Genomic DNA, 113840 nt, shown 5'->3' on the forward strand with positions numbered 1-113840 from the left:
ACCCGAGCCGTCCCGGCCAACAACCCGTCGGCCTTCAACCCCGCAACGAACGTACGGGCCGCCCGCATCGGCCCCACGGTGTGGGAACTGGACGGCCCGATACCGACACTGAAGAGATCGAACACGCTGATCATGGCTGCACTTCCTCGCCGTCGTACCTCGTGGGTCTCCGGCACGGTCGTGGCCGGCCCGGTCGGGGCGGCCGTCCGGCACCCGGGGTGGGGGTGCCCGACCGGCGAGCCTACCCGCCCAGGTCAGCGCCCGCCCGTCGTTCGCGAGCGGCCGTCGGGAGCCGGCGGGACCGGGGGCGTCGCGGGGCCGGTTCCCGGGTAACCACCTACGGGTACGGGCGCCGCCGCTCCTCCTCGCGACCGAGGGCACGGTGGCCACCCCTTCCTACCGTTGAGGGCAGAGGCGGCGAACGCCGCAGAGTGGGAGTACGACGATGAGTCGCAAACTGGTCCGCCCCCGTCAGGGGCGCATGCTCGCCGGCGTCTGCGCCGGCCTGGCCCAGCGTTTCGGCAGGTCGGCCGGCTTCATCCGGCTGCTGTTCCTGCTGTCCCTGCTGCTGCCCGGCACCCAGGTGGTCGTCTACCTGGTGCTCTGGGTCCTGATGCCGAACGAGGATCGCCACGCCGCCACCCGCTACTGAGCCCACCCGCCCCGCCCGACCCGCAGGCAGGCACGAGGCGCCCGTCCCGACAACCGGGGCGGGCGCCGTCGCGTCCGTGGCGGCCCGCCGTCACGGGGCGGTGTAGGTGACCGTCACCTTCTCGTAGCCGAGGGAACGCAGCAGCCCCTCCAGCATCTTGCGGGTGTTCTCCTCGGCCCGCTGGGTCAGGCCGCTGTCGCGGGCGGCGGTGGTGATCCGCTCCTCGGCGAGCTGGTATACCTGCTGCTGGCGGTTGGGGTCGCCCTTGACCAGCTCGCCGACCCGGTTGAGCAGCCCGCGCTCCTCGGCGAAGACGTAGCTCTTCTCCAGGTCGAGGTTGGTCTTGGCGAGCTGCGGCGCCGGCAGCCTGATCTCCACCGACTTGCCGTCGGCCGACTGGACCACCGCACCCTCGGAGATCTTGGCGAAGTCCACGTACGCCTCGACGCTGCCCGCGCCGACGAAGAGGGTGCGCTGGCTGAGCAGCCAGTCGGGCACGTTGCGCCGGTCGTTCTGGAGGTCGACGACCACCTGGAAGTTGCCCTCGGCCGCGACGTAGCGGCTGAGATCCTGGATCGACTTGAGCAGCGGCGGCTGGCTGCGGTCGGTCTGCTCCTTGGCGAAGGGGTTGCGGAAGTCCGGCAGCAGGCCGGTGGCCTGCACACCGAGCAGCACCACCACCGCCAGCGCCGCCGCGCCGAGCACCCAGAGCAGGCCCCGGGCGGGCCCGCCCCCGGGCGGTGGCGCACCCGGCTCCGGCTCGGTCGTGACAGCCGAGCGCTCCTTGAGCGCCTCGCCGGTCGGATAACCGGGGAACTCCCTCGTGGGCTCGTTGATGTCACCGTCGCGGGCCATGGCCCTCACCGTCCTCGTCAGACACGTCGTCTGAGGATGACGGTACGGCTCCTGTGCGACACCCGCTCGGCGAAGGACGCACCGCCGCGCCGATCCGACAGAACCGCAGGTCAGGACGGGTCGGACAGCCGGCGTACCGCGCTCACTCGATCGGCCCGGAGAGGACGAGCACCCGGGCGTGGATCTGGTTGCGCTGCTGGAGCGCCGCGCGCAGGGCGCGGTGCAGCCCGTCCTCCAGGTAGAGCCCGCCGTTCCACTGCACCACGTGCGGGAAGAGGTCGCCATAGAAGGTGGAGTCCTCGGCGAGGAGCTTGTCCAGCGCCAACTCGCGCTTGGTGGTGATCAACTGATCCAGGCGCAGCGGCCTCGGCGGGATCTCCGCCCACTGCTTGAGCGTCAGGTTGTGCTCCGGATAGGGACGCCCGTCCCGGACCGCTCTGAAGATCACGACGGCACGCTCCCCTCCCCCTGGCCGGGCCGACCCACGACACCGGGTCGGGTCGCGGCGCGGCGCCACGACCCGCGGCACCGATGACCGTGCCAGCGTAGCCGCCTGCACCACGCCGCGTTCTGCTCCCTGATGTCAGTTTCACTACCCGCCGTCCGGTTCGCCAGCGGACGGCACATCCGACGCCGGTCAGCTCCACCGTCCCCGCCGGACGACCTCGTCCACCGGTCGTCGCCCCCGGCGCAGCGACGGTGACCGGTGGTCGGGCGCACGGTAACCCACCGTGACGGCACCGACGGGCTCGTACTCCGCCGGCACCCCGAACGCCTCCCGGTACGCGTCGAGGCGCTGGGCGGGGATGCCGAAGAAGCACGCCCCCAGCCCCTCGTCCACGGCGGTCAGCAGCATCAGCAGGGCGGCGAAGCCGGTGTCCACGTACCAGTAGGGCACCGGCCAGCGCTCCGTCGAGCGGTCCGCCCAGCCCTTGTCGGGTTCCGCGTACCGCTCCAGGTAGGCCGACCGGTTCGCGTGCGGGACGACGATCAGCGGCGCCCGCCGCATCCCCGCCAGCCACCGCTCCCGGCCGCCGCCGCCCGGGGTGGTCGCCGTCCAGAACCGCTCCCGGTCCTCCGGCTCCTCCAGCACCAGGAAACCCCAGCCCTGGGCGAAGCCGGCCGACGGGGCGCGGACCGCGTGGTCGAGCAGCCGCTCCACCACGTCGGGCGGGACGGGACGCTCCGCGTCGTAGTTGCGCACCATCCGGCGCCGCCGGACCACCTCGCTGAACTCCATGCGCTCCCCCGCTCAGACCCCGGGCCGTACGCCCCAGACACCCCGCCAGGTCGCGCCCGGCTTCAGGGTGATCACGTCCCGGCCGGAACGGAACGCGTCCGGCGGGCAGGTCATCGGCTCCACCGCCACCGAGCGGCGCCGCCGCTCGCCGGGCAGGGCGTCGCCGGTGAACACCTGCCACCAGCCGAACTCGCGGTCCGCCCAGATCCGTACGCCCGCCGCGCCGTCCGGGGCGGCCAGGCTGACCACCGAACCGCCGTCCTCGTCGCGGACCACGTCGCCGAAGCAGAGATCGAGCTGGGCGCCGCCGATGCGGCGGGGGCTGGTCCAGTCGTACTCGGTGCCCTCGACCGGGGTGACGCCGATCGGCAGGAGCCTGCCGTCCACGTGCAGCCGCTTCCGGGCGGGCAGCCGCATCGACAGGTCGTCCACCGCCACCCCGGGCACCCGCAGGTACGGGTGCACCGCGAAGCCGAACGGCGCCGGCTCGTCGCCGAGGTTCGTCGCCTCGTGCTCCGCGCGCAGACCGTCCGGCCCGACGCTCCACCGGGTACGCAGCCGCAGCGGCCACGGGTAGCCCGGCTGCGGCGGCAGGTCGTAGCCGACGGTCACCGCGTCGGACGACTGCTCCACCAGCCGCCACGGCACCCAGTTGACCAGCCCGTGGATGGCCACGCCCCGGTCCGGCTCGCTGAGCGTGAGCTGCAACGACCGATCCCCGAAGGTGTAGCGCCCGTCGCGGATCCGGTTCGGCCAGGGGGCCAGCACCTGCCCGGCGCAGCCGGGGCAGAGCTCGTCGGCGTCGTACCCGTCGAGGTGGTCGGTGCCGTCGTGCCGGTATGTCCGGACCCCGCCGCCCACCTCAACGATGACGGCCTCGTGGCCGGCGGCCGAAATGCTCCACTGCGCGCCCGAGGGCGGACGCTGGTCGGGGGTGTCCATGCGGGGGACCCTAACGGTTCCCGCCCCGCCGTCGCTCGCCCCGACCGGGCCCGTCACCCCCGGTCGTCGCCGGAGCGGGCCGCCGCCCGGTAGCGCAGCAGCACCGGGAACGCCACCGCGAGCAGCACCGCGAGCGCCGCCGAGATCAGCCCGCCGCTGACCCAGGCCACGCCGCCGCCGAAGCCCGCCGCCACCGCACCGGCCCGCAGGTCACCCAGGCGCGGACCGCCCGCGATGACCACCGTGTTGACGCCCATGAGCCGCCCGCGCATCCGGTCCGGCGCGTAGACCAGCAGCAGCGACTGCCGCAGCACCGCGCTGACCAGGTCGGCCGCCCCGGCCACCGCGAGCAGCAGCACCATCAGCCAGAGCTGGCCGGCCAGCCCGGCCGCCGCCACGGCCAGCCCCCAGCCGACCACCGCCACCACCAGCACCAGCCCCTGCCGACGCAACCGACCGATCCAGCCGGAGGTCAGCCCGCCGAGCATCGCGCCCGCCGCGATCGCGCTGTAGAGCCAGCCGACCGCCGCGCCGCCACCGAACCGGGACTCGGCGATCTCGGGGAAGAGCGCCCGGGGCATCGCCAGCACCATGGCGATCAGGTCGATCACGAAGGAGAGCAGCAGCACCGGCGTGGTCGCCAGGTAGCGCAGCCCGTCGACGATGCTGGCCAGCCCGGCCCGGCGTGGGGAGCCCGGGGCGGCGGCCGGGCCCGCGTCCGGGTCCGGCTCCGGCGGCATGGCCGGCAGCCTCACGGTCGCCCAGACGGCCACGGTGTAGAGCGCCGCGTCGGCCGCGTACGCGATGGGCAGGCCCAGGTCCGTGCCCCACCAGGCGAAGATCAGGCCGGCGACCAGCGGGCCGAACACCGAGGCGGCCGTGTGGGTGGTGAAGTTCAGCGTGCTCGCCGCCGGCACCAGTTCCGCCGGCACCAGCCGGGGCAGGATCGCGTTGCGGGTGGGCGAGCTGACCGCGAAGGCGACCGACTGCACCGCCACCAGGGCGAGCAGCAGCAGCGGGCTGCCGAGGCCGAGCACCGCCTGCACCACCAGGCCGAACGTGGCGACCCAGAGCACCGCCGCGGTCGCCAGCAGCACCTTGCGCCGGTCGTGCGCGTCGGCCAGCGCGCCGCCCCAGAGCCCGAAGACCAGCAGCGGCAGGAACGCCGCGATCCCGATCAGGCCGACCCAGAGCGAGCTGCCGGTCAGCGCGTACATCTCCACCGGCACGGCCACCGCGGTGAGCTGGATGCCGAACATCGCGATGCCGTTGCCCAGCCACATCCGCCGGTAGGCCGGCACGGCCAGCGGGCTCAGGTCGATCGCGAAGCGGCGCAGCCCGCCCGGCCGGGGGTCCTTGAGCTGGGTCACGGGGCCAGCCGTTCCACGACCCACTCCCCGGCTCCGGTACGCCGGAACCGCAGCCGGTCGTGCAGCCGGCTGACCCGGCCCTGCCAGAACTCCACCGCGTCCGGCCGCACCCGCAGCCCGCCCCAGTACGGCGGGGCGGGGATCGGCTCGACCTCGGCGAAGCGCTCGGCCGCCGCCCGGTACGCCTCGTCCAGCACGGCCCGCCCGGGGATCACCCGGGACTGGGTGCTGGCCCAGGCACCGAGCTGGGAGCCGCGCGGCCGGCTGGCGAAGTACGCCTCCGTCTCCGCCCGGTCGATTCGCTCGACCCGGCCGGTGACCGTCACCTGCCGGTGCATCGGGAACCAGGGGAAGACCAGGCTGACGTACGGGTTGGCGGCCGCCTCGGCGCCCTTGCGGGATTCGTGGTTGGTGTAGAAGACGAAGCCCTCCGGGTCGTACCCCTTCAACAGCACGGTCCGGGCGCTCGGGCGGCCCGCGACGTCGGCGGTGCCGACCACCATCGCGTTCGGTTCGGGCAGCCCGGCGGCGACCGCGTCGGCGAACCAGCGGGTGAACTGGCCGTGCCAGTCGGCGGCCAGATCCGCCTCGGAAAGGCCCAGCTCCGCGGCGTACTCGTTACGCATGCCCGCCGGCCGGGCTGTGTCCCCCGTCACGTTCCCCCTCCTCCTCGTCGACCCGGCCCACCCTCTGCGGCGCAGGCCAGCCCGCACCGCACAGTGTCACCGACGCGCTCCGGGCCACCCGGACCGGGGATGTCGTGTGCGGCACAGTCGCCGTGGGTCGCGAATCCGGTTACCCAGCAGGCAAGATGTCACGAACACATCCCTGAGGGTCGCCTAAGGTGCTCGACCGGCTGGGCCGGGACCGGAGCCCCGGGCGGGCGCGCCGAGCAGATCCAGGAGAGCGACATGGCCGATTTCAAACCCGGACTGGAGGGCGTCGTAGCCTTCGAGACCGAGATCGCCGAACCCGACCGCGAGGGCGGCGCGCTGCGCTATCGCGGGGTCGACATCGAGGATCTGATCGGCCAGGTCTCCTTCGGCAACGTGTGGGCGCTGCTGGTCGACGGGCGCTTCGGCCCGGGCCTGCCGCCGGCGGAGCCGTTCCCGGTGCCGGTGCACTCCGGCGACATCCGGGTGGACGTGCAGTCCGCCGTCGCGATGCTGGCCCCGTACTGGGGTCTCAACCAGCTGCTCGACATCTCCGACGAGCAGGCCCGCGAGGACCTCGCCCGGGTGTCGGTCACGGCGCTCTCCTTCGTCGCCCAGTCGGCGCGCGGCCTGGGCCTGCCGGCCGTGCCGCAGAAGGAGATCGACAAGGCGTCCACCATCGTCGAGCGCTTCATGAAGCGCTGGCGCGGCGAGCCCGACCCCCGGCACGTCAAGGCCGTCGACGCCTACTTCATCTCGGCCGCCGAGCACGGCCTGAACGCCTCCACCTTCACCGCCCGGATCGTCGCCTCCACCGGCGCCGACGCCGCGGCCTGCATCTCCTCCGGCATCGGCGCCCTCTCCGGCCCGCTGCACGGCGGCGCCCCGTCGCGGGTGCTCAGCATGCTGGAGGCGGTCGAGCGCAGCGGCGACGCCGAGGGCTACGTCAAGGGCGTCCTCGACCGGGGCGAGCGGCTGATGGGCTTCGGCCACCGCGTCTACCGGGCCGAGGACCCGCGGGCCCGGGTGCTGCGCCGCACCGCCAAGGAGCTGGGCGCGCCGCGCTTCGAGATCGCCGAGGCGCTGGAGAAGGCCGCCCTGGCCGAGCTCCAGGCCCGTCGCCCGGACCGGGTGCTCGCCACCAACGTCGAGTTCTGGTCCGCCGTGGTGCTGGACTTCGCCGAAGTGCCGGCGCACATGTTCACCTCCATGTTCACCTGCGCCCGGATGGGCGGCTGGAGCGCGCACATCCTGGAGCAGAAGAAGCTCCAGCGGCTGGTCCGCCCGTCGGCCCGCTACGTCGGCCCGGGCACCCGCAAGCCCAGCGAGGTCGAGGGCTGGGACGCCATCCCGCACGGCGTCTGAGCGTCGCGCCGAGGGTCCCTTCCCGTCGCCCGTCGACGGGAAGGGGCCCTCAGTCGTACGCGGGCCGGGCCGGTGCGCAGGCTGTGGTGCACGCCTCAACGCCGCTGGTGGGACCAGGGGTCGGTGCGGCCCGCGCGGGTGGGAGGATGAAGGCCGGCAGTGTCGCCGGACCGGGCCCGGGTCCCGGCCACGTCGTGCGCCTGAGCGCGCGTCCGCCGTTCGATCCGCGCCCGCCTGAACACCGGGCCCGCCCTCGCCCCTGCGGAAGGATCTCGACAACCGTGGCTGACGCACCGACCATCCGGATTCCCGACGACCTCAAGCCCGCCGACGGGAGGTTCGGCTGCGGGCCCTCCAAGGTCCGTCCGGCGGCGGTCTCCGCCCTCGCCGACGTGGCGACCAGCTACCTGGGCACCTCGCACCGGCAGAAGACCGTGCGTGACGAGGTGGCCCGGCTGCGCCGTGGCATCGCCGACTTCTTCTCCCTCCCCGAGGGCTACGAGGTGGTGCTGGGCAACGGCGGCACCACGGCGTTCTGGGAGGTCGCGACGTTCGGCCTGGTCCGCGACCGGGCCCAGTTCGCCAGCTTCGGCGAGTTCGGCGCGAAGTTCGCCAAGTCCGTCAAGGACGCCCCGTTCCTCGGCGAGCCCACCATCCGCAAGTCGGAGGCCGGCAGCGCGCCGGCCCTGACCGCCGAGGCCGGGGTGGACGTCTACGCCACCCCGCACAACGAGACCTCGACGGGTGTGGCCGTGCCGATCAGCCGGGTAGCCGGCGCCGACCCCGGCTCGCTGCTGCTGGTCGACGCCACCTCGGGTGCCGGCGGGCTCGACGTCAACGTCGGCGAGACCGACGTCTACTACTTCGCCCCGCAGAAGTGCTTCGGCTCCGACGGCGGCCTGTGGCTGGCCCTGATGTCCCCGGCCGCACTCGAGCGGGCCGGCGAGATCAAGGCGTCCGGCCGCTACATCCCGGCCTTCCTCGACCTGGTCACCGCGATCGACAACTCGCGGCTGGAGCAGACCTACAACACCCCGGCGCTGGCCACCATCTTCCTGGCCGCCGAGCAGACCGACTGGATGAACTCCCAGGGCGGGCTGGCCTGGGCTGCCAAGCGCACGGCCGAGAGCGCCGCGATCGTGTACGGCTGGGCGGAGCGCTCCGAGGTGGCGACGCCGTTCGTCACCGACCCGGCGCTGCGCTCTAACGTGGTCGCCACCATCGACTTCGCCGACTCCGTCGACGCGACCGCGATCGCGAAGGCGCTGCGCGCCAACGGCATCGTGGACACCGAGCCGTACCGGAAGCTGGGCCGCAACCAGCTCCGCGTCGCGCTCTTCCCGGCCGTCGAGCCGGCCGACGTCGAGGCCCTGACCGCGTCGATCGACTACGTGGTCGAGCGGCTCTGAATCGTCGTCACGGTCGGTGGCCGCCGGGCGCGTCGGCGGCCACCGACCGTGATCATCGTCGCAGCTCAGTCGCGACATGCGGGTGTCGCATCCCCCACCTGTGTGCAGATGCGCGTACGGTGGTGCGAGGACGCCCGGGTGGCCGGCTCGTGGCGTGACGGCCAGCGAAGCGGGACGGAGGCAACGCCATGCGCCCAGTACGCTTCGTCGCCCTCTCCGAGGACGGCCAGGCCCTGGTGCTCGCCGACGAGGTCGGGCGACTGCTCGCCCTGCCCATCGACGAGCGGATCGCCGGCGCGTTGCACGCCGAGCCCGGCGCCCCGCCGCTCGCGGTGGCCCCGGCGGCGACCGCCGATCCGGTGCCCTCACTCTCCCCTCGGGACATCCAGGCCAAGATCCGATCCGGCGAGTCCGCCGAGGACGTGGCCCGCATCGCCGGCGTGCCCGTCGACCGGGTGCTGCGCTACGCCGGCCCGGTGCTCCAGGAGCGGGCCATGCTCGCCCAGCACGCCCGCCGCACCCGGCTCAAGGGCGCGGAGAAGCCAACCCCGCTCGCCGAGGTGGTCAACGGCCGGCTGGCCCAGCACGGGATCGACACCGAGAAGATCTCCTGGGACGCGTGGCGCCGCGACGACGGCACCTGGCGGATCGTGGCGACCTGGCCCTCGGGCAAGGCGACCGCGCAGGCGATCTGGGATCTCGACAAGACCCGGCAGGCGGTCACCCCGCACGACGACATGGCGCAATACCTGTGCGCCGAGCGGCCCACGCCGATCCTCGGCCAGGAGCCGGCGCCGGAGCGGGGCGGCCACGCGCTGCCCGGCCCGTCGCGTGGCGAGCCGACCCGGGGTGGGCACGGCCTGCCGGCGGCGGCCGAGCACAGCCGTCCCGGCCGCGACCCGATCCGGGCCGGGCGGGACGCCCTGCTCGCCTCGCTCGACCGTCCGCTCGGCTCGACCTCGGGCCGCGGGCTCGAACCCCGCAGCCCGGCCGCCCTGGCGGGGCAGGACGCGCCGCGCCAGCGGCCGGTCGGCGGCGGGGCGGCGGCGCTGCTCGGCGGCGGCCAGGGTTCCGCGTTCGACGACGACTCCGACGCGCCCAAGGAGGTGCCGGCCGTGCCATCGCTGGCGGTGCTCCGGCCCCGGCGCACGGGCGCGCCCTCGGCAGCGGCGGCGGGCGAGTCGACCGACGCCGGCGGCAAGCCGCGCAAGCGCCTGCCGAGCTGGGACGACGTGCTCTTCGGCAGCGGCCCGGCGGCCCGCGAGTCCTCGTGACCGCCTGACTCCGGCGACGGATCCCCGTCGCCGGAGTCGACGCGAGGCACTCGAAGTGCCGCCGTGGCAGGGTGGCTTCATGGAGTACACGAACCTTGGCCGTACGGGCCTGTCCGTCAGCCGCCTCTGCCTCGGCACGATGAACTTCGGGCCGCAGACCACCGAGCCGGACAGCTTCGCGATCATGGACCGGGCCCTCGAACACGGGATCAACTTCTTCGACACCGCCAACGTCTACGGCTGGCAGACCGGCGAGGGGATCACCGAGCAGATCATCGGGCGCTGGTTCGCCCAGGGCGGCGGCCGGCGGGAGAAGGTCGTGCTGGCCACCAAGGTCTACGGAAAGATGGGCGAGTGGCCCAACGAGCAGGGCCTCTCCGCGCGGCACATCGTCCGGGCCTGCGAGGACTCGCTGCGCCGCCTCCGGACCGACACCATCGACCTCTACCAGATGCACCACGTCTCCCGCAGCACCCCGTGGGAGGAGATCTGGCAGGCCATGGAGACCCTGGTCGCCCAGGGCAAGGTGCTCTACGTCGGATCGTCCAACTTCGCCGGCTGGCACATCTCCGTGGCGCAGGAGGCGGCGGCGAAGCGCCACTTCCTCGGCCTCGTCTCCGAGCAGTGCATCTACAACCTGATGACCCGGCACGTCGAGCTGGAGGTGGTGCCCGCCGCGCAGCACCACGGGCTGGGCGTCATCCCGTGGTCACCGCTGCACGGCGGGCTGCTCGCCGGGGTGCTGCGCAAGATGGCCGAGGGCGGGGCCGCACGCGGCGCCAGCGGCCGCTCCGCCGACGCGCTCGCCGAGCACCGGCCCACCATCGAGGCGTACGAGAAACTCTGCGGCGACCTCGGTCACGACCCGGCGGACGTGGCCCTCGGCTGGCTGCTGTCGCGGCCCGGGGTGACCGCTCCGATCATCGGGCCGCGCACCACCGGGCAGCTCGACCGTTCTCTGGGCGCCCTGACCGTCGACCTCGACGAGGACACCCTCACCCGCCTGGACCAGCTCTTCCCGCCCGTCGGCAACGGCGGTCCCGGCCCGGAGGCCTGGGCCTGGTGACCCGCGAGCGTCAGAGGGGCCAGGCGGCCAGCCGGTCGTAGGTCGGGCGGGGGCCGGGGTGGCTGCGAACGAGCACCATCTCGCCGGCCGGCCACTCCGGGCCCTCGTAGTCGTCGAGCGTGGCCACGTCGGCGGCCACGTCGGCCGGGGGCACCCGGTCGCCGGGGCGGGCGATCGTCAGGTGCGGGCGGAAGGGCTTCTCGTCGTACGGCAGGCGGCCGTGCCGCAGCCGGGAGCGGATCAGCCGGGCCAGCACCTGCACCGGCTCCACCTCGCCCCGGAGGTCGACCCAGAGGACGGTGAACCGGCCCCGCCCGAACCGCCCGCCGCCGGCCAGCCGGAGCCGGGGCGGGGCCTGGCGGCCGTCGCGGGACCACTCGGCGGCCAGCCCGAGCGCACTCTCCACGGCGACCAGCCGGTCCGCCTCGACGTCGCCGAGGAAGGCGAGGGTGACGTGTGCGTTGCCGGGGTCGGCGAGCCGGACGTTGGTCCCGGCGACGGCCGCCGCGCCGACGCGCAGCCGGGCGACCTGTGCGCCGAGGTGCGTGACCGCCTCGGGTGGCGGGTAGAGCGCGACGAAGAGCCTCACGCGCCGCCCTCAGCGGTGCCGCTGCCGGTGGCCGGCCCGGGCGGCGGGCAGGGTCAGCCCGGCGGCGTGCAGCAGGCCCTCCACCCGGACCCGTTCCAGCTCCAGGTCGACGCCCTCCAGCTCGGTCAGGTGCTCGCTGAGCCCGAGGGCCCGGCAGGCCAGCCGGAGGCGGTCGTCGTACGCCCGCAGGATCGTGCCGTGCCAGACGGGCTGGCGGCCGTCGGAGGCGACCCCCTGCCCGCGCAGGCGGCGCAGGTCGGCGGCGAGTTCCTCCAGCGGGCGGCGGTCGGGCCGGTCGAAGTCGGTGAGATCGATGTCGCGGGTCAGCGCGTCGGCCTCGACGGCCCGGTCCAGCCGGGCGATGGTGCGCCGTTCCCGCCGGCGCTCCCGCCACTCCGCGTACGCGCAGGCGACCCGGTCGATGATCTCGTCCGCGCAGAAGGCCAGGGCGATCAGCACCGGCAGGCTGGCCGCGGCGACGAAGATCAGGATCAGCAGCAGCGCGCGCCCGGGCTCCACGTATCGACGCTAAGCCTCTTTCCTCCTTACCGCCACCGCTTTCGTGCCATCCACGCCATCCGCAGGATGGGACGGATCGTCCCACTCCGGGGCGGGGACGCTCAGCAGTCGGCGGAGGTGACGTAGAAGCGCGGCATCGGCAGGACCCGGAAGCGCAGCCGGGCGCCGGAGCGGCGCAGCTGCCAGGTGAGCGCGATCAGGATGGTGGCCAGCGAGATGAGCCCACCGATCCAGATGCTGGCGCCGGCGCCGTAGGTCTCGGCGACCCAGCCGATGAGCGGCGCCCCGACCGGGTTGGTGCCGAGGAAGACCAGCACCCAGAGGGCCATCACCCGGCCGCGGAAGGCCGCGTCCGTGCCGAGCTGCACCCGCTGGTTGGCCGCCTGGGCGAAGAACACCATGAAGAAACCGGTCGGCAGCAGGAGGGTGACCACCATCCAGTACGCCGGGGCCAGCCCCACCAGCGTGCCGAAGATGGCGCAGCCGACCCCCGCGCCGAGCACCAGCCAGACCGACGGGCGGCTGCGCCGCCCGGTGCCGGCGAGCGCGCCGACCAGCGCGCCGACCGCCAGGGCGGTGCTGAACAGCCCGAACGAGGCGGCACCGGTCTGGAACACGGTCTTGGCCAGCGCGGCGAGGGTGAGCTGGAAGTTGAACAGCGACATGCCGATCACCGACATCACCGCCATGGGCAGCAGCAGGTCGGGCCGGCGCCAGACGTAGCGCAGGCCGTCGACCACCTTGGCCGACGCCCGCTCGTCGCGCGGCGGCAGCGCCTCCCGGTACAGCTCGGAGGGGCGCATCCGGATCACGGTGACCAGGGGGGCGATCGAGCTGAGCGCGGTGAACATGAAGACCGGTCCGACGTCGAAGGCGGCGATGGCCAGGCCGGCGACGGCCGGCCCGACGATCCGGGCCGAGTTGAACACCGCCGCGTTCAACGAGAGCGCGTTCGGCAGCAGCGACGTGCCCACCAGTTCGGAGACGAACGCCTGCCGGACCGGGGTCTCCACGGCGTTGGCGACGCCGAGCAGGGCCGCGAACGCGAAGACGTGCCAGAGCTGCACCAGGCCGGTGATCACCAGCAGGCTCATGGCGAGCGCCAGCACGGTCCAGAACGCGTTCGCGACGAAGAGCAGCATCCGCTTGTCGTAGCGGTCGGCCAGCCGTCCGGAGAGCAGGGTGAGCAGCAGCACCGGGGTGAACTGGAGCGCGGTGACCACGCCGAGGGCGGTGGCGGAGTTGTCGGAGAGCTCGAGGACCAGCCAGTCCTGGGCGATGAACATCATCCAGACGCCGATCAGCTTGATCAGCTGCCCGGATGCGAAGAGCCGGTAGTTGCGGACCTGTAGGGACTGGAACATCGTGCTCAGCTTCGCCTGCACTCTTGGTGCGCCTCCTCGCGGTCGTACGCGTCATCGACGTCGGACGGCGCGGTGGCACGAGGCGCGGGTCAGGCGCGGGCGACCTGCTGAAGGATCTCGGCGGCCTGCCGCAGGGTGTCCCGTTCGGCTTCGGTCAGCTCGGCCAGCCGGCGGGCCAGCCACTCGTCACGGACCCGCTCGAACTGGTCGAGCACGGCCCGTCCCCCCTCGGTCGCCGCCAGGATGACCTGTCGGCCGTCGGTCGGGTGGGGGGTGCGCTGCACGAGGCCGCGCTCCTCCAACTTCGCGACGATCTTGGTCATCGTGGGCGGCTGCACCCGTTCCACGTCGGCCAGTTCCCGAGGCGTCAGCGCACCCGCCAGCCGGAGGCTGGTGAGCGCGGAGAGCTGGGTGACCGTGAGGTCGCCGACCGGCCGGGCCTGGCGGACCCGTCGGTTGAGCCGGGTGATCGCGTCACGCAGCTGGGGTGCCAGCTGCGCCGGTGGCACGCGTTTCGCCGTCACCGTCCGCTCCGTCACGATAGTTAGCCTAACTAATTAGCCAGGCGAATGAGATGCGATATGACCATGCTCACGAGAAGTTCGCCCTGCTCCGGGCCGGGTATCCGAATCGGCCGACCGGCCCGGAGCTGTGGCGTGTCGAGGATCAGAGCACCAGGGACTCGATCGGCCCGCGCAGGAAGTAGAGCACGAAGAGGGCGGCCACCCCGTACAGCAGCGGGTGGATCTCCCGCGCCTTGCCCCGGGCGAGCTTCACCACCACGTACGAGATCAGGCCGGCCCCGATGCCGTTCGAGATCGAGTACGTGAAGGGCATCAGCACGATCGTCAGGAACGCCGGGATCGCGATCTCGTAGTCCGACCAGTCGATCGTCCGGACCGCGGTCATCATCAGGAAGCCGACCACCACCAGCGCCGTGGACGCCGCCTCGAACGGCACCACCACGACCAGCGGCGCCAGGAACATCGCCAGCAGGAACAACCCGCCGGTGACCAGGTTGGCGACGCCCGTACGGGCGCCCTCCGCCACACCGGCCGCGCTCTCGATGTACGACGTGTTGCTGGACGTGCTCGCCGCACCGCCGGCCGCCGCCGCGATCGAGTCGACCAGCAGGATCTCCTTCGCCCGCGGCGGGGTGCCCCGCTCGTCGAGCATGTTCCCCTCCTGGCCGACCGCGACCATCGTGCCCATCGTGTCGAAGAAGTCCGTGATCAGCAGGGTGAACACGAACATCAGCACGACGACCCAGCCGGCGCGGCCCCACGAGTCGAACACGTTGAAGTTGCCGAGCAGCGACAGGTCCGGCACGTCAATCCAGGTCTTCGGCAGCTCCGGGACGTTCAGCGCCCAGCCCTTCGGGTTGGGCTTGCCGTCGACGAAGGACGGCCCGATGTTCGCCACCGCCTCGACGATGATCGCCAGCACGGTGGAGCCGAGGATGCCGATCAGGATCGCGCCCCTGACGCGGCGCACCAGCAGCACGATGGTCAGCAGCAGACCCACCACGAAGACCAGCAGCGGCCAGCTGGCGAGCTTGCCGCCGATGCCCAGGCTCACCGGGACGGTGCTGTTCTGCACGTCCGGCACCCGGCGCACGAAACCGGCGTCGACCAGGCCGATGATGGTCAGGAAGAGGCCGATGCCGACGCCGATCGCCGTCTTCATCTGCGTCGGCACCGAGCGGAACACCGCCGTACGCAGGCCGGTCAGCACCAGCACCGCGATGATCACACCCTCGATCACCACGAGGCCCATCGCGTCCGCCCAGGTCATCTCCGGGGCGATCTCGTACGCGACCAGCGCGTTGACGCCGAGACCCGCGGCGAGCGCCAGCGGGAACCGGCCGACCACGCCCATCAGGATGGTCATCAGGCCGGCGACCAGGGCGGTTGCCGCGGCGAGGGCGGCGATGGAGAGCTTCTTGCCGTCGCCGTCGACGGCACCACCGATGATGAGCGGGTTGAGCACCACGATGTACGCCATCGTGAAGAAGGTCGCCAGGCCACCGCGTACCTCGCGGCTCATCGTCGAGCCACGGGCGGAGATCTCGAAGTACCGGTCGAAACCGTTACGCGGGTGCGCTGGATCGGGTGGTGTGCCGTTCTCGGGCGGCGCTACTGACATCAGGTCCTCGCAGGTGATCTTCCGTTGTCGCGCGCATCGTCGCAGATCACCGGCCAGCAGGAAAAGTTGATCGCGTACGCTTGCCGCGTGCCGAAGGAGCAGCCACCGCGGCCCGAGCCGCTCGACCCGCCGATGGTGCCGTTCGCCCTCGCGGGGATGGCCGCCTGGGCGCTCGCCGGGCTGGTGCTGCTGGTCTTCTTCCGCGACTGGCTGACCGCGCACGATCACCAGGACTGGCTGTGGACCTGCCTGGCCGGTTTTCTGTGGGGCTTCCCCGGTCTCGCCGTGATGATGCGGCACGACGCCAACCGGCGCCGCCGGCGCGCAGGGCGCTGACCTGCGACGACACCGATCCGCCGGGCCGGCCCGCGGCCGGTCGCGTCAGGGGTGCCCGTACGGCTCCGCCGGCTCGGCCGCCTCGACGGAGCCCGGTGCCCGGCTGACCGCCACGGGCTCGACCGCGCTGTCGTCGTAGACCGTCGGCATCTCCTCGACCGGGGTCTCGGCGGCCTCGATCAGGGTCTCCGAGTGCGCCCCGCAGCCGTGGTCGGCGCTGACCACCCGACCGTCGTCGGGGGCGTAGAAGTTGCCGCAGGCCCCGAATGCCTGCCGCAGGGCGCCGGCGAGCGGCAGGTAGAAGCCGCAGGTGCCGCAGCGGGCGGCGGCGGGGGCGGCGGCCGAGATCGCGGCGGACGGACCGTGGTCGCCGTCGTACCAGCGCTGGGCGGCCTCGCTGCGCCCCTCGCGGGAGAGCACCCGGGCCCGGCCGAGGCCGAGCTCCCATGCGGTCTCCTCGACCGCCGGGTCGTCGGAGAGCAGGTAGCCGGGCTGGAGCCGGTCGTCGTCGGCCGGGGTGGGCAGCAGGTCGCCGGGGCCGAGGTCGCCCGGCTTGAGCCGCTCCTGCCACGGCAGCCAGCCGGGGGCGAGCATCGCGTCCGTGCCGGGCAGCAGCACGGTCTCGCAGACCGTGACGTTGCGGCTGCGCGGCACCCGGGTGACGGTGACCGCCCAGCGCCAGCCCCGGTAGCCGGCGAGCCGGCACTCGAAGTAGTGCGTGACGAGCCGGTCACCCTCCGCGACAGCCTGCAGGTGGTCGCCGACGTCCGAGGCGTCGACCTCGGTGATGGCGTCACGCGCCACCTCGACGGCGGCGGCACAGACCTGGTCGAGACGAGCGGCACGGGCGGAGGCGGGCCTGGTCACCAGACCATTGTTCCCCATGCGTACGGCAGACCGACAGGCACCCGCCGATGACGTTCTGGGACAGTGGTGCGGCACGGACGGACCGGATGGGTGAGGATGGTGGGCATGCCGCTGTTCTCCCGCTCCGGGCGGTCCGTACTCGGGCGGACCGTCGGCACCGGCATCAAGGCCGTCCGCCTGCTGTTCCGGGGCTCGGTCAGCGGTGGGCGCTGGATGACCCGCCGGGCGGGCCGGGCGCGCGCCCGGGGCGCCGGGGGCGAGGTCGGCATGGTCCGCCTCTTCGACCTGCACGCGCTCTCCTGCGCCGGCGACACGCTGATCGCCATCGGCCTCGCCGGGACGATCTTCTTCAACGTCCCGCTCGGCGAGGCACGCAGCAAGGTCGCGCTCTACCTGCTGGTGACCATGGTGCCGTTCGCCATGCTCGCCCCGGTGGTCGGCCCGCTGCTCGACCACTTCCGCCACGGCCGCCGGTACGCGCTGGCCGCCACCATGCTCGGCCGGGCCTTCCTGGCCTGGCTGATCTCCGACTACATCCACGGCTTCGGCCTCTATCCGGCGGCCTTCGGCGTGCTGGCGCTCTCCCGGGCGTACGGGGTGGCCCGCTCGGCGGCGGTCCCGCGCCTGCTGCCCGAAGGGCTGGGCCTGTCCCAGGTGGGCGCCCGGGCCAGCGTCTACGGCACGGTGGCCGGCGCCCTGGTCGCCCCGATCGGGCTGGCCGCCTTCTGGTTCGGGCCGCAGTGGCCGCTCCGGGTCGCCTCGATCATCTTCCTGGTCGGCATGGTGATCTCCCTGCGGCTGCCGCCGAGGGCCGACTCCGAGCCGCCGGAGCGGGTGCCCCGACCGCTGCGGGCGCTCGGCCGACGCAGCGGCGACCGCCCGCTGGGCCGGGGGCGGCCGGCCGGCCGGCTCGTGATCGCCACCCTGATCGGCGCCGCGACGCTGCGCGGCCTGTACGGCTTCCTGCTGCTCTTCCTCGCCTTCGCGATCAAGGCCGGTGACCTGACCACCGTCGTCTTCGGGCGCGACCTGGGCGACGAGGGGGCGCTGGGCCTCGTCGGTGCGGCGCTGGCCGTGGGCACCTTCCTCGCCACCGCGATCGGCACCCGGCTGCGCATCCACCGGCCCGTCGCGATCCAGTCCAGCGGCATGATCATCGTGGGCGGGGTGGCGGTCCTCGCGGCGCTGATGTTCTCGCTGCCGATGGTCGCCCTGCTCTGCCTGGTGGCCGCGCTGGTCAGCGGCATCGCCAAGCTCGCCGTGGACGCCTCGATCCAGGAGCGCATCCCGGAACGGCTGCGGGCCAGCTCGTTCGCCCACTCCGAGACCGTGCTGATGCTCGCGTTCGTCGCCGGGGGCGGGCTGGGGCTCGTACCCTTCGACGGCCGGATCGGCATCGCCGTCGCCGCCGGGGTCGGCACGCTGGCCGCCGTGCGCGGCGTGGTGGTGGCGGGCCGCCTGCGTGCCGAGCGGCTGGCCGGCCGCCCGCTCGCCGACGACGAACTAACCGACGACGCGGGCGGGGACGACGGCAGCGGCGGGAACGGCGCGCGCGACACGGCCGGCGCGCACACCGGCACGGCAGACGCGACCGGCACGGGCAGCGGCGCCGGCGCGCGCCCCGAGGCGGAGGCCGGTCCCGAGACCGGGGTCGCGCCCGTCTCGCCCGCCCCGGCGCAGGGCGGCCGGCCGCTGGACGACCCGTCCCTGGCCCCGCCCGGATACCACATCTACCGGCCGTCCTCCGCCGTCGCCGGGACGGGCGGGACGGACGACGAGACCCGCCGGGAGCCGCAGGGGCCACTGCCGTGACGGGCCTGCTGATCGTCACGGCGGTGCCCACCGAGGCCGAGGCGGTCCGCGCGGGCCTTCCGGACCCGTCGACGGCGGTACTGCCGGTGGGGGTCGGGCCCGCCGTCGCCGCCGCCACCACCGCCCGGCTGCTGGCGCTCGCCGAGGCGGCCGGGCGCCCGTACCGCGGTGTGGTGAGCGCGGGCGTGGCGGGCGGCTTCGCCGGCCGGGCGGACGTCGGCGCGACGGTGCTGGGCTCGGTGTCCGTCGCCGCCGACCTGGGCGCCGAGTCGCCGGCGGGCTTCCTCCCGGTGGACGAGCTGGGCATGCCGCCGGAGTGGCTCGGTGGCGGCCTCGCGCTCGCCGCCGACCCGGGGCTGCTGGCCGCCCTGCGGGCCGGGCTGCCGACGGCGACGGTGGGCGCGGTGCTCACCGTCAGCACGGTGACCGGCACCGCCGCCAGCACGGACGCCCTGCGCCGGCGTCACCCCGACGCCGTCGCCGAGGCCATGGAGGGGTACGGCGTGGCCGTCGCCGCCGCGCAGGCCGGCGTCCCGTTCGCCGAGCTGCGCACCGTCTCCAACCCCGTCGGTCCCCGCGACCGCGACGCCTGGCGCATGCGCGAGGCGCTCGCCGCCCTCACCACCGCCGCCGCGGCCCTGACCTGAACCCGCCTACGCCGAGGGCCGGTTCGCAGCCGCGGGCCGACGGTCGAGGCGCAGGGCCCACGGCCGGCTCGTCTTGAACTGGTATCCGCAGGCGAGCAGCAGATCGACGCCGGCGTCCTCGGCGATCGCGTGGGCGGTGCGGATGCCGGAGCGATCCATCTCGTCGGCCAGCAACCCGACCAACCGGCGCCCGATGCCGAGCCGTCGACAGCCCTCGGCGACGAGAACGCCGTCGAGCACGACCTCCCGCTCCTCGCCCGGATCGTCGCCGTCGATCAGGTGCGGGCTGCGCTCGTGGGCCCGCAGCTCACCCACCAGCTCCCCGCCCGGCAGTTCCGCCACGAACCGCCACGACGTCGCCGGTAGGCCGCCGCCGGTCACACGTCGCAGCCGTACCGTCCGCTGGATCCCCTCGGCACGTCGGCGTCGGTCCCGGTGGCGACGATTCCGCTCGTACGTGGCCGGTGGCAGCGGTAGCGGCCAGCGCGCCGGGGGCAGGTTGTACCAGTTCGCCCACCAGGCACCCGGCCAGTCCTTCGGCTCCTTGACCTCCCAGACGTCGAGGTGAGCCGGATACCGACGCCCTGCTCCGTCTCGCAGCGCCTCGTGCGGGACTGGCGGCAGCGCCCGGTCGCCGGTCGCGGCGGTGTCGCGTACGCCGACTGCCACCTCCCCGCCGGCGGCTCGGAGGAGCCGTTCCACCGTGCGGAACCGTGGGTCGGCAGCCCGGCCCGATTCGATCCGGGCCAGGGTCGCCTGGGGCACCCCCGACCGTTCGGCCAGTTCCCGCTGGCTCAGGTCCGCTCGGCGTCGTAGCGCCCGCAGGGCCGCACCAAGGTCGACGGCATCTGTCAGCTCTGCCCCGACAACATGCTCCCGGCGCGACGCGGCGTCCTCAACAACCGTCCGCAGCCTGTGGATAAGCCTGTGGACAACGTTGGCGCCAAGGGGTCGACACACGGCACCGGACCGTCCACCCATCGGAACAGCCGCTCAAGGACGAGGACAGGACTCCTTCGCGACGCTGTCGAGCTGAATCGTTTACGACATCAGGCACCGCTGCGCGCGCGGCGCGTCCCAGGTGCCCAGCCCTGGCAGGGAGGAGAGCCGTGACCGCAGCGGCGATGAGGAAGCGGGCCGGGAGGGGCGGCGGCGGACGCGAGCAAAGCTGAATCGTCTACGACATCAGCTCGAAAGGACGCGTCAGGCAGGGTCCGGCCGGCAGCGCGGAAGACGCCAGGTGGGCGCGGCGAAGCGGATCCGGGTCACACCGGCGCTGGCGCGGTCGGGCGCTCGCACAGGGCGGGGATACGGTGAGGGCGTGGCGCTCTCGCTGGCTGTCTCCCCCTGCCCCAACGACACGTTCGTCTTCCACGCCCTGGTGCACGGCCTCGTGCCCGGCGCCCCGCCGGTCGACGTCACGTACGCCGACGTGGACGTGACCAACACGGCTGCCGAGCGGGGGGCGTTCGACCTGGTCAAGGTGAGCTACGCGGCGCTGCCGTGGCTGCTGGACGACTACCACCTGCTGCCCTGCGGGGGTGCGCTCGGCCGTGGCTGCGGTCCGCTGGTGCTGACCCGCGGCGACCGCGACCCCGGCCAGCCCGACGGCTCCGACCGCGCCGACCTGAGTGGTGCCACGGTGGCGGTGCCGGGCGACCGGACCACGGCGTACCTGCTCTTCCGGCTCTGGGCTGCCGAGCGGCCCCCCGCGCGGATCGAGGTCGTGCCGTTCCACGAGATCATGCCGGGTGTCGCGGCCGGCCGGTACGACGCCGGGCTGGTCATCCACGAGGCCCGGTTCACCTACCCGCGGCACGGCCTGACCGCCCTGGTCGACCTCGGCGAGTGGTGGGAGGCCGACACCGGCCTGCCCATCCCCCTCGGGGCCATCCTGGCCCGGCGCGGCGCGGTCGACCCGGAGGCCGCAGCCGGGTGGATCCGCGAGTCGGTGCGCCGGGCCTGGGCCGATCCCGCCGCCAGCCGGGAGTACGTGCTGGCGCACGCCCAGGAGATGGAGCCCGACGTGGTGGACCGGCACATCGGGCTCTACGTGAACGAGTTCACCGCCGACCTGGGGGACGCGGGGTTCGCCGCCGTCCGGGCGTTGCTCGGCCGGGCCGCCGACGCCGGGCTGGTGCCTCAGACCTCCAGCTCGTTGGCGACCGCGTGGACCAGCTGAGCGATCTTCTGCGCCGTCTTGCGGTCGGGGAAGCGACCCCGGCGCAGGTCCGGCTGGACCTTCGCCTCCAGCACCTTGATCATGTCCTCGACGAGGCCGTGCAGCTCCTCGGCCGGCCGGCGACGCAGCTCCGCCATCGACGGCGGGGCGTCGAGCAGCTTGACCCCCATCGCCTGCGCGCCCCGGCGGCTGTCCACCACGCTGAAGTCGACCCGCTGACCGCCCTTGAGGTCGGTGACACCCGTCGGTAGCGCGCCCTTGGGCAGGAACACGTCGCCACCTTCGTCGCTGGTGACGAACCCGTATCCCTTGGCCGCGTCAAACCACTTCACTCGACCCGTCGGCACCTGAGAACCCCTGCTTCGCTTGAGCTTGAGACGTCTACCGCTCCAAGGCTAGCCGGATCATCCCGTCGAGCGCCGCCGGGAATCCGGTGAGATCATCCAGCACCACCGCCGCCCCGGCCGCGCGCAGCTCGTCGGGGGTGCACGGACCGGTGGCGACCGCGATCCCGGGTACGCCCGCCGCCAACGCGGCCACCATGTCGGCCACGTGGTCGCCGACGTAGTGGGTCGCGCCGTGCTGCCGCAGCGCGGTCGCCTTCCCCTCCGCGAACAGGTCGCCGGCCACCTCGTCGACCACCAGCCCGAGGTGGTCGAGGTGCAGCCGGGCCAGGCGGCCGTGCTTGGCGGTCACCACCAGCGCGCGACCTCCGCTGTCGCGTACGGCGTCGAGCGCGGCGACGGCGCCGGGGAGCGGGACGGTGGGCGTGATGGCGTACGCCGGGTAGAGCTCGCGGTACGTCCGGACGGCCTCGTCGACCTGCTCCGGCGGGAACCAGCGGGCGATCTCGGTACGCAGCGGCGGGCCGAGCCGCGACACGACGGCCTCGACGTCCACGTGCACCCCCGTGCGGGCGGTCAGCGCCCGGAAGGTGTCGGCGATGCCGGGACGCGAGTCGACGAGGGTCATGTCGAGGTCGAAGCCGACCGTGAGCGCTGCCATGCGGGAGAACGTACCCGCCCGTCCCCGGGTCAGCCGGACGTCCGAGGGGCGCGAGGACCACCTGCCGGGCTAGCGTGGAACGACGATGACCACCTCACTCGCCGATCACCTGCGGTCGCTGCCCGACGAGTCGCTCGCCGCCCTCCTCCAGCTGCGGCCGGACCTCGTCGTACCCGTGCCGGCCGACGTCTCCGCGCTCGCCACCCGGGCCCAGTCCCGGGTCTCGGTGGCCCGCGCCCTCGACGCGCTGGACCAGTTCACCCTGCTGATGCTGGACGCCGCCCGGCTGACCCGGGACGCGGCCGAGCAGACCACCTCCACCGACGCGATCCTCGCCATGGCGACCGCCGGGCCGCAGCCGCCCGCCCCCACCACCGTCCGCGCCGCCGTGAACCGGCTGCGCGCGCTCTTTGTGCTGTACGGCCCCGAGAACGCCCTGCGCGTGGTGGCGAGCGTCGACGAGGTCTCCCCGTACCCGGCGGGGCTGGGGCGACCGGCGACGGAGCTGGACGCGCGGGCGGCGGCGCTCTGCGCGGACCCGGCGAAGCTGCGGCGGACGCTGCTGGCCGCGCCGCCCTCGGCCCGGGCGATCCTGGACCGGCTGGCCGCCGGACCGCCGGTCGGCACCGTGCCGGCGGGCGCGTTGCAGGCGCCCGCGCTCGGCGCGGAGGACGACCTGCCGCCGGACCCGACCAACGGCGGCGCGCCCACCGGCTCGCCGGTGCGCTGGCTCGTCGACCACCACCTGCTGGTGCCGGTCTCCGGCGGCCGGGCAGGCGTCACGGGCACCGTCGAGCTGCCCCGCGAGGTGGGCCTGCTGCTGCGCCGCGACAGCGGCCCGCTCGGCCCGCTGCGCAGCAGCCCACCGCCGGTGGCCACGGCGCCGCGCGAGCCGAAGGCCGCCGACTCCGCCGGGGCCGGGCAGACCATGGAGGTGGTACGCCACACCGAGGCGCTGCTGGAGCAGCTCGCCGCCGAACCGGCTCCGGTGCTGCGCTCGGGCGGCCTGGGCGTCCGTGACCTGCGCCGACTCGCCAAGGCCGTCGGGTTGGACGAGCCGGCGGCGGCCCTGCTGCTGGAGACGGCGTACGCGGGCGGGCTCGTCGGCGAGGTCGACCTGCCCGGGGCCACCACCACCCGGCACGGCGCCGACCAGCAGGTCCTGCCCACCGCCGGGTACGAGGTGTGGCGGGCCGGGACGCTCGCGCAGCGCTGGGAGCAGCTCGCCCGGGCCTGGCTGACCATGACCCGGCAGGCCGGGCTGGTGGGGCAACGCGACGACCGGGACCGCCCGATCACGGTGCTCTCCGCCGAGGCGGAACGGGCCGGCGCGCCGGCCGCCCGACGGGCCGTGCTGGAGGTCCTCGCCGACCTGGAACCGGCCACCGGGCCCACCTCCGAGGAGGTGCTGGCCCTGCTCGACTGGCGGGCGCCACGGCGCAGCCGGGGGCGCGAGGCCGCGCACCGGGAGGTGCTGGCCGAGGCGGCCACGCTGGGCGTGACGGGGCTGGGGGCGCTCACCTCGTACGGGCGGCTGCTGCTCGCCGACGTGACGGCGGCCGACGAGCGGGGCGGCGACGACCCACTCGGGCTGCGCTCGGACGCCGAGAGCGGCGACGCGTCCAACGCCGTACGCGCGCTGGACGCGCTGCTGCCCGCCCCGGTCGACCACTTCCTCGTGCAGGCTGACCTGACGGTCGTGGTGCCCGGCCCGCCCGATCCGGCGCTCGCCGCCGAACTGGAGGTGGTGGCGGAGCACGAGTCGGCCGGTGGCGCGAGCGTGCACCGGGTCACCCCGGCGAGCGTGCGCCGGGCCCTGGACGCCGGCTACTCGGCCGACGACCTGCACGCCCTGTTCCGGCGGCGGTCCCGCACCCCCGTCCCGCAGGGGCTGACGTACCTGGTGGACGACGTGGCCCGCAAGCACGGCGGGCTGCGGGTCGGCTCCGCCGGGGGGTACGTGCGCAGCGACGACGAGGCGCTGCTGACGGAGGTGCTCGCCGACCGGCGGTTGGAGCCGCTGGCGCTGCGCCGGCTGGCGCCGACGGTGCTGTCGACGCCGTACCAGGTGGGCCGGATGCTGATGGCGCTGCGCGACGCCGGGTACGCCCCGGTGCCGGAGGACGCGAGCGGGGCCGCGGTGCTGGCCCGACCGAAGACCCGGCGGGCCCCGGCCCGGGTGCCGGTGACGACCAGGACGCTCGACCCGCTGACCGCACCGAAGCTGGCGATGCCCCGCCTGCTGGGCGTGGTGGAGCAGATCCGGCGCGGCGACGCGGCGGCGCGGGCCGCGCGGCGGGCGCCGGCCGTGGTCCGGGGCGGGGTGGGGCGCACCGGTCCGGCGCCGGTACCCTCCCACAGCGACGCGATCGCCGTGCTCCAGCAGGCGGTCCGGGACCGGGCGCTGGTCTGGGTGGGGTACGTCGACGCGCACGGGGCGACCGCGTCCCGGCTCGTCCGGCCGGTCTCCATGGGCGCGGGCTACCTGCGCGCCGAGGACGACCGTACGGAGATGCTGCACACCTTCGCCCTGCACCGGATCACGGCGGCGGTGCTGGAGGACTGAGCGGGTCGGGTCAGCGGCGGCTGCGACGTACCGTGCCGACGACGGAGACGATCAGCAGCAACGTGAACCCGGCGCCGGCCGACTCGCCGACCGAGTCGATGAAGCCCTGTTCGAGGACCAGCCAGCCGAAGAGGAACCAGCCGACGAGCACCACCGCCGCCACCGCGTACGCGACCACGGTGGCGGTGGAGACCTCCTCGACGGGCGACCGGTCGTGCGCGGGACTGTGCTCCGTGATCACTTCTCGGTCGACCGTCATCTCCAGCCTCCCCGTCCGGTTCGACGCCTGACGTCCAGCGTGACACCGCCGTGTCGCGAGTGACAGGGGATAAAACCCGGATCGGACGAGTTGTGCGATGCCTCGGAGGGGCGCGGGTGGCTGGGCGGCTCAGGTGCCGGGGCGCCGCCCGACCAGCACGACCTTGCTGCCCACCTTGCCCAACTCCCAGAAGCGGACGGCGTCGCCGGGGAGCAGGTTGACGCAGCCGTGCGAGCCGATCGACTTCTCGTGCAGGTAGGTGGTGGTCTGGTGGAAGCCCATGCCCCGGGTGAAGTGCTGCCAGTACGGCAGCCACACCTCGTACGGGTCGGACCACTCCTTGACGTTGCGGTAGTTGATCGTGAACGTGCCGGCCGGGGTGCGGTAGCCGGGCATGCCGGTGCGGGTGACGGTCGGCTTGACGAGCACCTTGCCGTTGCGCATGACCCAGGTGGTCTGCCTGGTCAGGTCGATGCAGAAGGTGGTGCCCGAGCCGGCCCGGCAGCGCGCCGTGTCGGTGGTGGCGAGCCGCTTCGCCACGTCGTGGGTCGTGGGCCCGGCGCGGCCGTGGGCGGGGCGGATGTCGTACCGCTTCTGGAACTTCTTGATGGCCGCGCAGTCGGCGGCGGACTGGCGGCCGTCGACGGTCACCCGCCCGAACCCGCCCAGCCGGGCGAGGTACGCCTCCACCGCGCGCTGGTGCTCGCCCTGCGGGCAGCCGGCGACGGACGGTGCCCCGGTGGGCTTCGTCGCGGGGCGCGTCGGCTTCACCGTGGGGCGCGTCGGTGCCGGCGTGCCCCGCGTCGGCTTGACCTTGGGCTTCGGCGGCGCCTTGCTGGGTTGCGCCCGCTGGTCCGGCCCGGGCGCACCGCTCGCCCCCGTTACCCGCTCCGCAGCCCCGGCCGCGACGGGTCCCCCGCCCCCGCCGCCGTCGGCCTGCGGATCGAACGTGCACGCACCGGCACCGACCAGCGTGACCACTGCCAGGGCGACGAGCCGGCTGCTGATCCGGACGTGTTTCATGCTGCCTCCCTGACAGGTGTCCCCTTTGCTAGACGTTGCGAATGCCGCTCCGGTTGCTCCAGGTGAGCAGATTTTTCTGCCGTCACCCGGGTGCGTGCAACACTGGTGGGTCGGCCTGGGCGGGTCAGTCGCCTCCCGGACAGCCGGCGACCCGAGGCGGAGGAGAGGCACTGGCGTGAGCGGTGGACCCCTGATCGTGCAGTCGGACAAGACCCTGCTGCTGGAGATCGACCACCCCGACGCGCAGGCGTGCCGGATGGCCATCGCGCCCTTCGCCGAGCTGGAGCGCTCCCCCGAGCACGTGCACACCTACCGGCTGACCCCGCTCGGGCTGTGGAACGCGCGCGCCGCCGGCCACGACGCCGAGGGCGTGGTCGACTCCCTGATCAAGTACTCGCGCTACCCGGTGCCGCACGCGCTGCTGGTCGACGTGGCGGAGACGATGGACCGGTACGGCCGCCTCCAACTCGCCAACGACCCGGCGCACGGTCTCGTGCTGCGGGCGCTGGACCGGCTGGTGCTGATCGAGGTCGCGAAGAGCAAGAAGCTCGCCGGGATGCTCGGCGCGAAGCTCGACGACGACACGATCGCCGTGCACCCGTCGGAGCGCGGCCGGCTCAAGCAGGCACTGCTCAAGCTGGGCTGGCCGGCGGAGGACCTGGCCGGCTACGTCGACGGCGAGGCGCACCCCATCGAGCTGGCCGAGGCCGGCAAGGACGGCGGCAAGCCGTGGACGCTGCGGTCGTACCAGCGGGAGGCCGTGGAGGCGTTCTGGGCCGGCGGGTCGGGCGTCGTGGTGCTGCCGTGCGGCGCCGGCAAGACGCTGGTCGGGGCGGCGGCGATGGCCGAGGCGAAGGCGACCACGCTGATCCTCGTCACGAACACGGTCGCCGGCCGGCAGTGGAAGCGCGAGCTGATCGCGCGCACGTCGCTGACCGAGGAGGAGATCGGCGAGTACTCGGGCGAGCGCAAGGAGATCCGCCCGGTCACCATCGCCACGTACCAGGTGCTCACCTCGCGCAAGAAGGGCGCGTTCACCCACCTGGACCTGTTCGGGGCCCGCGACTGGGGCCTGGTCGTCTACGACGAGGTGCACCTGCTGCCCGCGCCGATCTTCCGCTTCACCGCGGACCTCCAGGCCCGCCGCCGGCTGGGCCTCACGGCGACTCTGGTACGCGAGGACGGCCGCGAGGGCGACGTGTTCAGCCTGATCGGCCCGAAGCGGTACGACGCGCCCTGGAAGGACATCGAGCAGCAGGGCTGGATCGCCCCGGCCCAGTGCACCGAGGTACGCGTGACCCTCACCGACGCGGAGCGCATGTCGTACGCGACGGCGGAGGCCGAGGAGCGCTACCGGATGGCGGCGACCGCCCGCACGAAGCTGCCCGTGGTGAAGGCGCTGGTGGACCGGCACCCGGACGAGCAGGTGCTGGTGATCGGCGGCTACATCGACCAGTTGCACCAGCTCGGCGAGTACCTGGACGCGCCGATCGTGCAGGGCTCGACCACCAACAAGGAGCGGGAGCGGCTCTTCGACGCGTTCCGCTCCGGCGAGGTGCGGACGCTGGTCATCTCGAAGGTCGGCAACTTCTCCATCGACCTGCCCGAGGCGGCCGTGGCGATCCAGGTGTCGGGCACCTTCGGGTCACGGCAGGAGGAGGCGCAGCGGCTGGGCCGGGTGCTGCGGCCCAAGGCCGACGGCCGCCAGGCGCACTTCTACACCGTCGTCTCCCGGGACACCATCGACACCGAGTACGCGGCCCACCGGCAGCGCTTCCTCGCCGAGCAGGGGTACGCGTACACGATCGTGGACGCGGACGACGTGCTCGGCCCGAGGCTCCCCACGGTCGACTGAGCTCGGGCGTTCCCGATGTCCCTCACGCTCGCTGTAGACCTGATGTCGTAGACGACTCAGCCGTGGGTGCCTCCAGCCGGACCCGGTCGTCGCGCGCTGGCCGGAGGTGCTCCGACTGCGGGTCGTAGCAGACAAGTCCGTGCTCGGCGGCCCGCCCGGCGGGAACGGGACCTCAGGGGCCGAGCGGCGGCTCCGGCCCGCGAGCGGCTCATCCCGGCGGGGTCGGCATCTCCTCGGGTCCTTTCGCCGCCCGACGTGCGTCGGCGATCGCGATGCCCAGCAGGACGAGGGAGGCGGTGGCCGCGGCGGCCAGCGGTGTGGTGAACACCAGTGGCAGCGAGAGCGCCAGCAGCAATACGATGCCGACGATCCTGCGGGTGGAGACGCGATCGAACACGATACGTTCCAGTCGGATCCGCCCGAGGAGGAAGAGCGCCGGGCCACCGAGGATCGTCATCAGCCAGACAGGGAGCTGCCTGGCGTCGGGCCGTTCCTGCACGACCTCGTGGCCGATGGCGACCGTGAGGATCCCGATGACCATGACCATGTGGGCGGCACCGGTCCGTCGGCCGAGGCCCTCCCGGTTCCTCGCCATGGTGACCGCCTCGGCGAGGACCTGCCCGGAGCGGTAGAAGTAGATCCGCCAGAGCAGGATCGTGGTGATGAAGGCCACCACGAGCCCCAACGTGTTGGCGACGCCGGCGGGCCGAACCGTGTAGGTGCTCCCCACCGACAGCACGCTCTCCCCCAGCGCGATCAACAGGAGCTGCTGGTAACGCTCGGCCAGGTGGTGGCCGCCGTGCATGGCCCAGGCACTGATCGACCGGTGCCTGATGCGGGGAACGAGCCATCCGACCCGGGCGCCGAGGAAGTCGAGGGTGATGGCCAACGACCACAGCAGGACCCGGCCCTCGTCCTGCGCGATCCCCCCGACCACCCACAGCACGCCCGAGACGCAGGACCACGCCGCCATCCGAAGGTAGAGAACCTGGAGTGGGACGCGTCCGCGCACCAGCGCCGCCAGGATCAGCGGTCGACCGATCTGGAGCAGGACGTAGGGCAGGGCGAAGACCAGACCACGACCGATGAACGCATCCTGTAGCGACGTCGTCATGAGCAGCAGACCGAAGGCGCTGACCAGCACCATCACCTGGATCCCCTGGTGGCGCGGATTGAAGCGGCTGGTGATGTGCGCGGTCGTGGTCCACAGCCACAGCAGTGGCAACGCCAGCACGAGGGCGTAGAGCAGCGACGCCCAGCGGATCACGAGGGCATCGCTGAGCAGGTCCGGTGTCACCCGGTCGACGACACCTTTCAGGGCGAAGACCAGCACCAGATCGAAGAACAACTCCAGGAAGTTGGCCTGCCGGGACTGCCCCGGCCCCCGCAGCAGGTTTCCGGTCTCCGGGCCGCCGTTCCCGCGTTCCGCGCTCGTCATCGTGCGCGGCGATCTGCCCGCGGCCGTGCCGTCGTCCGCCACGCCGCACCGATCACGGACAGCGCTGGCGACCCGGACGGGTGACCCGGCGGGCTCAGGGCCGGGCCGGCGTCTCCGTGCGGGGCGGCAGGCAGCCGCTGGCCCACGACGTCTCCCTCAGGTCGACCTCGACAACGACGAGCCGCCCCCGGGGCACTCGCCCGTCGTGACGTACGGGGCATTCCGAAGGCTCCGGCGGGCACGCTTTCCCCTGCCGGCCGGCCCGGCGACATACCCGCCGAGCTTTCGCATACACCTGCCGCACCGGGTCGCCCCGGGGGCACGGCGACGACTCCCGCCTGTCCGCCCGGTGCCGTCAGTCGAGCGTGAGCCGCAGGTCGGCCTCGTCCCAGCCGTCCGACGCGCACCAGCCCTGCAACCGGCAGCGGTGCGTCCGGCACCCCTCGACCGCCTGCGCGTACGCCTGCTCCTCGGTGACCGGGATGTCGGCCCGGGTCAGGTCCTTCAGCCCCGGCGCCACCACCGGATCGTCGGCGGCGACGATGAAGGGGCCGTCGAGCGTGCGTACGAGTTGGTGCAGTGCCCGGTTCAACGGCTCCACCGCGCCGGCGTCCGGCCGGTGGCGGGGATCGACACCGCCGCGCAACAGCAGCAGCGCCCCGTCGAGCACGGTCACCGCCGCCGAAGCGGACTTCCCGCAGCTGTCGGCATGGAAGAAGTGCAGCACGGGAAACGCCAGATGCCGTTCACCCAGCCGGACGAGTTCCGGGGTCAGGCTGGTGAGGTGCTGGGTGAACATGGGGGAGAACTCCCCGTCGGCCCAGCCACGACGGACGATGTCGACCGGGTCGGCGCCCAGGGCGGCGATGTGACCGGCGATCGTGCGCTTGTCGACCACGGCGGACACCACCTGCATGAGGTATGTGATGCCCAGGGTGATCAGGAACAGACCGGTCAGCACGGCGCCGGTCGTTGCGAGCTGGGAACCTGTGGTTCCCGGGGTGTAGTCGCCGACGCCGAGCGTGAAGATCGAGAACCCGGTGAAGTAGAACCTGGACCAGCCGTCGGCGGGGCGGCCGAACTGGTCGAGCACCGCGTCCGGGACGGCGCTGAAGACCAGGAACCAGCCGAGCCAGAGCCCGGCGACCCAGGCCCCGAAGGTACCCATCAGCACGCTGGTGCCGGCCCAGCGCAGCAGTCGGTGCCGTCGAAGGCCACGACCGGCAAGCCGGCGGGTCAGCCACCACATCCCCTGCGACACGCGCCGGGTGACCGGCCCCGCCCCGCCCGCCAGCGACAGGGTCGTCAGCGCCACGTCCACGAGGACGATTCCCACCACCAGGACGCCGACCAGTACCGACAACACACTCACCGCTCCGCCCCCCACCACAACTAGCGCCCGCCCGACCCCAGGTCGCCGCATTCGCTCAGGCCAACCGCTCCAACCTCAGGCCTTCCACGTGCCTGCGCAACTCGGACCGGGGCCGTGGCCAGGCCGGCAGGCCGTGGAGTCGCCGCGTGCGGCTGGACCGCACAACAGCAACCACGTTGCTGCGATCACCGTCAGAACCAGAGCGAGACCGGCGACGACCTCCGTCACGACAGCCCAGGCCGGAAACGGGCCACCGTCGTTCGGGACGCTCACGAGAAAGCCGCCATATGCCGACCGGACGAGGATCGGACCGGTCCACAGATGAAGCAGGGCGCGGCCGGGCCTGACCCGATGACGAACCAGCAGCCCACCGGCGGCGAACAGAACGGCCGCGCCTGTCATCGAGGTGACCACCAGCATCAGCAGCAGGACGACATCCATTCCGCCGCCGTACATCGCCTCCGCGTCAAGCGCGTCACGAAGGACGATGCGGGCTCCGCTTGCTGATTGCGCAAGACCCAACGCGCCACCGGCGAACAGCCAGAGGGAAGGACGCACGGGGCACGATAACAAGCTGGACCGGGGGCGAATCGCGTCCATGACTGCACGAACGGGAGCTTCTCCGGCCGACCATCACGCCCCGGCCTGCGCGGCGTCCGCCGTGACCCCCGTGGCGCTGACGATCCCCGACCGCGACCGGTGGCCCGAGCGGCGTAGCGACGTCACCCGCCCCTGCCGGTACCGACTCACCGGCTCAGGACGATCTCCCTCTCCATATGGGACAGCTTCTCGGGATTGCGTACGGCGTAGATCCCGGTGATGAGGCCGCCGTCGATGCGCACGGCCAGGACCGTGTCCATCTCGCCCCCGAGTTGGACGATCAGCGCCGGGTGGCCGTTGACCTGTGCCGGCCGCCACGACGTGCTGCCCGCGACCCTGCCCCACCCGCCGGCCAGCAGGCGGGCCACCTTGTCGGCTCCGAGGATGGGCCGCGGGACTGCCTGCTTGACGCCGCCACCGTCACCGAGCAGGACCACGTCCGGCGCGAGGATGTCGAGCAGGCCCTGCAGGTCGCCGGTCTCGACCGCCCGCTGGAACGCGTCGAGCGCGTACCGGGTCTCGGCGGCGGAAACGACCCGGCGGGGCCGGCGCGCCGCGACGTGTGCCCGTGCCCGGTGGGCGATCTGACGGACAGCGGCGGGATTCTTGTCGACGGCTTCGGCGATCTCGTCGTACCCGAGGTCGAACACCTCGCGCAGCACGAACACCGCCCGTTCGGTCGGTGCCAGCGTCTCCAGCACCAGCAGCATCGCCATCGAGACGCTGTCGGCCAGCGCGACGTCCTCGGCGACGTCCGGAGCGGTGAGCAGCGGCTCGGGCAGCCAGGGGCCAACGTAGGACTCCCTGCGGCGGCTGAGCGTACGCAGTCGGACGAGTGCCTGGCGGGTGGTGATCCGGACCAGGTACGCGCGCCGGTCCCGGACCGTGCCCAGGTCGACGCCCGCCCACCGCAGCCAGGTCTCCTGCAGGACGTCCTCCGCGTCGGCGGCCGAGCCGAGCATCTCGTACGCGACGGTGAACAGCAGGTTGCGGTGGGCGAGGAACGCCTCGGTGGCCGGGTCCGGGCGATCGTCGGCGGCGGTCTGCGGCGTACCCACCATGGGTGGCTCCTGTTCCCTCGCGACTGCGTCACCCATCAGATGCCGGACCCGGCCGTGCTGTGACACCTCCGGCTGTGGCAGTCGTCACCCCGGCCGCGCCGTCACACGGCGCTGCACGCCGGCATCTCGTGTTCGTCCAACCGAACCCCAGGAGTGAAGGACGGAAGCATGGACGCCCGATTCAACTTGTTCGACAACGAGGTCGCCGGGAAGTTCGCCAAGCGGTTCGCGAACGCCGGCCTGGTGATCCAGCAGTCGCCGCTGCCCAAGGCCACGCAGGAGCTGGTGTCGCTGCGGGCCAGCCAGATCAACGGCTGCGGCTGGTGCATCGACATGCACACCAAGGAGGCCGCAGCGGCCGGCGAGAGCGCGGTCCGGCTCAACCTGGTCGCCGCCTGGCGCGAGTCGACCGTCTTCACCGAGGCCGAGCAGGCCGCGCTGGCGCTCGCCGAGGAGGGCACCCGGCTCGCCGACGCCTACCAGGGCGTGTCCGACGAGACCTGGGCCGAGGTGCGCAAGCACTACGACGACGACCAGGTCGCCGCGCTGGTCGCGCTGGTCGCCCTGATCAACGCGGCAAATCGCCTCGCCGTGATCGTGCATCAGCGGGGCGGTTCCTACCAGCCGGGCATGTTCGCCGCCGCGTTCGACTGAATCGAGAGCCGGCCCGGCCCGGGGTCAGCCGGTCCGGGCCGACGGTGGCGGCCGGTCGACGACCGGCCGCCACCCGCGCACCGCGTCAGCCGGCGCCGCCGGCCCGGAACGCGACCCAGGCGTCGCTCATCCGGTCCGCCTGGCCCGGCGTGAACATGTTCATGCAGGAGTCCTGCGTGTAGTCCATGAAGTTGTGGATCGGGTCCAGCCCGGGTGCGGTGCAGGTGTCCGCGCCCACCGGGCAGTTGAACTGCGGTGCCGCCTCGCGCGGGGTGTCCGCGACGAAGTCGCCAGCGGCGGAGCAGCCGTGCGCGAAGGTGTGCTCCAGCATCAGCCAGTGCCCGACCTCGTGCGTCAGCGTGTCGCCGAGGGCGTACTTGCCGGCCGTGCCGCCCGGCATCGACTCGTCGAGCAAGACCACGCCGTCGATGTAGTCGCGGCCGTTGTTGTAGCCCTTCGGGAAGTACGCCCAGCCGAGCAGGCCGCCGCCGATGTTGGCCGCGTACACGTTGAGGGTCTCGGAGTCGCCGGTGTGCAGCGCCTTCTTCATGTCGCGCTCGTTCTTGCCCGGCACGACGGTGTACCAGGCGCTGTTCACCGTCCACGTCGTGTCGACGAGGTCGAACCGGAACGGCGTGTCGGAGGCGTTGGCGGCGGTGCGGCCCGCGAACGAGTCGTTGAGCACCTTCATCTGCGCCGCGATCAGGGTGTTCCACCTGGTCGTCTCGGCAGCGGTGAGCGGGTGGTCGGAGATCATGTGGAAGACCGTCGGCACGGTGACGCTGCCGTTGGCCAGGCGCGGGGCGTCCTTGATGACGCCGTAGGCGTTCGCCTCGTTCTTGGAGTACAGCTCCGGCTCCTGGGCGGTGGCGCCCTCGGCGAGCCGGGCCGCGCCGTGCCCGTGGGCGTCCGGCTCGCACTCGGCGGCACCCGGGGAGACGGGCACGGGCGCCGCCGATACCGCGCCGTAGGCGCCACCGGACGCCAGGAGCGTCGCGGCGGTGGCGGTGAGGACCGCAAGTCGGAAGATCGGTCTCCTGTGCATCGGTGCACCTTTCAGGAGGATGGGGGCGGTGCGGAGTCGACGCGGGGTTGCCACGACCAGGTCGATGACGTCGTCTTCCCGGTATGAGACCACGTCGATCGCGCATGCAACAGACCTGCGGAAAGGGCCTGCCTTCCCTGTAACGCCAGGGGGCCGGGGAGCGCTGATCGAAGGCGCGCGGGCCGTTCCGCGGGCCGCGCCGCGCCTCCTCGGGGCGTACCGGCGAGGCTCGTTTCGTCCTTTCGGACGGCTACGGTCGGCGGACCCGGTAGTAGAGGTGGGTGACCCGGTCGCCCTCGACGACCGTCGGGTCGGACAGCTCGACGGGGGCGTCGCGGACGTGGTCGAAGAACGGCACGCCGTCGCCGAGCAGCACCGGCACCAGGTTGACCCGGATCTCGTCGAGCAGCCCGGCCGCCAGGCACTGGCGGGCGATGCTGCCTCCGTTGACTCCCACCCAGCGGTCACCGGCCAGCTCGCGGGCCCGCGCGACGGCGGCCTCGATGCCCTCGGTGACGAAGGTGAAGGGCGCGCCCGGCCGGGGCCAGCCGTCCGGCACGTGGTGGGTGACGACCACGACCGGCTTGTCCATGGGGTGCCGGCCGTCCCAGCCGCCGACGAGGTCGAACAGCCGCCGGCCGACGACCAGGGCGCCGGTGTCGTCCAGGGTGTGCCGCAGGTGCCCGGCGCTCGCCTGCGAGGTGCGGAACGTCATCTCCGGCTTGGCGGTTCCGATGGCGACGTCGCCGTTGCCGTACCACTGGAAGAGCCGGTCGAAGCCGGTCTCGCCCGGGCCGGCGATGTAGCCGTCCAGCGACATGCTCGCCTCGGTGTAGACCCCGGCCACCTACAGCACCCGGGTGATCTGCTCGGCGGCGATCCGGGCGTCGAGCCGGGCCGGGTCGAGGTTGGCGCAGAGCACCACCGACGCGCCGACGGCCAGCGGCGCCAGCAGCCAGTACACGGGCTGCTCGTGCTCGGCGACGTCGACCAGCAGCCGATCGCCGGCCCGTAGGTCGAGCCGCTCGGCGACGGCCAGCGCGACGCTGCCCCACTGGCGGTAGCTCGTACCGTCGGGGCTGGCCGCGTGGGCGCTGGTCAGCGGGGCGGACGCGGGCAGCGCGTCGGTGTGCCGGCCCACCTCGGCGAGCCAGTCCCGGTATTCCTCCGGGGCGGGGGCGCGCGGGGTGACGCCGAGGCCGAGGACGAAGCGGTGCCGCGCCTCGGGCACGTCCTCCAGCCAGTCGTCGAGCCGCTCGGCGCTGACGAAGACGGCGTCGTACGGTTCGTCGGCGCCCGGCTCGACCGGCGGCAGGCCGGCGGTAGCCCGGGGCCGGAAGGACACCGCCACCCCGGCCGACCAGGCGCCCAGCAGCACGGCGGCGCTCTGCCAGTGCGCCGGGAGCAGTACGGCCGCCCGGTCGCCGACGCCCAGCCCGCAGCCCTCGCGCAGCAGCCCGGCGGCCCGCGCCGCCCAGCCGCCCAGTTCCGTGGCGGTCAGGTCGACCCGCTCACCGGTCGCGTCGTCGAGGTAGGTGAGCAGCGGCCGGTCCACCTCCGCCGCCCGCCCCCCGGCCAGCGGTTCCCGGACGAGGGCATCGGTCATGTTCATGTCGCACTCCTCGGCAGGCTGCGGCCAGCCTACTCAACCGTCGACGGGCCGGAACGGCATCGCCGCGCCGGCCCCGGGCATTGACCGGCGTTGCCACACTCGTGGCGCGGACGGTCCGCCGAGGCCCAGGGAGGCTGCGCATGCAGACGGACGAACGAGTGCCCCGGGCCCGTCGAGGCAGGACGCTGCGGGGCGCCGTGGCGCTGACCGTGCTGCTCGCCGGGGCGGCCCTGGCCCGGCCGGCGCCCGCCGCGGCGGACCCGCTGCCGGACCCCAACCCCACGGTGACCGCCACGATCTGGGCGCACTCCCCGACCACGACCGAGTACCGCATCACCGGCGGCTACAGCGCCCACTCCGGCGACGGCGACGTCGTGGTGCGGCGCACCGGCACCGGGGCGTACACGGTGGTGCTGGAGGGGGCGGCGACCAGCGGCGGGGTGGCGCACGCGGTGGCGTACGGCGGCGGGCCGGTCTTCTGCACGGTGGCGAGCTGGTACCGCAGCCCGATCGGCGCCCCCGACCTGCTGATCCAGGTGCGCTGCTTCGCCGCGACCGGCAGCCCCGTGGACAGTCGCTTCGTGGCCACCTTCACCAACGTCCGGCAGGTCGGCCAGGGCCGGCTGGCGTGGTTCGTCACCGACCAGGCGCAGCCGACCGGCGTACGCACCCTGCCCGCCGCGTACCGCTACGACTCGACCGGCGGGACGATCTCCTACGAGCGCCTCGACAAGGGCCGGTACCGGTTCCTGATGAACCCGAACCCGCCCAGCGAGGGCGGGGCGACCTTCCCGATGGCGCACGTGACCGCGCTGGGCGGCACCGCCGTGCACTGCCAGCTCGATCCGCCGGACGTGTGGGTGGTGCACTGCGCGAACGCCGCCGGCAACCCCGTGGACGCCCGCTTCGTGGTCACCTACGGCTCCCGGGTGGACCTGCTGGGCCGGGCGTTCGGGCCGCGCTTCGCCAGCGGCGTGTTCTACGGCGAGGACGTCCGCGACACCTGGATCGGCGGGGAGAGCTACAACTCGACGATCCCGGGCTTCGGCGGCGCGGCGGGCACGGTGCTCGGCACCGGCCGCTACCAGGTGCGTTTCGCCGGCACCGGGACCGGCTACGGCACCGCCTTCGTGAACTCCTTCGTGACCGGTCTCGGTCGTCCGCCGCGCGGCTACTGCGTACTGGCCGGCTGGGCTCCGTCCGGGGCCGACACCCTGGTCTCGGTCAACTGCTACGCCTGGCTGGGCGTGCCGGCCAACCTGAACGCGCGGATCTCGTACACCACCTGGCCGGCCGCCTGACGCCGCTGCCCGGCCGGCCCGCTCCCGCCGGCCTGGTGCTGTCAGGGGGCGGGCAGTTCGGGGCCGCCGTCGAGCAGCGGGGCCAGCAGGTCGCCCTGCTTCTCCACCCGCCTGAGCACCTCCCCCGCCGTGTACGGCTTCGTCGCCGGCCGCTTCCCCGCCGCGCCCGCCTCGACCTCGTCCCAGGTCAGCGGGGTGGAGACGGACGGCACGGACTGCGCCCGCAGCGAGTACGGCGACACGGTCGTCTTGGCCGCGTTGTTCTGGCTCCAGTCGATGAAGACCTTGCCCGGCCGTAGGTTCTTCGCCATCTTCGACACGATGAGCTTCGGGTGCGCCCGCTCCAGCTCCTGCGCGATCCGCTTGGCGTAGGCCGAGACGTCCTCGGCGTCCTGGGTGCCGGCGATCGGGCAGCACAGCTGCATGCCCTTCTTCCCGGACGTCTTCGGGTACGCGGAGATGCCGTCGTCGGCGAGCCGGTCGCGCATCAGCAGCGCCACCTGGCAGCACTGGCGCAGCGCCGCCGGCGGCCCGGGATCGAGGTCGACGACCATCATGTCGGGGTGCTCGCCGATCTTCCACTGGGGTGTGTGCAGTTCCAGCGCGGCCAGGTTCGCCAGCCAGACCAGGGTGGGCAGGTCGTCGGCGACCACGTAGTCGATGGTCTCGCGACCCTTGCTGGACCCGGGCGCGGGCAGCGTCTCGGTGCGTACCCAGCCGGGGGTGGCTGCCGGGGCGTTCTTCTCGAAGAACGAGCCGCCCGTGACCCCGTTGGGGAAGCGGATGCGGGTGAGCGCCCGGTCGGCGAGGTGCGGCAGGAGCACCGGGGCGATACGGGTGTAGTAGTCGATCACCTCGCCCTTGGTGAACCCGGCGTCGGGATAGAGCACCTTGTCCAGGTTGGACAGCTCCAGCGCGCGTCCCTCCACGTCCACCCGGAACCGCTCAGCCGGCATCGTCGACCTCCTCGGCGGGTTTGTCCGGCCGCAGCCGGAGCACCCGGGGGAACCGCAGTCGCCCGTCCGGGGTGCGCTGGCCGTACTTCACCTCCACCACGACCCGTGGTGTTACCCAGATCGCGCCCCGCGCATCCTCACGCGGCACGTCCCCGGCGAACGGCGACGCGCCGCTGCGCAGCGGCTCCAGCTCGCGCAGCAACTCCCGCTCGATGGCCGCGCCGATGCCGCCACCCACGCGCCCCCGGTAGGTGAGCCGGCCGTCCGGGCCCGGCACCCCGACCAGCAGGCCGCCGATCCGGCGCGCACCGGGCCGCCAGCCGCCGACCACGAAGTCGCCGGTGACCTCCAGCTTGACCTTCATCCAGTCCGGGGAGCGCGCGCCCGGCCGGTAGACCGACTCGACCCGCTTGGCCATCACCCCCTCCAGACCGTGCTCGCCGGCCGCCTCGTAGGTGGCCGGGCCGTCGCCGAAGACCGGCGACACCGCCCACCGGGCGCCGCCGAGCGCCAGGCCGTCCAGGGCCTCCCGCCGGCGGGCGTACGACCGGCCGGTCAGGTCCTCACCGTCGAGCCGGAGCAGGTCGAAGATCATGTACGTCACCGGGGCGACCGCCGCCAGCCGGGCGGCCTTGTTGCGGTCGCGCACGTGCATCCGCTCCGCCAGGGCCGTGAACGAGGGCTGGCCGGTCTCGCCGAGCAGCACCACCTCGCCGTCGAGCAGCGCGTCGCCCACCTGCTCGTGCAGGGCGGCCAGCTCGGGGTACGCGACGGTGATCTCCACGCCACTGCGGGCGTACAGGTGCTGCCGGCCACCGGAGATGTCCGCCAGCGCGCGGACCCCGTCCCACTTGAACTCGTACGCCCAGCCGGCACCCGCCGGGAGCTGCCCGGTCATCGCGAGCATCGGCTTGAGCGGCGCGCCGGGCACGTCCCGACTGTACTTGCGCACCGAAGCGCTCGCGTGGCCTTCGATCATTTGCGATCCTGGGCTGTACCGGCGAGAGGAGCACGGGGATGCGGGCCATCTGGAAGGGAGCCGTCTCGTTCGGCCTCGTCTCGATCGGGGTCAAGCTCTACTCGGCCACCGAGGAGAAGGACATCCGCTTCCACCAGGTGCACCGGGAGGACGGCGGGCGCATCCGCTACAAGCGCACCTGCCAGGTCTGCGGCGAGGAGGTCACCTACGACGACATCGCCAAGGGCTACGACATCGGCGGCGGCGAGATGGTGATCCTCACCGACGAGGACTTCGCCGAGCTGCCGCTGTCCAGCTCGCGCGCGATCGACGTGCTGGAGTTCGTCCCCGCCGAGCAGGTCGACCCGATCCTCTACAACAAGGCGTACTTCCTGGAGCCGGAGGGCACCGCCACCAAGCCGTACGTGCTGCTGCGCGACGCGCTCGCCGACTCGGAGCGGGTGGCGATCGTCAAGGTGGCGCTGCGCCAGCGGGAGCAGCTCGCCACGCTGCGGGTCCGCGAGGGCGTGCTGCTGCTCAACACCATGCTCTGGCCGGACGAGATCCGCAAACCCGACTTCGGCTTCCTCGACGAGGACCTGAAGGTCCGCCCGCCGGAGCTGGCGATGGCCAGCTCGCTGATCGACTCGATGGCCGGCGAGTTCGAGCCGGACGCCTTCACCGACGACTACCGGGCGGCATTGCAGGAGGTCATCGACGCCAAGGTGGAGGGCCGCGAGGTCGTCCAGCCGGAGGAGGTCGAGGAGGCTCCGGCCGCCGCGGTGGACCTGATGGCGGCGCTGAAGGCGTCCGTGGAGCGCGCCCGCTCCGCCCGGGGCGAGGCGCCGGCCGGCGGCGGGGAGCCGACCCCGATCTCGGCCGCCCGCTCGGCGCAGAAGAAGGCCGCCGAGAAGAAGGCGGCGAAGGCCCCGGCCAGGAAGACCGCCGAGAAGAAGGCCGCGCCGAAGAAGACCGCCGCCAAGAAGGCCGCCCCGAAGAAGGCCGCCGAGGGCGAGAAGAAGCCTGCGGCGAAGAAGGCCGCGCCGAAGAAGGCCGCCCGCAAGACCGCCTGACCCCGCCCGACCGCGTCTCCTGTCGGCCGGTGCGCGTCCGGCCGGCGCACGGCGTGCCGTCGCGGCGTCCGCACCGCCCTCCCGCGCGCCGATGTTGCCTTGACGCCGGTGGCAAGGTCTAGCGTCGGTCGGGTCGGACGAGGGAGGTCGGATGCTGATCGGTGAGCTGGCGGAACGCGCCGGCACGAGCACCCGGGCCCTGCGCTACTACGAGACACACGGCCTGGTCCGGGCGGCCCGCTCGGCCAACGGATACCGGGTCTACGACGAGGCGGAGCTGCACGTCGTACGCGAGATCCGGGCGCTGCTCGCGGTGGGCTTCGGCCTGGACGACATCCGCCCGTTCGTCGCCTGCCTGCGGGCCGGCAACGCCTCCGGTCACGTCTGCCCGGACTCGGTGGCCGTGCTGCGACGCAAGCTGGCCGAGGTCGACGCCGGCATCGACCGGCTGCACGCGGTCCGCCGGGAGCTGCGCGACCAGCTCGCCCACGCCATCACCCACCGGGAGGAAACATGCTCGAGACTGCGCCGGACGGCTCGCTGACCGTCGTCACCGACGACACCTTCGCCACCGTGGTGCTCGCCGCCGACCGCCCGGTCGTGGTCGACTTCTGGGCCGACTGGTGCCCGCCGTGCCGGGCCGTCTCCCGAAGCCTCGCCGAACTCGCCGAGGAGTTCGCCGGCCGGATGGTCGTCGCCACGATCGACACCGACGCCAACCCGGCGGCCACCCGCGCCTACTCGGTGATGTCCCTGCCCACCCTCCTGGTATTCCGCCACGGCACGGTGGTCGGCTCGATCGTCGGGTCCCGCCCCAAGCACCACCTGCGCCAGTCCCTGGCCCGGCATCTGGAGGGCTGAGCCACCGGCCGGTGTGGGCGGTCTCGCCCGCCACCGGCCACCGCGGGTACGCTCCGCCGGCCCCCGCCGCGAGAGGAACCCCATGCCGTACACCCCCGACCTGGACCGGCTGCTGACGCCCGGCGCCCGCTTCGCCGACGAGCACGCCACGTACGTCATGGAGGTGCACCCGGTGGGCGACGTCGTGCTGCCGACGGGGCGGGTGGTCGGCTGCGACCCGGTGGCCTGCCCCGAGGACGAACCGTTCACGGTCGAGGTGGCCCCCGGCCGCTACCCGGCGCGGGCGTGGGTCGCCGTGGTCCGGGGCGAGGACACCGAGGCAGACCGGCGGGTGGCCGCCCTCGAACTGGTGATCCACGACGAGCCGGCGGCCCGCTGGGAGATGGCGCTGGTCGGCGACCAGGACGTCGCGGACCTCAAGTCCGACGGCTGGTTCGGCTACGGCGTGGACACCGGCATCGGCACCCTGGCCGACCCCATCGCGCTGGCCGCCCTGGAAACGTGGGACGAGGACGCGGTGACGGACGTGTTCGTCGCGGACGAGCCGTCGGGCGGGCCGGTGCCGGGGCACGTCGTCGCGGTGCTCGACGAGACGACCGGGGCCAACGTGGTGACGGTCTGGTCCGGCTGGGGCGACGGCTGCTACGGCACCTGGATCGGGCGTACGGCCGACGGCCGGATCACCTCGTTCGTGACCGACTTCATGGTGGTGCCGGGGCCGGCGTGACCTGTGCGGTGGGAGCGGCCACCGTCGAGGCGGCGCGGTGGGCGGCCGGGCGGGTACCGTGTGCGTCGGCTTTCCCCCGGCACTCCGATGCCGGCCACCACCTTCGCAGCAGGGAGTCGACGCCGTGAGCGAGCGTACGCAGAACCGGTCCCAGAAGTCGGAGCGGCGGCTGGCCGCCCAGTTGGCCGCCCAGAAGGCGGCCGAGGCGAAGCGCCGCCGGCAGGCCTGGGCCGGCGGGCTCGCCGGGGTCGCCGTCGTCGCGGTGCTGATCACCGTCTTCGTGACGATCGGGCGCAACAGCGACGGCGACAAGGACCAGACGGCCGGCGCCCCCTCGGCGGGCCCGTCCGCCAGTGCCCCCGCCGCCGACACGCCCCCCGCCCCGCAGCTGCCGGAGGGGGCGGATCCGGCCCTGGGCAGCAAGCCGGCCGTCGCCGCCGGCAAGGGCGAGCTGAAGAAGCTCACCGTGACCCCGCTGATCAAGGGCACCGGCCCGGCGGTGCAGAAGGGCCAGACGATCACCACGAACTACGTGGGCGTCTTCTACAAGGACGGCAAGGAGTTCGACTCGTCGTGGAACGGCGGGCAGCCGGCGTCCTTCGCCATCGGCGTCGGCCAGGTCATCCCGGGCTGGGACCAGGGCCTCGTCGGGGTGACCGTCGGCAGCCGCGTCCAGCTCGACATCCCGGCCGAGCTGGCGTACGGCACGAACCCTCCCGGCGGCCGTCCGGCCGGCCCGCTGCGCTTCGTGGTGGACGTGCTCGCGGCGCAGTGACCCGTCGGTCCGCCCGTGACCGGCCCGTTGCCCCGGTCGGCCCGTGACCCGGCCCGTGCTCGCCGGGTCCGCCCGTGACCGGTCCGTTGCCCCGCGGTAGCGGCCCGGTTCGCCCGGGATGTCGCCCGTTGTTGATGCAGTAGCCCACATGGGGCTTCCGGCCCCTCACCCACTCGCAGTAGGTTCAGCGTCACCCCGGGCGGTCGGCCGTCCGGGGTGACGACCGGACGCGGAGGTGCACGTGACGGCGCTGGACGACGCGGGGCGGGCCGCCCGGGTGATGTGGACGCACTACGAGCCCGTCCACGCGATCACCTACTTCCACCCCCGCGCCCGGGCCGCCTTCGAGGCGGTCGGCCTGCGGGGCTTCTGGCGCGGCTACTTCGCCGGCCGGGCCGCGCCGCTGGGGCCCGCCGAGGCCGCGCCGGTCACGGCGGCGTTCTTCAACTTCGCCCCGCACACCGTGGCGCGGGCGCTGCCGGCCGTCTGGCGGCTGGCCACCCCGGAGGAGGCGCTGCGGGCGCGGCTCACGGGCGCGGTGCAGGCGCTGGCCGAGCTGACCTACGAGCTGCCGGAGTCGCACCTGGTCGAGGCGGCCGAGCTGCTGGAGGCCGCGGCCGCCGAGGCGGAGCCGGCCGGCCGGGTGCTGGGCGCCGCCAACGCCGCCCTGCCGCGCGGCGAGTACCCGCTGGCCCGGCTCTGGCAGGCCGCCACCACGCTGCGCGAGCAGCGCGGCGACGGGCACATCGCCGCGCTGGTCGCGGCCGACCTCGACCCGGTGGAGACGCTGGCCTGGCGGGTCGCGGTCGACATCTCGCCGCTGAACCTGCTCGGGCGCGGCTGGTCGGAGGAGCAGTGGGCCGCCGCCCGCGCCCGGCTGGCCGAGCGGGGCTGGCTGACCCCCGACGGGGAGCCGACCGAGCAGGGTCGGGCCCGGTTCCAGGCGATCGAGGACGCCACCGATGCCGCCGCCGCCCGCCCGTGGCGGACGCTGGGCCCGGAGCGTACGGGTCGGCTACGCGAACTGCTCGAACCGATCGCGCGCGCCGCGCACACCGTCATCCCCGAGGGCAATCCGATCGGCCTGCCCGCCCTGCGGACCTGACCGCCCGCCTGCGCGCTGACCGCCGCCTGCCCGCCTGCTCGCCGCCCTGCCGCCCGCTGACCGCCGCCGCCTGCCCGCTGGCCGCCGATGGGGCAGGATGGGCTCGTGGCGGATGCGGTGATCTTCGACCTGGACGGCGTGATCGTGGACTCCGAGCCGGTGTGGGAGGAGGTCCGGCGGGCGTACGTCGCGGCGCACGGCGGCACCTGGCAGCCCGACACGCAGCGCCGGCTGATGGGCATGAGCACCGGCGAGTGGGCGCGCTACCTCAGCGGTGAGCTGGGCGTCGACCGTAGCCCCGAGCAGGTCGCCACCGAGGTCGTCGAGGAGATGACCCGGCGCTACGCGCAGCGCGTACCGCTGATCGACGGGGCCGACGAGGTCGTACGCCAGCTGGCCGAACGGTGGCCGCTGGGGCTGGCCAGCTCGTCGCCGACGCGGCTGATCGCGGCGGCGCTGGCCGCGACGGGTCTGACCGGGGTGTTCGGCGCCACGCTGTCGACCGAGGAGACCGAACGGGGCAAGCCGGCGCCCGACGTCTACCTGGCGGTCGCCGAGCGGCTGGGCGTCGACCCGGCCCGCTGCGTGGCCGTGGAGGACTCGTCCAACGGCGTACGGTCGGCTGCCGCGGCCAGGATGACGGTGGTCGCGGTGCCGCACGGGACGTACCCGCTCGACCCGGACGCCGAGCGGCTGGCGGCCGTGGTGCTGGACGCCATCGGCGACCTGACCCCGCAGGCCATCGACCGCCTCGGCTAGGCGGCCCACCAGGGCCGCTCGCACACGCCAAGCCCTGACGCGCCAACCGCCAACACCAGCCCAACCCCAGGCCCAGCCCGGCGATCAGGACGCCCTGGACCCTAAAACCGCCCGTTAACGTCCATCGCGTCCTGATCACCGGTGCTCGCACTCGCACGACGCCGCCGTAGGGCGGGGTGCTCGCGTGTTCCCGCCGTGGGCGGTGGGGCTGGTGGCAGGTTGCGTGGCCCGGGCGGCGGCGTCCGGGTGTGGGGCGGCGGGTCGGCATGAGCGGGGATCCGCCGGGTACCGCAGCCGACGGCGCCCCGCCGGGGGCCGCCGGGTGAGGAGACGGGGATGAAGGCGATCGTGTACGAGCGCACCGGCGACGCCTCGGTGCTGCAACTTCTCGACCGGCCGGTGCCGGAGCCCGGCCCCGGCGAGGTCCTGGTGCGGGTGGCCGTGTCGGGGGTGAACCCGACCGACTGGAAGGCGCGCCGGCAGGGGCCGCTGCCCGACGGCTGGCAGACGCCCGGGCAGGACGGCGCGGGGGTGATCGAGGCGGTCGGGGAGGGCGTCGACCGGGACCTGATCGGCGAGCGGGTCTGGCTGTGGGAGGCCGCGTGGCAGCGGCCGTGGGGCACCGCCGCCGAGTACACGGTGGTGCCGGTGCGGCAGGCGGTGCCCCTCGGCGACGCCTCCTTCGACCTGGGGGCCTGCCTGGGCATCCCCTTCCTCACCGCGCACCGCTGCCTGACCGCCGGCGAGTACACCCCGGACCGGCTGCACGCGGGCGCGCTCAGCGACCACACGGTGCTCGTCCAGGGCGGGGCGGGCGCGGTGGGCAACGCGGCCATCCAGCTCGCCCGGTGGGCGGACGCCTGCGTGGTCGCCACGGTCAGCAGCCCGGAGAAGGCGCAGTTGGCGGCGGCGGCCGGGGCGTCCTTCGTGATCGACTACCGGCGGCAGGACGTGGTCGAGGAGGTCCGCAAGATCGCGCCCGACGGGGTGCACACGATCGTCGAGGTCTCGCCGGCACGCAACGCCGCCGTCGACGTCCAACTGCTCCGGCGCGGTGGCGCGGTCTGTGTCTACGCCGACGACGGCGGGGACGAGGTGACCCTGCCGATCCGGCCGTTGATGGCCCCGAACGCGCGGTTCCAGTTCGTGCTCGTCTACACCGAGCCGAAGGCGGCCAAGGCCCAGGCGGTGGTGGACGTGGCGGCTGCGGCGGCGCAGGGCGGGATCCGGGTGGGCGAGGACGCCGGCCTGCCGCTGCACCACCATCCGCTCTCGGCGGCCGGCGCGGCCCACCAGGCGGTGGAGAACGCGGTGGTCGGCAAGGTGCTGATCACGACCAGCGAGAGCGGGTGACGCCCAGCCTCACCGAAAGCCTTCTGAGCTGGGCAAATTTCCCCATAGTGGGCACAGAGGCGAACAAGTTTCGCAACAATGACGGTGCGGGTCACCCGCATGGAGCGGGCGGCCCCGGCGCGGTGCGAACGCCGGGGCCGCCCCTGGGGAGGGATTTCAGGAGTGGTCCCTACCCCGACAGGCGACGGTGCGCCTGAGAACGTTACGGGGCGGTCAGCTCCCGGACACTCAGTTCGCCCCCGGCGTACCGGGAACGGACGACCTTCTTGTCGAACTTGCCGACGCTGGTCTTCGGCACCGCGTCGATGACGGCCCAGCGCTCCGGCAACTGCCAGCGGGCCACCGACCCGGCCAGGAACTCCCGCAGCTCCTCGGCCGTCGCCGACGCCCCCTCGCGGAGCACCACCGTGGCCAGCGGCCGCTCACCCCAGCGCTCGTCGGGCACCCCCACCACGCAGGCCTCCAGCACCGCCGGGTGGGCCATCAGGGCGTTCTCCAGCTCGACCGAGGAGATCCACTCGCCGCCGGACTTGATGACGTCCTTCGCCCGGTCCGTGAGCGTGATGTAGCCGTCCGGCGAGAGGGTGCCGACGTCTCCCGTACGCAGCCAGCCGTCGCGGAACTTCTCCTCGTCGGGCACGTCGTCGCCGACGTACCGGGCGGTCACCCACGGCCCGCGTACCTCCAGCTCGCCGACGGCCGTCCCGTCGGCGGGCAGCGGCTCGCCCAGCGGGCCGACGATGCGGGCCTCGACCCCGGCCGGCACGCGGCCCTGCGTGTAGCGGTAGCGCCAGGCGTCCTCGCCGGTCGCGCCGGCCGGCGGCCGGGAGACCGAGCCCAGGGGGGACATCTCGGTCATCCCCCAGGCGTGGATGACGTCGATGCCGTGCCGGTCGGCGAACGCGTGCATCAGTGCCGGCGGGCAGGCCGAGCCGCCGACGATGACCTCCCGCAGCGAGGAGCTGTCCACGTCGTGGGCGTCCAGGTGGGCCAGCAGGTCGTTCCAGATCGTCGGCACCGCGCCGGCCAGGGTGGGCCGCTCCCCGGCGATCATCTCCGCGATCGGCCCGGCCTGGAGGAACCGGTCCGGCATGATCAGCGACGCCCCGGAGAGGAAGGCCGCGTACGGCAGGCCCCAGGACATCGCGTGGAACATCGGCACGATGGCCAGCTCGCGGTCGGTCGGCCCGAGGCCGAACCCCTCCGGCATGCAGACCTGGAGCGAGTGCAGGTAGATCGAGCGGTGCGAGTAGGCGACGCCCTTCGGGTTGCCGGTGGTCCCCGAGGTGTAGCAGAGGGCGGCGGCGTCGCGCTCGTCCACTTCGGGCCAGTCGAAGACGTCGGGGCGGTCGGCGAGCAGCGCGTCCCAGTGGTGCACCGCGATCCGGTCACCGGCCGCCGCCGTGAGCGGGGCCGGGTCGCCACCGCTGACCACCACCACGTGCCGCACCGTCGTCATCTCGCCGATGACCCGGGCCAGCAGCGGGATGAGCGTCGAGTCGACCAGCACCACCCGGTCCTCGGCGTGGTTGGCGATGTAGGCGACCTGATCCGGGAAGAGCCGGATGTTGAGGGTGTGCAGCACCGCGCCCATGCTGGGCACCGCGAAGTACGCCACCAGGTGCTCCGCGTTGTTCCACATGAAGGTGGCGACCCGCTCGTCGCCGGTGACGCCGCACTCCGCGCGTAGCGCGTGGGCCAGCCGGGCCGCCGTGCGCCCGACCTCGGCGTACGTCATCCGGCGCGGCTCGGCGCCCGTCCAGGTGACCACCTCCGCCGTGCCGTGCACGGTGGCGCCGTGGCCGAGGATCCGGGAAACCTGGAGGGGAGCGTCCATCATCGTGCTACGCATGGGTAACAAAGTAGTGTCGGCGGTCACAGGTTGGGAACCCTGGAATGCCGGTCGACCCCGAACCGGCCCCGTAAATTGTCCGGGTGAGCATCTCCTGGGCCGATTCGTACGTGGGACAACTACGCGCGCTCGCCGGTGACCGGACGCTGATGTTCGTCGGCGCCCGCGCCGTGGTCCGCGACAACGCGGGACGCCTCCTGCTGATCCAGCGCTCCGACAACGGCCAGTGGGCCATGCCCGCCGGTGCGATGGAGCTGGGCGAGTCGATCGCCGACTGCGCCGTCCGCGAGGTACGCGAGGAGACCGGGCTGCGCGCGCTGCGCGTCAGCGCCTTCGCCCTCTACACGGGCCCGGACCGCACCCACACCAACATGTACGGCCACACGTACCAGATCTTCACGACCGCGTTCCGCGTCGACGAGTGGGACGGCGAGCTGGCCCGGATCACGGACGAGACGATCGACGCGGGCTTCTTCCACCGGGCGCAGCTGCCGGCCCCGCTCTCCGCCAGCGTCGCCGAGACCCTCGCCGACCTGGACGTCTTCGAGCAGACCAACCGGCTGATCCTCAAGTAGGGCCGACCCGGCCAGCCTGGGACGCGGGCCGGTGCGCCCGGTCAGAGCATCGTCTGGCTCTTCGCCTCCATCTCGGCGGCGGCCTCCTGCTTCGACTCCTTGGTCAGCGGCTTGCCGCCGGGTGCCGGTCCCTCGCCGCCCAGGCCGTCCGTGCCGCCCGTGGCGCCGTCCGGGCCCGCGCCGCGCAGCTTGTCGTTCGGCAGCGCCAGGGTGACCAGCACCGCCACGATCGCGATCAGGCCGGTGGTCAGGAAGACCAGATGCAGCGACTCGACGAACGCCGCCTGGACGGCCTCGCGCACCGGCGCCGGGAGCGCCAGGATGGTCGCCGGGTCGTTCACCGAGACGTCCGCCCCGCCGCTCGCCGCCACGGCGGCCTGCTGCTGCGGCGGCAGTTGGGCGATCGCGCCCGGCATCCGGTCGGCGAGTTCCGAGGTGAGCCGCGACGACAGCACCGCGCCGAGGATGGCGACGCCGAACGAGCCGCCCAGCGACCGGAAGAACGTCGCCGACGAGGTGCCGGCGCCCAGGTCCCGCATCGACACGGCGTTCTGCACGGCCAGGATCAGCGACTGCATGCAGAGCCCCAGCCCGACGCCGATCACGACCATGTAGCCGAAGGCCAGCCAGAGCGAGGTGTCCACCTCCAGCCGGGTGAACAGCAGCATGCCGACCACCAGCACCGCCGCGCCGACCACCGGGAACCACTTGTAGCGCCCGATGCGGCTCATCGCCCGGCCCGTCAGCACCGAGGTGACGATGATGCCGGCCATCATCGGCAGCATCAGCAGGCCGCTGCGGGTCGGCGAGGCGCCCCGCACGATCTGGAGATAGAGCGGGATGAAGATGATCGAGCCGAACATCACCAGGCCGAGCACGAAGCCGGCCGAGTTGGCCAGCGCGAACGTGGCGCTGCGGAACAGCCGCAGCGGCAGGATCGGCTCGGCCACCCGCGCCTCCTGGAGCACGAAGAGCACGCCGAGCACCGCGCCCGCCACGAAGAGGCCGACGATCACGCCGGAGCCCCACGCGTACTCGTTGCCGCCCCAGCTCAGCGCGAGCAGCAGGCAGCTCACCCCGGCGACCAGCAGCGCCGCGCCGACCCAGTCGATCGAGTGGTCGCGCCGGGTGAACGGGATCAGCCGCAGCACCCGGGAGCACACGACGAGCGCCAGGATCCCCAGCGGCACGTTGATGTAGAAGATCCACCGCCAGTCGGTCTCGGCGAAGTAGCCGCCGACCAGCGGGCCGGCGACCGAGGAGAGGCCGAAGACCGCCCCGAACAGGCCCTGGTAGCGACCGCGCTCCCGGGGCGAAACCACGTCCGAGATGATGGTGAACGCGAGCGTCATCAGGCCGCCGGCGCCGAGGCCCTGGACCCCCCGGGTGACGATGAGCTGGGTCATGTCCTGCGACAGGCCGGCCAGCAGCGAGCCGAGCAGGAACGTGCCGATGGAGAAGAGGAAGACGGGGCGTCGCCCGTACAGGTCGGCCATCTTGCCGTAGAGCGGCGTCGAGGCCGTGGAGGCGAGCAGGTACGCGGTGACCACCCACGAGTAGTGGTTGATCCCGCCCAGCTCACCGACGATGGTCGGCAGCGCGGTGCCGACGATGGTCTGGTCGAGCGCGGCCAGCAGCATGCCGGTCATCAGGCCGAACATCAGCAGCCGGATCTGCCGCCCGCCGAGTGTCGGGGCTTGCGTGGTCATCCCGCCTCCTTTCCCCGCCCACCCGAGACATGCGCGAGGAACGGCGTACACCTCGTCGGTCGTGGGTCGGCGCCGTTGCGGGCCACCGATCCCACGACCGACGACCGGTCAGCGGGACGAGTGCGGGCCCTCGGCGAACTCTTCGACGATCCTGGCACAGAAGGCCGGCAGGTCGTCCGGCTTACGGCTACTGACCAGGTTGCCGTCCGTGACGACCTGCTCGTCGACCCAGGTGGCGCCGGCGTTCGTCAGGTCGGTGCGCAGGCTGGGCCAGGAGGTGACCCGGCGGCCCCGCACCACGTCCGCCTCGATGAGCGTCCACGGCCCGTGGCAGATCACCCCCACCGGCTTGCCGGCGTCGAAGAACGCCCGCACGAAGCGCACCGCGTCCGGATCGGCCCGCAGGAAGTCCGGGTTCGCGACCCCGCCGGGCAGCACCAGCGCGTCGTAGCCGCCGGCGTCCGCGTCGGCCGCGGTCACGTCCACGTCGTACGCCTTGGACTGGTCCAGGTGGTTGAAGGACCGGATCGTGCCGGGCTTGAGCGAGACCAGTTCCACCGTGGCGCCGGCCTGCTCCACCGCCTCGCGGGGCTGGACGTACTCGACCTCCTCGACGCCGTCGGCGGCCAGGAACGCGATCCGCTTGCCCTGAAGTGTCGTCGCTGCCATGTCGGTGTCTCTCCTCTCCGGGGTACCGTCCGTCCCTTCCCGGGGCCCGGTGCCCGAAACCCCGTCCCGGGGGCGGCAGGTGTGCGACCCGTCCCCGGTGGCGGCAGGTTTGGCCCGGATGCCCCGGGGGACCCGGGACGGCATGGCAGGAGGAGCAGCGGAACAGCGCCGGCTCGCCGCGGTGGTGGAGGGCTGGCTCGGGCGTCCCGTCCTGGTCGTCGGTGACGCCATGCTCGACGAGTGGCGGTTCGCCGAGTCCGACCGGCTCTGCCGGGAGGCGCCCGCCCCGGTCCTCACCCTGCGCCGGCGGATCTCCGCAGCCGGCGGGGCGGCGAACACCGCCGTCAACGTCGCCGCGCTCGGCGGTCGGGCGGTGCTGGTGGCGCCGGTGGGCGCCGACGTGGCCGGCGACGAACTGCACGACTGTCTGGACCGGGCTGGCGTCTGGGACCGTACGGTCGCCCAGCCGGGCCGGCCCACGCCGGTCAAGCGGCGCATGCTGGCGGGCAACCAGATCCTGCTCCGGGAGGACTCCGGCGACGCCGACGACGCGCTCGACGACGACGGGGTGGCCCGGCTGCTCACCGCGCTGGACTGCGCCACCGAGGAGCTGCGCGCCGCCGGCGGCGAGGCGCCCACCCTGGTGGTCTGCGACTACGGTCTGGGCGCGCTGTCCGCCGCCGTACGCGCCTGGCTGGTGACCCACCGGGAGCGGTACGCCACGGTGGCACTCGACGCCCACGACCTGGCGGACTGGCGCGGCCTGGCGCCGACCGTGGTGACCCCCAGCTTCGCCGAGGCGACCCGGCTGCTCGCCCGGGCCGCCGGAACCCGGCCGGCCCCCGGTGCCGGGCTGCACCTGGACCACCCCGACGGCGACCCGGCCGACGGCCCCTCCGAACTCACGGTGGGCGTCGCCCCGGGTGGCACCCTGGCGCACCACGCCGCCCACCGCCCCGGCCCGACGAACCCGACCGGTGAGCCGACGGCCGGTGAGGGCCGGGTGGCGATGACCGGCGACGGGCTCACCGTGACCGGCACCGGTGTCACCGTGAACGCCACGGCCGGCGAGGGGGTCGACCGGGCCGTCCTCGCCGAGTCCCGCCTCGCCGAGCTGCGCGCGCACACCGGCGCGGACGTGGTGGCGGTGACCCTGGACACCGAAGGCGCGGTGGTCGGTGGGGCGGACGGCGAGCCCCGACGCAGCCACAGCACCCCGGTGCCGGCCAGCCACGCGGTCGGGGCGGGCGACGCGTACCTGGCGGCGATGACGCTCGCGCTGGCCGCCGACGCGCCGCTGCCCACCGCCGCCCAGCTGGCCCAGCTCGCCGCCACCATCACCGTCTCGGACACCGGCACCTGCGTGTGCCGCCGGGAGGACCTGCTCGTGGCGCTGGACGCGCCGGTCGGACGGGCGGGCCACCGGGCGCTGGTCGGCACCGACGAGCTGGCGGCGATCGTCGCGGAGCATCGCCGGGCGGGCCGGGCCATCGTCTTCACCAACGGCTGCTTCGACGTGCTGCACCGGGGCCACGTGCGCTACCTGGAGCAGGCCCGCGCGCTCGGCGACCTGCTGGTGGTGGCGGTCAACTCCGACGGCAGCGTACGCCGGCTGAAGGGCCCGGACCGGCCGGTGAACCCGGTCGAGGACCGCATCGCCCTGCTCGCCGCGCTGGCCTGCGTCGACCACGTGGTGGTCTTCGAGGAGGACTCCCCGGCGGAGCTGATCGAGACGGTCCGCCCCGACGTGTACGTCAAGGGCGGCGACTACCCGCCGGAGATGGTGCCGGAGGCGCCGCTGGTGCGCCGGCTCGGCGGGCAGGTCCGCACCCTCGGGTACGTACCCGACCGGTCCACCTCGGCGATCATCGACCGGATCCGGGCGCACGCTCAGGAGCCGCAGGAGGAGGACACCTCCCTGACGCCCGAACCGTCGTGAACCGCCCGCTCGACCCCGGCACGGCCGACGGGTTCCGCGCGCCACGGCTGCTCGACGTGCTGATCCCGACCCGCAACCGCCCCGCCGAACTGGCGGTCACCCTCTCCGGGCTGGCCGCCCAGGAGGACGTACCCGGCTTCGGGGTGGTGGTCAGCGACCAGTCCGACGGCGACGCCGCGTACCGGCACCCGGCGGCGGCCACCCTGGTCCGGGCGCTGCGCCACCGGGGGCACCCCGTGCTGCTGACCCGCCGGCTGCCCCGGCGCGGGCTGGCCGAGCACCGGGCGTACCTGCTGGCCGCCTCCGCCGCCCGGTACGTGCTCTGCCTCGACGACGACGTCTGGCTGGAGCCGGGCGCGCTGCGCCGGCTGGTCACCGCCATCGACGAGCTGGGCTGTGGCTTCGTCGGCAACGCGGTACACGGGCTGTCGTACGCCGACGACGTCCGGCCGGAGACGCACCGGCACTACGAGGAGTGGACCGGCCCGCCCACCCCGGAGCGGATCCGCCCGGGCACCCCGCAGTGGGAACGGGCGTCGATCCACTCGGCCGCGAACCTGCTGCACGTCACCCGCCGGCTGGACCTGCCGGCGGGGGCCTGGCGGGCGTACCGGGTGTCCTGGATCGGCGGCTGCGTGCTCTACGACCGGCAGAAGCTGCTCGACTCCGGCGGGTTCGACTTCTGGCGGCGGGTGCACGAGAAGCACCAGGGCGAGGACGTCGCCGCGCAGCTCGCCGTGCTGGCGCGCTTCGGCGGCGCCGGCGTCCTGCCCAGCGGCGCATACCACCTGGAGTCGCCGACCACGGTCACCGAGCGCGACGTGGAGGCGTGGGAGGTCGTCCTCGCCGAGGAGGAGTCGACGCAACGGGCCTGAGACGGACGCGGGGGTCCGGCCGCGGCGGCGCCCGACAGACGCCGGCGCTCAGGGGGCGCCGGGTTCCGGGCGGAGCAGTTCCCGCGCCGCCTCCACGACCTCGACGACCGGCACGTCGGTGACGAAGGAGTCCCGGTGGGGGCACTCACCGTCGCCGGGACGGTGCGGGTAGATGCCCGGGGTGCAGTCCACCCCGCAGACCGGGCAGAGCACCGTCCACGAGCTGATCGGCCGGTGCCGGCCGCGCAGCAGGTTCGCCACCGTGATCAGGTTGCCGACCCAGTAGACGCCGACGGTCGCGGTGCCCACGGCGGCGGCCAGGTGCAGCGGGCCGGTGTCGTTGGAGACCACCAGCTCGCAGCCGGCGTAGCAACCGGCGAGCCCGCCGAGGCTGAGCGTGCCCACCTGCGGCCGGAGGGGCACCCCGGCCGCCCCGACCACCCGGTCCACCACCTCCTGCTCGGCGGGGGTGCCGGTGACCAGCACCTCGTACCCGTCGCCGACCAGCTCGCGGGCCACCTCCGCGAAGCGTTCGGCGGGCCAGCGCCGGCGGGTGTCCGTGGCGCCGGGGTGCAGCGCCACCCTGGGCCGCCGTGCCGGGCCGAGCACCTCGTCGGCCTCGGCCCGGTCGGCGTCGGTCACGGCCAAGGTCGGGACCATGGTGGTGGCGCCCGCCCCGACCAGTCCGGCCACCTCCAGGTAGCGGATCACCTCGTGCTGGTAGTAGACGTACCGGATCCAGCGGTCCAGCGGCGGCGCGTCCTCGGCGCGCAGCCCGGCGGTGACCCGCGCGCCGAGGGCGGCGACGAACGGGTTGGAGTTGGCGCCGCCGCCGTGCAGTTGCAACGCCAGATCGAAGCGTTCCCGGCGGGCCGCGGCGAGGAAGTCGTCCGGCGCCGACTCCGGCTCGCCCGGATCGGGGCCGCGGATCCCCGGCGCGGGCGGCACCACCAGCACGCGGTCCACCGGCCCGGGCCGGTCGCGCCAGAGCTTCGCGTGCCACGGCGCGCCGAGCAGCACGATCTCCGCCTTCGGGTACGCGGCCCGCAACGCGTCCAGCGCCGGCAGGACGAAGATGAAGTCACCGAGCGCGTTGGCGCGCAGCACGGCGATCCGCTCGACGTCGGGCACGCGCCCGGTCGCCGGGCCGAGCAGGTCCGGGGTGGCCACGCGGCTCGTTACGGCCGGTCGGTCTCGTCGAGGGCGATGTCCGGGCGGTGCATCTCCCGGTCCGCCGCCGGGTCGACGACGGTCGGCGTACCCCCGGCGGGGCCGGCGGACCGGGGCCCGGTGCGGCCGACGGTGATGGAGCGCGGCGCGGGCCGGGCGGCCCTGGGCAGTCGCACCCGGAGCAGGCCGTGGTCCATGACCGCGTCGATGGCGTCGGGGTCCACCCGGGACGGCAGGTCGACGCGGTACTCGAAGCCCCGGGTCTCGAAGCCGCCGGGGATGCCGTGGTCGGCGTTGACCTCGGCCTCGGAGCGGGCCCGGACACAGAGCTCGCGGTCGTCCAACTCGACCGCCACCTCCTCCGGCGCCACGCCGGGCAGCCGCACCACGACCTCCCAGCCTTCGGCGGTCTCGCTCAGCTCGACGTCCGACGACCCGGTCCGGCCGCCGACCAGCCGGCGCAGCTCCGACCGCAGCGACTGGAGTTCGCCCATCGGGTCCCAGCCCTGCTGCCGACCGCGCCAACTCCGGCCGGACCCGCCGCTCTGCTCGCTCATGACGCCCCTCCGCTGATGACTCGCTCGCTCAAGACGGCCCTCCCCCGCGCCCCGCCCCGCTCATCGGGCCTCGCCGATCCGCTGGGTGGCCGCCGGAGGCCTCAGCGAGCTGGGCGCGTCCAGTCCGGCCTCGCGGTCCACGCCGACACCGAGCCGGTCAACCAGTTCCCCGCCCAGCCAGGCGCTGACGCCGAGGATCGCCAGCGCGACCACCTCGATGGCGATCAGCGCGCCGCCGGCAGCCCGGGAGTCGGCGTTGAGCCGGACCACCCAGACCGCGGCGAAGAGCAGGATCACCGCCACGTTGGCGGCGGCGTGGGTCAGCGCCACCCGCTTCGCGCGGGTGCCCGACGGGATGGCCAGCAGGTCGAACGTCCCGGCCGCCGCGGCCAGCAGGCCGCCGATCAGGCCGACGGTGATGTTCCAGTAGGCGACCTCGCCGAGGAAGTCCGGCCCGCCCACGGTGTCCACCAGGTCGAACAGGACCGCCGTGACCAGCAGGCCGACCGGGAACATGACCAGCATCGGGTGGACGGGGTGACCCAGCACCTTGAGTCGGCTCTCCATCGGGCCTCCACTGCTCGGTCTCTCCGGGCGGGTCGGGTGAGGCGGTACCCCCGACCCGGAGGGACAAACCTCGCGCTGGTCGCGCTCTCCTAGGCTCATGGGCGGCGGGTACGCCGCCACCGGGGTCAACGCACGGGGGAGGATCACGTGACGGTGGAGATCACCTCGCACGAGGAACTGCGCGAGCTGCTGGGAACACCCATGCCGCGCGCGCTGACCAAGGAGCGGCCCGTCCTGCACCAACGGGACCGGGACTGGCTGGCCGCCTCACCGTTCTGCCTGGTGGCGACGGCGGGCGCGGACGGCAGCTGCGACGTCTCGCCGAAGGGCGACCCGCCCGGCTTCGCGCTGGTGCTGGACGAGCGGACCATCGCCATCCCGGAGCGGCCGGGCAACCGGCGCGCCGACGGCTACCGCAACATCCTGGACAACCCGCACGTCGGGTTGATCTTCCTGATTCCCGGGCGCACCGACACGCTGCGGATCAACGGCCGGGCCCGGTTGGTGCGCGACGCCCCGTGGTTCGACGACATGGTGGTCAAGGGGCACCGGCCGGTCCTCGCCGTGGTGGTGGAGATCGAGCAGATCTTCTACCACTGCGCGAAGGCGTTCCTGCGCTCCGAGCTGTGGCAGCCGGAGAGCTGGCAGCCGGACGTACTGCCGTCCCGGGCCCAGCTGATCAAGGAGGTCGAGAACCCGGCGGAGAGCCTGGCCGACCTGGAACGCCACTACGGCCCGCAATACGCCACCACCATCTACACCTGACGCCTCCCGCCAGGGGACGCCCTCCCCCACCTGGTGATCAGGACGCCATGGACGCTACCGGGCGCTTTTGCGTCCATGGCGTCCTGATCACCTCTGGCTGATGCGGTGGTGGGCGGCCTCTGGCGGGGGTGGGGTGGTGGGCGATGTGTGAGTGGGCGGCCGGGGCATTGCTAAAGGGTTCTTTATAAAGATAGCTTTAGGGTATGTCGCTACCCGAGGTGAAGCTCTCCGACCCCAAGGCCCTGCGCGGGTACGCGCACCCGCTGCGGATGGCGCTGATCGGGCTGCTGCGCCAGCAGGGCCCGATGACCGCGACCCAGGCTGCCGAGCGGCTCGGCGAGAGCGTGCCGAACTGCTCGTTCCACCTCCGGCAGCTCGCCAAGTACGGGCTCGCCGAACGGGTACCCGGCGCCGACGCCCGCGAGCGGCCCTGGCGGGCCACCGCCCTGAACACCTCCTGGGACGACGCCTCGGACGACCCGCAGACCCGCGCAGCCGTCGACGAACTGAGCGCCGTCCAGCTCGCCCTCTACGTCCGCAAGGCCGAGGAGTTCCTGTCCCGGCGCGCCGAGGAGTCGACGGCCTGGCGGGCGGTCACCGGTTTCGCCGACCGGCCGGTCTACGCCACGGTCGACGAGATGGCCGCGCTGAGGGCACGCATCGACGCCCTGCTCACCGAGTACGACGACCGGATCGCCGACCCCGCGAAGCGTCCCGCCGGCAGCCGGAAGGTCAGCCTCATCCACCTGGCGCTCCTCGCCGACCCGCCACCGGGTGCCCGCGACCTCGGTGAGCAGGAGGGCGACCGGTGAGCGGTCAGGCGACCGGCACCCCGGTTGCCGCCCCGCCCGGCGCTCCCGCCCGGCACGGCCCGCTGCCCCGGCTGCTGCGCGGGCGCGTGTTCCGTCGGTACTGGTCGGCGCAGACCGTCTCGTACTTCGGCGACGAGATCTCCACCCTGGCCCTGCCGCTGCTGGCCGTACTGGTCTTCGAGGCGACCCCGGCCGAGATGGGCTACCTGACCGCCGCCGCGCTCACCCCGAACCTGCTCTTCTCGCTGCTCGCCGGCGCCTGGGTCGACCGGTACCCGTACAAGCGCCGACTCATGATCCTGACGGACCTCGGGCGGGCGCTGCTGCTCACCGCCGTGCCGGTGGCGTACGTGCTGGACCTGCTGACGATGCCGCAGCTCTACCTGGTGGCCTTCGCGGTCGGCACGCTCGCCGTCATCTTCGAGGTCGCCCGGGGGCCGCTCTTCGTCTCCGTCGTCGGGCGCGCCGACTACGTCGAGGCGAACACCCTGATCAACGGCAGCCGGGCGATGTCGCTGGTGGCCGGGCCGAGCATCGGCGGCGTCCTGGTGCAGGTGCTCACCGCCCCGATCGCCCTGATCGCCGACGCGCTGTCGTACGTCGTGTCCGCGTACTTCCTGGTGCGGATCCGGCCGACGGAGCCGGCGCCCGCGCGCGGTGGCGGGCTGGCCCTCGGCGCCGGGCTGGGGTTCATCGCGCGGACGCCGATGATGCGCGCGCTCCTGCTCGGCACCACCACCGTCAACCTGTTCAACTTCATGTTCATCGCGCTCTTCGTGCTCTACGCGACGCAGGAACTCGGTCTCGCGCCCGGCCTGCTGGGCGCGGTGCTGGGCGCGAGCGCGGTGGGCGGCCTGATCGGCGCGGCGCTGACGGGCCGGCTGGTGCGCCGCTTCGGCGTCGGACCGACGCTGCTGGCCGGCTTCGTCCTCTTTCCCGCCCCCATGCTGCTCGTCCCCCTCGCCGACGGGCCCACACCGATGGTGGTCGGGATGCTCTTCGCCGCCGAGTTCCTCTCCGCCCTCGGGGTGATGCTGCTCGACATCACGGTCGGCTCGGTGCAGACCGCGCTGACCCCGGAGGCGCTGCTGGCCCGCGTGGCCGGGGCGCGGCGCACCGTCAACTACGGCATCCGGCCGATCGGCGCGCTGCTCGGCGGCGCGCTCGGCAGCACCCTCGGCGTACGGCCGGCGTTGTGGATCGCGACGGCGGGCGCGCTGGCCGGGGTGCTGTGGGTCGCCTTCTCGCCGGTACGCCGTTTACGCGGGCTCCCCGAACAGGCCGACTGAACGGCCCGGGTCGCGGTGCGCCGCAGGCCGTCCGATGTGGACGGGGGCTGGCCCGGTGATGGCGCGTCGCGGCAATGTCGGTAGGTCCGGCGATTGAGCGTCCCCGGCCGGGGTAGGAGTTTCGTTGACGATGACGGCTCTACCTGCCGAACGAGAAACGGTTCGACCTGACGAGGAGGATTACCCGTGACCACGAAGGTCGAGAAGTCCATCGAAGTACAGGTTCCGGTCAGCACCGCGTACAACCAGTGGACACAGTTCGAGGAGTTCCCCCGCTTCATGGGGGGCGTGCGTGAGGTCCGCCAGCTCGACGACAGGCGGATGCACTGGGTCGCCGAGATCGGTGGTGTCCAGCGCGAGTGGGACGCCAAGGTCCTGGAGCAGGTCCCCGACCAGAAGGTGGCCTGGGCGGCCACCGAGGGCGTGACCAACGCCGGCGCGGTCTACTTCCAGCCCGTCGACGCCGACCGCACCGTGGTGCGGCTGCACCTGGAGTACGAGCCCGAGGGCCTGCTCGAGAAGGCCGGCGACAAGCTCAACATCATCGAGCGTCAGGCCGAATCCGACCTGCGGAAGTTCAAGACGTACATCGAGGAGCGGGGCGTCGAGACCGGCGCCTGGCGCGGCTCGGTCGACAGCAGCCTCGGTGTCGGCACCCCGGGCGTCGAGCACGCCGCGGCCACCCGCGGTGACAGTGGCAGCGCCGGTGTGTCCGGCAAGGCCGTGGCGGCGGGCGCCGCCGTGGCCGGAGCCGCCGCGGCTGCCGGAGCCGCAACGGCGGCGAAGCGCCGCAGCGACGCCGACGACCGGCCGGCCACCACGACGACCGAGACGGAGTACGTGGTGACCGAGGTCGAGGTCGTGCCGGAGCCCGGCACCACCGGCTACCCGCACCGCACCCTCTGATCTCCCCGCACGCCTGCCCCTGTCAGCGGACGGCCCGGTTCCCGTGAACCGGGCCGTCCGCTCGTCGCGGGATCCGGTCGGATGGCGTCAGTGCGCGTCGGCGAGCACTGTCCAGAGGTGACCGTCCGGGTCGGCGAAGGTGCCCGTGTAGCCCCACGGCTGCGCAGCCGGCTCGACGACGACCTGCGCGCCGGCGGCCCGTGCCCGCCCGACGAGGTCGTCGACCTCGGCCGGCGACGCGGCCGGAAGGCTGACGAGGCACTCGCTCTGCCCGCGCCGGGCCACCTCGTGGTCGCCGATGACCCAGCCGAAGCCGCCGGTGGGCACCAGCATGACGCGCAGGCCGTCGTTGACGGCGTACTGGAGGGGCTCGGGGACGCCGTCCTCGGCCAGTTCGCCGACGGCCTCCAGGCCGAGCCCCTCCGAGTAGAAGCGGTACGAGGTGGGGCGATCGGCGATCGGCAGGGCGACGACGACGGGTGCGTACTGCATCAGGCTGCCTCCGGAAGGTGACGACTACGTACGGTCAGTGTGCGGGCCGTCGCGCGTAACTCCTGGTTGCCCCCGCCGTGGCGAGGGTGGATGTCAGGCGCGCCAACCGGCCGGGTTGGTGCAGGACTCGCGGGAGATGCCCGAGCCGCTCCCGGGCCGCCTCGACGAGCGCCCGGAACCGGGCCTCCTCCTCGACGCGCGGCACCCGTAGGCCATCCACCGGATCAGTCACGCCGGGAGGGTAGCGACCACGACCGACAAAGTCGTGGGCTGCCGACGTACGGCATGCCTCCTGCCTCCAGTCGCCGCCCGCATCGCGCGGTCGGGTCGGGCCCGCCCGGGTCAGCGACCGTCGGCGCGGGCGTGCCGGCCGCCCGCGACGGGCGCCGCCGGGACCGCGCCCTGCTGCGTGTGCCGGGCGGCCCGCTCGGAGACCAACTGGCCGAACAGCCCGCTAGGTCGGCCGCAGTCTCCGCACAGGAAGTTGTCATCGAGTCGCCCGCCGCCGCAGTGGTCGCAGCGACCCCGGTCGCGCGGGTCGTGGTACGCCCGCAACGCCTCCACCAGGGCGCGGGCGACCGGGGCGCTCAGCGCCAGCCGCGACTCGACGCCCCGCAGGCCGACGACCAGCTCACCCTGCGGCGCGGCGGCCGGATCGAGCGCGTCGACGCGGGCCACGAAGTCGCGGAGGGCCGCCAGGACGTCATCGGGTGCGGTCATGCGTCGACCGTACGACACGCGGCGCCGAGGTTCCGGACGACCGGTCGGGCAGGGGCTCGTCGCTACTGACGGCCACCCGTGTCCCGCTTCCTGGTCCCGACGTAGACCATCCACGGGAGCAGAGCGGTCGAGCCGATGAACAGGCTGACGTCGAGAGGGAGCTTTCCCGCCACCCACAGGAGCGGAGAGAGCGCCCAGATCAGGAAGCCTGCCGCGGCAAGGAGCCAGCCCTTTCGGGTCACCGGCATCCGCATCTCCCGATCATGCATCGCGGCACCGCCCGGGGCGGGCAGTGGGTAGGGAGTTCAACCGTCACGATCCTGGCCGTGCGTGGTTCGCTCGGCCTGGACCCATGAAATCGAAGAAGCCCAGGTCGTTGACCTGGGCTTCTTCACCGAGCCGCCTGACGGAATCGAACCGTCGACCTACGCATTACGAGTGCGTCGCTCTAGCCGACTGAGCTAAGGCGGCAACGATCGTCAAGTGTACGGCACGCCCCGCCCCACGGCCGAACGGGATCCCCATCCGGACATCCGGGCCCCGATCCGTCGTCCGCCGGACAGCGACCGCCGCCGCCCGGGACTACGCTGCGGCGGGTGAACGACGATCGCGCCCCCGACGTGGATCCGCAGGACGGCGCGGCGGTGAGCGCGCACGCGAGCGAGGCGGCCGGCGGGCGGGCGGCGCGTCGGCCGCGCGGCATCGACCCCCGGGAGCTGGGCTTCACGCCACGCAAGCCGGTGCCGTGGCTCGCGCCGTTCCTGCTGATCAGCACCGGCATCCGTACGCTGCTGGCGATGCTCTTCGGGGCGTACCTGGACAAGCGGGAGTTGCAGAACTCGCTCGACGCGGGCATCGCGCGGCAGGTCGGGCCGGACGGCGGCCTCTGGCTGGACTACGTGGCCGACCTGGGCGACGGCTTCAACGCCACCTACTCGGTGGCGTACCTGATCGCCCAGCCCGAGCTGGAGGTGGACGGGCACCGGCTGCCCCGCGCGCAGACCCTGGTGATGGGCGGCGACCAGGTCTACCCGTCGGCGGCCTTCGAGGCGTACGAGGACCGGTGCAAGGGGCCCTACCAGGCCGCGCTGCCGGTCACCCCGCCCGAGCGGCCCACGCTGTTCGCGGTTCCCGGCAACCACGACTGGTACGACGGCCTGACCGCCTTCCTGCGGCTCTTCGTCCGGTCCCGGGACCGGCACTTCGGCGGCTGGGGCACGGGCCAGTCCCGCTCGTACTTCGCGGTCGAACTGCCCGCCGACTGGTGGCTGCTCGGCCTCGACGACCAGTCCGGCTCGTACCTCGACGATCCGCAGCTCACCTACTTCGACCGGGTCGCCGAGCGGCTGGGCCCGCAGAGCCGGGTGATCCTGGCCGTGCCGGCGCCGACGTGGGTCAAGGCCGTCGACCACCCCACGGCGTACGACTCGATCGACTACTTCATCCGTACGATCGTCGCGCCCACCGGCGCCCAGGTGCGACTGCTGATCTCCGGTGACCTGCACCACTACGCCCGGTACGCCGGCCCGGACCGGCAGCTGATCACCTGCGGGGGCGGCGGCGCGTACCTCTACCCGACACACAAGCTCCCGGAGCGCATCGAGGTGCCGCCGCGCGACACCCTCGCCCGGCGGGCCAGTGCCTCCCACCCGTACGAGTTGGCCGGCCGCTACCCGGACGCCGCCCGCTCCCGGCGGTACGCCTGGGGCATCTTCCCCCGCCTGCCGATGCGCAACCCGGGCTTCACCACGCTGCTGGGCACCCTGCACACGCTGCTGATGCTGGCGACGGCCGGCGTCGCGAGCAACCCGGAGGGCACCGAGCAGCGACTGTTCAGCGTGCCGCTGATGGCGATGCTGATCGTCACGATGCTCGGCGCCGCGTTCTTCGCCAAGCCGCCCAGCTCCGGCGGCAAGCGGCACGCCCGGCACTGGATCCTCGGCGTGGGCCACGGCCTGGCCCAGATCGGGCTGGGCACCGTCGGCACCTGGGCCTGGCTGTCCCTGCCCTTCTACGACTGGCCGTGGCCGCTGCCGGCCGTCGCCGCGGCGGTGCTCTACGGTCCGGTGATCGGGCTGGTGTCGAGCCAGGTGGTGGCCGCGTACCTGCTGGTGGCGGGCGCGTTCGGGGTGAACGTCAACGAGCTCTTCGCGGGGCAGGGCATCGAGGACGCGAAGGCGTTCCTGCGGCTGCGCATCGACCCCGACGGCAGCCTGACGATCTACCCCATCGCCGTCGACCGGGTCGCCCGCGACTGGCAGGTCAACCCGGACCAGTCTGCCGAGGCTTCCTGGCTGGCCCCGGGGCAGCCGCTGCGCCCCCGCCTGGCCGAGCCGCCCACCACCCTCACCTGACGGGGAACGCCGCGGCCCGACCCGGCCGTCGCCCTGCCGCGCCGGCACTCGACTGCCATGGGCGGGGCGCGATCACCGCCGTCGGCGCCGACGTACGTCGGTCATCGCGCCGCACCCGCCGGACCTGTCTGGTCACGGCCTTCGTAGGCGCGGCGGGAACCGCAGACGTCGGCGCGGGAGCACATGGAGCGCGAGCCGTCGGCGTCCAGGCGGACGGTCACGGCGTCTCTCGGGACGCTGTGGCCGACCACGCGGCCGTCCCCCTCCGGCGTGGTGACGCGGGCGCCGACCGCCGGGGCGGACTCCTGGAACTTGGCGTACAGGGGATGTTCGTACTTGAGGCAGCACATGAGCCGGCCGCACGCGCCGGAGATGCGCAGCGGGTTGAGCGGCAGGTCCTGGTCCTTCGCCATCCGGATGGTGACCGGCTCGAAGTCGGTGAGGAAGGTGGCGCAGCAGAGGTCCCGGCCGCAGGAGCCGATGCCGCCCTGCACCCGCGCCGAGTCCCGGGCGGAGAGCTGGCGCAGCTCGACCCGGCAGTGCAGGGTCGCGCCGAGGTCCCGCACCAGCGCGCGGAAGTCCACCCGGTGCGGGGCCGTAAAATAGATGGTGCTCCGCTCGCCGCCGCCCTCGGCGGCCCCGAGGACGTGGTCGATCGCGACCACCTTCATCGGCAGGGTGTGCTCACGGATCAGCCGCTTCGCCGCGACCTTGGCCTCGGCCTTGCGGCGGCGCACCGTCTCGTCGCGGCGCAGGTCGTCCTCACCGGCCAGGCCGGCCAGCCGGGGAAAGCCGTCGGTCTCCTCGGTGACCCACTGCGCCGCCCAGACGCACTCGGCCACCTCCGGCCCGTCGTCGGTCGGCACCAGCACCTTGTCGCCGACCTGTGGCCGCAGCTCGCCCGGGTCCAGGTAGTAGAGGCGCCCGTACCGCTGGAAGCTGACCGCGCAGAGCATGCCCATGTCTGACACCCTACGACGCGCGGGCCGGGGCTGCCCGGCCGGCCGTCGCGGCCCGACTACGGTGCGCAGCCATCCACGACCGCCGAATCGGCGCGGTGCGGCGCGCGTCGTGCCGGCGCAACCGGCACCCCGGCCCGGCGCGCGGACGCGCTGCCTGGCGAGCACGCCGGCAGCGGGGCGTCACCAGCCGACGCGGGTCGGGGTGTCGTAGCGGGGGCGTTCGGCGACCGGCTCGCGCCAGCGGGACTCGGCGAGGCTCGGCGCCCACTGACGCAGCAGGGTCTCGGCCCCGTCGTACGCGACGCAGAGCACCGCCAGCACCCGCGCGGCGATCTCGGCGGCCTCCGTCCCGCCCGGCCCCGCCGCCCCCGGCGCGCGGGTCGGCACCGACGTCGCGGCGACCACGGTCACCGCCTCGGCGCAGCGCAGGACGTCGGCCAGCGCCCGGGCCAGTGCGAGCCGGCTGCCCTCCACCCAGTCGGCGAGCGCGTCGGCGTAGCCGGCCGTCGACTCCAGGCGGCCGACCAGGCTCTCCGGCCCCTCGTCGAGGTGGCGCAGCAGGGCCGCCCGGGCCTGCCCGTACGACGACGCGGCCGGACCGGACCAGAGGACCGGGTCGGTCAGCGCGGCGGAGGCCTCGTCGTAGCCCCGCACCAGGCGGCGGGCGGTGTGGCCGGCGGTGGCCAGCGGCGCCGGATGCAGGTCGAGGAAGTTCCGGACGGCCTCGCCGGGAAGCACCTGCATCCGGCGCAGCAGCGGCCACACGCGGTGCCCCTCGGGCGCCCCGACGGCGAGCAGCGTGTCGACCCGGCGGAGCAGGTCGAGGCCGGGCTCGGCGAGGCGGTCCAGCGCGTCCATCACGCCTCCCCGGTCAGCCGGTAGCGCGCGGCGCGGTCGACGTCGGCGTAGTGGTCGGCGGCGGCCCGCACCGCCGCCGCGACGGCGGCCAGCCGTTGGGCGGCGACGTGGGCCTCCCGGGCCCGGTCGCCGGTCGCGGCGGTCCACTGCCGGTGCAGGGCCCGCCCGATCTCCCCGGGCCGGCCGGTGGCGTCGGCGCCGAACGCGGTCTGGGCCGGGTCGCCTGCGGTGACCGTGCGGGAGACGGTGGTCATGGTCTCGCTCGCCTCGTCGAGCCGGGCGGCGAGGGCGCGCAGGCTGTCCATCTCAGGCTCCCGCCAGCGGCCGGTAGGCGGCGAAGGTCTCGTTGTGCAGCTTCTCCCGGGCCCACTGGGCCGCGTCGGCCGCCGCCGTGACCGCCGCCTGCACCGAACCGGCGACGTCGCGCGGGTTGCGGGAGTGCAGCGGGCCGAGAAAGCGCACGTCGGTGATCCGCCCGCCGGCGGTGACCACCACCTCGACCAGCCCGTCGGGCGATCGGACGGTGACCTCGACGGTCGACACCGCCTGGTCGAACTCGGCCTGGAGGGACTCGATCCGGCGGTAGCGCCGCACCGCCTCCTCGATCCAGGCCTCGTCGATCTCCCCCCGCGGCATCGGCGGACTCCTCCCGGAACAGGGAATCACTGTGCGTGCCGCCACGGTCACCACGGCACACCGGACCGTACCGCACAGCAATCGCGCCTGTCGATGCCTGTGGACGGCCGGTCCGGCTGGCGGGACCCGATCCGCGCGGGACCGTCCGCGCGGCCGGCGGGCTCAGCCCTTCCAGAGCGAGAGCATCATCGCCTCGACGGCGATGCGGGGCTTCACGTTGGCCTCGATCGCCGCCCGGCACTCCAGCACCGCCTCCAGGCGGCGCAGCGTCCCCTCGGCGTCCCATTTCTGGGCGCCCGCCCCGGCCAGCGCGGCGGTGTCGGTGTGCACCGGCGCCACGGGGGCGCGCAGCGCCATGGTGAGCGCGTCGCGGTAGAAGCCGGCCAGGTCGACCAACGCTCGGTCCAGCGCGTCCCGCTGCGCCCGGGTGGCCCGGGACCGCTGCCGCTTCTCCAGGTCCTTCAGCTGCCCGGCGGCGCCCCGGATCGCGCCGGCCGCCCCCCGCCCGGTGCCGCCGGCGCCGAGCGCGGTCTCCAGCGCCGCCCGCTCGGCCGCGTCTGCCTCCGCCACGGACGCCTCGGCCTCCGCCTCGGCCGCCTCGATCAGTGCCGACGCCGCGTCGAACGCGGCGCCCACGCCGGTCAGCCGGCGCGGCACCGCGAGCACGGCCTCCCGGCGCTTGCGCGCCTCCGGGTCGCGGGCCAGCCGCCGGGCCCGCCCCACGTGCCCCTGCGCGGCCGCCGCCGCCCACCGCGCCACGTCGGGCGTGACCCCGTCGCGGCGGACCAGCACCTCGGCCACCGCGTCGGGCGAGGGCTGCCCCAGCGGTACGACCCGGCAGCGCGACCGGATGGTCACGGAGATGTCCTCGGGGTGGGTGGACGGGGCGCAGAGCAGGAAGACCGTCCGCGGCGGCGGCTCCTCGATGGCCTTGAGCAGCGCGTTGCCGGCCGCCTCGGTGAGCCGGTCCGCGTCCTCGATGACCACCACCTGCCAGCGCCCGCCCGACGGGGTGCTGGCGGCGCGCAGCACCAGCGCCCGCATCTCGTTGACGCCGATGGAGAGCCCCTCCGGCACCACCATCCGGACGTCGGCGTGGGTGCCCGTCATCGTGGTGTGGCAGCCGGGGCACGCGCCGCAGCCGGTGCCGTACGCGCACTGGAGGGCGGCGGCGAAGGCCCGCGCCGCCACCGACCGGCCCGACCCGGGCGGCCCGGTGAAGATCCAGGCGTGCGTCATCCCCGCCCCCGCGTCGACGGCGACCGCCGCCTGCGCGTCGGCGGACTCCTCGGCGAGCGCGTCGGGCCCGTCGGCGTCGGTCGTGGGCACGACGGCGGCGGCGCGCAGCACGGCGGACGCCGCGGCGGCGGCGCGCAGCACGGCGGACGCCGCGGCGGCGGCGCGGCGCAGCGTGTCGACCGCCTCGTCCTGCCCGACCAGGTCGGCGAAGACGTCGGGCATCAGGTCCGGTGCTCCATCGGTACCAGCTCCGATTCGGATAACTCCGGCTGCACCGAGGTGTCCGGCCCGTGCGCGGGGCGCGGGTGCACGATGCCGCCGGGGGTGCCGAACATCTCCTCGATCCGCCGGGCCACCTGCCCGGCAGTCTCCTCGACCGGGCGGGATGCGTCGAGCACGAGGTAGCGCTTCGGGTCGGCGGCGGCGAGGTCGAGGAAGGCGTACCGGACCCGCTCGTGGAAGGCGACGGACTCGGCCTCCAGGCGGTCGGCCGCCTCGGCGCGGGCCGCCACCCGGGCCAGGCCGGTGCGCGGGTCGACGTCCAGCAGCACCACCAGGTCGGGCTTGAGCCCGCCGGTGGCCCAGGACGAGAGCCAGGAGACCTCGTCGACGGGGAGCGTGCGCCCCGCCCCCTGGTACGCCAGGGACGAGTCGACGTACCGGTCGCTGATCACCACCGCGCCCCGGACGAGCGCCGGCCGGACGACGGTGGCGACGTGGTGCGCCCGGTCGGCGGCGTAGAGCAGCGCCTCGGCGCGCGGCGACGGCCCGTCGGAGCCGGGCGCGCCGAGCAGCAGCGACCGGATCCGCTCGCCGACGGCGGTGGCCCCCGGCTCGCGGGTCACCACCACGTCGCGCCCCTGCCCGCGCAGCCGCTCGGCGAGCGCGGCGAGCTGGGTGGACTTGCCGGCGCCCTCGCCGCCCTCGAAGACCACGAAGAGGCCGGCGGAGACGAACGGCTCGGCCGGCATCAGCGGGCGGCCCCGGATCGAGCCCCAGAGGTCGGCCAGGACGGGCACGCCCTTCTTGTCGTCCATCTGCCCGAACGCGCTGATCCCGGCGAAGATGCCGGCGGCACCGGCGGCGAGCAGCAGCAGTCGGGTGGACGAGATCGACACGCCCAGGTCGGCCAGCTCCAGCCGGCGCGAGCCGCCGACGCCGGCGAGCAGGCTGCTGAGGCCGATCGCGAGGATCAGCACCAGCCGGGTGCCGATCTGCACCACCGCGAAGACCCGGCCGCGTACCTCGTCGGCGATCTCGCCACCGAGCAGGGTGGTGCCGGAGAGGAAGGCCATGCCGGCGCCCGCGCCGACGAGGATCGCGCCGACCATCGCCATGGAGAGGTGGATGGCGAAGGCCAGGGCCATCACCGAGGCGCTGGCCAGCACGATGCTCATGCCGAACCAGCGCCGCCGGGACATGTCCTTGACGATCATCGGGCCGAGCCCGATGCCGAGCGCGAGGCCGACGAAGATGGCGCCGAAGAGCAGGTAGAAGGCGGCGTCGCCGGCACCGAGCGAGATGGCGAAGAACTTGGCGGTGCCGATCACGATGCCGCCGCCGGCGAACGCGCCGAAGATGCCGAGCACCAGGCCGCGGACCAGCGGGGTCTGGCCGATGTAGCGCCAGCCCTCCTTGAACTGGCGCAGCATGCTCTGCTCGCCCCCGCCCCGCTCGGCGGCCTGCCCCTGGCTGATCTCCTTGATGCCGTACGCCACCACCAGCGCGGTTGCCAGCCGGGAGAACGCGTTGAACCAGAGCGCCAGATTGGCCGGCGCGGCCCAGTCCGGCGCCGCGCCCCCGGTGGCCCCCCGCACGATCGCGTCGAGCGCGGCGAGGATCAGCGCGGCGAGGACCGGGGTGAGGCCGTACGTGGTGATCAGCGTGAGCTGGTTGGCGGCCTCCAGCCGGGCGCGCGGGATCAGGTTGGGGACCGCGGCCTCCTTGGCCGGGATCCACAGCAGCGTGAGCGACTCGATCAGGAAGGTGGCGACAGCCGCCCAGGCGACCACCGCCCCGCCGGAGGCGCCGAGCAGCGCGACCAGCGGGATCGAGGCGAAGAGCAGGAACCGCAGCACGTCGCAGATGACCATCGTCCAGCGCCGGTCGAAGCGGTCGGCCAGCACGCCGGCGATCGGGCCGAGCACCAGCGCCGGCAGCAGCCGGATGGCGATCACGCCACCGAAGGCGGCGCCCTTGGCGGTGCTCCCCTCGACCTGGGAGGCGGCGAAGACGCTGGTGGCGAGCAGGCCGAACCAGTCGCCGAAGGAGGCCGCGCCGAGCACGATCCAGAGCCGGCGGAACGGGGTGATCCGCAGCACCGAGCGGATGCCCGCGTAGCCGGACAGGTCGGCAGCGGGCTTCTCGGCGGCGCCGGGCGGGTCGGCAGCGGGTTTCTCGGCGGCGCCGGGCGGGTTCGGGGACGGCGACACGCCGGGCGACTCGCCGTTGAACTGGCTTTCGATGGCCGTACCTCCACGTGCCGGCCCATCGCTGGGCAGTCCCGGTGGAACACTCTAGACCCGGCGGGGACCCGCCCCGCCGCGACATTCTCCTGTTCGCCGAGCCTAGGCCGCCGCGACCACCGCCCGCAGCCCGGACAGAAGCGAGGGTGTTTCGCATTTCCTCCCAGACAGTTAGCGTGCACACGTGGCCATCGAAAGCGACAAAGTTCGTGAGCGCCTCGACCGGGCGACCGCGCACCTCGACCCGCCGTACGCCGTCGTCGACCTCGCGGCCTTCGACCGCAACGCCGCCGCGCTGGCCGACCGCGCCGCCGGCAAGCCGGTCCGGATCGCCAGCAAGTCGGTCCGCGCCCGGGACCTGATCGGCCGGGCGCTGGCGCGACCCGGCTGGGCAGGCGTGATGGCCTTCACCCTGCCCGAGGCGAGCTGGCTGGTCCGCACCGGCGTGACCGACGACGCGCTGGTGGCGTACCCCACGGTCGACCGGGGGGCGCTCGCCGCGCTCGCCGCCGACCCGGCGCTCGCCGCCGCCGTCACGCTGATGATCGACGGCACCGACCAGCTCGACCTCGTCGACGCCGTGTGCCCGCCCGGCCGCCGCCCCGAGCTGCGGGTCTGCCTCGACCTGGACGCCTCCTGGCGACCGCTGGGCGGGCGGGTGCACGTCGGGGTGCGCCGCTCACCGGTGCACAGCGCCCGGGCGGCCGGCGCGCTCGCCGCCACCGTCGCGGCGCGCGCGGGCTTCCGGCTGGTCGGGCTGATGGCGTACGAGGCACAGATCGCCGGCCTCGGCGACGCGCCGCCCGGGCGGGCGGTGCTCGGCTCCGCGATCCGGCTGGCCCAGCGCGGGTCGTACCGCGAGTTGCTGGCCCGCCGGGGCGCGGCGGTGGCCGCCGTACGCGAACACGCCGACCTGGAGTTCGTCAACGGCGGCGGCACCGGCAGCGTGGCCGCGACCAGCGCCGATCCCGCGGTCACCGAGGTCACCGCGGGATCGGGCCTGTACGGGCCGACGCTGTTCGACGCGTACCGCGCCTGGCGCCCCACCCCGGCGGCGGCCTTCGCCTGCGCGGTGGTGCGCCGCCCGGGGCCCGGCCTCGCCACCGTGCTCGGCGGCGGCTGGATCGCCTCCGGCCCCGCCGAGGACAGCCGGCTGCCCCGGCCGTGGCTGCCGGAGGGCCTGAAGTTGATCGGCACCGAGGGGGCCGGCGAGGTTCAGACCCCGCTGGCCGGCACGGCGGCCGGCGCCCTGCGGGTCGGCGACCGGGTCTGGTTCCGGCACGCGAAGGCCGGCGAGTTGTGCGAGCACGTCAACGAGTTGCACCTGGTCGACGGCGACACGGTCGTGGCCACGGTGCCCACCTACCGGGGTGAGGGCCACGCCTTCCTCTGATCCGCCGGCCCGGCGCGTCCCGGACCGCTCGCGCCCGGGACGGAGCCCGCAGGCGGGTGGCGGCGCGGCCGGTTCAGCCGGGCTGGCCGGCGTCGGCCGGCGCGTCGACCTGGCGGTGCAGGTACTCCCGGATCAGCGCCTTGGCCTCGGCCAGCACCCGGTCGTCGCCCTCGGGCAGCCGGCGGAACGCCAGCTTGATCAGCGCGTCGGCCGCCTCCACGGCGATCTCGAGATGGAACCGGAGATCGGGGACGTCCAGCCCGAATCGCTCGGCGAGCACACGGGCCAACTGGTCCGCGATCACCCCGTTGTTGTCCCGCTGCTCGTCGAGCAGGTGCAGGTCGACCACGTCGCCGAAGTGCAGGGTACGGAATCCCGGAACGGTGCGGTGCATCGTGATGTACTCGTCGATGCCCGCGTCGACCCCGTCCCACCAGTGGGTCAGGTCGTCGGAGGCGAAGCGCTCGTCGAGCCGCTGGAGGTAGGACTCCATCGTGCGCAGGGTCAGCGCCTGCACGATCGCCCGCTTGTCCGGGAAGAACTGGTAGACCGACCCGATCGCCACCTCGGCACGCTCGGCGAGGAGGGTCGTGGTCAGTCCCTCGTACCCCACCTCGTCGACGAGTTCGGCGCAGGCGTCCAGCATCCGCTGGACCCGCGCGACACTTCGACCCTGCACCGGTACGCGGCGCAGCGGCCCGGCTGTGGCGGCTGGTGTGGACACTCGCCACCCCCCTTCGACGGATGAACATATCTGCACGTCACGGGTTCGTGACTACCGGTACAACGAGCAAACCTCGATTGCGGTATTTACCTGCTACAACGTTCCTGATATGAAGTCAGTTCACGTTCATGTCGAGGAGTGCGCATGGCCGGCACCGCACCGCCCACCCTGGCAGGCTGGTCCAACTGGGCCGGCAACCAACGCGCAACCGCCACCGCCATCCTGCGCCCCACCTCCCTCACCGACGTGGCCGACGCCGTACGCGCCGCCGCGACGACCGGAGCCCGGATCAGGGCGGTGGGCAGCGGCCACTCCTTCACCGGCGTCGCGGTCACCGACGGGCGGCGGATGGAACTGGCCGACCTCGACACCGGGGTACGGGTCGACGTCGATCGCCGACTGGTCACCGTACCGGCCGGGATCACCCTGCGCGCGCTCAACGATCTGCTCGCCGCCCACGGCCTGGCACTGCCCAATCTCGGCGACATCGACGCCCAGACGATCGCCGGGGCGATCTCCACCGGCACCCACGGCACCGGCGCCGGATACGGCTGCCTGTCGACGTTCGTCGAGGCGCTCACGCTCGTCACCGGCACCGGCGAGGTGCTGCGCTGCTCCGCCGACGAACACCCCGACGTGTTCGCCGCCGCCCGGGTCTCGCTGGGCGCGCTCGGGGTGCTCGTCGAGGTGACCCTGCGCTGCGTGGACGCGTTCGTACTCCTCGCCCACGAACGGCCCGCGCCGCTCGCCGCCGTGCTCGACGAACTGCCCTCGCTGGTGCGGGAGCACGACCACGCCGAGTTCTACTGGTTCCCCTACACCGAGCGGGTGCAGGTCAAGACCAACGACCGGGTGCCCGCCGACGACCGGCCGCTGCCCCGGTGGCGCGGCTGGCTCGACGACGAGTTCCTGTCCAACACCGTCTTCGCCGGGGCCTGCCGGCTCGGCCGCGCCGTGCCGGCCCTCGCCCCCGGCATCAGCGCCGTCTCCGCCCGCGCGCTCACCGAGCGCCGCTACACCGGCCGCTCCGACCAGGTCTTCTGCACCCCGCGCCGGGTCCGCTTCGTGGAGATGGAGTACGCGCTGCCGCGCGACGCCCTCCGCGAGGCGCTCGACGCGCTGCGGCGGATCGTCGACGGGCTGCCGTTCAAGGTGCTCTTCCCGGTCGAGGTGCGCTTCACCGCCCCCGACGACATCTGGCTCTCCCACGGCTACGGGCGCGAATCCGCGTACGTGGCCGTCCACCAGTACGTCGGCATGCCGTACGAGCCGTACTTCCGGGCCTTCGAGCAGGTCGCCGCGAGCCTCGGCGGCCGGCCCCACTGGGGCAAGCTGCACTGGCGCGACGCGGAGTCACTCGCCCCGGCGTACCCCCGCTGGGCGGACTTCCAGGCGCTGCGCGCCCGCCTCGACCCACACCACCTCTTCACCAACCCCCACCTGACCCGCACCCTGGGCTGACCCCCACCGCCGCTCGCCGCTCGCCGGCGGCGAGCGGCGAGATCTTGGTACGAAACGGCCCTTGTGGGGGCGCGCGCGTACCAAGATCTGTCCGCCGTCCACAGGGGCGGACGCGGGCGGTACGGGGTGGGCAGAGTTCGGGTGTGGCGAGGTCTTCGAGGTCGTTGGCGGGGCTGCGGCGGGCGTTGCCGGGTGACGACGCCGACGAGCTGACCTGGTTGCTGTTCCATCAGGAAGACGTGATCAGCCTGGACCAGGCCCGGTGCCACCTGTCGCCGAAGGCGATCCGGCACCGGGTCGCCACCCACCGTTGGCGCCAGGTGCACCGTGCCGTCTTCGTCGCCCACAACGGTCCGGTCGGTCCCGCCCAGCATCGATGGATCGCCGTGCTCGCCGCCGGGCCGGCCGCGGTGCTCGGCGGGCTCACGGCGGCCCATGCCTGGGGCCTACGCGGCTACGAGAGCCGGATCGTCGACGTGCTCCTGCCGGCCCCGCACCAGAGCCGCGCCCTGCCACCCGGCGTACGCCTGCACCGGAGCACCCTGCTCGGCGAGGAGGACGTGCTGCACGTCGGGCAGCCGCCCCGCACCATGCCTGCCCGGTCACTGGTCGACGCGGCGCAGTGGGCGGCGACTGACGAGCAGGCTCGGGCGGTCGTCGCCGCAGGCTTCCAACAGCGCCTCGTCGGCGGCGACGACCTGCACATGGTGCTGAACCGAATGCTCCGGGTCCGGCGCCGAAGCCTGATCCGACGGACCGCCGAGGACGCCGCCGGGGGCGCGCATTCCCTGGCCGAGTTGGACTTCCTCGACCTGGTGCGACGAGCGGGGCTTCCTGAGCCTTCCCGACAGGCCGTTCGACGCGACGCCGACGGGCGTCGCCGCTATCTCGACGTGTGGTTCGGGCGGTGGCGGGTGCACGTGGAGATCGACGGCGGGCAGCACCTCGACCCCGCCACCGCGTGGGCGGACATGCGCCGGCAGAACGACCTGTGGGTCGACGGCGACCGGGTGCTCCGTTTCCCCGCCTGGGCGGTACGCAACGACCCTCGAACGGTCCTCGCCCAGGTCAGAGCAGCCCTGCGAGCCGCCGGTTGGACGGGCTCGCCCTGACCCGGCGCCGGCAAGCTGCGCCGGATCTTGGTACGAACACGCCCTCCGAGGGGCGCGGTCGTACCAAGATCTCTTGCGGCAGCAGTTGCCGACGAGCGGTGGTCGCTCAGTCGGGGCTGGTGGTGGCCTTTCTGGGGGCCGCCTTCTTCGCCGGGGCCTTCCTGGCCGTGGTGGCCTTGGCCGTCGTGGTCTTCTTCGCGACCGTCGACTTGGTCGCCGCGGCCGTCTTCTTCGCCGCCGTGGCCTTCTTGGCCGGCGCCTTCTTCGCGGGCGCCTTCTTCGCGGCGGTCTTCTTCGGCACCGGCCCCTTCGCCCGCTTCTCGGCGAGCATCTCGGAGGCCTCCTCGATGCTCAGCGCCTCCGGGGTCTGGCCGCGCCGCAGCGACGCGTTGGTCTCGCCGTCGGTCACGTACGGGCCGAAGCGGCCGTCCTTGATGACCAGCGGCTTCTCCGTCAGCGGGTCGACGCCCATCTCCCGCAGGGGCGGCGCGGCGGCCCGACGCTGGCGGGTCTTCGGGGCGGCCAGCAGGGCCAGCGCCTCGTCCAGCGTGACGGTGAACATCTTCTCTTCGGAGTCCAGCGAGCGGAACTCGTCGCCGCGCTTGACGTACGGGCCGTAGCGGCCGTTGTTGGCGAGCACCTCGGCGCCGTCCGGGGCCACCCCGACCACCCGGGGCAGGCTGAGCAGCTTCAGCGCCTCGTCGAAGGTCAGCGAGTCCGGCGACTGCGAACGCAGCAGCGACGACTTGCGCTCGCCGCTGGCCACGTAGGGGCCGAAGCGGCCCGACTTGAGCAGGATCGGCTCGCCGGTGGCCGGGTCGTCGCCGAGCTTGCGCTCGCCCCCGCCGCCGAGGAACAGCTCGTGCACCTTCTCGGGGGTCAGCTCGTCGGGCGCCAGCCCCTCGGGGATCGGCGCCCGGTCGCCCTGGCCGCCGCCCTCCTCGCCCTCGGCGGCCGGCGCCTGCTGCTCGCCCGGCACCGCCCGCTGGAGGTACGGCCCGTAGCGGCCCACCCGCACGACGACCTCGCGGCCCTCGTCGTCGGTGAAGAGCGGGATCGAGTTGACGCTACGCGCGTCGATCTCGTTGAGGTTCTCGGTGACCAGCTTCTTCAGCCCGCCCGAGCGGGCGATGTCCTGGTCGCCGGCGCCGTTGGCGCTGCCGAAGTAGAACGCGGTGAGGAAGTCGACGGCGGCGTGGTCGCCGCCGGCGATCTCGTCCAGCTCGTTCTCCATGCTGGCGGTGAAGTCGTAGTCGATCAGGCGCGGGTAGTGCCGCTCCAGCAGGCCGATCACCGCGAACGCCAGGAAGGTCGGGATCATCGCCTGGCCGCGCTTGGTCACGTAGCCGCGGTCCTGGATGGTCTGCATGATCGACGCGTACGTCGACGGGCGGCCGATGCCCAGCTCCTCCAGGGCCTTGACCAGCGACGCCTCCGTGTAGCGCGACGGCGGCTGGGTGTGGTGGCCCTGCGCGGCCAGCTCGTCGGCGGTGAGCGGCTGGTCCTTGACCAGGTTGGGCAGGCGACGCTCGGCGTCCTCGGCCTCGGCGTTCTCGTCGTCGCTGGACTCGACGTACGCCCGCAGGAAGCCCGGGTCGGTGATGGTCTTGCCGGTCGCGCCGAAGTCGGCCTCCTCCTGCGCGGAGGAGACGGCGCGGATGCGCACCGAGACGCTGGAGCCGACGGCGTCGGTCATCTGCGAGGCGATGGTGCGCCGCCAGATCAGCTCGTAGAGCTTGAACTCCTCGGCCGACAGCTCCTTGGCCACGTCGCCCGGGGTGCGGAAGTTGTCCCCCGCCGGGCGGATCGCCTCGTGCGCCTCCTGCGCGTTCTTCACCTTGCCGGTGTAGCGGCGCGGCTCCGGCGGCACGCTGCGCTCGCCGTACAGCTCGACGATCTGCCGGCGGGCCGCCGCGATGGCGGTCTCCGACAGGTTCACCGAGTCGGTACGCATGTAGGTGATGTAGCCGTTCTCGTAGAGGCGCTGCGCGGTGCGCATCGTCTGCTGCGACGAGAACCGCAGCTTGCGGGCCGCCTCCTGCTGGAGGGTGGAGGTGATGAACGGCGCGTACGGGCGGCGGCGGTAGGGCTTCTCCTCGACCCGGGTGACCGTGAAGGGCCGGCCCTCCAGGCGGGCCGCGAGCCCCCGGGCGCCGCCGGAGTCGAGGTGCACGACGCCGGCGCCGGCCTTCACCCGGCCGGTGGTCGGCTCGAAGTCCTTGCCGGTGGCGATCCGGTCGCCGTTCAGCGCGACCAGGGTGGCGTTGAAGGTGCGCGGCCCCTCGCCGGCGTTCGCGACGGCCAGCGTGGCCAGGATGTCCCAGTATTCCGCCGTGCGGAAGGCCATCCGCTGCCGCTCGCGCTCCACCACGATCCGGGTCGCCACGGACTGCACCCGGCCCGCCGAGAGCTTCGGCATGACCTTCTTCCACAGCACGGGCGAGACCTCGTAGCCGTAGAGGCGGTCGAGGATGCGCCGGGCCTCCTGGGCGTCGACCAGGTCCCGGTCGATCTCGCGGGGGTTGGCCACCGCGGCCTGGATGGCCGGCTTGGTGATCTCGTGGAAGACCATCCGCTTGACCGGCACCTTGGGCTTGAGGGTCTCCACCAGGTGCCAGGCGATCGCCTCGCCCTCGCGGTCCTCATCCGTCGCCAGGAAGATCTCGTCGACCTCCTTGGCGAGCTTCACCAGCTTGCTGATCTGCTGCCTGCGGTCGGCGGAGACCACGTAGAGGGCGTGGAAGCCGTTGTCGACGTCCACCCCGAGGCGGGCCCAGGGCTCGCCCTTGTACTTCGCCGGCACGTCGGCGGCGTTGCGCGGGAGGTCCCGGACGTGGCCGAAGCTGGCCTCCACGACGTACCCCGGGCCGAGATAGCCCGAGATCGTCTTGGCCTTCGCCGGTGACTCGACGATGACCAGACGGGTGGTTCCAGCTTTGCTCGGCACGTCTCTCCCCGACCTCACTCCTGCTCGTAGCCACCGGCGCCCGGTTCCGGCCGCTTTCGGCCCGCCGACCCCCGGCGGTCCGGATGTCCAACGTAACGCGCCGCCCGCGTTTCGGGTTTCGCGGGCGGCAAACCGTCCCCTGGGGCGGCCTCTTCGATCCACCGGCGGCTGGGTGTGCCGGACGGCGCCACCGTACACCGTGCGTGTGCCGTCGGGCGGGACACTGTGACGATGGCGGACCCTCGGCCGAGGCGTCACCCGGCCGTTTTCTGCGAAATTGCGCACTTGCTGTCCCGCATCGGACAGGCCCGTGGGCCGTCAGGAACGGGCCGGCCAGGCCGTCGCGGGGGCGGCGGGCGGCGGGTCGCCGACCAGCTCCGCCAGGCGGGCGAGCCGCCGGCGGCCGGTGATCCGGTACGCCGGCCCGCCCTCGCCGGGCCCGAGCAGCGCCCCGGAGAGGCCGACCGCGTCGAGCGCCCCGCCGACCGGCCCCCAGCACTCCTCGTCGTCGGCGCCGAGCCCGAGCAGGAAGCCGGACGGCTCGGCGGCCCCGGCCGCGGCGAGCCAGATCCGCAGCCGCCGCCCGTTGAGGTGGAAGCCGGCGGGCGGTCGCTTGCCGGTGCCGCGCAGCCAGGCCACCGCGAGCGGCTTGAGCGTGCGCGCGTACGAGGTGCGCACCGCGTGCCGGCCGTCGGCGGTCGCCTCCCAGGTGGCCGCCACCCCGCGCAGCGCCAGCTCGGCGACGAGCACATGCACCCGCCAGGCGGCGTCGACCACGACCGAGAGCCGGGCCGTGCCGCCCATCCGGACCACCTCGCCCGGGCCGGCCAGCAGCCCGGCGAGGTCGGCGAGGGACGGGTCCGCCGCCTCCGCGCCGAAGAAGGTCAGCTGCCGGGCGGAGTCGTCGACGTCGGCCGGCGGGGGTGCGGTACGGCGGGCGGCCGGCGCGACCCGGTCCGCGGGGGCCGGGAAGAGCACGGGCAGCGCCTCGCCGCCCGCCGGGTCACCGGTCCCGCTCAGCGACACTCCGGCACCTCGTCGAAGGCGCGTTTCAACTCCTCGGAGTTGAGCCGGCTGGTGTCGAGCGCGCTGGCGTCGTACTCCTTGTTCAGGGTGTCCACGGCGGCGCGGACGCCGTCGTAGAAGGCGGTGGGCTGGCCGGTGCCGAGCCCGTCGATGGTGTCGCGGGCCCTGCCGTACGCGTCGCGCATCTTGGCCAGCGACGTGCGGAAGCCGGCGGAGACCTCCTCGCCCTGCTCGGCCTCCGGGACGCCGGCCTCCTCGACCTTGCGTCGGGCGGTCTCGCTGGCCTGCTCGGCGCCCCCGAAGAGCCGCACCAGGTTCTCCTTCGCCTGCGCCGGGGTGGTCTGGGCGGTCATCTGCTGGTCGGTGCTGCTGGTCAGCTTGCTGATCTCGGCCCGCCACGGGGTGAGCGCGGAGCAGACTGACGCCGCCCACGCCCGCGGGCTGGGGCCGCCGCCGCAGCCGGCGAGCACGAGTACGAGCGTGGCCAGGACCACCGTGAGCTTTCCGGCGGCTGCCGCCCGGCACGTGCGCATGCGTTGCAGCGTACGGCCTCTGTCGAGTCCCGGCACCGGACAGGTTTGCCGGGCGGACGGGCGGTCCCCGGCCGGCCACGCGGGCCGACCGGGGACCGGGACACCGGACGGATCAGGCGTTGACCGTCTCCGGCCGCTGGCCGGTGCTGCCCGCGCCCGAGCCGGAGTCGGAGTCGGACATCGCCACGCCCTTGCGCTTGCTGAACACCACCGCCGCGACGATGATCAGCGTCGCCACCACGGCGATCCCCACCCGCAGGGCGGTGTTCCGCTCGTCGCCCACGCTCCAGGCCACCACGGCCGGCGCGATCAGCAGCGAGACCAGGTTCATCACCTTGATCAGCGGGTTGATCGCCGGACCGGCGGTGTCCTTGAACGGGTCGCCGACGGTGTCGCCGATGACCGTGGCGGCGTGCGCCTCGGAGCCCTTGCCGCCGTACGCGCCGTCCTCGACGAGCTTCTTGGCGTTGTCCCAGGCGCCGCCGGAGTTGGACAGGAAGACCGCCATCAGCGTGCCGGCGCCGATCGCACCGGCCAGGTACGCCGCCAGCGCGCCCGGCCCGAGGCCGAAGCCCACCGCGATCGGCGCGAGGATGGCGAGCAGCCCGGGGGTGATCAGCTCGCGCTGCGCGTCCCGGGTGCAGATGTCGACGACCTTGCCGTACTCGGGGCGCTGGGTGCCGTCCATGATGCCGGGCAGTTCGCGGAACTGGCGGCGTACCTCCATCACGACCGCGCCGGCCGAGCGGGAGACCGCGTTGATGGCCAGGCCGGAGAAGAGGAACACCACCGCGGCGCCGATGATCAGGCCGACCAGGTTGCGCGGGTTCGCCACGTTCAGCGAGTTGAGGATCTCGGCGCCGACGTCGCCCACCCCCGCGTCGGAGTACGCGCTGCTCAGCGTGTCGGTGTACGAGCCGAACAGCGCCGTCGCGGCGAGCACCGCCGTGGCGATCGCGATGCCCTTGGTGATCGCCTTGGTGGTGTTGCCGACCGCGTCCAGCTCGGTGAGCGTCCGGGCGCCGTGCTCGTCGATGTCGCCGGACATCTCCGCCACGCCCTGGGCGTTGTCGGAGATCGGGCCGAAGGTGTCCATCGCGACGATCACGCCGACCGTGGTGAGCAGGCCGGTGCCGGCCAGCGCCACGGCGAACAGCGAGAGCGTGATGGAGCTGCCGCCGAGCAGGAACGCGCCGAACACGCCGGCGCCGATCAGCAGCGCCGAGTAGACCGCCGACTCCAGGCCGACGCTGATGCCGGCGAGGATGACGGTGGCGGCGCCGGTCTGCGAGCTCTTGCCGATGTCCTGCACCGGGCGCCGGTTGGTCTCGGTGAAGTAGCCGGTCAGCGCCTGGATCGCCGCCGCCAGCACGATGCCGATGACGACCGCGCCGATGGCGACCACCCGCGGGTTCTCGCTGACGTCGGTCAGCCCGCCCTCCAGCTCGGCGAAGGTGGCCGGCAGGTACGCCCACGTGGCGATCGCCACGAGCACCGCGGAGAGCACCGCCGAGATGTAGAAGGCCCGGTTGATCGCGGTCAGGCCGTTGCGGTCGGAGGCGCGCAGCCGGGTGATGAAGACGCCGACGATCGCGATGAGCACGCCGATGGTGGAGACGATCAGCGGAAAGACCAGGCCCTGCTCGCCGAACGCGGCGCGGCCGAGGATCAGCGCGGCGACCAGGGTGACCGCGTACGACTCGAAGAGGTCGGCGGCCATGCCGGCGCAGTCACCCACGTTGTCGCCCACGTTGTCGGCGATGGTCGCGGCGTTGCGCGGGTCGTCCTCGGGGATGCCCTGCTCGACCTTGCCGACCAGGTCGGCGCCGACGTCGGCGGCCTTGGTGAAGATGCCGCCGCCGACCCGCATGAACATGGCGAGCAGCGCGGCGCCGAAGCCGAAGCCCTCCAGCACGGTCGGCGCGTCGCTGCGGTAGAACAGCACGACCAGCGCGGCGCCGAAGAGGCCGAGGCCGACGGTGAGGAAGCCGACCACGCCACCCGTACGGAAGGCGATCTTCATCGCGGCCTCCCGGCCGCCCTCGCGCTCCCGGGCGGCGGCGGCCACCCGCAGGTTGGCCCGGGTGGCCAGCCACATGCCCGCGCCGCCGATGAACGCGCTGAACAGCGCGCCCACGACGAAGAATACGGACCGGCCGATCTTCACCGCCGTCTCGCTGCCGTCGGTGTCGTGCACCGGCAGCAGGAAGAGCAGCACCACGGCGACGACCACGAAGATCGCCAGGGTCCGGAACTGCCGCAGCAGATAGGCCGAGGCGCCCTCCTGGACCGCGCCGGAGATCTCCTGCATTTTGTTGGTGCCCTTGCCGGCGGCCAGCACGGCCTTCGTCAGCGCGCCGGCGAAGGCGAGCGCCACCAGCGCGATGACCGCGGCGATGACGACGTACGTGACGTTGTTTCCGGTGAGGGAGATCCCGCCGCCCTCGGCGGCCAAGGTGTCGGACATCTGTGTCCTCCTGTACCGAACGCTCGCGCCGGACGGTGGAGACGCACCGCCCGGCGCCTGGATGCGGAGTCGCAAGCGCGCGCCACCCCACCCCGGGCGGACCAGCGATGAACAACCGTTCCCGCTGGCTGCGGGATGGATCACTTGCTGACAACCCGCGTACTGTAGCCCTCCACAGTGTTGGAGGTCACACCGAGGGGGCACCCCGGGCCGATGATCTTCGTCGCTGTGTTATGAGGAAAAATCTGATATAGGAGCCCATCCATGCCAGAGAGGCCGCGCCCGGTGGGACACGGCCTCTCACGGCGTACGACGCCCTCAGCGAGGGCAATGGAAGATCAGCTCAACGGCCGACGGGCCAGACCATCCGCACCTCGGTGCCGACGCCCTCCTCGACCGGGCGGACCTGGAGGTCCTCGACGAAACCGGCCAGCAGGGCGAAGCCGACGCCGGTGGTCAGGTCGTCCTCGTTGAGCGACTCGTTGGCGAGCTGGTCGGCGTTCAGCGCGGCCAGGCCGAGACCCGCCTCGATCGGCGCGCGGTCGACGACGCGCACCGCGTACACCCCCGAGTCGGACATCTCCACGAGCACGGGCTCGGGCACGCCGTACTGGCGGTGCAGGGCGACGGCGCGGGTGCACGCCTCGCCGATGGCCAGCCGTACCTCGTCGAGCAGCTCCTCGCGGACCCCGGCCCGCCGGGCGACCGCCACCCCGACCAGGCGCGCGGTGCGTACGTGCACCGGGGCCGGCGAGAAGGAGAGCTTGACGGTGGCCATCAGACGCCGGTGCCGGCCGGGCCGGCGCCGATCGCCGCGTCGACCGTGGGATGCAGCGGGAAGACCTGGTCGAGCGCGGTGATCCGGAAGATCTTGAGCAGCGGCTCCTTGTCGCAGACCAGCGCGAACGAGCCGCCGGCCGCGCGCAGCCGCTTGAGCGCGCCGACCAGCACGCCCAGCCCGGTGGAGTCCAGGAAGTCGACCCGGCCCAGGTCGACCACGACGTGGCGGGCCCCGCCGTCGATCAGCTCGAGGAGCCGCTCCCGCAGCCGCGGCGCGGTGTAGACGTCCACCTCACCGCCGACCTCGAGCACCGTGTGCTCGCCCACGGTGCGGGTCGTCAGCGACAGCTCCATCGGTCCTCCCTCGCAAGAGCCGTAAACTCTCCTGGGCATCTAACCATCCCCGCCGGAGACCGGCTCTGCTCACCGGCGGAGGCCTCCCCATACCCCGGCCCCCCGTATTCCATCTCCGAACACCAGTGCGAGAGTGCAGGACGTGACCTCCGACCCGGCGCGCCGCAACCCGGGGCCGTCGTCCGCCGCCACCGTAGCCGCAGGTGGCGAGCTCGGGCGAACGCCGGCCGACCTGCTGGGCAGGCTGCGCGCCCGCACCGGCGCCGACCCGGTCACCCACGTCGAGCGGGTGCCGGCACGGGCCGGCGAGCCCGCCGGATGGCCGGACTGGGCGCCCGAGGAGCTACGCGCGGCGTTCGCCCGCCGCGGCGTGGTCGCGCCCTGGCGGCACCAGGCCGAGGCGGCCACCCTGGCGTACGACGGCCGGCACGTGGTGGTGGCCACCGGCACGGCGTCCGGCAAGTCCCTGGCCTACCAGCTTCCCGCCCTGGCCACCCTGCTCGGCGACCCCCGGGCCACCGTGCTCTACCTGGCGCCGACGAAGGCGCTCGCCGCCGACCAGTTGCGCGCCGTCGCCGCGCTGGAGCTGGAGGGCGTACGCCCGGCCTGCTACGACGGCGACACCCCGCGCGCCGAGCGGGAGTGGATCCGGAAGCACTCCCGGTTCGTGCTGACCAACCCGGACATGCTGCACCACGGCATCCTGCCCGGGCACGCCCAGTGGTCCGGCTTCCTGCGCCGGCTCACGTACGTCGTGATCGACGAGTGCCACACCTACCGCGGCGTCTTCGGCTCGCACGTCGCGCACGTGCTGCGCCGGTTGCGGCGGCAGTGCGCGCGGCTGCGCGGCGCGCCCGTCTTCGTGCTGGCCTCGGCCACCTCCGGCGACCCGGCGACGGCGGCCGGGCGGCTCACCGGGCTGCCCGTAACCGCCGTCACCGAGGACACCTCACCGCGCGGCGGGGTGACGTTCGCGCTCTGGGAGCCGCCGCTGCTGCCGCAGGACTCCGCCGCCGACCAGCAGGCGGACCTCACCCAGGTCCGCCGCTCGGCGCTGCGGGAGACGGCCGACCTGCTCGCCGACGCGGTCGCCGAGGGCGTACGCACGCTGGCCTTCGTGCGTTCCCGGCGCGGCGCCGAGGTGGTCGCGGCGAACGCCCGTCGCGCCCTCGACGAGGCGGTACCGGGGCTCGGCGACCGGGTGGCCGCCTACCGGGCCGGCTACCTGCGCGAGGAGCGGCGCGAACTGGAACGCGCGCTGCTGCACGGCGACCTGCTCGGCCTGGCCTCGACCAACGCGCTGGAGCTGGGCGTCGACCTGGTGGGCCTCGACGCGGTGCTCATCTGCGGGTACCCGGGCACCCGCGCCTCGCTGTGGCAGCAGGCCGGCCGGGCGGGGCGCTCCGGGCAGGAGGCCCTCGCCGTGCTGGTCGCCCGGGACGATCCGCTCGACACCTACCTCGTGCACCACCCCGAGGCGGTCTTCGGGCGCCCGGTGGAGGCCACCGTGCTCGACCCGGCCAACCCGTACGTGCTGGCCCCGCAGCTCGCCTGCGCGGCGGCCGAGGCGCCGCTGACCCCCGACGACCTGGCACTCTTCGGCGACGGGGCGAAGGAGGCGGTGGACCAGCTGGTGGCGGCCGGGGCGCTGCGGCAGCGGCCGACCGGCTGGTACTGGCGGCACCGGGAACGGCCCGAGGTGGACCTGCGCGGCGAGGGCGGCGCGCCGGTCTGCGTGGTCGAGGCGGCGACCGGGCGGCTGCTCGGCACCGTCGACGGCGGCTCCTCGCACTTCCTGCTCCACCCCGGCGCGGTCTACCTGCACCAGGGCGTCTCGTACGTGGTCGACTCGCTCGACCTGGCCGACGGCTGCGCGCTGGTGCACCCCGAGGAGCCCGACTGGTCCACCCACGCCCGCGACGTCACCTCGCTGTCGGTGGTGAGCGTGCGCTCGTACGTGGACGCCGGTCCCGTCGGGCTCTTCCTCGGCGAGGTCGACGTGACCAGCCAGGTGGTGTCGTACCAGCGGCGGCGGATCGCCACCGGCGAGGTCATCGACACCCGTCCGCTGGACCTGCCGGCCCGGGAGCTGCGTACCGTCGCGGTCTGGTTCACCCTGTCGCCGCAGTCGCTGACGGCTGCCGGCGTGGAACCCGCCGACGTACCGGGCGCGCTGCACGCCGCCGAGCACGCCGCGATCGGCCTGCTGCCGCTAACCGCGACCTGCGACCGCTGGGACATCGGCGGGCTCTCCACGGCGGTGCACCCGGACACCGAGGCCCCGACCGTCTTCGTCTACGACGGGCACCCGGGTGGGGCAGGCTTCGCCGAGCGCGCGTACGGGACGGCGGCGGCCTGGCTGCGCGCCACCCGGGACGCGATCGCGGAGTGTGGCTGCGAGGCGGGCTGCCCGTCCTGCGTGCAGTCCCCGAAGTGCGGCAACGGCAACAACCCGCTCTCCAAGCCGGACGCCGCCCGGGTGCTGGACGTGGTGCTCGCCAACCTGCCCGACGGCGTACCGGCCCCCGGCCCGTCCGAGGGCCGGCCGGGCGACCCTCCGGTTCCGGCGGGACGCGCCGCTCCGGACGACGACGCCGTCCCCGGCGCGCCGAGTAGGCCGGATGCTCGACGCGATCGGGGTGCTCCGGGGGCCCTACGCGATCCGGGGGCGCTGGGCGCTCCGGGGGCGCTGGGCGCTCCGCGCGATCCGGGCGACCCGTCCCGGCTCGCGGAGGCGGGCTCGGGGGACGTCGCCGTCCCGGGTGGTGGAAAGCAGGCATAGAACCCCTTCGCTCGGGGCAAACGAAGGCATGGGAGCGCTTCCATCGGTGCTCGCGGATCCTTAGCCGTCCTTGCCGTCCTCGCCGTCGAAGGAGGAGTCGTGGCCGACACCATCGCCGAGACCGTCGACCTGCTCTACACGATCGACCAGGAGAAGCTCACTCCCGACCAGCAGATCGCCCTGGGCACCGCGCTGGCCAGCCTGGCGCAGGCCGAACGCCTGGAACAGATCAACGAGCGGCTGCGCAGCATCCACCAGGTCCTCAACGCGTGGGCGCTCAAGGCGACCGTCGACGGGGGCCGCTGAGCCCGGCCGCACAGATCGCGAGGGTTCGCGCCGGGGGTCGGGGCGGGTCGTACGGTCGTGCCGGGTTGCGCCGGGCGGGTTGCGCGGTTGGGGGCGGGTTGCGCCGGTCGGCTGCGCGGTGGGGCGGCTTGCGCCGGTCATAGCGGGTTGTGCGGTCGGGGCGGCCACCGCCGGGGTGGCGGGGTGGTCGGGCAGCGGGTGACCGGGCGGGCGGCAGCCGGGGTGGCGGGGTGGTCGGGGCAGCGGGTGACCGGACGGGCGGCAGCCGGGTGGCGGTAGCGGCGGCGAGGGGCGGGTACTCGGCCCGGTACGCCGAACGTCGGCCGGACGGGCGCGTGGCCTGCGGGGAGGGCCGCGTGACCTGTCGGCGGCGGCGCGGTTGAAGCTGTGCGACACTCCGGCGACCCCTCGAAGGAGAACTTATGCAACTCGACAACCTGCAGGCCCAGCAGCAGTTCCACATCCGGCAGCGGCTCCGGATGATGGTCAACCAGTACGAGGTCCACGCCGTCGCACCGGACGGCTCCGAAGGCGGGCTGCTGGCGTTCGCCCAGCAGAAGCGACTCGCCTTCAAGGAGCAGGTGACGATCTACACCGACGACTCGAAGCAGCAGCCCCTGCTGGGGTTCAAGGCCCGCCAGCGCCTCGACATCGGCGCCACGTACGACGTGACCGACCACACCGGCAACCCGATCGGCCTGTTCCGCAAGGACTTCGCCCAGTCCCTGCTGCGGTCCACCTGGCACGTCGAGCAGCCCGGCCTGCCGCAGGTCACCGGTCAGGAGCGCAGCATGCCGGTGGCGCTGCTGCGCCGGTTCGTCGACTCGCTGTCCTGGCTGCCCTACCACTTCGACTTCGTCGCCGGCGGTCAGCCGGTCTTCTCCGTCATCAAGCAGTGGGGCCTGCGCGACCGGTACGTCGTACAGATCCACAACCCGCAGGTCGACCGCCGCCTCGTGATCGCGATGGCCGTCGCCCTCGACGCCCTCCAGGGGCGCTGACCCGCCCGGGTCGGGGTGCCGACTCCCGTCGCCCCGGCCCGGTCGCGTCTCCGTACCGGCCTGCCGCTCAGCCACGGACGGGGCCGGCACGGGCGCTCGCCGTCGCCGCCCGCGCCAGGCCGGGCAGCGGGGTGACGGCGACCTCGGCGGTCACCAGGAGGTCCAGGCCGTCGAGCCGACAGGCCAACAGCCGCCCACCGTTGGCGCCGGCGATCTCGACAGCCCGACCGCAGGCCGCCGGCTCACCCAGGAGGGCCTGACCGGCACCGGCGAGCGCGCCGAGGTCCGCCGCCACCCGGGCCTGCTGCCGGGCCGTGCGGGCCGCACCGACGGCCGCGCCGAACAACCCGACCATGACGAACGCCAGCCCCACGGCGAGCAGACAGACGGTCGCCCCACCACGATCTCCGGCAGGCCGTACCCCTTCCTCCCGCGCTTGCGCCGGGCCTCCGCGCGGCTGGCCGGCACCCCTGCGCCGCCCGGTCACGGCCCGCCCTCCCCCGGCTCGACGGTCGGCGTCGAGACCTGCACGGCACTGGCGGTTGGCGCCCCCGGGCCGCCCGGTCACGGCCCGCCCTCCGCCGGTTCGGCGACCGGCGTGGCGGGCTCCGCGACATCGGGCGGCCCGGTTGGCGCCCCCGGGCCGCCCGGTCACGGCCCGCCCTCCGCCGGTTCGGCGACCGGCGTGGCGGGCTCCGCGACATCGGGCGGCCCGGTTGGCGCCCCCGGGCCGCCCGGTCACGGCCCGCCCTCCGCCGGTTCGGCGACCGGCGTGGCGGGCTCCGCGACATCGGGCGGCGCCGACGCCCCGGGGGTGGTCGACCGGACGGGGCTGCCGGCGGACTCCGCGACGCCGGGTTCGATGGCTGCCACCGCCGTGGCGGTCACGGAGATCCGGGGCAGCCGGGAGCCGAGCGCGCGTACGGGCGCCCGGACGGTGGCGACGACCCGCTGGCCGTCGACGGTGACGGTCACCTCCGCCCCCGGCGGGGTCGCTCGGCTGGCTGCGGCCGCCCCGTCGGCGCCCCGGGAGGCGGCCAGCGCCGCCTCCCGGGCCGCGTGCAGGCAGCCCGCCCTCGTGCCGACGGCGTTGACCGCCGACAGCCCGGCGAGCAGGAGCAGCAGGAGCGCCGGCAGGCCGGCCGCCAGTTCGGCCGTGAAGGAACCCCGGTCACGGCCGGCCGACCGGCGCCGGTTCACTTGAGTGCCCGGTCGATGACGGCGGTCAACGCGGACTGCACGTTGCCCGAGGTCAGCACCTTCAGCAGGATCCCGGCGAAGGCGACCGCGGCCAGGGTGCCGACGGCGTACTCGGCGGTGTTCATCCCGGCGTCCCCGCGCAGGCGGGCGAGCAGTTTGCGCACGTTGTGGTCCTTTCTCGAGGGTGGTCAGAGCACGTCGCCGAGGACGGCGACGATCACCGGCACCAGGCCGGCGAGAATGAAGGCCGGCAGGAAGCAGAGCCCCAACGGCAGGACGATGAGCACACCGGCCCGGCGCGCGGCCGCCTCCGCGGCGGTGGCCCGGTCGGCGCGAAGGTCGTCGGCGAGTCGGGTCAGCGCGCCGGCCAGCGCGGCTCCGCTGTTGGCGCTGCGCAGCACGGCGGCCGTCAGCCGGTCGGCTCCCGGCACCGCCGCGAGCGGCGCCCACGCCTCCTCGGGGCCGCCGCCGAGCCGCAGCAACCGGCCGACCCGGGCGAGTCGGTCGGCGAGCGGCCCGTCCAGCGCCCCCGCCACGGCCAGGACCGACCTGTCCACGGGCGCCCCCGCCCGCATCGCCGCCGCCAGCAGGTCGGCGGCGAGCGGCAGATCGGCCGCCTCCCGCAGCCGCCGGTTCCGTACGGCCGGGGGCTCGATGCGACGGAGCAGCCGGTCGAGCAGCAGCGTCGTCGGCAGGGCAGCCACCACCCCGGGCCAGCCACCGACGACGACCACCACCGCCACGCCGCCCAGGCCGGAGGCGACCCGGATGGCGTCCGGCCGCCGGCGGGGACGGACGCCATCGGTCGCGGCCTCACGGGACCCGGCAGGCCGGCGGGGCGGCGCGGCCGGGTGGACGCCGACGGGTGCCCTGCGCAGGGCACGCAGCCGGCGCAAGGGCCGCCGGCCCGCCGCGAGCGTCGCGGCGAGCAGGGCCGCCGCCACCACAAGGCCCACCACGAGCGTCAGCCGGGGCATCAGCTCGCCCGTCCCGGCGTCGCGCCGAGCCGTTCGGCCCAGAACAGCCCCGCGACCTGGAGCGCGATGGCGACGACCGCGCACGCGCCACCGACGGGGGTGTGCAGCAGGACCGCCACCGGATCGACGCCGATGCCGTAGCCGAGCCCGATGCCGCCGAGCGGCAGGGCGGCGAGCAGCAGGGCGGTGGCACGCGCCCCGGCCGCCTGCGCCTCCGCCGCAGCCAGTCCACGGTCCGCCGAGCGGGCGTCCGCCTCGATCCGCTCCAGCAACTCCGCCAGCGGCGCGCCCGTCTGGTCGGCGAGACGTACGGCGGCGCGGGCCAGGTGGTCGAGGCGTCCCGGCCCGCCCCGCTCGTCGCGGCCGGCCGGGTCGCCGCCCGCGGTTCCACCTCCGTCCGGGGTGCCGCCGTCGCCCGTGGTGCCGTCCCCGCCCGTGGTGCCACGCCTGCCCGGGATTCCGCCGTCCCCCGAGGTGAGCCGCTCGGCGGCGACCGGCACCGGCAGGCCGGCCCGGAGGTCGGCGGCCAGCCCGCAGAGCTGGTCCAGCCGGCGCCGCCGGGCCCGGACGGCGTACCGGCCCTCCCTGCGTCGGAGGAGCGCGCGGGCGGACAGCGTGCCGTAGGCGCCGACGGCCACCGCCGCGACCGGACCGGCCAGCAGCAGGCCCACCCCGGTGCCGGCCGACGCGGCGAGCAGCAGGATGCGCCCCCGCGACGCCGTCAACGCGTACGACCGCAGCGACGCCGGTCGCCGGTCCTCGCCGGGCGGACCGGTCACCGCGCCGGGCCGGCGAGACGAGGCAGCCGTCGGGGCGGGCGTCCCGCCGGGGCGTCGGGCGTCCCGCCGGGCCGGTGGCCGCAGCCGGTCGGGACCGCCGCCCCCGGGTCTCGTCGGTCCCGAAGCGCCACGGTCGTCTCCGGCCGGCCAGGGCCACGGCGACCGGTCGACCGCGTCCCGGGACGCCCACCGCGCCCCGCCTTCCGCCTCGCGCTCACCTCGGTGGGTGCCGCCGGCCGGGAGGCTCGGAGGCTGCCCCCGACGGACCGGAGGTTCGTCGTACGGGTTCCGCCGGTCGGCGGCGCGAGGACGAGCGACGCCCCCGGCCATGCCCGCCGCCGCAGCGGTCTCCGCGCCCTGATCGGGTGTCCGGCGCAGCTCGGTGATCCAGGCGACGAGCGGGTCCTCGGTGCCGGCGCCCGCGCTTCCCCCGCCGACGGCCAACACGCCCCGCCGGTTGCGACCGCCACGCACCACCCCGGCCACCAGCACCGCCGCGGCGAGCGCGGGCAGCAGCGCCACCAGGGCGTACGGGGCGGTCACCTCGGTCCCGCCGATCCGGGCCACGGCTCGGTCAGGACCGGCGGCACCGGTACGCCCCGCTCCCGCAGCAGTTCGGCGAGCGCCGGTGCGGCGAGGTCGGGCCCGCGCCCGCGTACCCAGGCGGGAACCGCCGTGACCAGCCGGTCCGGGCCTTCCGGCAGGAGCAGGCAGACCCACTCCAGCACCCGTCCCTCGGCACCGCGGCGCACCTGGAGCAGCACCTGGAGCGCGGCGGCCACCTGGGCGTGGAGCGCCGGGCGCGGCAGCCCGCCGAGCATCCCGAGGGCCTCCAGCCGCGCCGGCACGTCCGACGGGGTGTTGGCGTGCAGGGTGCCGGCGCCTCCGTCGTGGCCGGTGTTCAGGGCGGCGAGCAGGTCGACGACCTCCCCGCCCCGGCACTCGCCGACGACCAGCCGGTCGGGCCGCATCCGCAGGGCCTGCCGCACCAGGTCGGTCAGCCCGACCGCGCCGGATCCCTCCACGTTGGCCGTCCTCGCCTGCAACCCGACGACGTGCGGGTGCCGGGGGTGCAGCTCGGCCGCGTCCTCCACCAGCACGATCCGTTCGGTGGCGGGGACCAGTCCGAGCAGCGTGTTGAGCAGGGTCGTCTTGCCCGAGCCGGTGCCGCCGGTCACCAGGTACGCCAGCCGGGCCGCCACCACGGCGGAGAGCACCGGCGCCACCGGGCGCGGAACCGTCCCCTGGCTCACCAGTTCGTCGAGGGTGAAGGGCCGCTGCCGGAAGGTCCGCAGGGACAGATAGGGCCCGTCGGTCGCCACGGGCGGCAGCACGGCGTGCAGCCGGGTGCCGTCGGGAAGCCGGGCGTCCGCGTACGGGGAGCCGTCGTCGAGCCGCCGGCCGGCGCTGGCGGTGAGCCGTTGCGCGAGCCGGCGTACGTCGTCGACCGTGCCGAGCGGCACCGCGACCTGGTGCAGGCCCCGCCCCCGGTCCACCCAGACCCGCACGCCGTTGACCAGCACGTCGGTGACCTCCGGGTCGGCCAGCAGCGGGGCGAGCGGACCGGCTCCCACCAGGTCGTCGTGCACCTGGTCGGCCATCCGCAGTACGGCGGTGTCGCCGAGGACGGCGGCGGTGGGCTCCGCCCGTACGGCGGACACGATCGCGGCGGGGGTGACCGGGGCGGCGGCGGCCGCGATGCGCTGTCGCACCCGGGCGGCGAGGGTCTCGCCCTCGGACGGCCCGGTCATGCCGCACCCGCCGCCGGCGCGCCGGTCAGCTCCGCGACGATCCGCTGGCAGAGCGCGGCCAGCGGCCCCCGACCGTGCGCGGCGGGTGCCTCGCCCCGCTCCAGCCCACGGGTCAGCGCGGGTTCCGGGCGCAGCGTGCCGGCCAGCGGCAGCGCGAGCGCCCGGGCCACCTCCGCCGCACCGAGGCGGCCCGGCGCCGGACCGCGCACGATCACCGACATCGCGGCGCAGTGCGGGGCGGCGGCGGCCACCACCCGAGCCGCGGCGGCGGTGGCCCGCAGCTCGGCCGGGACCACCACGTAGACCTGGTCCGCCGCCTGCAACGCGGTCACGGCCGCGTCGTCCAACTGCCGAGGCAGGTCCACCACCACGAAGTCCCGGCCCCGCCGGGCGGCGTCGACGGTCGCGGCCATCGCCTGGGCGGGAAGGGCGAGCAGGTCGCCCCGGTCCCAGGAGAGCACCACCAGGTCGCCCCGGCTCGGCAGGGCCCGCACCAGTGCCGGTGCGTCCACCCGGCCGTCGGCGCCGGTCAGCGCCGGCCAGCGCAGCCCCTCCAACTGCTCCCAGCCGAGCACCAGGTCGAGCCCGCCGCCGAGCGGGTCGGCGTCGACGAGCAGGGTGCGCAGCCGGGCCCGGGCGGCGGTGACGGCGAGCCCGCCCGCCAGGATGCTCGCGCCGGCACCGCCCCGCCCGCCCAGGACGGCGACGATCCGGGCGCCGCCCCGCTCGACGCCCTCCGGCCCGCACTCGGCGAACCGGTCGACCAGCCAGGGCTCGGCGGCCGGCAGTGTCGCCACGTGCTCCGCGCCGATCAGCTCGGCGACCTGCCAGCCGGGGTCGAGCTCCCCGGAGCGGCCCACCAGCACCATCCGGGGCCGCTGCGGCAACCGCGCCCGCAGGCAGGGCTGGGCCTGGTCGGCGCCGACCAGCACGAGCGGGGCGGGCAGCCAGCGGGTGCGGGCCGCGGCGGGGTCGGCGGCGAGTTCCACCTCGACGCCGCCCGCCGCGGCGAGTCGGAGCAGGTCGTCGAGCAGGTCGCCGTCCGAGGTGACGAGCAGCGGCAGGGGCCGGTGCGGCGGGACGGAGGTACGGGGTGGCATCGCGGCCTCCAGCGGTCGGGGTTGCTGACCCGAGACCCTGCTCCGGTGCCACCCCGGTCGCCGCCCCGTCCCCACAGCCTGTGGACAACCGCGCGCCCTGTGGACAACGCCCGCCGAGCGAGTCGATCTGCTATGGACTTCCGGCGGGCCTTACGCGCCTCCCAACTCCGGAATCGCCCCGGCTACCGTGACGGCGGCACGGGCTCCGCGCGGGCCGTACGGATCGATAGTCTGCGTTGCATGCATCGCAGCCGCGTGTACGCCATCCTGATCGACACCCCTCGTGCGGAGGCTGCCCGGGCGGTGGCCTTCTGGTCGGGAGCCCTGGGTGTCCCAACCGAGTCCGACCCGTCGTATCCGCAGTTCATCGGCCTGCACGACGCCCTGCCCGGGCTGGTCATCGCCGTGCAGGAGGTCGACGACGAGCCCCGCTTCCACCTCGACTTCGAGACCGACGACGTCGAGGCCGAGACCGCCCGCCTGGTCGCCCTCGGCGCCACGCGGGTGGCGCAGTGGCAGGAGTGCCGGGTGCTGCGCGTACCCGGTGGGCATCTGGTGTGCGTCCTGCCAGTGGAGAGCCCGCCGGAGGTCTTCGACGCGGAGGCCCGAACCTGGCCGTGACGCGCGTACCGGCGCACGCGGACCCGGGGAGCCGGCCGCCGCAGCGACCGTAGGGCCGGAGCCTCGCCACCGGAGGGGGCGGGCCCTCGGCACGGGCGACCGGGCCGGTGGAAGGCACGAACAGGCGTCAACGACGCTCAATCGTTATACGCGCGTCCGGACGTCTCCGCCGCCCGATCCCGGCGGACCGTCGCCCGTGCCGGGGCGTCTCCTCAGACGGCCCGACCCGCTGGCGTTCTTCGTCGGCTCAGGTGCGCCTGTGGAGAGCATCGAGACGACCAGTGACCTGTGTCGGAGCGCTCCCGGGGGGAAAGGGACGACCCCCGTCGGGGGGAGACGGGGGTCGTCGAAGGTTCGGCTCCGGGGGGGTCGAGCCGAACCCACTCGGCGGTCACGGGGGGTGCAACCGCCGAGGGTCTGCCTGTTGTACGAGATGTGAACACTCGTCGCGTCGTCAAGTCTGCCTGAGCGGACCTGTATACGTCGAGTGGTGTCGCCTCCACTCCCTGCGAAATAATGTTCGCAGAGTGTGACCATCGTCACTATGCGCGAAGGTGGGTGGGGGCCGGCCCGCAGGTCCGAGGGGTCGCCGGGCCCCGGGCACCCGCCGACCATAGACCATCCGGCTAGACTTTCGCGCCGTGGGCCGAAGTGCCGCTTTCTTCGATCTGGACAAGACCGTCATCGCCAAGTCGAGCGCCCTGGCGTTCGGTCGGCCGTTCTACCGGGACGGCCTGATCACCCGGCGTGACGTGGTCAAGTCGGCGTACGCGCAGCTGATGTTCCGGCTGGGCGGCACCGACGAGCAGACCATGGCCAAGACCAGGGACTACCTCGCCGCGCTCTGCAAGGGCTGGCAGGTGGAACAGGTCCGCCAGATCGTCGCGGAGACGCTGCACGAGCTGATCAACCCTTACGTGTACGCCGAGGCCGCCGCCCTGATCGAGGAGCACCAGGCCGCCGGGCGGGACGTCGTCCTGGTCTCCGCCTCCGGCGAGGAGATGGTCCGGCCGATCGGTGTGCTGCTTGGGATCACCGACGTGATCGCCACCCGGATGGGCGTGGTCGACGGCCGCTACAGCGGCGAGGTCGAGTTCTACGCTGCCGGCCCGAGCAAGGTCCACGCGGTCGGTGAGCTGGCCGCCGAGCGCGGCTACGACCTGGCCGACTCGTACGCCTACTCCGACTCGTACAGCGATCGGCCGCTGCTGGAGTGCGTCGGCCACCCGTCGGTGGTCAACCCGGACCGGCAGCTGCGCCGGCTGGCGATCGAGAACTCCTGGCCGGTGCTGGAGTTCCGGCACCCGATCCCGCTGGGGCGGCGGCTGCGCGAGCGCCCGGCCGTCCCGGTCGCCGCCGCGGCGTTGGGCGTGGGCGTCGGCGTGGCCATCGGCATCGCCTGGTACGGCCGCCACCGTCGCACCCGCACCGCCCCCGCGCCCGCCTGAGCCCACTGAGCCCGAGCGCCTGAGCCGCGAGGACGTAGCCGGCGCTGGCGGCCGGGACCGCGCCGACCTGAACTCCGCGGCGGCGTGCACCCAGGCCGCACGACGCGCGCAGCCCGACGACCGGGCGCAACGCGGGGACGGGCCAGAGCCGGCTTCCAGGCGTCGGCCGGCTCAGGCCGCCGCGAGGACCTCGTCGCCGATGGCCGTGAGCTGGTCGGCGCCCACCTCCACCGCCGCCATGTAGTGGCGCAGCCAGGAGCGCAGGCCGTCCGGGGTGCCGGTGGCGAAGGCGCCGGCCGAGCCGACGTACTCGGGCTCGCGCTCGTGGTGACCCACGTCCACGCCGAGCAGGCCGCGCGGGTCGAGCCCGCTGGACAGCAGCACCAGCCGGGCGGCGCCCCGGGCCACCACCCCGGACGGCCCCGCGAAGGGGCGCAGGTTCAGCAGCTCGCCGTGCACGACGGCGGCCAGCACCAGCGGCGAGACCTTCGTGCCCCCGGCGACGAGCCCGGCCAACGCGTCCAGCCGGGCGGCGACGACCGGGTCCGCCACCGGCCGGCCCAGCTCGGCCTCGCCGACCACGTCGCGGGCGGCGAGCACGTGCAGCCGGGCCAGCGCCTGCCGGGGCGCCTTCGGCCAGAGTTCGGACAGCCCGGGCAGCGCCCCGGCGACCCGCAGCGCGCCCTGCACCACCGGCTCGGTCACCGTTCCCGCGCGTACCGCCTCGCGCTCGCGGGCGTACCCCTCCAGGGCGGCGCTGGCCACCGCGGAGCGGAGGCTGACCTCGGCCGCGACCTGGCCGCCGTGGCGGCGCAGCGCGCGGTGCCCCAGGGCCTGGTCGAACCGCTCGCGGGCCCGCTCGACGGCGGGGGCGATGTCGGCGAGCGCGAGCAGCGGGGCGAGCGGGTCAGCGGTCACCCCGTCACGCTATCGACTGCCCGGCGCGACCCGCCGGCGAGCCGCCCGGAAGCGACCACCGCCACCCACGGCCGGTCGGCCGGCGAGCCCTCCCGGACAAATGGCGTCGGCGCGACGGTCCGCGTCGCCGTCCGGCGCGCGGTGGGGGCCGCTCGGCGCGCGTCGGCCGGACCGGCGGTCGCCCGCACCGGCCGCCACGACTAACCTCGTGCCCTAGAGAGACGCAGGTCACCTGAGCGACGAGGGAGTACGGCATGAGCGAGGCATTGGCAAATCTGCTGAACGAGACGCGCCAGTTCCCGCCGCCGGCCGAACTCGCCTCGAACGCCAACGTCACCGCCGACGCGTACGCGGAGGCCGGGGCCGACCGGCTGGCGTTCTGGGAGCGGCAGGCCGGGCGGCTGACCTGGGCGCGGCAGTGGGACCAGGTGCTCGACTGGTCGAAGCCGCCGTTCGCGAAGTGGTTCGTCGGCGGGCAGCTCAACGTGGCCTACAACTGCCTGGACCGGCACGTCGAGGCCGGGCTGGGCGACAAGGTCGCCATCCACTGGGAGGGCGAGCCGGGCGACACCCGGACCATCACGTACGCCGACCTGCACCGGCTGACCTGTCAGGCGGCGAACGCGCTGACCGACCTGGGCGTCACCGCCGGCGACCGGGTGGCGATCTACCTGCCGATGGTGCCGGAGGCGGCGGTCGCGATGCTCGCCTGCGCCCGGATCGGCGCCACCCACAGCGTGGTCTTCGGCGGCTTCTCCGCCGACGCGCTGACCAACCGCATCCAGGACGCCAGCGCGAAGGTGGTGATCACCGCCGACGGCGGCTACCGCCGGGGCAAGCCGTCGGCGCTGAAGCCGACCGTGGACGAGGCGGTGGCGAACTGCCCGTCGGTGGAGCACGTGCTGGTGGTCCGGCGTACCGGCGAGGAGGTCGCCTGGTCGGCTAAGGACCGCTGGTGGCACGAGACGGTCGAGACCGCTTCGGCCGAGCACGCCGCGCAGCCGTTCGACGCCGAGCACCCGCTGTTCATCCTCTACACCAGCGGCACCACGGCCCGCCCGAAGGGCATCCTGCACACCACCGGCGGCTACCTGACCCAGACGTCGTACACGACGCACGCGGTCTTCGACCTGAAGCCGGAGACCGACGTCTACTGGTGCACGGCCGACATCGGCTGGGTGACCGGGCACTCCTACATCGTCTACGGCCCGCTCTCCAACGGCGCCACCCAGGTGATGTACGAGGGCACCCCGGACACCCCGCACAAGGGCCGGTTCTGGGAGATCGTCGACAAGTACAAGGTCAGCATCCTCTACACCGCCCCGACGCTCATCCGCACGATGATGAAGTGGGGCGACGACATCCCCGCCGGCTACGACCTGTCCTCGCTGCGGCTGCTCGGCAGCGTCGGCGAGCCGATCAACCCCGAGGCGTGGATGTGGTACCGGCAGCACGTCGGCGGCGGTGAGCTGCCCATCGTGGACACCTGGTGGCAGACGGAGACCGGGGCGATCATGATCTCGCCGCTGCCGGGTGTGACGGCGACCAAGCCGGGCTCGGCGATGACGCCGCTGCCCGGGATCGTCGCCGACGTCGTCGACGACCAGGGGCAGTCGGTGCCGAACGGCGGCGGTGGCTACCTGGTGCTGCGCGAGCCGTGGCCGTCGATGCTGCGCACCATCTGGGGCGACGACAACCGGTTCATCGAGACGTACTGGTCGCGCTTCGAGGGGATGTACTTCGCCGGGGACGGGGCGAAGAAGGACGACGACGGGCACGTCTGGCTGCTCGGCCGCGTCGACGACGTGATGCTGGTGTCCGGGCACAACATCTCCACCACCGAGGTGGAGTCGGCGCTGGTCTCCCACCCGTCGGTGGCCGAGGCGGCGGTGGTCGGCGCGACCGACCCCACCACCGGGCAGGCCATCGTCGCGTTCGCCATCCCGCGCGGCACCACGGACATCGCCGGCGACGCCGGTGAGAAGCTCATCGCCGAGCTGCGCAACCACGTGGCGAAGACGCTGGGCCCGATCGCCAAGCCCCGGCAGATCATGCTGGTGCCGGAGCTGCCGAAGACCCGTTCGGGCAAGATCATGCGCCGGCTGCTGCGCGACGTCGCGGAGAACCGCTCGCTCGGTGACGTCACCACGCTCCAGGACTCATCCGTCATGGACCTGATCTCGTCCGGCATGGGCGGCGGGAAGTCCGACGAGGACTGACACGCGTACGCCCCGATGGGTGGCGGCCCGCGCGGGCCGTCACCCATCGTCGTCTCTTACGGCTGGGCGACCGGCCGGATGCGGGCTGTCACATCGGTCGGTCGGGTGAGCCTGGAGAAGCTGAACGTACACAGGCAGACGTCGACCCCTGTCGTTCCCCTGTTTTCTGTTCTAGGTTCACGCACGTCGGGTCGGTTCGATGGACGTCACATCGATGGAGGGCCGGCCGACTTCCTCCTCCCCCATGCCCGAGAAACGGAGCGGCATGAACAGAAACCCGCAATCCGGGTCGCGTCGACGCCTGCTCGTCGCGCTGCCCGCCATCGCCCTCGCCGCCACGTCACTGACCGTGACCGGTGGCGCGGCGGCGGCGGAGCCCGGCCCCGCCCGAGCCACGATCGGCGCGGACGAGCACTACATCAACTACGCGGAGCCGGCCGTCCAGCCGGACAGCAGCGGCCGCGAGGTCAAGGGCAAGGGCGGCGTCTACGCCCCGGCGGTCGAGGAGGCACGCGCCTTCGACCGCAAGTACGCCCGCGGCAACCCGGTCGCGGCCGAGCAGCTCGCGAAGCACGAGGCCAAGTCGATCATGACGGGCAAGAGCCCGCGGCAGATCAAGAAGGCCCCGAGCACCCAGACCGCCAAGCTGCTCACCCTGCTGGTGGAGTTCAACGACCAGGCCAACGACGACTTCACCGGCGTCATGGTGCCGAAGACGGTCTTCGAGGACCGGACCTGCGTGCCCGGCACCGTGCAGAACGGGCCGAAGCACAACCGGATCCCGAACCCGGCGAACCTGCCGCACGAGGACAACAACTCGATGTGGGTGCCGGACTTCTCGCCCACCCACTACGACAAGATGCTCTATTCCAAGAAGGGCATCACCGAGCGGGTCCGCAAGGATCTGCGGGGCCCGGACGGCAGGCAGGGCATCGACCTGACCGGCCGCACCATGCACAACATGTACCTGGAGATGTCCAAGGGCGCGTACACGGTCGACGGGCAGGCGAGCCCGTGGATCACCGTCCCGCACTCCGAGGGCTGGTACGCGGCCTCGCGCTGCTTCCAGGACGAGAACGGCGACTGGGTCCCCGGCCGTCAGCAGTCGATGAACGGCCACCCGGACAACCCGCAGGGCGCGGGCCGGCTCGCCACCGACGCGATCGACGCCCTCGCGAAGATGGACCCGAACTTCCCGTGGGCCGACTACGACATCGAGGACCAGGGCGACCGCGACGGCGACGGCAACCTCTTCGAGCCGGACGGCGTGATCGACCACCTGGTGCTGGTGCACGCCGGGCAGGGCAAGTCCCGCGGCGGCGGCGCCGAGGGCACGTACGCCGTCTGGGCGCACTCGTCGTCGGTGGCCGGCGGCTACACCATCCCCGGCACCAGCCTCCAGGTCTCGAACTACATCGTGCAGCCGGAGGACGCCGGCGTCGGCGTCTTCGCCCACGAGTTCGGCCACGACCTGGGCCTGCCGGACCTCTACGACACCTCCGGCAACGCCGACTCCGACGTCGACTTCTGGGACCTGATGGCCTCGGGCTCGCACTCGGGTGAGATCTTCCAGGCGCTGCCGACGCACATGGGCCTGTGGGACAAGTGGGTGCTCGGCTGGGCCGACCCGCTGACCCTCGCTCCGGGCTCGGACCCGCGCACCGTCAAGCTGGGCCAGACCTCGCGGACCCCGCGCGGCACCAAGGACGGCATCAAGGTCGACCTGCCGGACAAGGTGATCACGCTGGCCACGCCGCACAGCGGCGCGAACATGTGGTACTCCGGCGCCGACCAGGACTGGGCGGACGTCAAGATCGCCCGTCAGGTGGCCGTGCCGGCGGCGGCCGACGCGAAGTTCTGGATGTGGAACAACTTCGTCATCGAGGCCGACTGGGACTACGGCTTCCTCGAGGTCTCCACCGACGGCGGCACCACCTGGACCGAGCAGAAGGTCTACGACTCGACCGGCAAGCTCGTCACCACGAACGACGGCTACGCCGACCCGAACGGCCGGATGGTGGACTTCGGCAACAAGAAGTACGGCCTCACCGGTGACACCCACGGCTGGCGGCACGACTACGTGGACCTGTCCGCGTACGCCGGGCAGACCGTGCAGCTGCGGCTGCGCTACGCCACCGACGAGGCGTTCGCGGAGCGTGGCTGGTTCGCCGACGACTTCTCGGTGACCGGCGGCGGCGCCACCACGTGGAGCGACGACGTCGAGGGCGGGGCCAACGGCTGGACGGCGACCGGCGGCACCTTCGTCGACACCACCGGCCAGGGCTGGCACATCGACACCGGCACCTCGACCCAGGCGCACTACTACCTGGCGGAGTGGCGCAACTTCGACGGCTTCGACAAGGGCCTGAAGTACACCTACGACACGATCTACTCGCGCGACGCGTGGAAGGTGGACCGGGTCTCCTACAACGCGCCGGGCATGCTGGTCTGGTACCGCGACACGGAGCGGGGCGACGTCAACCACACCACGGCGCAGATGACCGCGCTGCCCAGCTACGGTGCCAAGGGCGGTCTGCTGATCGTCGACTCGCACTTCGACCCGTACCGCCGCACGGGTGAGGCGGCCGTCAAGGACCCGTCGGTGCTGGACAACCTGCCCAGCCGCCCGCAGTCCGCGAACGCGGCCTTCTCGCTCAAGCCCACGTACCCCTTCAAGGAGTGCCTGGAGGCGGCGGACGAGCCGTACAGCGAGTACTGCACGAGCTTCGGCCCGCAGGCGCCGGTGCGGGGCTTCACCGACGCGAAGGGCTGGTACCCGGGCATCGAGATGCGCGACGGCTCGCCGTACGCGCGGGACAACGACGCCTCCGTGGTCGTCCCGTCGAAGGGCAACGCGCCGTACACGACCCGGGTCACCAACCCGGACGGTACGCCGGCGACGTCCTACTACGGGGTCACCCTGGGCGGCGGGGCGATCGTGCTGGGCACCGGCAACCCGGGTGACCAGGGCGTGTCGTACGGCGTCACCATCACCATCAAGCGCGCCGCGTGGGACAACTCGTACGCGACCGTGCACGTCACGCCCGCGCGCAACTGACCCGAGGGGTCGGTCGAGCGGGAGACGGGCGGGGCCCGTCCGGGGAGCGGAGCGCTCCCCGGACGGGCCCCGCCGCGTGTACACGCGGCCGGCGGTCGTAAAGACCCGACGGACCACCCGTGGGACGGCCGACGAGGTACGCCGCCGTCCACTTTTCCGTTACGCGATCACGCTTATCGAAAACCGTCTCTTTACGCCCGGGCGGGGCCGTCCGCCCTGCTCACCACGTTGGTGAACGGCCGGGATGTGACGGTGAAAAGCATTCCCAACAAAACTTTGCAACAAATCGACGCACGCATCTTCCCACCGGTCACACGAGTGTCTATGTTCACCATTGGTCCCACTAGTGGGATCGGTCTCACCGGCCCGTACCCCCGTTGGGCCGGTTCCCTCACACCGGAGGTACCACGTGCGCAAAGTCGCAGTGGGTCTGCTCGGGCTTTCGCTGACGGCGACGGGACTGGCGTTCGGTTCGTCCGCCACCGCCGCGCCGCAGCCGAAGTTGCCGACGGCCGCTCCGTCGGCCGCCGAGCCAGCCCATGCCGACCACGACCTGCCCAACCCGCTCGAGGAGAAGCGCCGCGCCCTGCGCCAGGAGGGCCTCAGCGAGGTCCTGTCCGGCAAGGCCAAGGCACAGCGCATCAACGGGAGCACGGTTGTCAAGGTCGGCAAGACCGCGACCAACCCGGCCGGTGCTAACACCCGGTCCGCGAGGTCGGCGGAGGCCGCTCGCACCGATCAGTACGTCGAGCTGGCCCGCGAGAAGACCGACCGGATCTTCGTCATCCTGGCCGAGTTCGGCAACGAGCGGCACCCGGACTACCCGGACAAGGACACCGACCCGCTGACCCCGGGTCCGGCCCGGTTCGACGGGCCGCTGCACAACGAGATCCCGCAGCCCAACCGGGCGGTGGACAACTCGACCCTCTGGCAGCCGGACTACAGCGCCGACTACTTCCGCAAGCTCTACTTCGGCACCGGGGTCGGTGACGAGTCCCTGAAGCAGTACTACGAGGCGCAGTCCTCGGGTCGCTACACGGTGGACGGCACGGTCACCGACTGGGTCAAGGTCAAGTACAACGAGGCCCGGTACGGCCGCTCGGACGACGACCCGAACGACGCCAACGGCGACGACCCGGCCGTCTGCGCGCAGAGCACCTGCCAGAACATGTGGGCGCTGGTCCGCGACGCCGCCAACCAGTGGGTCGCCGACCAGAAGGCGGCGGGACGCTCCGACGCCGAGGTCGCCGCCGAGCTCAAGACCTTCGACAAGTGGGACCGTTACGACATCGACGGTGACGGCAACTTCAACGAGTCGGACGGCTACATCGACCACTTCCAGATCGTCCACTCCGGCGGCGACCAGGCCGACGGCGACCCGCACCAGGGCGAGGACGCGATCTGGAGCCACCGCTGGTACGCGTACGCCACGGACCAGGGCCAGACGGGCCCGCCCGGGGCGCCGCTCGGCGGTAGCCAGATCGGCAACACCGGCATCTGGATCGGGGACTACACCGTGCAGCCGGAGAACGGCGGCCGGAGCGTCTTCTACCACGAGTACGGCCACGACCTGGGCCTGCCGGACGACTACAACACCGGCGCCAGCGGCGACAACAGCGTCGAGCACTGGAGCCTGATGGCCCAGAGCCGGGTCGGCGCCAAGAACGACGAGGGCATCGGTGACCGGGGCGCCGACCTGGGCGCCTGGAACAAGCTGCAGCTCGGCTGGCTGGACTACGAGACCGTGGTGCCGGACAAGCAGGACCCGCAGACGCTCACGCTGGGCCCGTCCGAGTACAACACCAACAAGCCGCAGGCCGCCGTCGTGGTGCTGCCGCAGCGTGAGTACAGCTTCAGCAACGGCAAGCCGTTCGAGGGTGCCCACCAGTTCTTCTCGGGCAACGAGGACGACCTCAACACCACGATGACCCGGACGCTCGACTTCACCGGGAAGTCCTCCGCCTCGCTGTCGATGAAGGCCCGCTACACCATCGAGACCGACTACGACTACATGTACTTCGAGGCTTCGCTGGACGGTGGCCAGAACTGGACGGCGCTGCCGTTCCTGGTCAACGGTCAGCCGAAGACCGACGGCAACGGCCGCAACGCCCTCGACGGCAACAGCGACACCGACGGCGACGGCCAGGCCGACTGGGTCGACCTGACGGTGCCGATGGACGTGGCCGCGGGCAAGGTCGTGCAGTTCCGCTTCCACTACATCACCGATGGTGGCGTCTCCGACGGCGGCTTCTTCGGCGACGCGATCACCGTGACGGCCGACGGCCAGACGGTGCTCTCCGACGGTGCCGAGGACAGCGACGGCTGGACGTTCGCCGGCGGGGAGACCGGGTTCCGCATCGTCGGGGAGAACTCGACCAAGTCGTACGACAACTACTACATCGCGGCGCACCGGTCGTACGTCTCGTACGACAAGTACCTGAAGACGGGCCCGTACTTCTTCGGGTACGCGAACACCCGGCCGGACTGGGTGGACCACTACGCGTACCAGGAGGGCCTGCTCATCACCTACTGGAACACGCGGTGGCCGGACAACAACACCATGCCGTACGACCCGTACCTGAACCCCGGTGGTCACCCGGGTGAGGGCCGCAACCTGACGATCGACTCCCGCCCGAAGCCGCTGTACAACCTCACCGGCAACCCGTGGCGGGCGCGCGTCCAGGTCTACGACGCCCCGTTCAGCCTGAAGAAGGCTGACTCGTTCACCCTGCGGGTGAACAGCCAGCCGTCGTACGTCCGTGGCCAGGCGGCCGCTCCGCTGTTCGACGACAGCAAGCAGTACTGGTACGCGGAGCTGCCGAACCACGGCGTCAAGGTGCCGAACAACGGCGTCAAGATCCGGGTGCTCGAGCAGAACGGCACCGCCATCAAGATCCGTATCTCCTGACCTTCGGGTCAGATTTCCACCAGCTCCATGCGATGCCCGGGCGGATCTCCGCCCGGGCATCGCCCTTTCCCGGGCGGCCTGTCCCGCACCTGCCCGCCCACGCGACGACGGAGGTACGGGAACCGGCCCGCGGCCCAGGGCGTCGGATCGGGGTGACCCGACCCACCACCGCTCTGCCCGCCGCCCTCGCCCTGGTCCTGCTCGCCCCCCTCGCTGGCTGTGCCGGACGGGAGAGCGGGTCCGCCGGGTCCGGCGGCACCACGCCACCCGCCACCGCCCGCCCCGGCGATGCCGATCCGGCCGGCACGCCCTCGGCGAGCTCCGTCGCCCCCGCCGATCGACCGACGCAGCCGCCCGCGACCGCGCTGCCGACGCTGCGACCGCCGAAGGAGCCCACGGACACCCGGCCCACCGGTGTCATCACGGCTCGGGTGACCCGCGGCGGCGACGGCCCCTGCTACGGGATGGTCACCCTGGACGGCATCGAGTACGCCGTGCACGGGCCCGGGCTGGGCGTGCTGGCCGAGGGCCAACTGCTGACGTTGCGGGTGACCGCGCAGACGGTCCGGATGGACTGCGGTCCGGGCACACCGGTCGCGGCGTCGCGCCCGTGAACTGACGCTCGGTGACCCACCGGGCACCGCTTGCACACCTCCACGTCACCGTCAACGGCAGTACGGCCGATTGACCCGGGTCACCATGCAATTGATCATCGTCACTGCGGGGTGTCGCCACGCCCACCAGTCTGCGACCGGCGCACCGCCGCCATCAGCTGCGACCACGGGGGTGGCACATGTTGAACGACGTCCTGTCCGATGCTCTCCATCAACTGTCGACGCCGGTGACGGCCGATCCCGCGACGGGTGGCGGCCCTCCGTCGGCCCTGGAGCTGCGCCTCCTGCTCGCCGCGAGCCAACAGCAGCTTCTCTTCGCCCAACGCAGGGTGATCGAACACACCCTGCACCTTGAACGCCTGGAACAACACGCCGTCGGTTCCGCCCCGACGGGGGTCAGCGTCGTCGAGACCCGCGACGAGTTCCTCGGCCTCGCCCGCCGGGTGGCGGACGGTACGGGTGGCGACCAGCAGGTCGTCCACGCCGCCCCGAGCCTGCTCAGCCGCGTGCTCCGCGCGGACCGGCCCGGCCGCCGGACGATCCACGTGACCGACCTGCTCGCCGATCCGGTGCACCGGGAGGCGGCCGAGCGGGCCGGCACCCACCACCGGGTCGCGACGTCGGCGCCCGTGTCGCTGCTGCTCGTCCCGGGCAGCGCACTCGTCCCGCTGTCCCGGCCCGGCTCCGGTCCGGCCGGGCTGCTGGTGCGGCAGCCCGACCTGCTGGGCGCCCTCGCCCACTACGCCGACGCGCTCTGGCGGCAGGCCCGGCCGCTGGCCACCGACCGGACGGGCGGCGCGTCGAAAACCGGCGACGGACCATCCGAACTGCAACTGCGGATCCTGCGCATGGCCGCCGTCGGGGTCAAGGACGAGTCGATCGCCCGCAGCCTCGGCCGCAGCACCCGCTGGGTCCGGCGGCACTTCGAGCTGCTGGAGGAGCTGTCCGGCGCCAGCAACCGGATGACGCTGGGCATCGCCGCCGTCCGGCGCGGCTGGCTCTGACGGGCCGCATCCGCCCGCCCGTCGCGGCGCACGACCGCCGCATCCGCCGCCGCGTCCCGGCGCCCGGCGCGCGTTCGCGTGCCGGGCGCCGCGTAGCTGTCCGGATCTTGCAGCGTGCGGCAGCCGTTCCGCTTCGCCATTGGCCGATGGCGCCGGATTTCCAACAATCGATCTGTGTCCATGGAAGTTCCATCGGCACGGCCTCACGAGGGCCACACGGGGAAGGACCACCTTGAACAGACGAGGATTGCTCCGGGTCGCCACCGCGGTGATCGCCGCCGCCGGGGTCGGCGCGACGATCGCCGGCGTTCCGCAGCCCGCCGCCGCCGCACCCAATGGCTTCGACCACGTCGTGTACTGGAACGACGTGCTGCTCGACGCGTTCCGCGCGAGCAACGAGCCGCCGACCGTCCTCAGCCGTGCCGGCGCCATGATGCACCTGGCCATGTACGACACGGCCGTGTCGCTCGGCACCTCCGGCGCCCCCTACATCGCCAAAATCAACAAGATCCCCAACTACAGCTACGACCGCGACTGGAACATGGACGTGGCGGCCGTACGGGTACTGCGTGCGGTGTTCCCCAGCCAGAACTTCGACACCGCCTTCACCGGGTCCCGCGCGTACCCGCCGATCGGTGTGCCCGGCCCCGAGGGTTGGAGCACCAGCATCGGCGACGGCGCCGCGCAGAACATCCTCAACGCGCGGGCGAACGACGGCTCCGGCAACAACACCCCGTACGCGGTCAGTAACACCGCCGGCCAGTGGCGCCCGACCGGATCCGGCGCGGCGGTGGGCCCCAACTGGGGATCCGTCAAGCCGTTCGCGCTCACCTCCGGCTCCCAGTTCCGGCCAGCGCTTCCGGGCGGCTTCGCCACCGTGACTGCGATGCTGAGCAGCACCGCGTACGCCAACCAGGTCAACGAGGTACGGCGCCTCGGCTCGGCGACCGCCGCACCGGCCGACCGGACCGCCGACCAGACCCAGCTCGCGTTCTTCTGGGCCAACGACCTCAACGGCACCTACAAGCCGCCGGGTCAACTCTTCGAGCACACCCAGATCGTCGCGGCCCAGCAGCCCACCGACACCGTCCGGCTCTTCGCCCTGGTCGCGATGGCGATGGCGGACGCGGGCATCGCCGCCTGGGACGCCAAGTACAACACCGGCATCGACCTGTGGCGTCCGGAGAGCGCGATCGCCGAGCCACAGTCCGACGGGAACTCCGCCACCATCCCGGACGCCTCGTGGCGCCCGCTCTCCGTCGACCGCAACGGCAACCGCTTCTCGCCGCCCTTCCCGGCCTACGTGTCCGGTCACGCCACGTTCGCCGGCGCCTGGGCGGGCGTCATGAAGCGCCACTACGGCACGGACGCGGTGAGCTTCGTGGCGACCACCGAGGATCCGATGGCTCCCGGGGTCACCCGCGCGTTCAGCAGCTTCAGCGCGGCGGCGACGGAGAACGCCCGCAGCCGCGTCTACCTCGGCGTGCACTACCAGTGGGACGCCGACGCCGGCCTGAGCACCGGCGACGCGGTGGCCAACCGCGTCTTCAGCACCTACCTGAGGTGACGTGACGGCGGGGGGGCCGGGGGTGGCGACACCTCCGGCCCTCCAGCCGTGTGCGGCACCGAAGGGCAGGTCGGACGAGCGGCCCGAGCCGCGCACCGGGTCGGCGGACCGGGGACACCGGGCGGCGGGGCCCTAGGCTGTCCCCATGACCGAGCAGCGCGGCGGGCCCGTCGACGAGTCGTGCGTCCTCACCGAGGGGCCGTGGACGCACCGGTTCGTCGGCGCCAACGGCAGCCGCTTCCACGTCGTGGAGGCCGGCACGGGCCCGATGGTGCTCTTCCTGCACGGCTTCCCCGAGCACTGGTGGGCCTGGCACGAGATGCTGCCGGCCGTCGCCGACGCCGGCTTCCGGGCCGTCGCGGTCGACCTGCGCGGCTACGGCGCCAGCGACAAGCCGCCCCGGGGGTACGACGGCTACACCCTCGCGGCCGACGTCGCCGGCCTGATCCGGGCACTCGGCGAACGCTCCGCCACCGTGGTCGGCACCGGCGTCGGCGGCATGATCGCGTGGACGGTGGCCTCGTTCCACCCGTCGCTGGTCCGCCGGCTGGTGGTGCTCGGCGCCCCCCACCCGCTGCGGCTGCGGGCCGCGATCTTCGCCGATCCGCGCGGGCAGTTCGCCGCCGCCACGCCCACCCTGAAGTTCCAGCTCCCCCGCTACGAGCACGTGCTGACCCGCGACGACGCGGCGGCCGTCGAGGAGATGCTGCGCCGCTGGGGCGGGCCGCGCTGGGTCGGTGGGCCGGGCTTCGAGGCGTACGCCCAGCGGTGCCGGGAGGCCATGCGCATCCCGCAGGCGGCGTTCTGCGCCCTGGAGGGCTACCGCTGGGCGTTCCGCTCGGTGCTCCGCCTGCACGGCTACCGCTTCGTCCGGCTGATGCAGAAGCCGCTCGTCACGCCGACCCTTCAACTGCACGGCGCGCTGGACGAGGCTTCCCTGCCGCGCACCGCCCAGGGCTCCAGCCGGTACGTGGTGGCGCCCTACGAGTGGCGGCTCCTGGACGACATCGGGCACTTCCCGCACGTGGAGGCCGGCGACCTGGTGTTGGGCGAGGTCCTGCGCTGGGCGAAGTCCTGAGTCAAACCCGCTGCTCGCGCAGGTCGGCGACCTCGGTGGCGGGCGCCCAGCCCTGGTAGACGCCGAAGTCGAAGACCTCCAGCCCCATCGCCCGGGCCACCGGCCAGCGTCCGCCGGTGTACTCCACCCGCAGCCAGCCGTCGTGCTCGCCGAGGACGATGAACGGCTGCCCCTGCCAGGTGCAGGTGGTCCGCACGTACGCCAGGTCGTCGAGCTCGGTGGCCGGCAGCACCCGGACGTGGCGGCCGGGGCGGATCTCCTCGAAGCCCTCGCCCGGCTCCGGCTGGTAGAGCCGGACGTCGTCGCCGTCCGGGCTCGCCTGGTACTCCCGGCCCTTCCAGCGGGCCACGTAGCCGTCGCGCGTCACTGCTCACCGACCTGTCGCCACCGCAGCGCGTCCGTGTCGAGGATGGCGACCACCCGTTCGGTGCCGTCCGCGCCGATCCGCCACAGCTGCGCGCCGTGCGGCAGCCGGGCGCTGTCCACCTTGAACTCCGCGACCACGTCGCTGCTCTCGCCCGGCGCGAACCCGTTGCCCCGGAACGGCGGGCGCTCGATGACCCAGCCCTCCATGGCCCGCATGGCGGCCTCGTTCTGCCCGCCGTACGGGATGCGGTAGAGGCTCGGCCGGTGCGCGGGCCAGCGCAGCACGTAGATCTCCCCGGCGTCACGGGCGAAGGGGGAGTCGGGGTAGCCGAGGCCGAGCGCGTCGTGCAGCTGGGCGGGGGTCGTGAGGTGGGCCAGCTCGCCGGCCCGGTGCACGAAGCCGGAGACCCGGTCGTAGCCCCGCTCCAGGTAGTACGCGAGCTGACTGGGCGCGACCGCCTTCTGCATGACGATGGGGCGCGCCGGATCGGGCGCGGGCGGGGCGTAGCGGGGGCGGCTGACCGGCTCCTCGGCGGTGGGCGGCTCCGCCTCGGTCCCGGTGTCGTCGCCGAGGCCCACCTCGGCCGCCCAGTTGGCCAGCCCGACGATCTGCTCACCGGGCAGCTTCGCCCCGACCGGGGTGCCGGGGTTGACCGCGAACGACCAGGCCTCGTCCGGCCAGCGACGGATCAACTGGACGAACCTGACCTCGATGGTCTCGACGGTCGCGTCGGTGTGGTCGGCCAGCCGCTCCGGCGAGGTGTGTACGACGACGAACGTCTCGCCGTCCAGTTCCTCCGTACGCCACACGAAGCCGGGCTCGCCGGGCCGGCTGCCCGGCGCGGAGTCGGCCGCGACCGGCAACAGCACGCGGGCGAGCAGCAGGGTCGACAGGAACGTGTCGGTGCTGCCGGCGCCGGCGGCGTCGAGGAGGTTCTCCTCGACCTCGTTGGCCGCCTCGAAGCCGACCGTCCCGGGACCGGCACCCGACGACCCGTCCGCGGTCCCGGTCAGGGGCGCGGTGACCGGCTCGTCGGCGATCGTCGGCCCAGGCTCCTCCGCCGGCGCGACGTCGGAAACGCCGGCCTCGGTCGCGGCCTCCTGCCGGGCGGCGCCGTCCGCCGCCGGTGCGGGCGCGGCGACGCTGGTCGGCACCGTCGGATCACCGGACCACGCGTCGGCGGACGGCGCGGGATCGAGGGAAAAGGTCGCGTCCGCGTCGGCAGGCGGCTCGGGATCGAGGGACACGGTCGGGTCCAGAGACACCGTCGCATCGCCCGACGACACCACCGGCTGCGTCCGATCCAGGGACACCGTCGGATCCAAAGACACCGTCGCATCGCCCGACGACACCACCGGCTGCGTCCGATCGAGAGACACGGTCGGATCCAAAGACACCGTCGCATCGCCCGACGACACAACCGGCTGCGTCCGATCCAGGGACACCGTCGGATCCAGAGACACGGTGGCGTCGCCGGACCACGACGGGGTGGCGGACCGCACGGTGTCGGCGGGCGACGACGGATGGGCGGGCGCCGTCGGTGCGGGTTCGGCGGTCACCGGTTCCCGGCGGCGCCGGACCGGCTCGAACAGCGAGACGGTCTCTTCGGCGGGCGGGGCGGGCTCGGGGACGGGCGGCCCGGTGAGGTCCCGCGACTCGATGATGGTGCCCTCGATGACGATGGGCGTGAACCCGCGTCGGGAGGCGGGTGGCCCGGAGACCGGTTCCGCGTCCGCCGCCGGCTCCGGCCCGACCGGTTCGGGGGTGGTCTGCCGGCGCGGCAGCGCCTGGGTGAGGTCCTCGGCCGGCTGCGGTCGGTCTGCGCCGTACCCCGGTGGCGGCGGCCCGGGATCCGGGGCGGGAGCCCGGAGGTCCCGGGTGGCGTCCTCGCCGGGCCCGCGCGGCGGCAGCACCTGCGTGGCCTCGCCCCCGGCCATCGTGAAGGCCCGCGTGGGCTCGGCGCCGGGTGCCGTGAAGGCGTGGGTCGGCTCCCCGGCGGGTGCCGTGAAGGCGTGGGTCGGTTCCCCGACGGGCGCCGTGAAGGCCCGGGTGGGCTCGGCGGCAGGCGTCGTGAAGGCGTGGGTGGGTTGTTCCCCGGCGGGCGCGGTGAAGGCGTGGGTGGGCTCGGCGCCGGTCGGGGTGCTCGGGATCGGGCGGGTCGGTTCCTCCGGCACCGGCTCGCCGAGCGGCCGGCGGCGGGGGAACGGCTGGCTGCCGGCCGCGAGGCGGGACGGCGGCACCGCCCGCTCGCCCGAGCGCAGCGCCTCCTGCCGGTGTGCGGCGGCACGGCCGGAGGCCGGCTCGAAGAACGACCGGTTGGGCCGCTCCGGGGTCTCTCCGGCCGTGCGGCCGTTGGTCCCCGGCGCGGGGTGGGCGTCGGGCGTCGGGAGGCCCCTAGGACGCTCGGTGAGCGGCGAGGGACGCGGCGGGACCCGCTCGGGGGCCGCCACGGCGTCGGTCCGCGCGGGTCCGCCGGCCGTCGGGTCGCCGCGCCGCGGATCGAGGTGTTCCGTCGGGAAGGCGGGCGGGCGGGCCGGCTCGGCAGGCGCACCGCCTCGGGCGGGCGCGGGGACCCGGCCCGTGCTCGACGCGGCCGTCGGCGCGGGCCGGAGCGTGCCGTTGGACCGGGTCACGCCGGTGGTCGGCCCGGCGTCCGGCCCGGGCGGCATGTCGTGACCGGCCGCCTGGGCCCGCGCCCGGGCGGCAGTCTCCACGCGTTCCAGCCGGGCCCGCGCACCCATGGTGCGGCCGGGCAACCGGACGTCGCCCCGCGAGAGCTGGGCGACGAACCAGGCCGGCAGGTAGCCCTCGATGGGCAGCCCGGGGTTCACCGCCAACCACCACTCGTGGTTGGGCCAGCCGTCGGCCAGGTCGGGGTACGAGACGCGCCGGACGGCGCCGCCGTTCTCGCCGAGGCAGGCGCGTACGGCCGCCCCGGAGGTGAACGCCAACACGTGGGTGCGGCCACCCGTGGTCCAGGTGCCCCAGCCCACCGGCGCCGTCCCCGCGAGCGCCTCGGCGGAGACCGGCAGCAGCAGTTCGGTCCGGGCCAGGACGCGGAAGTAGAGCTGCTGGTCGTTGGCGCGCAGCGCGTCCCGCATCGCCGCCTCGGCATCGGTGGCCGGCTCCCACTCGGTCACGGCCACCCCTCCTCCCGCGAACAGGCCATACGTATCGCGTACAACCTACAAGGTAAAAGCAAGATCACAATCGCTGGCCGGCGGCGGTGCGCCCACTGCCGCCGGAGGCGCTAACATCCCGTTCCGGAGTCGACACGATACGGAGGCGGTCGATGTCCCGGTCCCCCGCGCGCCAGCTTCTCGCCGCCCTCGCGACGGCGTTGCTGACGGCCGTCCCGGCCACCGCCGCGCCCGCCGGACGACCGGCCGGACCCGCCCCCGGCCCGGTGCCGGCCGGTCGTTCCGCGCCCGCGCCGACCGCCGCGCGCGCGGCCCCCGGCTGCGCCTCCCCCCTCGCCCCGGTCCGGCCGGTGTCCGCGCGTCCCTGGCCCCAGCAGCGGTACGCCCCGGAGCGCCTGGCGGCGCTCGCCACGGGCGCCGGGGTGACGGTCGCGGTGGTCGACTCGGGCGTGGACCGACGGCACCCGCAGCTGACGGGCCGCGTGCTCGACGGCACGGACCTGCTCGACGCCGGCGGCGACGGCAGCCGGGACTGCGCCGGTCACGGCACCGGTGTGGCGAGCATCATCGCCGCCGCCCCCCGCGACGGGGTGGCGTTCCGCGGCCTGGCCCCGGGCGCCCGGATCCTGCCCGTACGGGTCAGCGAGCAGCAGGTGGTCGAGGGGCGGGAGTCGGGGCGCACGGTCAGCGCCGGAGACTTCGCCCGCGCCATCCGCTGGGCGGTGGACCACGACGCCGACGTGCTCAACCTCTCCGTCGTCCTGTACGTGGACGACCCGGCGGTGCGCGCCGCGATCGGCTACGCGGTCGACCGGGACGTGGTCGTGGTGGCCGCCGCCGGCAACCTGCACGACGCCGGCGATCCCCGGCCCTACCCGGCCGCGTACGACGGGGTGCTCGGGGTGGGCGCGATCGGGGCGGACGGGTCGCGCGCCCCGTTCTCCCAGACCGGCGCGTACGTCGACCTGGTCGCCCCGGGCAGCGACGTGCTGATGGCCGCCCCCGGTCAGGGCCACCACCGGGCCGAGGGCACCAGCTACGCGGCGCCCTTCGTGGCGGCCACCGCCGCGCTGCTGCGCGAGTACCGGCCGGAGCTGACCGCGGCGCAGGTGGCGCAGCGGATCGCGGCGACCGTCGATCCGGCCCCGGGCGACGGTCGGGGCGGCGGGTACGGCGCGGGGGTGCTGAACCCGTACCGGGCGGTCACGGAGACCGGGGGCGGGGTGCCGGAGCGGGTACGTCAGGTCACGGCACTGGCGGACGACCGGACCGAGCCGGCGGTGCTGGCGCAGCGGGCCCGGCGGGCGGCGGCCCGGGACCGGGCGTTGCTGGTGGCGGGGGTCAGCGGAGCGGTGGTGGCCCTGGCGGCGCTGCTGGCGCTGGTCGTACCGCACGGGGCGCGCCGCCGCTGGCGGCCGGCCGGACCGGCCTGACCGGACCGGGCGGTCGAGCCACGGCCAGGTCGCCGGTGCGGTGGGTGGTTGCGCCGCCCCCGACGGCCGATGGTGGCGCCGACCGGCTCACGGTCGACGCCACCACCGGGCGGGGCTCACTGGAACAGGCCGACGTTCTTCTTCTCCGTGTCGAGGTAGTCGGTGGCGGAGTCGTTCACCGCGAGCCTGATGTCGCGCAGCATGGCCTGGAGGTCCTGCGAGGCGGAGCGCCAGCGGGCCTGGCGCTGCTCGTAGGCCTGGCGGGCCTCGCCGGACCAGCTCGCCACGAGCGGGGCGGCGTCCCGTTCGAGCTGTCCGAGTTGCGAGTCGAGCGCGTTCAGCGCCTTCTGGATGTCCGCGCCCGCCTGTTGCAGGGCGGCGAAGTTGACGACGAGTACGCCGTGGTCCATCGGATGTCTCCTCCCCCGAGACCGGGTCAGAGCGGCAGCTGGATGCCGCCGCGGTTGGTGGTGGACACGCGGCTGGCGGCCTCGGCGTCCGAGACGTCGTAGTGCTGGCCGGCCGTGCGGATGGCGCCGGCGGTCTCGCGCAGCGCCCGTTGCAGCGCCGCCTGGTCCTGTGCCCACTGCTGCTTGACCTGCTCGAACGAGCGCCCGCCAGCACCGCGCCAGGCCTGCTGCAACACCTCCAACTCGGCCATCAGGCTGCTCAGCATGGACTGCAGGGACTGGTCGACCTGCTCGAACTTCGCGGCGGTCTGCTGCATCACCGCTGCTTCCGCCTGGGTCTGGGACACCTGGGACGTCACCTCGTCTCGTGGGTCGTGGCTGGCCGCCGGCGCGCCCGCCGATTGGGCCGCCGCTCGCGCCGCCCGGGCGTCGAGCGCGGCGGGCGCGGGGTCAGCAAACTCGTCGCTGACGGTAGCGGTCCGGTCGCGGTTCTGCTACCCCGTGGGCCTCCCCTGTGGACGACCGCGGCCCCCATCCCGTCGGGCGCTCCGCTTACGATGGGCGGCGTCGATGTCGCGGCGAGTGACCGGTCGAGGAGGCGCGGTGACGGTGACGACCGACGCGGGCCCGCACCGGCCGGCCCCGGGCCCCGGTCCCGGCCCGGCCGCCCCGGCCCTCGTGCCGGCAGCGCTCGGCCCGGCTGGACCGACCGCCCCGGCTGGACCGCCGCCCGGCCCGGGTGCGGTGGCGGGCGCCCCGACCTCCCGCGTCGCCCCGCCGGCAGCGTGGATCCCGGCCGGCGGTCGCGGTGGCGCGGGTGTCCGGGCCGGTCAGGTCGTCGCCACGCAGGTGGCGGTGGCTGCCGTGGTGGCGGCCGCCGGTCGCGGGGTGCTGGCGACGATGGCGGCCGTGGGGGTGGCCGCGCTGCTGCTGCCAATGGCGTGGGTGCGGCTGCGGGGGCGGTGGCTCTTCGAGTGGCTGACCACCGGGCTCGGCTACGCCACGCGTCGGCGCGCCCTGCCGCCGGCCGCCGGCCCGACGGCCCTGCTGGACCTGGTCGACCCGGGTGCGGTCGTCCGCCCCGCCGAGCTGGCCGGCGCGTCGGCCGCCGTGCTGGACGACGCCGCCGGCATGGTGGCCGTGCTGGAGGTCGGCGACCCGGCCGACCTGCTCGGCGACGCTCCCCGCGCGCTGCCCGTTCCGGCGTCGCTGCTGCCGGCCGCCGCGCCGGACGGTCCCCCGGTCCGGCTCCAGCTCCTGCTGACGGGCTCGCCGGCGCCGACGGTCGGCGCGGGTGGTGGCGCGG

The 113840-nt window shown here is 73.8% G+C and carries 103 protein-coding genes, 1 tRNA gene and 3 pseudogenes (1 of these 107 running past the window's edge); 46 read left to right on the plus strand and 61 right to left on the minus strand.

Annotation, left to right across the window (positions count from 1 at the left end):
• A partial coding sequence (locus ACTMS2_RS00005) for a serine dehydratase beta chain (protein ID WP_441174049.1) occupies window positions 1-134 on the minus strand: 134 nt, incomplete at its 3' end.
• Window positions 135-445: 311 nt separating this feature from the next.
• Here ACTMS2_RS00005 and ACTMS2_RS00010 point away from each other — a divergent pair.
• Entirely contained in the window at window positions 446-652 is a 207-nt protein-coding gene (locus ACTMS2_RS00010; RefSeq protein WP_089002308.1) for a PspC domain-containing protein, read from the plus strand.
• A 90-nt stretch (window positions 653-742) separates the two neighbouring features.
• Here ACTMS2_RS00010 and ACTMS2_RS00015 read toward each other — a convergent pair whose 3' ends face one another.
• The 6 genes from ACTMS2_RS00015 to pdxH all read right to left on the minus strand — a co-directional run bounded on the left by ACTMS2_RS00015 (window position 743) and on the right by pdxH (window position 5685).
• Complete coding sequence (locus tag ACTMS2_RS00015; RefSeq protein WP_089002309.1) at window positions 743-1507, minus strand: DUF4230 domain-containing protein; 765 nt, start codon at window positions 1505-1507, stop codon at window positions 743-745.
• 142 nt (window positions 1508-1649) lie between these two features.
• On the minus strand, window positions 1650-1955 hold the full coding sequence (locus tag ACTMS2_RS00020; protein ID WP_089002310.1) for a type II toxin-antitoxin system VapB family antitoxin: 306 nt from the start codon (window positions 1953-1955) through the stop codon (window positions 1650-1652).
• 189 nt (window positions 1956-2144) lie between these two features.
• Window positions 2145-2747 (minus strand): nitroreductase family protein, encoded by a 603-nt coding sequence (locus tag ACTMS2_RS00025; RefSeq protein WP_441173457.1) that lies wholly within the window; start codon window positions 2745-2747, stop codon window positions 2145-2147.
• 12 nt (window positions 2748-2759) lie between these two features.
• Window positions 2760-3689, minus strand: a complete 930-nt coding sequence (locus ACTMS2_RS00030; RefSeq protein WP_441173458.1) for an aldose 1-epimerase family protein — start codon at window positions 3687-3689, stop codon at window positions 2760-2762.
• A 53-nt stretch (window positions 3690-3742) separates the two neighbouring features.
• Window positions 3743-5059: an MFS transporter gene (locus ACTMS2_RS00035; protein WP_441173459.1), complete on the minus strand. Its 1317-nt coding sequence runs from the start codon at window positions 5057-5059 to the stop codon at window positions 3743-3745.
• Entirely contained in the window at window positions 5056-5685 is a 630-nt protein-coding gene (pdxH, locus tag ACTMS2_RS00040; RefSeq protein WP_441174050.1) for a pyridoxamine 5'-phosphate oxidase, read from the minus strand. The genes ACTMS2_RS00035 and pdxH overlap by 4 nt, the downstream gene beginning before the upstream one ends.
• A gap of 285 nt (window positions 5686-5970) precedes the next feature.
• On the opposite strand from pdxH, the gene ACTMS2_RS00045 reads away from it, so the two are divergent.
• The 4 genes from ACTMS2_RS00045 (at window position 5971) to ACTMS2_RS00060 (ending at window position 10826) form a co-directional block, all read left to right on the plus strand.
• Window positions 5971-7077 (plus strand): citrate synthase 2, encoded by a 1107-nt coding sequence (locus ACTMS2_RS00045; protein ID WP_121396987.1) that lies wholly within the window; start codon window positions 5971-5973, stop codon window positions 7075-7077.
• A gap of 281 nt (window positions 7078-7358) precedes the next feature.
• Window positions 7359-8486 (plus strand): phosphoserine transaminase, encoded by a 1128-nt coding sequence (gene serC / locus ACTMS2_RS00050; protein WP_441173461.1) that lies wholly within the window; start codon window positions 7359-7361, stop codon window positions 8484-8486.
• Between the two features lie 188 nt (window positions 8487-8674).
• Complete coding sequence (sepH, locus tag ACTMS2_RS00055) at window positions 8675-9760, plus strand: septation protein SepH (protein ID WP_089002317.1); 1086 nt, start codon at window positions 8675-8677, stop codon at window positions 9758-9760.
• A gap of 79 nt (window positions 9761-9839) precedes the next feature.
• Window positions 9840-10826, plus strand: a complete 987-nt coding sequence (locus ACTMS2_RS00060) for an aldo/keto reductase (RefSeq protein ID WP_441173462.1) — start codon at window positions 9840-9842, stop codon at window positions 10824-10826.
• Window positions 10827-10836: 10 nt separating this feature from the next.
• Here the strand turns inward: ACTMS2_RS00060 and thpR are convergent, their stop codons facing one another.
• The 5 genes from thpR to ACTMS2_RS00085 form a co-directional block, all read right to left on the minus strand.
• The gene (gene thpR, locus ACTMS2_RS00065; protein WP_441173464.1) at window positions 10837-11415 is read right to left on the minus strand and encodes an RNA 2',3'-cyclic phosphodiesterase; all 579 of its coding nucleotides are present in this window, start codon (window positions 11413-11415) and stop codon (window positions 10837-10839) included.
• A 9-nt stretch (window positions 11416-11424) separates the two neighbouring features.
• The gene (locus ACTMS2_RS00070) at window positions 11425-11934 is read right to left on the minus strand and encodes a hypothetical protein (RefSeq protein ID WP_441173465.1); all 510 of its coding nucleotides are present in this window, start codon (window positions 11932-11934) and stop codon (window positions 11425-11427) included.
• Window positions 11935-12035: 101 nt separating this feature from the next.
• Window positions 12036-13319: an MFS transporter gene (locus tag ACTMS2_RS00075; RefSeq protein WP_441173466.1), complete on the minus strand. Its 1284-nt coding sequence runs from the start codon at window positions 13317-13319 to the stop codon at window positions 12036-12038.
• Between the two features lie 68 nt (window positions 13320-13387).
• Complete coding sequence (locus ACTMS2_RS00080) at window positions 13388-13837, minus strand: MarR family winged helix-turn-helix transcriptional regulator (RefSeq protein WP_172896591.1); 450 nt, start codon at window positions 13835-13837, stop codon at window positions 13388-13390.
• 127 nt (window positions 13838-13964) lie between these two features.
• Window positions 13965-15443, minus strand: a complete 1479-nt coding sequence (locus ACTMS2_RS00085; protein ID WP_441173467.1) for an NCS2 family permease — start codon at window positions 15441-15443, stop codon at window positions 13965-13967.
• Between the two features lie 87 nt (window positions 15444-15530).
• Between ACTMS2_RS00085 and ACTMS2_RS00090 the strand changes: the two genes are divergently transcribed.
• On the plus strand, window positions 15531-15779 hold the full coding sequence (locus ACTMS2_RS00090; protein ID WP_089002323.1) for a DUF2530 domain-containing protein: 249 nt from the start codon (window positions 15531-15533) through the stop codon (window positions 15777-15779).
• 45 nt (window positions 15780-15824) lie between these two features.
• On the opposite strand, the gene ACTMS2_RS00095 is transcribed toward ACTMS2_RS00090, so the two are convergent.
• On the minus strand, window positions 15825-16664 hold the full coding sequence (locus ACTMS2_RS00095; RefSeq protein ID WP_357716498.1) for a DUF3027 domain-containing protein: 840 nt from the start codon (window positions 16662-16664) through the stop codon (window positions 15825-15827).
• An 87-nt stretch (window positions 16665-16751) separates the two neighbouring features.
• Between ACTMS2_RS00095 and ACTMS2_RS00100 the strand changes: the two genes are divergently transcribed.
• Together ACTMS2_RS00100 and ACTMS2_RS00105 are read left to right on the plus strand one after the other, a co-directional pair.
• Window positions 16752-18458, plus strand: coding sequence for an MFS transporter (locus ACTMS2_RS00100; protein WP_441173468.1), 1707 nt, complete (start codon window positions 16752-16754; stop codon window positions 18456-18458).
• Entirely contained in the window at window positions 18455-19105 is a 651-nt protein-coding gene (locus ACTMS2_RS00105; protein ID WP_441173469.1) for a futalosine hydrolase, read from the plus strand. Before ACTMS2_RS00100 ends, ACTMS2_RS00105 begins: the two co-directional genes overlap by 4 nt.
• Before the next feature lie 6 nt (window positions 19106-19111).
• Here ACTMS2_RS00105 and ACTMS2_RS00110 read toward each other — a convergent pair whose 3' ends face one another.
• Window positions 19112-19960: a GNAT family N-acetyltransferase gene (locus ACTMS2_RS00110; protein ID WP_441174051.1), complete on the minus strand. Its 849-nt coding sequence runs from the start codon at window positions 19958-19960 to the stop codon at window positions 19112-19114.
• Window positions 19961-20426: 466 nt separating this feature from the next.
• Here ACTMS2_RS00110 and ACTMS2_RS00115 point away from each other — a divergent pair, with 466 nt between their 5' ends.
• Window positions 20427-21287, plus strand: a complete 861-nt coding sequence (locus tag ACTMS2_RS00115) for a 1,4-dihydroxy-6-naphthoate synthase (protein WP_441173470.1) — start codon at window positions 20427-20429, stop codon at window positions 21285-21287.
• On the opposite strand, the gene ACTMS2_RS00120 is transcribed toward ACTMS2_RS00115, so the two are convergent.
• A complete protein-coding gene (locus ACTMS2_RS00120) occupies window positions 21248-21634 on the minus strand; it encodes a cold-shock protein (protein ID WP_101413859.1) in 387 nt (128 codons plus the stop codon). The genes ACTMS2_RS00115 and ACTMS2_RS00120 overlap by 40 nt on opposite strands.
• Window positions 21635-21668: 34 nt before the next feature.
• The gene (locus ACTMS2_RS00125) at window positions 21669-22292 is read right to left on the minus strand and encodes an HAD family hydrolase (RefSeq protein ID WP_441173471.1); all 624 of its coding nucleotides are present in this window, start codon (window positions 22290-22292) and stop codon (window positions 21669-21671) included.
• Between the two features lie 85 nt (window positions 22293-22377).
• Here ACTMS2_RS00125 and ACTMS2_RS00130 point away from each other — a divergent pair, with 85 nt between their 5' ends.
• Complete coding sequence (locus ACTMS2_RS00130) at window positions 22378-24858, plus strand: helicase-associated domain-containing protein (protein WP_441173472.1); 2481 nt, start codon at window positions 22378-22380, stop codon at window positions 24856-24858.
• 10 nt (window positions 24859-24868) lie between these two features.
• On the opposite strand, the gene ACTMS2_RS00135 is transcribed toward ACTMS2_RS00130, so the two are convergent.
• Entirely contained in the window at window positions 24869-25117 is a 249-nt protein-coding gene (locus ACTMS2_RS00135) for a hypothetical protein (protein WP_363892796.1), read from the minus strand.
• A 129-nt stretch (window positions 25118-25246) separates the two neighbouring features.
• Window positions 25247-26140, minus strand: coding sequence for a L,D-transpeptidase family protein (locus tag ACTMS2_RS00140; protein WP_441173473.1), 894 nt, complete (start codon window positions 26138-26140; stop codon window positions 25247-25249).
• Window positions 26141-26315: 175 nt separating this feature from the next.
• Between ACTMS2_RS00140 and ACTMS2_RS00145 the strand changes: the two genes are divergently transcribed.
• Window positions 26316-27995 (plus strand): DNA repair helicase XPB, encoded by a 1680-nt coding sequence (locus tag ACTMS2_RS00145; protein ID WP_441173474.1) that lies wholly within the window; start codon window positions 26316-26318, stop codon window positions 27993-27995.
• 208 nt (window positions 27996-28203) lie between these two features.
• Here ACTMS2_RS00145 and ACTMS2_RS00150 read toward each other — a convergent pair whose 3' ends face one another.
• From ACTMS2_RS00150 to ACTMS2_RS00165, 4 genes are all read right to left on the minus strand, one after another.
• Window positions 28204-29433: a low temperature requirement protein A gene (locus tag ACTMS2_RS00150; RefSeq protein ID WP_441173475.1), complete on the minus strand. Its 1230-nt coding sequence runs from the start codon at window positions 29431-29433 to the stop codon at window positions 28204-28206.
• Between the two features lie 355 nt (window positions 29434-29788).
• Window positions 29789-30805: an ion channel gene (locus tag ACTMS2_RS00155; RefSeq protein ID WP_441173476.1), complete on the minus strand. Its 1017-nt coding sequence runs from the start codon at window positions 30803-30805 to the stop codon at window positions 29789-29791.
• Window positions 30806-30880: 75 nt separating this feature from the next.
• Window positions 30881-31363, minus strand: a complete 483-nt coding sequence (locus tag ACTMS2_RS00160) for a hypothetical protein (RefSeq protein WP_441173477.1) — start codon at window positions 31361-31363, stop codon at window positions 30881-30883.
• A 188-nt stretch (window positions 31364-31551) separates the two neighbouring features.
• Window positions 31552-32466 (minus strand): RNA polymerase sigma-70 factor, encoded by a 915-nt coding sequence (locus ACTMS2_RS00165; protein WP_441173478.1) that lies wholly within the window; start codon window positions 32464-32466, stop codon window positions 31552-31554.
• 168 nt (window positions 32467-32634) lie between these two features.
• Between ACTMS2_RS00165 and ACTMS2_RS00170 the strand changes: the two genes are divergently transcribed.
• Window positions 32635-33120, plus strand: coding sequence for a carboxymuconolactone decarboxylase family protein (locus tag ACTMS2_RS00170; RefSeq protein ID WP_089002336.1), 486 nt, complete (start codon window positions 32635-32637; stop codon window positions 33118-33120).
• A gap of 85 nt (window positions 33121-33205) precedes the next feature.
• Here the strand turns inward: ACTMS2_RS00170 and ACTMS2_RS00175 are convergent, their stop codons facing one another.
• From ACTMS2_RS00175 to ACTMS2_RS00185, 3 genes are all read right to left on the minus strand, one after another.
• Complete coding sequence (locus tag ACTMS2_RS00175; protein ID WP_441173479.1) at window positions 33206-34165, minus strand: zinc metalloprotease; 960 nt, start codon at window positions 34163-34165, stop codon at window positions 33206-33208.
• 250 nt (window positions 34166-34415) lie between these two features.
• On the minus strand, window positions 34416-34985 hold the full coding sequence (locus ACTMS2_RS00180; RefSeq protein WP_441174052.1) for a dihydrofolate reductase family protein: 570 nt from the start codon (window positions 34983-34985) through the stop codon (window positions 34416-34418).
• Window positions 34986-35012: 27 nt separating this feature from the next.
• Window positions 35013-35777 (minus strand): TIGR03089 family protein, encoded by a 765-nt coding sequence (locus ACTMS2_RS00185; RefSeq protein WP_441173480.1) that lies wholly within the window; start codon window positions 35775-35777, stop codon window positions 35013-35015.
• A 140-nt stretch (window positions 35778-35917) separates the two neighbouring features.
• On the opposite strand from ACTMS2_RS00185, the gene ACTMS2_RS00190 reads away from it, so the two are divergent.
• Complete coding sequence (locus tag ACTMS2_RS00190; RefSeq protein WP_441173481.1) at window positions 35918-37078, plus strand: hypothetical protein; 1161 nt, start codon at window positions 35918-35920, stop codon at window positions 37076-37078.
• A gap of 41 nt (window positions 37079-37119) precedes the next feature.
• Here ACTMS2_RS00190 and ligD (ACTMS2_RS00195) read toward each other — a convergent pair whose 3' ends face one another.
• Both ligD (ACTMS2_RS00195) and ligD (ACTMS2_RS00200) read right to left on the minus strand, forming a co-directional pair.
• Window positions 37120-38034: a non-homologous end-joining DNA ligase gene (ligD, locus tag ACTMS2_RS00195; protein ID WP_441173482.1), complete on the minus strand. Its 915-nt coding sequence runs from the start codon at window positions 38032-38034 to the stop codon at window positions 37120-37122.
• Entirely contained in the window at window positions 38024-38965 is a 942-nt protein-coding gene (ligD, locus tag ACTMS2_RS00200; RefSeq protein WP_441174053.1) for a non-homologous end-joining DNA ligase, read from the minus strand. The genes ligD (ACTMS2_RS00195) and ligD (ACTMS2_RS00200) overlap by 11 nt, the downstream gene beginning before the upstream one ends.
• Before the next feature lie 86 nt (window positions 38966-39051).
• Between ligD (ACTMS2_RS00200) and ku the strand changes: the two genes are divergently transcribed.
• The 8 genes and pseudogenes from ku (at window position 39052) to ACTMS2_RS00240 (ending at window position 45645) form a co-directional block, all read left to right on the plus strand.
• Entirely contained in the window at window positions 39052-40065 is a 1014-nt protein-coding gene (gene ku / locus ACTMS2_RS00205) for a non-homologous end joining protein Ku (RefSeq protein WP_441173483.1), read from the plus strand.
• A 151-nt stretch (window positions 40066-40216) separates the two neighbouring features.
• Complete coding sequence (locus ACTMS2_RS00210; RefSeq protein ID WP_121397016.1) at window positions 40217-40609, plus strand: MerR family transcriptional regulator; 393 nt, start codon at window positions 40217-40219, stop codon at window positions 40607-40609.
• A complete protein-coding gene (locus ACTMS2_RS00215) occupies window positions 40579-40926 on the plus strand; it encodes a thioredoxin family protein (protein WP_441173485.1) in 348 nt (115 codons plus the stop codon). Before ACTMS2_RS00210 ends, ACTMS2_RS00215 begins: the two co-directional genes overlap by 31 nt.
• An 82-nt stretch (window positions 40927-41008) precedes the next feature.
• Window positions 41009-41653, plus strand: coding sequence for a DUF4241 domain-containing protein (locus tag ACTMS2_RS00220; protein WP_441173486.1), 645 nt, complete (start codon window positions 41009-41011; stop codon window positions 41651-41653).
• A gap of 87 nt (window positions 41654-41740) precedes the next feature.
• Window positions 41741-42428, plus strand: a pseudogene (locus ACTMS2_RS00225) (FKBP-type peptidyl-prolyl cis-trans isomerase).
• Between the two features lie 280 nt (window positions 42429-42708).
• Window positions 42709-43533, plus strand: a complete 825-nt coding sequence (locus tag ACTMS2_RS00230) for an SCO6745 family protein (protein WP_441174054.1) — start codon at window positions 42709-42711, stop codon at window positions 43531-43533.
• 105 nt (window positions 43534-43638) lie between these two features.
• Complete coding sequence (locus ACTMS2_RS00235) at window positions 43639-44292, plus strand: HAD family hydrolase (RefSeq protein ID WP_441173487.1); 654 nt, start codon at window positions 43639-43641, stop codon at window positions 44290-44292.
• 336 nt (window positions 44293-44628) lie between these two features.
• Complete coding sequence (locus tag ACTMS2_RS00240; protein ID WP_441173488.1) at window positions 44629-45645, plus strand: NADPH:quinone reductase; 1017 nt, start codon at window positions 44629-44631, stop codon at window positions 45643-45645.
• Window positions 45646-45847: 202 nt separating this feature from the next.
• Here the strand turns inward: ACTMS2_RS00240 and ACTMS2_RS00245 are convergent, their stop codons facing one another.
• Window positions 45848-47482, minus strand: a complete 1635-nt coding sequence (locus ACTMS2_RS00245) for a fatty acid--CoA ligase (protein WP_441174055.1) — start codon at window positions 47480-47482, stop codon at window positions 45848-45850.
• Window positions 47483-47580: 98 nt separating this feature from the next.
• Here ACTMS2_RS00245 and ACTMS2_RS00250 point away from each other — a divergent pair, with 98 nt between their 5' ends.
• Complete coding sequence (locus ACTMS2_RS00250; protein WP_089002349.1) at window positions 47581-48072, plus strand: NUDIX domain-containing protein; 492 nt, start codon at window positions 47581-47583, stop codon at window positions 48070-48072.
• Between the two features lie 41 nt (window positions 48073-48113).
• On the opposite strand, the gene ACTMS2_RS00255 is transcribed toward ACTMS2_RS00250, so the two are convergent.
• Complete coding sequence (locus ACTMS2_RS00255; RefSeq protein WP_441173489.1) at window positions 48114-49781, minus strand: MDR family MFS transporter; 1668 nt, start codon at window positions 49779-49781, stop codon at window positions 48114-48116.
• Between the two features lie 108 nt (window positions 49782-49889).
• Window positions 49890-50450 (minus strand): type 1 glutamine amidotransferase domain-containing protein, encoded by a 561-nt coding sequence (locus tag ACTMS2_RS00260; protein WP_441173490.1) that lies wholly within the window; start codon window positions 50448-50450, stop codon window positions 49890-49892.
• A gap of 142 nt (window positions 50451-50592) precedes the next feature.
• On the opposite strand from ACTMS2_RS00260, the gene rfaE2 reads away from it, so the two are divergent.
• The gene (gene rfaE2 / locus ACTMS2_RS00265; RefSeq protein WP_441174056.1) at window positions 50593-52389 is read left to right on the plus strand and encodes a D-glycero-beta-D-manno-heptose 1-phosphate adenylyltransferase; all 1797 of its coding nucleotides are present in this window, start codon (window positions 50593-50595) and stop codon (window positions 52387-52389) included.
• A complete protein-coding gene (locus tag ACTMS2_RS00270; protein WP_441173491.1) occupies window positions 52386-53264 on the plus strand; it encodes a glycosyltransferase in 879 nt (292 codons plus the stop codon). The genes rfaE2 and ACTMS2_RS00270 overlap by 4 nt, the downstream gene beginning before the upstream one ends.
• Window positions 53265-53312: 48 nt before the next feature.
• Here the strand turns inward: ACTMS2_RS00270 and ACTMS2_RS00275 are convergent, their stop codons facing one another.
• From ACTMS2_RS00275 to ACTMS2_RS00285, 3 genes are read right to left on the minus strand one after another with little or no spacing between them, the layout of a single operon-like run.
• The gene (locus ACTMS2_RS00275) at window positions 53313-54434 is read right to left on the minus strand and encodes a glycosyltransferase family 9 protein (protein WP_441173492.1); all 1122 of its coding nucleotides are present in this window, start codon (window positions 54432-54434) and stop codon (window positions 53313-53315) included.
• An 8-nt stretch (window positions 54435-54442) separates the two neighbouring features.
• Entirely contained in the window at window positions 54443-54991 is a 549-nt protein-coding gene (locus ACTMS2_RS00280; RefSeq protein ID WP_441173493.1) for an Hsp20/alpha crystallin family protein, read from the minus strand.
• A gap of 60 nt (window positions 54992-55051) precedes the next feature.
• A complete protein-coding gene (locus ACTMS2_RS00285) occupies window positions 55052-55558 on the minus strand; it encodes a DUF2231 domain-containing protein (RefSeq protein WP_441173494.1) in 507 nt (168 codons plus the stop codon).
• 147 nt (window positions 55559-55705) lie between these two features.
• Between ACTMS2_RS00285 and ACTMS2_RS00290 the strand changes: the two genes are divergently transcribed.
• The 4 genes and pseudogenes from ACTMS2_RS00290 to ACTMS2_RS00305 all read left to right on the plus strand — a co-directional run.
• Window positions 55706-56323 (plus strand): pyridoxamine 5'-phosphate oxidase family protein, encoded by a 618-nt coding sequence (locus tag ACTMS2_RS00290; RefSeq protein ID WP_441173495.1) that lies wholly within the window; start codon window positions 55706-55708, stop codon window positions 56321-56323.
• A gap of 203 nt (window positions 56324-56526) precedes the next feature.
• Window positions 56527-57135 carry a winged helix-turn-helix domain-containing protein gene (locus ACTMS2_RS00295; protein ID WP_441173496.1) on the plus strand — a complete coding sequence of 203 codons (609 nt, stop codon included), beginning with the start codon at window positions 56527-56529 and terminating at the stop codon, window positions 57133-57135.
• A complete protein-coding gene (locus tag ACTMS2_RS00300; RefSeq protein ID WP_441173497.1) occupies window positions 57132-58424 on the plus strand; it encodes an MFS transporter in 1293 nt (430 codons plus the stop codon). Before ACTMS2_RS00295 ends, ACTMS2_RS00300 begins: the two co-directional genes overlap by 4 nt.
• A gap of 186 nt (window positions 58425-58610) precedes the next feature.
• A pseudogene (locus tag ACTMS2_RS00305) lies at window positions 58611-59060 on the plus strand (SRPBCC family protein); the annotation flags it as partial.
• A gap of 357 nt (window positions 59061-59417) precedes the next feature.
• On the opposite strand, the gene ACTMS2_RS00310 reads toward ACTMS2_RS00305, so the two are convergent.
• The 3 genes from ACTMS2_RS00310 to ACTMS2_RS00320 all read right to left on the minus strand — a co-directional run bounded on the left by ACTMS2_RS00310 (window position 59418) and on the right by ACTMS2_RS00320 (window position 61013).
• On the minus strand, window positions 59418-59822 hold the full coding sequence (locus tag ACTMS2_RS00310) for a VOC family protein (RefSeq protein WP_441173498.1): 405 nt from the start codon (window positions 59820-59822) through the stop codon (window positions 59418-59420).
• A gap of 342 nt (window positions 59823-60164) precedes the next feature.
• On the minus strand, window positions 60165-60542 hold the full coding sequence (locus ACTMS2_RS00315) for a hypothetical protein (protein ID WP_441173499.1): 378 nt from the start codon (window positions 60540-60542) through the stop codon (window positions 60165-60167).
• Between the two features lie 397 nt (window positions 60543-60939).
• Window positions 60940-61013: transfer RNA gene (locus ACTMS2_RS00320), tRNA-Thr, on the minus strand.
• A 149-nt stretch (window positions 61014-61162) separates the two neighbouring features.
• Here ACTMS2_RS00320 and ACTMS2_RS00325 point away from each other — a divergent pair.
• Complete coding sequence (locus tag ACTMS2_RS00325) at window positions 61163-62896, plus strand: metallophosphoesterase family protein (RefSeq protein WP_441174057.1); 1734 nt, start codon at window positions 61163-61165, stop codon at window positions 62894-62896.
• 101 nt (window positions 62897-62997) lie between these two features.
• On the opposite strand, the gene ACTMS2_RS00330 is transcribed toward ACTMS2_RS00325, so the two are convergent.
• The 6 genes from ACTMS2_RS00330 to tmk all read right to left on the minus strand — a co-directional run bounded on the left by ACTMS2_RS00330 (window position 62998) and on the right by tmk (window position 69092).
• The gene (locus ACTMS2_RS00330; RefSeq protein WP_441173500.1) at window positions 62998-63858 is read right to left on the minus strand and encodes a PSP1 domain-containing protein; all 861 of its coding nucleotides are present in this window, start codon (window positions 63856-63858) and stop codon (window positions 62998-63000) included.
• Window positions 63859-64038: 180 nt separating this feature from the next.
• Window positions 64039-64716, minus strand: a complete 678-nt coding sequence (locus ACTMS2_RS00335) for a hypothetical protein (RefSeq protein ID WP_101415370.1) — start codon at window positions 64714-64716, stop codon at window positions 64039-64041.
• Entirely contained in the window at window positions 64716-65021 is a 306-nt protein-coding gene (locus ACTMS2_RS00340) for a hypothetical protein (RefSeq protein ID WP_441173501.1), read from the minus strand. The genes ACTMS2_RS00335 and ACTMS2_RS00340 overlap by 1 nt, the downstream gene beginning before the upstream one ends.
• A gap of 1 nt (window position 65022) precedes the next feature.
• A complete protein-coding gene (locus tag ACTMS2_RS00345; RefSeq protein WP_101413819.1) occupies window positions 65023-65352 on the minus strand; it encodes a YbaB/EbfC family nucleoid-associated protein in 330 nt (109 codons plus the stop codon).
• Between the two features lie 162 nt (window positions 65353-65514).
• Window positions 65515-66813, minus strand: coding sequence for a DNA polymerase III subunit delta' (locus ACTMS2_RS00350; protein WP_441173502.1), 1299 nt, complete (start codon window positions 66811-66813; stop codon window positions 65515-65517).
• The gene (gene tmk, locus ACTMS2_RS00355; RefSeq protein WP_441174059.1) at window positions 66813-69092 is read right to left on the minus strand and encodes a dTMP kinase; all 2280 of its coding nucleotides are present in this window, start codon (window positions 69090-69092) and stop codon (window positions 66813-66815) included. Before tmk ends, ACTMS2_RS00350 begins: the two co-directional genes overlap by 1 nt.
• Before the next feature lie 148 nt (window positions 69093-69240).
• Between tmk and ACTMS2_RS00360 the strand changes: the two genes are divergently transcribed.
• The gene (locus tag ACTMS2_RS00360) at window positions 69241-70449 is read left to right on the plus strand and encodes an alanine racemase (protein WP_441173503.1); all 1209 of its coding nucleotides are present in this window, start codon (window positions 69241-69243) and stop codon (window positions 70447-70449) included.
• A 73-nt stretch (window positions 70450-70522) separates the two neighbouring features.
• On the opposite strand, the gene ACTMS2_RS00365 is transcribed toward ACTMS2_RS00360, so the two are convergent.
• The gene (locus ACTMS2_RS00365; RefSeq protein WP_101413816.1) at window positions 70523-71095 is read right to left on the minus strand and encodes a TetR/AcrR family transcriptional regulator; all 573 of its coding nucleotides are present in this window, start codon (window positions 71093-71095) and stop codon (window positions 70523-70525) included.
• 222 nt (window positions 71096-71317) lie between these two features.
• On the opposite strand from ACTMS2_RS00365, the gene ACTMS2_RS00370 reads away from it, so the two are divergent.
• Window positions 71318-72634, plus strand: a complete 1317-nt coding sequence (locus ACTMS2_RS00370) for a D-arabinono-1,4-lactone oxidase (RefSeq protein ID WP_441173504.1) — start codon at window positions 71318-71320, stop codon at window positions 72632-72634.
• A gap of 143 nt (window positions 72635-72777) precedes the next feature.
• On the plus strand, window positions 72778-73746 hold the full coding sequence (locus ACTMS2_RS00375; RefSeq protein WP_441173505.1) for a DUF559 domain-containing protein: 969 nt from the start codon (window positions 72778-72780) through the stop codon (window positions 73744-73746).
• 106 nt (window positions 73747-73852) lie between these two features.
• On the opposite strand, the gene topA is transcribed toward ACTMS2_RS00375, so the two are convergent.
• From topA to ACTMS2_RS00405, 6 genes are all read right to left on the minus strand, one after another.
• Complete coding sequence (topA, locus tag ACTMS2_RS00380) at window positions 73853-76693, minus strand: type I DNA topoisomerase (protein WP_441173506.1); 2841 nt, start codon at window positions 76691-76693, stop codon at window positions 73853-73855.
• Between the two features lie 318 nt (window positions 76694-77011).
• The gene (locus ACTMS2_RS00385) at window positions 77012-77719 is read right to left on the minus strand and encodes a hypothetical protein (protein ID WP_441173507.1); all 708 of its coding nucleotides are present in this window, start codon (window positions 77717-77719) and stop codon (window positions 77012-77014) included.
• Window positions 77710-78252: a hypothetical protein gene (locus tag ACTMS2_RS00390; RefSeq protein WP_441173508.1), complete on the minus strand. Its 543-nt coding sequence runs from the start codon at window positions 78250-78252 to the stop codon at window positions 77710-77712. The genes ACTMS2_RS00385 and ACTMS2_RS00390 overlap by 10 nt, the downstream gene beginning before the upstream one ends.
• 112 nt (window positions 78253-78364) lie before the next feature.
• A complete protein-coding gene (locus ACTMS2_RS00395) occupies window positions 78365-80719 on the minus strand; it encodes a sodium-translocating pyrophosphatase (RefSeq protein WP_441173509.1) in 2355 nt (784 codons plus the stop codon).
• 343 nt (window positions 80720-81062) lie between these two features.
• Window positions 81063-81497, minus strand: coding sequence for an ATP-binding protein (locus ACTMS2_RS00400; RefSeq protein ID WP_089002396.1), 435 nt, complete (start codon window positions 81495-81497; stop codon window positions 81063-81065).
• Entirely contained in the window at window positions 81497-81853 is a 357-nt protein-coding gene (locus ACTMS2_RS00405; RefSeq protein ID WP_089002397.1) for an STAS domain-containing protein, read from the minus strand. Before ACTMS2_RS00405 ends, ACTMS2_RS00400 begins: the two co-directional genes overlap by 1 nt.
• 142 nt (window positions 81854-81995) lie before the next feature.
• On the opposite strand from ACTMS2_RS00405, the pseudogene ACTMS2_RS00410 reads away from it, so the two are divergent.
• The 3 genes and pseudogenes from ACTMS2_RS00410 to ACTMS2_RS00420 all read left to right on the plus strand — a co-directional run.
• Window positions 81996-84368 (plus strand): annotated as a pseudogene (locus ACTMS2_RS00410) (DEAD/DEAH box helicase); the annotation flags it as partial.
• A 366-nt stretch (window positions 84369-84734) separates the two neighbouring features.
• Window positions 84735-84941: a hypothetical protein gene (locus tag ACTMS2_RS00415; RefSeq protein ID WP_121397051.1), complete on the plus strand. Its 207-nt coding sequence runs from the start codon at window positions 84735-84737 to the stop codon at window positions 84939-84941.
• Between the two features lie 422 nt (window positions 84942-85363).
• Window positions 85364-85942: a hypothetical protein gene (locus ACTMS2_RS00420; protein ID WP_441173510.1), complete on the plus strand. Its 579-nt coding sequence runs from the start codon at window positions 85364-85366 to the stop codon at window positions 85940-85942.
• A 67-nt stretch (window positions 85943-86009) separates the two neighbouring features.
• Here the strand turns inward: ACTMS2_RS00420 and ACTMS2_RS00425 are convergent, their stop codons facing one another.
• The 7 genes from ACTMS2_RS00425 to ssd all read right to left on the minus strand — a co-directional run bounded on the left by ACTMS2_RS00425 (window position 86010) and on the right by ssd (window position 91749).
• Window positions 86010-86429: an Rv3654c family TadE-like protein gene (locus ACTMS2_RS00425; RefSeq protein ID WP_441173511.1), complete on the minus strand. Its 420-nt coding sequence runs from the start codon at window positions 86427-86429 to the stop codon at window positions 86010-86012.
• A gap of 251 nt (window positions 86430-86680) precedes the next feature.
• A complete protein-coding gene (locus ACTMS2_RS00430; protein ID WP_441173512.1) occupies window positions 86681-87142 on the minus strand; it encodes a TadE family type IV pilus minor pilin in 462 nt (153 codons plus the stop codon).
• Entirely contained in the window at window positions 87139-87267 is a 129-nt protein-coding gene (locus ACTMS2_RS00435) for a DUF4244 domain-containing protein (protein WP_208418639.1), read from the minus strand. The genes ACTMS2_RS00430 and ACTMS2_RS00435 overlap by 4 nt, the downstream gene beginning before the upstream one ends.
• A 63-nt stretch (window positions 87268-87330) precedes the next feature.
• Window positions 87331-88098 (minus strand): type II secretion system F family protein, encoded by a 768-nt coding sequence (locus ACTMS2_RS00440; protein ID WP_441174061.1) that lies wholly within the window; start codon window positions 88096-88098, stop codon window positions 87331-87333.
• A 20-nt stretch (window positions 88099-88118) separates the two neighbouring features.
• Window positions 88119-89441 (minus strand): hypothetical protein, encoded by a 1323-nt coding sequence (locus tag ACTMS2_RS00445; RefSeq protein WP_441173513.1) that lies wholly within the window; start codon window positions 89439-89441, stop codon window positions 88119-88121.
• Window positions 89438-90649 (minus strand): TadA family conjugal transfer-associated ATPase, encoded by a 1212-nt coding sequence (locus tag ACTMS2_RS00450; RefSeq protein WP_441173514.1) that lies wholly within the window; start codon window positions 90647-90649, stop codon window positions 89438-89440. The genes ACTMS2_RS00445 and ACTMS2_RS00450 overlap by 4 nt, the downstream gene beginning before the upstream one ends.
• Complete coding sequence (ssd, locus tag ACTMS2_RS00455) at window positions 90646-91749, minus strand: septum site-determining protein Ssd (protein ID WP_363892708.1); 1104 nt, start codon at window positions 91747-91749, stop codon at window positions 90646-90648. The genes ACTMS2_RS00450 and ssd overlap by 4 nt, the downstream gene beginning before the upstream one ends.
• Window positions 91750-91989: 240 nt before the next feature.
• Between ssd and ACTMS2_RS00460 the strand changes: the two genes are divergently transcribed.
• Together ACTMS2_RS00460 and ACTMS2_RS00465 are read left to right on the plus strand one after the other, a co-directional pair.
• Window positions 91990-92370, plus strand: coding sequence for a VOC family protein (locus tag ACTMS2_RS00460; protein WP_441173515.1), 381 nt, complete (start codon window positions 91990-91992; stop codon window positions 92368-92370).
• Window positions 92371-93011: 641 nt separating this feature from the next.
• Window positions 93012-93818, plus strand: a complete 807-nt coding sequence (locus ACTMS2_RS00465; RefSeq protein ID WP_441173516.1) for an HAD family hydrolase — start codon at window positions 93012-93014, stop codon at window positions 93816-93818.
• A 171-nt stretch (window positions 93819-93989) separates the two neighbouring features.
• On the opposite strand, the gene ACTMS2_RS00470 is transcribed toward ACTMS2_RS00465, so the two are convergent.
• Window positions 93990-94736 (minus strand): oxidoreductase, encoded by a 747-nt coding sequence (locus ACTMS2_RS00470; RefSeq protein ID WP_441173517.1) that lies wholly within the window; start codon window positions 94734-94736, stop codon window positions 93990-93992.
• 254 nt (window positions 94737-94990) lie between these two features.
• Here ACTMS2_RS00470 and acs point away from each other — a divergent pair, with 254 nt between their 5' ends.
• The 7 genes from acs to ACTMS2_RS00505 all read left to right on the plus strand — a co-directional run bounded on the left by acs (window position 94991) and on the right by ACTMS2_RS00505 (window position 107184).
• Entirely contained in the window at window positions 94991-96955 is a 1965-nt protein-coding gene (gene acs / locus ACTMS2_RS00475) for an acetate--CoA ligase (RefSeq protein ID WP_441173518.1), read from the plus strand.
• A gap of 265 nt (window positions 96956-97220) precedes the next feature.
• Window positions 97221-100013, plus strand: a complete 2793-nt coding sequence (locus ACTMS2_RS00480) for an immune inhibitor A domain-containing protein (protein WP_441173519.1) — start codon at window positions 97221-97223, stop codon at window positions 100011-100013.
• A gap of 424 nt (window positions 100014-100437) precedes the next feature.
• Complete coding sequence (locus tag ACTMS2_RS00485; RefSeq protein WP_441174063.1) at window positions 100438-102921, plus strand: immune inhibitor A domain-containing protein; 2484 nt, start codon at window positions 100438-100440, stop codon at window positions 102919-102921.
• A gap of 152 nt (window positions 102922-103073) precedes the next feature.
• Window positions 103074-103535 (plus strand): hypothetical protein, encoded by a 462-nt coding sequence (locus ACTMS2_RS00490; RefSeq protein WP_441173520.1) that lies wholly within the window; start codon window positions 103074-103076, stop codon window positions 103533-103535.
• A gap of 179 nt (window positions 103536-103714) precedes the next feature.
• Window positions 103715-104539: a helix-turn-helix transcriptional regulator gene (locus ACTMS2_RS00495; protein WP_441173521.1), complete on the plus strand. Its 825-nt coding sequence runs from the start codon at window positions 103715-103717 to the stop codon at window positions 104537-104539.
• A gap of 232 nt (window positions 104540-104771) precedes the next feature.
• A complete protein-coding gene (locus ACTMS2_RS00500; RefSeq protein WP_441173522.1) occupies window positions 104772-106106 on the plus strand; it encodes a vanadium-dependent haloperoxidase in 1335 nt (444 codons plus the stop codon).
• 145 nt (window positions 106107-106251) lie between these two features.
• A complete protein-coding gene (locus ACTMS2_RS00505) occupies window positions 106252-107184 on the plus strand; it encodes an alpha/beta fold hydrolase (protein WP_441173523.1) in 933 nt (310 codons plus the stop codon).
• A gap of 1 nt (window position 107185) precedes the next feature.
• On the opposite strand, the gene ACTMS2_RS00510 is transcribed toward ACTMS2_RS00505, so the two are convergent.
• Complete coding sequence (locus tag ACTMS2_RS00510) at window positions 107186-107551, minus strand: hypothetical protein (protein ID WP_441173524.1); 366 nt, start codon at window positions 107549-107551, stop codon at window positions 107186-107188.
• Window positions 107548-110691 (minus strand): SseB family protein, encoded by a 3144-nt coding sequence (locus tag ACTMS2_RS00515; protein WP_441173525.1) that lies wholly within the window; start codon window positions 110689-110691, stop codon window positions 107548-107550. The genes ACTMS2_RS00510 and ACTMS2_RS00515 overlap by 4 nt, the downstream gene beginning before the upstream one ends.
• 152 nt (window positions 110692-110843) lie before the next feature.
• Between ACTMS2_RS00515 and mycP the strand changes: the two genes are divergently transcribed.
• Entirely contained in the window at window positions 110844-112124 is a 1281-nt protein-coding gene (gene mycP, locus ACTMS2_RS00520) for a type VII secretion-associated serine protease mycosin (RefSeq protein WP_441173527.1), read from the plus strand.
• Window positions 112125-112240: 116 nt separating this feature from the next.
• Here the strand turns inward: mycP and ACTMS2_RS00525 are convergent, their stop codons facing one another.
• A complete protein-coding gene (locus ACTMS2_RS00525) occupies window positions 112241-112534 on the minus strand; it encodes a WXG100 family type VII secretion target (RefSeq protein WP_441173528.1) in 294 nt (97 codons plus the stop codon).
• A 26-nt stretch (window positions 112535-112560) separates the two neighbouring features.
• Window positions 112561-112881, minus strand: a complete 321-nt coding sequence (locus tag ACTMS2_RS00530; protein WP_089003743.1) for a WXG100 family type VII secretion target — start codon at window positions 112879-112881, stop codon at window positions 112561-112563.
• Window positions 112882-113278: 397 nt separating this feature from the next.
• Here ACTMS2_RS00530 and eccE point away from each other — a divergent pair, with 397 nt between their 5' ends.
• Window positions 113279-113840, plus strand: the beginning of a protein-coding gene (gene eccE / locus ACTMS2_RS00535; protein WP_441174065.1) for a type VII secretion protein EccE. The gene runs 1235 nt beyond the window's last position; 562 of the gene's 1797 nt are visible here — the first part of the coding sequence; the start codon lies at window positions 113279-113281; its stop codon lies beyond the right edge, outside the window.

The sequence above is a fragment of the Micromonospora sp. SD12 genome (genome assembly GCF_052068495.1).
Lineage (GTDB): Bacteria > Actinomycetota > Actinomycetes > Mycobacteriales > Micromonosporaceae > Micromonospora > Micromonospora echinofusca.

Excerpts from the sequence above, each read along its gene's own strand:
- ACTMS2_RS00010 (WP_089002308.1), top strand. The coding sequence starts at position 446 with ATGAGTCGCAAACTGGTCCGCCCCCGTCAGGGGCGCATGCTCGCCGGC.
- ACTMS2_RS00015 (WP_089002309.1), bottom strand. The coding sequence starts at position 1,507 with ATGGCCCGCGACGGTGACATCAACGAGCCCACGAGGGAGTTCCCCGGT.
- ACTMS2_RS00025 (WP_441173457.1), bottom strand. The coding sequence starts at position 2,747 with ATGGAGTTCAGCGAGGTGGTCCGGCGGCGCCGGATGGTGCGCAACTAC.
- ACTMS2_RS00030 (WP_441173458.1), bottom strand. The coding sequence starts at position 3,689 with ATGGACACCCCCGACCAGCGTCCGCCCTCGGGCGCGCAGTGGAGCATT.
- pdxH (WP_441174050.1), bottom strand. The coding sequence starts at position 5,685 with ATGCGTAACGAGTACGCCGCGGAGCTGGGCCTTTCCGAGGCGGATCTG.
- ACTMS2_RS00045 (WP_121396987.1), top strand. The coding sequence starts at position 5,971 with ATGGCCGATTTCAAACCCGGACTGGAGGGCGTCGTAGCCTTCGAGACC.
- sepH (WP_089002317.1), top strand. The coding sequence starts at position 8,675 with ATGCGCCCAGTACGCTTCGTCGCCCTCTCCGAGGACGGCCAGGCCCTG.
- ACTMS2_RS00060 (WP_441173462.1), top strand. The coding sequence starts at position 9,840 with ATGGAGTACACGAACCTTGGCCGTACGGGCCTGTCCGTCAGCCGCCTC.
- ACTMS2_RS00085 (WP_441173467.1), bottom strand. The coding sequence starts at position 15,443 with ATGTCAGTAGCGCCGCCCGAGAACGGCACACCACCCGATCCAGCGCAC.
- ACTMS2_RS00095 (WP_357716498.1), bottom strand. The coding sequence starts at position 16,664 with ATGGGGAACAATGGTCTGGTGACCAGGCCCGCCTCCGCCCGTGCCGCT.
- ACTMS2_RS00100 (WP_441173468.1), top strand. The coding sequence starts at position 16,752 with ATGCCGCTGTTCTCCCGCTCCGGGCGGTCCGTACTCGGGCGGACCGTC.
- ACTMS2_RS00125 (WP_441173471.1), bottom strand. The coding sequence starts at position 22,292 with ATGGCAGCGCTCACGGTCGGCTTCGACCTCGACATGACCCTCGTCGAC.
- ACTMS2_RS00130 (WP_441173472.1), top strand. The coding sequence starts at position 22,378 with ATGACCACCTCACTCGCCGATCACCTGCGGTCGCTGCCCGACGAGTCG.
- ACTMS2_RS00135 (WP_363892796.1), bottom strand. The coding sequence starts at position 25,117 with ATGACGGTCGACCGAGAAGTGATCACGGAGCACAGTCCCGCGCACGAC.
- ACTMS2_RS00140 (WP_441173473.1), bottom strand. The coding sequence starts at position 26,140 with ATGAAACACGTCCGGATCAGCAGCCGGCTCGTCGCCCTGGCAGTGGTC.
- ACTMS2_RS00150 (WP_441173475.1), bottom strand. The coding sequence starts at position 29,433 with ATGACGAGCGCGGAACGCGGGAACGGCGGCCCGGAGACCGGAAACCTG.
- ACTMS2_RS00165 (WP_441173478.1), bottom strand. The coding sequence starts at position 32,466 with ATGGTGGGTACGCCGCAGACCGCCGCCGACGATCGCCCGGACCCGGCC.
- ACTMS2_RS00170 (WP_089002336.1), top strand. The coding sequence starts at position 32,635 with ATGGACGCCCGATTCAACTTGTTCGACAACGAGGTCGCCGGGAAGTTC.
- ACTMS2_RS00175 (WP_441173479.1), bottom strand. The coding sequence starts at position 34,165 with ATGCACAGGAGACCGATCTTCCGACTTGCGGTCCTCACCGCCACCGCC.
- ACTMS2_RS00180 (WP_441174052.1), bottom strand. The coding sequence starts at position 34,985 with ATGTCGCTGGACGGCTACATCGCCGGCCCGGGCGAGACCGGCTTCGAC.
- ACTMS2_RS00185 (WP_441173480.1), bottom strand. The coding sequence starts at position 35,777 with ATGAACATGACCGATGCCCTCGTCCGGGAACCGCTGGCCGGGGGGCGG.
- ACTMS2_RS00190 (WP_441173481.1), top strand. The coding sequence starts at position 35,918 with ATGCAGACGGACGAACGAGTGCCCCGGGCCCGTCGAGGCAGGACGCTG.
- ligD (WP_441173482.1), bottom strand. The coding sequence starts at position 38,034 with ATGCCGGCTGAGCGGTTCCGGGTGGACGTGGAGGGACGCGCGCTGGAG.
- ku (WP_441173483.1), top strand. The coding sequence starts at position 39,052 with ATGCGGGCCATCTGGAAGGGAGCCGTCTCGTTCGGCCTCGTCTCGATC.
- ACTMS2_RS00210 (WP_121397016.1), top strand. The coding sequence starts at position 40,217 with ATGCTGATCGGTGAGCTGGCGGAACGCGCCGGCACGAGCACCCGGGCC.
- ACTMS2_RS00215 (WP_441173485.1), top strand. The coding sequence starts at position 40,579 with ATGCTCGAGACTGCGCCGGACGGCTCGCTGACCGTCGTCACCGACGAC.
- ACTMS2_RS00220 (WP_441173486.1), top strand. The coding sequence starts at position 41,009 with ATGCCGTACACCCCCGACCTGGACCGGCTGCTGACGCCCGGCGCCCGC.
- ACTMS2_RS00230 (WP_441174054.1), top strand. The coding sequence starts at position 42,709 with ATGTGGACGCACTACGAGCCCGTCCACGCGATCACCTACTTCCACCCC.
- ACTMS2_RS00240 (WP_441173488.1), top strand. The coding sequence starts at position 44,629 with ATGAAGGCGATCGTGTACGAGCGCACCGGCGACGCCTCGGTGCTGCAA.
- ACTMS2_RS00245 (WP_441174055.1), bottom strand. The coding sequence starts at position 47,482 with ATGGACGCTCCCCTCCAGGTTTCCCGGATCCTCGGCCACGGCGCCACC.
- ACTMS2_RS00255 (WP_441173489.1), bottom strand. The coding sequence starts at position 49,781 with ATGACCACGCAAGCCCCGACACTCGGCGGGCGGCAGATCCGGCTGCTG.
- ACTMS2_RS00260 (WP_441173490.1), bottom strand. The coding sequence starts at position 50,450 with ATGGCAGCGACGACACTTCAGGGCAAGCGGATCGCGTTCCTGGCCGCC.
- rfaE2 (WP_441174056.1), top strand. The coding sequence starts at position 50,593 with ATGGCAGGAGGAGCAGCGGAACAGCGCCGGCTCGCCGCGGTGGTGGAG.
- ACTMS2_RS00280 (WP_441173493.1), bottom strand. The coding sequence starts at position 54,991 with ATGAGCGAGCAGAGCGGCGGGTCCGGCCGGAGTTGGCGCGGTCGGCAG.
- ACTMS2_RS00285 (WP_441173494.1), bottom strand. The coding sequence starts at position 55,558 with ATGGAGAGCCGACTCAAGGTGCTGGGTCACCCCGTCCACCCGATGCTG.
- ACTMS2_RS00295 (WP_441173496.1), top strand. The coding sequence starts at position 56,527 with ATGTCGCTACCCGAGGTGAAGCTCTCCGACCCCAAGGCCCTGCGCGGG.
- ACTMS2_RS00310 (WP_441173498.1), bottom strand. The coding sequence starts at position 59,822 with ATGCAGTACGCACCCGTCGTCGTCGCCCTGCCGATCGCCGATCGCCCC.
- ACTMS2_RS00315 (WP_441173499.1), bottom strand. The coding sequence starts at position 60,542 with ATGACCGCACCCGATGACGTCCTGGCGGCCCTCCGCGACTTCGTGGCC.
- ACTMS2_RS00330 (WP_441173500.1), bottom strand. The coding sequence starts at position 63,858 with ATGGGCATGCTCTGCGCGGTCAGCTTCCAGCGGTACGGGCGCCTCTAC.
- ACTMS2_RS00335 (WP_101415370.1), bottom strand. The coding sequence starts at position 64,716 with ATGGACGCGCTGGACCGCCTCGCCGAGCCCGGCCTCGACCTGCTCCGC.
- ACTMS2_RS00340 (WP_441173501.1), bottom strand. The coding sequence starts at position 65,021 with ATGGACAGCCTGCGCGCCCTCGCCGCCCGGCTCGACGAGGCGAGCGAG.
- ACTMS2_RS00345 (WP_101413819.1), bottom strand. The coding sequence starts at position 65,352 with ATGCCGCGGGGGGAGATCGACGAGGCCTGGATCGAGGAGGCGGTGCGG.
- ACTMS2_RS00350 (WP_441173502.1), bottom strand. The coding sequence starts at position 66,813 with ATGCCCGACGTCTTCGCCGACCTGGTCGGGCAGGACGAGGCGGTCGAC.
- ACTMS2_RS00365 (WP_101413816.1), bottom strand. The coding sequence starts at position 71,095 with ATGCTGGACGCCTGCGCCGAACTCGTCGACGAGGTGGGGTACGAGGGA.
- ACTMS2_RS00370 (WP_441173504.1), top strand. The coding sequence starts at position 71,318 with ATGGCCGGCACCGCACCGCCCACCCTGGCAGGCTGGTCCAACTGGGCC.
- ACTMS2_RS00390 (WP_441173508.1), bottom strand. The coding sequence starts at position 78,252 with ATGCGCACGTGCCGGGCGGCAGCCGCCGGAAAGCTCACGGTGGTCCTG.
- ACTMS2_RS00395 (WP_441173509.1), bottom strand. The coding sequence starts at position 80,719 with ATGTCCGACACCTTGGCCGCCGAGGGCGGCGGGATCTCCCTCACCGGA.
- ACTMS2_RS00400 (WP_089002396.1), bottom strand. The coding sequence starts at position 81,497 with ATGGCCACCGTCAAGCTCTCCTTCTCGCCGGCCCCGGTGCACGTACGC.
- ACTMS2_RS00405 (WP_089002397.1), bottom strand. The coding sequence starts at position 81,853 with ATGGAGCTGTCGCTGACGACCCGCACCGTGGGCGAGCACACGGTGCTC.
- ACTMS2_RS00420 (WP_441173510.1), top strand. The coding sequence starts at position 85,364 with ATGCAACTCGACAACCTGCAGGCCCAGCAGCAGTTCCACATCCGGCAG.
- ACTMS2_RS00435 (WP_208418639.1), bottom strand. The coding sequence starts at position 87,267 with ATGAACACCGCCGAGTACGCCGTCGGCACCCTGGCCGCGGTCGCCTTC.
- ACTMS2_RS00450 (WP_441173514.1), bottom strand. The coding sequence starts at position 90,649 with ATGACCGGGCCGTCCGAGGGCGAGACCCTCGCCGCCCGGGTGCGACAG.
- ssd (WP_363892708.1), bottom strand. The coding sequence starts at position 91,749 with ATGCCACCCCGTACCTCCGTCCCGCCGCACCGGCCCCTGCCGCTGCTC.
- ACTMS2_RS00460 (WP_441173515.1), top strand. The coding sequence starts at position 91,990 with ATGCATCGCAGCCGCGTGTACGCCATCCTGATCGACACCCCTCGTGCG.
- acs (WP_441173518.1), top strand. The coding sequence starts at position 94,991 with ATGAGCGAGGCATTGGCAAATCTGCTGAACGAGACGCGCCAGTTCCCG.
- ACTMS2_RS00480 (WP_441173519.1), top strand. The coding sequence starts at position 97,221 with ATGAACAGAAACCCGCAATCCGGGTCGCGTCGACGCCTGCTCGTCGCG.
- ACTMS2_RS00495 (WP_441173521.1), top strand. The coding sequence starts at position 103,715 with ATGTTGAACGACGTCCTGTCCGATGCTCTCCATCAACTGTCGACGCCG.
- ACTMS2_RS00505 (WP_441173523.1), top strand. The coding sequence starts at position 106,252 with ATGACCGAGCAGCGCGGCGGGCCCGTCGACGAGTCGTGCGTCCTCACC.
- mycP (WP_441173527.1), top strand. The coding sequence starts at position 110,844 with ATGTCCCGGTCCCCCGCGCGCCAGCTTCTCGCCGCCCTCGCGACGGCG.
- ACTMS2_RS00525 (WP_441173528.1), bottom strand. The coding sequence starts at position 112,534 with ATGGACCACGGCGTACTCGTCGTCAACTTCGCCGCCCTGCAACAGGCG.